The sequence below is a fragment of the Desulfuromonas acetexigens genome, from assembly GCF_900111775.1.
Taxonomy (GTDB): Bacteria; Desulfobacterota; Desulfuromonadia; order Desulfuromonadales; family Trichloromonadaceae; genus Trichloromonas; species Trichloromonas acetexigens.
The window spans coordinates 1-114,109 of the sequence record NZ_FOJJ01000039.1 but is presented as its reverse complement, the minus strand read 5'-3'; the positions used below and the strand labels follow the sequence as shown (position 1 = coordinate 114,109).

General features: G+C 60.4%; 103 protein-coding genes, 4 tRNA genes and 1 pseudogene (1 of these 108 cut by a window edge). 56 read left to right on the top strand and 52 right to left on the bottom strand.

Annotated features, from left to right (window positions below; all coding sequences use genetic code 11):
• The 10 genes from tcmP to BQ4888_RS15190 form a co-directional block, all read left to right on the top strand.
• Positions 1-571: the 3' end of a three-Cys-motif partner protein TcmP gene (gene tcmP / locus BQ4888_RS15235; protein ID WP_092058186.1), read on the top strand. 599 nt of this gene lie to the left of the window's left edge; only the last 571 of its 1,170 coding nucleotides appear in the window; its start codon lies off the left edge, out of view; it ends in the stop codon at positions 569-571.
• Entirely contained in the window at positions 568-1,335 is a 768-nt protein-coding gene (locus BQ4888_RS15230; protein WP_092058184.1) for a DUF5131 family protein, read from the top strand. Before tcmP ends, BQ4888_RS15230 begins: the two co-directional genes overlap by 4 nt.
• A 79-nt stretch (positions 1,336-1,414) precedes the next feature.
• The gene (locus BQ4888_RS15225) at positions 1,415-2,683 is read left to right on the top strand and encodes a putative DNA modification/repair radical SAM protein (RefSeq protein WP_092058182.1); all 1,269 of its coding nucleotides are present in this window, start codon (positions 1,415-1,417) and stop codon (positions 2,681-2,683) included.
• Positions 2,683-3,435, top strand: a complete 753-nt coding sequence (locus BQ4888_RS15220; RefSeq protein ID WP_092058180.1) for a TIGR03915 family putative DNA repair protein — start codon at positions 2,683-2,685, stop codon at positions 3,433-3,435. Before BQ4888_RS15225 ends, BQ4888_RS15220 begins: the two co-directional genes overlap by 1 nt.
• An 81-nt stretch (positions 3,436-3,516) precedes the next feature.
• Positions 3,517-5,307, top strand: coding sequence for a methyl-accepting chemotaxis protein (locus BQ4888_RS15215; protein ID WP_092058178.1), 1,791 nt, complete (start codon positions 3,517-3,519; stop codon positions 5,305-5,307).
• Between the two features lie 85 nt (positions 5,308-5,392).
• Positions 5,393-5,833 (top strand): hypothetical protein, encoded by a 441-nt coding sequence (locus BQ4888_RS15210; protein ID WP_092058177.1) that lies wholly within the window; start codon positions 5,393-5,395, stop codon positions 5,831-5,833.
• Positions 5,834-5,914: 81 nt separating this feature from the next.
• Positions 5,915-7,213, top strand: a complete 1,299-nt coding sequence (locus tag BQ4888_RS15205) for a TolC family protein (protein ID WP_092058175.1) — start codon at positions 5,915-5,917, stop codon at positions 7,211-7,213.
• Complete coding sequence (locus BQ4888_RS15200; protein WP_092058173.1) at positions 7,210-8,631, top strand: efflux RND transporter periplasmic adaptor subunit; 1,422 nt, start codon at positions 7,210-7,212, stop codon at positions 8,629-8,631. Before BQ4888_RS15205 ends, BQ4888_RS15200 begins: the two co-directional genes overlap by 4 nt.
• 12 nt (positions 8,632-8,643) lie before the next feature.
• The gene (locus BQ4888_RS15195; RefSeq protein ID WP_092058171.1) at positions 8,644-11,757 is read left to right on the top strand and encodes an efflux RND transporter permease subunit; all 3,114 of its coding nucleotides are present in this window, start codon (positions 8,644-8,646) and stop codon (positions 11,755-11,757) included.
• Positions 11,754-12,191 carry a hypothetical protein gene (locus BQ4888_RS15190; protein WP_092058169.1) on the top strand — a complete coding sequence of 146 codons (438 nt, stop codon included), beginning with the start codon at positions 11,754-11,756 and terminating at the stop codon, positions 12,189-12,191. The genes BQ4888_RS15195 and BQ4888_RS15190 overlap by 4 nt, the downstream gene beginning before the upstream one ends.
• A 96-nt stretch (positions 12,192-12,287) precedes the next feature.
• Here the strand turns inward: BQ4888_RS15190 and BQ4888_RS15185 are convergent, their stop codons facing one another.
• Positions 12,288-14,297, bottom strand: coding sequence for a diguanylate cyclase domain-containing protein (locus tag BQ4888_RS15185; protein WP_092058167.1), 2,010 nt, complete (start codon positions 14,295-14,297; stop codon positions 12,288-12,290).
• A 341-nt stretch (positions 14,298-14,638) separates the two neighbouring features.
• Here BQ4888_RS15185 and BQ4888_RS15180 point away from each other — a divergent pair, with 341 nt between their 5' ends.
• The gene (locus BQ4888_RS15180; protein WP_092058165.1) at positions 14,639-15,559 is read left to right on the top strand and encodes a pirin family protein; all 921 of its coding nucleotides are present in this window, start codon (positions 14,639-14,641) and stop codon (positions 15,557-15,559) included.
• Positions 15,560-15,958: 399 nt separating this feature from the next.
• On the opposite strand, the gene BQ4888_RS15175 is transcribed toward BQ4888_RS15180, so the two are convergent.
• The gene (locus BQ4888_RS15175; RefSeq protein ID WP_170232902.1) at positions 15,959-17,515 is read right to left on the bottom strand and encodes an alkaline phosphatase; all 1,557 of its coding nucleotides are present in this window, start codon (positions 17,513-17,515) and stop codon (positions 15,959-15,961) included.
• A gap of 300 nt (positions 17,516-17,815) precedes the next feature.
• Between BQ4888_RS15175 and BQ4888_RS15170 the strand changes: the two genes are divergently transcribed.
• The gene (locus BQ4888_RS15170; RefSeq protein ID WP_092058161.1) at positions 17,816-19,006 is read left to right on the top strand and encodes a hybrid sensor histidine kinase/response regulator; all 1,191 of its coding nucleotides are present in this window, start codon (positions 17,816-17,818) and stop codon (positions 19,004-19,006) included.
• Positions 19,007-19,201: 195 nt separating this feature from the next.
• Here the strand turns inward: BQ4888_RS15170 and BQ4888_RS15165 are convergent, their stop codons facing one another.
• Positions 19,202-19,423 carry a three-helix bundle dimerization domain-containing protein gene (locus tag BQ4888_RS15165; RefSeq protein ID WP_092058158.1) on the bottom strand — a complete coding sequence of 74 codons (222 nt, stop codon included), beginning with the start codon at positions 19,421-19,423 and terminating at the stop codon, positions 19,202-19,204.
• Between the two features lie 53 nt (positions 19,424-19,476).
• A complete protein-coding gene (locus BQ4888_RS17625) occupies positions 19,477-19,629 on the bottom strand; it encodes a hypothetical protein (protein WP_170232901.1) in 153 nt (50 codons plus the stop codon).
• Positions 19,630-19,889: 260 nt separating this feature from the next.
• Here BQ4888_RS17625 and ric point away from each other — a divergent pair, with 260 nt between their 5' ends.
• Together ric and BQ4888_RS17435 are read left to right on the top strand one after the other, a co-directional pair.
• A complete protein-coding gene (ric, locus tag BQ4888_RS15160) occupies positions 19,890-20,621 on the top strand; it encodes an iron-sulfur cluster repair di-iron protein (RefSeq protein ID WP_092058156.1) in 732 nt (243 codons plus the stop codon).
• A 92-nt stretch (positions 20,622-20,713) separates the two neighbouring features.
• The gene (locus tag BQ4888_RS17435; RefSeq protein WP_140396682.1) at positions 20,714-21,148 is read left to right on the top strand and encodes a hypothetical protein; all 435 of its coding nucleotides are present in this window, start codon (positions 20,714-20,716) and stop codon (positions 21,146-21,148) included.
• A gap of 66 nt (positions 21,149-21,214) precedes the next feature.
• Here the strand turns inward: BQ4888_RS17435 and BQ4888_RS15155 are convergent, their stop codons facing one another.
• The 4 genes and pseudogenes from BQ4888_RS15155 to BQ4888_RS15140 form a co-directional block, all read right to left on the bottom strand.
• Complete coding sequence (locus BQ4888_RS15155; protein WP_490391766.1) at positions 21,215-22,453, bottom strand: sensor domain-containing diguanylate cyclase; 1,239 nt, start codon at positions 22,451-22,453, stop codon at positions 21,215-21,217.
• Between the two features lie 58 nt (positions 22,454-22,511).
• Positions 22,512-22,997 (bottom strand): annotated as a pseudogene (locus tag BQ4888_RS15150) (transposase); the annotation flags it as partial.
• Between the two features lie 510 nt (positions 22,998-23,507).
• Positions 23,508-24,530: a CDF family Co(II)/Ni(II) efflux transporter DmeF gene (dmeF, locus tag BQ4888_RS15145; RefSeq protein ID WP_092058152.1), complete on the bottom strand. Its 1,023-nt coding sequence runs from the start codon at positions 24,528-24,530 to the stop codon at positions 23,508-23,510.
• Between the two features lie 47 nt (positions 24,531-24,577).
• On the bottom strand, positions 24,578-24,850 hold the full coding sequence (locus BQ4888_RS15140) for a metal-sensitive transcriptional regulator (protein ID WP_092058150.1): 273 nt from the start codon (positions 24,848-24,850) through the stop codon (positions 24,578-24,580).
• A 148-nt stretch (positions 24,851-24,998) separates the two neighbouring features.
• Between BQ4888_RS15140 and BQ4888_RS15135 the strand changes: the two genes are divergently transcribed.
• The 6 genes from BQ4888_RS15135 (at position 24,999) to BQ4888_RS15110 (ending at position 29,638) form a co-directional block, all read left to right on the top strand.
• A complete protein-coding gene (locus BQ4888_RS15135; RefSeq protein WP_092058148.1) occupies positions 24,999-25,385 on the top strand; it encodes a BlaI/MecI/CopY family transcriptional regulator in 387 nt (128 codons plus the stop codon).
• Between the two features lie 8 nt (positions 25,386-25,393).
• Positions 25,394-26,365: a M56 family metallopeptidase gene (locus BQ4888_RS15130; RefSeq protein WP_140396680.1), complete on the top strand. Its 972-nt coding sequence runs from the start codon at positions 25,394-25,396 to the stop codon at positions 26,363-26,365.
• 124 nt (positions 26,366-26,489) lie between these two features.
• Positions 26,490-27,281: a HupE/UreJ family protein gene (locus BQ4888_RS15125; protein WP_176374263.1), complete on the top strand. Its 792-nt coding sequence runs from the start codon at positions 26,490-26,492 to the stop codon at positions 27,279-27,281.
• A gap of 9 nt (positions 27,282-27,290) precedes the next feature.
• A complete protein-coding gene (locus BQ4888_RS15120) occupies positions 27,291-27,632 on the top strand; it encodes a DUF6488 family protein (RefSeq protein ID WP_092058141.1) in 342 nt (113 codons plus the stop codon).
• Between the two features lie 405 nt (positions 27,633-28,037).
• Entirely contained in the window at positions 28,038-28,376 is a 339-nt protein-coding gene (locus BQ4888_RS15115; RefSeq protein ID WP_092058138.1) for a helix-turn-helix domain-containing protein, read from the top strand.
• Positions 28,373-29,638: a type II toxin-antitoxin system HipA family toxin gene (locus tag BQ4888_RS15110; protein WP_092058136.1), complete on the top strand. Its 1,266-nt coding sequence runs from the start codon at positions 28,373-28,375 to the stop codon at positions 29,636-29,638. The genes BQ4888_RS15115 and BQ4888_RS15110 overlap by 4 nt, the downstream gene beginning before the upstream one ends.
• 395 nt (positions 29,639-30,033) lie before the next feature.
• On the opposite strand, the gene BQ4888_RS15105 is transcribed toward BQ4888_RS15110, so the two are convergent.
• Both BQ4888_RS15105 and BQ4888_RS15100 read right to left on the bottom strand, forming a co-directional pair.
• Positions 30,034-30,300: a DksA/TraR family C4-type zinc finger protein gene (locus BQ4888_RS15105; RefSeq protein WP_092058134.1), complete on the bottom strand. Its 267-nt coding sequence runs from the start codon at positions 30,298-30,300 to the stop codon at positions 30,034-30,036.
• A 225-nt stretch (positions 30,301-30,525) separates the two neighbouring features.
• Positions 30,526-31,677 (bottom strand): iron-containing alcohol dehydrogenase, encoded by a 1,152-nt coding sequence (locus BQ4888_RS15100; protein ID WP_092058131.1) that lies wholly within the window; start codon positions 31,675-31,677, stop codon positions 30,526-30,528.
• Between the two features lie 254 nt (positions 31,678-31,931).
• Here BQ4888_RS15100 and BQ4888_RS15095 point away from each other — a divergent pair, with 254 nt between their 5' ends.
• From BQ4888_RS15095 to BQ4888_RS15085, 3 genes are all read left to right on the top strand, one after another.
• On the top strand, positions 31,932-32,840 hold the full coding sequence (locus BQ4888_RS15095; protein ID WP_092058364.1) for an AraC family transcriptional regulator: 909 nt from the start codon (positions 31,932-31,934) through the stop codon (positions 32,838-32,840).
• Between the two features lie 39 nt (positions 32,841-32,879).
• Complete coding sequence (locus BQ4888_RS15090; RefSeq protein ID WP_092058129.1) at positions 32,880-33,251, top strand: pyridoxamine 5'-phosphate oxidase family protein; 372 nt, start codon at positions 32,880-32,882, stop codon at positions 33,249-33,251.
• A gap of 66 nt (positions 33,252-33,317) precedes the next feature.
• The gene (locus tag BQ4888_RS15085; protein ID WP_092058127.1) at positions 33,318-33,818 is read left to right on the top strand and encodes a type II TA system antitoxin MqsA family protein; all 501 of its coding nucleotides are present in this window, start codon (positions 33,318-33,320) and stop codon (positions 33,816-33,818) included.
• Positions 33,819-34,125: 307 nt separating this feature from the next.
• Here BQ4888_RS15085 and BQ4888_RS15080 read toward each other — a convergent pair.
• The 9 genes from BQ4888_RS15080 to BQ4888_RS15040 form a co-directional block, all read right to left on the bottom strand.
• Positions 34,126-34,213: transfer RNA gene (locus BQ4888_RS15080), tRNA-Ser, on the bottom strand.
• Positions 34,214-34,276: 63 nt separating this feature from the next.
• Positions 34,277-34,780 carry a tRNA adenosine(34) deaminase TadA gene (gene tadA / locus BQ4888_RS15075; protein WP_092058125.1) on the bottom strand — a complete coding sequence of 168 codons (504 nt, stop codon included), beginning with the start codon at positions 34,778-34,780 and terminating at the stop codon, positions 34,277-34,279.
• A gap of 74 nt (positions 34,781-34,854) precedes the next feature.
• Positions 34,855-34,931, bottom strand: a tRNA-Arg gene (locus BQ4888_RS15070).
• A 94-nt stretch (positions 34,932-35,025) separates the two neighbouring features.
• Positions 35,026-35,119 (bottom strand) — tRNA-Ser (locus BQ4888_RS15065).
• A 73-nt stretch (positions 35,120-35,192) separates the two neighbouring features.
• Positions 35,193-35,278 (bottom strand) — tRNA-Ser (locus tag BQ4888_RS15060).
• An 8-nt stretch (positions 35,279-35,286) separates the two neighbouring features.
• Positions 35,287-36,561, bottom strand: a complete 1,275-nt coding sequence (gene serS, locus BQ4888_RS15055; protein WP_092058123.1) for a serine--tRNA ligase — start codon at positions 36,559-36,561, stop codon at positions 35,287-35,289.
• A 95-nt stretch (positions 36,562-36,656) separates the two neighbouring features.
• Positions 36,657-37,058 (bottom strand): DoxX family protein, encoded by a 402-nt coding sequence (locus tag BQ4888_RS15050; protein WP_092058121.1) that lies wholly within the window; start codon positions 37,056-37,058, stop codon positions 36,657-36,659.
• 18 nt (positions 37,059-37,076) lie between these two features.
• Entirely contained in the window at positions 37,077-38,918 is a 1,842-nt protein-coding gene (locus tag BQ4888_RS15045) for a UbiD family decarboxylase (RefSeq protein ID WP_092058119.1), read from the bottom strand.
• A 101-nt stretch (positions 38,919-39,019) separates the two neighbouring features.
• A complete protein-coding gene (locus BQ4888_RS15040; protein WP_170232900.1) occupies positions 39,020-39,544 on the bottom strand; it encodes a DUF2141 domain-containing protein in 525 nt (174 codons plus the stop codon).
• A gap of 140 nt (positions 39,545-39,684) precedes the next feature.
• Between BQ4888_RS15040 and BQ4888_RS15035 the strand changes: the two genes are divergently transcribed.
• The 4 genes from BQ4888_RS15035 to BQ4888_RS15020 all read left to right on the top strand — a co-directional run bounded on the left by BQ4888_RS15035 (position 39,685) and on the right by BQ4888_RS15020 (position 41,712).
• Positions 39,685-39,906, top strand: a complete 222-nt coding sequence (locus BQ4888_RS15035; RefSeq protein ID WP_092058114.1) for a hypothetical protein — start codon at positions 39,685-39,687, stop codon at positions 39,904-39,906.
• Positions 39,903-40,481, top strand: coding sequence for a hypothetical protein (locus BQ4888_RS15030; RefSeq protein ID WP_092058112.1), 579 nt, complete (start codon positions 39,903-39,905; stop codon positions 40,479-40,481). Before BQ4888_RS15035 ends, BQ4888_RS15030 begins: the two co-directional genes overlap by 4 nt.
• Before the next feature lie 726 nt (positions 40,482-41,207).
• A complete protein-coding gene (locus BQ4888_RS15025; protein WP_092058109.1) occupies positions 41,208-41,429 on the top strand; it encodes a hypothetical protein in 222 nt (73 codons plus the stop codon).
• Positions 41,430-41,478: 49 nt separating this feature from the next.
• Positions 41,479-41,712, top strand: a complete 234-nt coding sequence (locus BQ4888_RS15020; protein WP_092058107.1) for a hypothetical protein — start codon at positions 41,479-41,481, stop codon at positions 41,710-41,712.
• Between the two features lie 81 nt (positions 41,713-41,793).
• On the opposite strand, the gene BQ4888_RS15015 is transcribed toward BQ4888_RS15020, so the two are convergent.
• From BQ4888_RS15015 to gltB, 3 genes are read right to left on the bottom strand one after another with little or no spacing between them, the layout of a single operon-like run.
• The gene (locus BQ4888_RS15015; protein ID WP_092058105.1) at positions 41,794-42,549 is read right to left on the bottom strand and encodes a hypothetical protein; all 756 of its coding nucleotides are present in this window, start codon (positions 42,547-42,549) and stop codon (positions 41,794-41,796) included.
• A 38-nt stretch (positions 42,550-42,587) separates the two neighbouring features.
• Positions 42,588-43,976: a glutamate synthase subunit beta gene (locus BQ4888_RS15010; protein ID WP_092058103.1), complete on the bottom strand. Its 1,389-nt coding sequence runs from the start codon at positions 43,974-43,976 to the stop codon at positions 42,588-42,590.
• Positions 43,977-43,978: 2 nt separating this feature from the next.
• Positions 43,979-48,400 carry a glutamate synthase large subunit gene (gene gltB, locus BQ4888_RS15005; protein WP_092058101.1) on the bottom strand — a complete coding sequence of 1,474 codons (4,422 nt, stop codon included), beginning with the start codon at positions 48,398-48,400 and terminating at the stop codon, positions 43,979-43,981.
• Positions 48,401-48,794: 394 nt separating this feature from the next.
• Here gltB and BQ4888_RS15000 point away from each other — a divergent pair, with 394 nt between their 5' ends.
• A complete protein-coding gene (locus BQ4888_RS15000; RefSeq protein WP_092058099.1) occupies positions 48,795-50,894 on the top strand; it encodes a methyl-accepting chemotaxis protein in 2,100 nt (699 codons plus the stop codon).
• A gap of 98 nt (positions 50,895-50,992) precedes the next feature.
• On the opposite strand, the gene uvrB is transcribed toward BQ4888_RS15000, so the two are convergent.
• A complete protein-coding gene (gene uvrB / locus BQ4888_RS14995; protein WP_092058097.1) occupies positions 50,993-52,990 on the bottom strand; it encodes an excinuclease ABC subunit UvrB in 1,998 nt (665 codons plus the stop codon).
• A gap of 230 nt (positions 52,991-53,220) precedes the next feature.
• On the opposite strand from uvrB, the gene BQ4888_RS14990 reads away from it, so the two are divergent.
• From BQ4888_RS14990 to darG, 4 genes are read left to right on the top strand one after another with little or no spacing between them, the layout of a single operon-like run.
• Complete coding sequence (locus BQ4888_RS14990; protein ID WP_092058095.1) at positions 53,221-53,406, top strand: hypothetical protein; 186 nt, start codon at positions 53,221-53,223, stop codon at positions 53,404-53,406.
• A 6-nt stretch (positions 53,407-53,412) separates the two neighbouring features.
• Positions 53,413-53,739, top strand: coding sequence for a hypothetical protein (locus tag BQ4888_RS14985; protein ID WP_092058091.1), 327 nt, complete (start codon positions 53,413-53,415; stop codon positions 53,737-53,739).
• Entirely contained in the window at positions 53,724-54,311 is a 588-nt protein-coding gene (locus BQ4888_RS14980; RefSeq protein WP_092058088.1) for a DUF4433 domain-containing protein, read from the top strand. Before BQ4888_RS14985 ends, BQ4888_RS14980 begins: the two co-directional genes overlap by 16 nt.
• A gap of 9 nt (positions 54,312-54,320) precedes the next feature.
• The gene (darG, locus tag BQ4888_RS14975) at positions 54,321-55,442 is read left to right on the top strand and encodes a type II toxin-antitoxin system antitoxin DNA ADP-ribosyl glycohydrolase DarG (RefSeq protein WP_092058086.1); all 1,122 of its coding nucleotides are present in this window, start codon (positions 54,321-54,323) and stop codon (positions 55,440-55,442) included.
• A 90-nt stretch (positions 55,443-55,532) separates the two neighbouring features.
• Here the strand turns inward: darG and BQ4888_RS14970 are convergent, their stop codons facing one another.
• The 10 genes from BQ4888_RS14970 to BQ4888_RS14925 form a co-directional block, all read right to left on the bottom strand.
• Positions 55,533-56,636: an outer membrane protein gene (locus BQ4888_RS14970; RefSeq protein WP_092058084.1), complete on the bottom strand. Its 1,104-nt coding sequence runs from the start codon at positions 56,634-56,636 to the stop codon at positions 55,533-55,535.
• Positions 56,637-56,675: 39 nt separating this feature from the next.
• Positions 56,676-57,299, bottom strand: a complete 624-nt coding sequence (locus tag BQ4888_RS14965; RefSeq protein ID WP_092058083.1) for a CsgG/HfaB family protein — start codon at positions 57,297-57,299, stop codon at positions 56,676-56,678.
• Positions 57,296-57,940, bottom strand: a complete 645-nt coding sequence (locus tag BQ4888_RS14960) for a hypothetical protein (RefSeq protein WP_092058081.1) — start codon at positions 57,938-57,940, stop codon at positions 57,296-57,298. The genes BQ4888_RS14965 and BQ4888_RS14960 overlap by 4 nt, the downstream gene beginning before the upstream one ends.
• A gap of 167 nt (positions 57,941-58,107) precedes the next feature.
• Positions 58,108-59,586, bottom strand: coding sequence for a cysteine--tRNA ligase (cysS, locus tag BQ4888_RS14955; RefSeq protein WP_092058079.1), 1,479 nt, complete (start codon positions 59,584-59,586; stop codon positions 58,108-58,110).
• 48 nt (positions 59,587-59,634) lie between these two features.
• A complete protein-coding gene (locus tag BQ4888_RS14950; RefSeq protein WP_092058077.1) occupies positions 59,635-61,326 on the bottom strand; it encodes a glutamine--tRNA ligase/YqeY domain fusion protein in 1,692 nt (563 codons plus the stop codon).
• Positions 61,327-61,384: 58 nt separating this feature from the next.
• Entirely contained in the window at positions 61,385-61,879 is a 495-nt protein-coding gene (gene ispF, locus BQ4888_RS14945) for a 2-C-methyl-D-erythritol 2,4-cyclodiphosphate synthase (protein ID WP_205748030.1), read from the bottom strand.
• On the bottom strand, positions 61,879-62,580 hold the full coding sequence (gene ispD / locus BQ4888_RS14940; protein WP_092058075.1) for a 2-C-methyl-D-erythritol 4-phosphate cytidylyltransferase: 702 nt from the start codon (positions 62,578-62,580) through the stop codon (positions 61,879-61,881). The genes ispF and ispD overlap by 1 nt, the downstream gene beginning before the upstream one ends.
• A gap of 210 nt (positions 62,581-62,790) precedes the next feature.
• Positions 62,791-63,276 (bottom strand): CarD family transcriptional regulator, encoded by a 486-nt coding sequence (locus BQ4888_RS14935; RefSeq protein WP_092058074.1) that lies wholly within the window; start codon positions 63,274-63,276, stop codon positions 62,791-62,793.
• A 254-nt stretch (positions 63,277-63,530) separates the two neighbouring features.
• Positions 63,531-63,890 (bottom strand): hypothetical protein, encoded by a 360-nt coding sequence (locus tag BQ4888_RS14930; protein ID WP_092058073.1) that lies wholly within the window; start codon positions 63,888-63,890, stop codon positions 63,531-63,533.
• Between the two features lie 183 nt (positions 63,891-64,073).
• Positions 64,074-66,461, bottom strand: coding sequence for a penicillin-binding protein 1A (locus BQ4888_RS14925; protein WP_092058072.1), 2,388 nt, complete (start codon positions 66,459-66,461; stop codon positions 64,074-64,076).
• Positions 66,462-66,630: 169 nt separating this feature from the next.
• Here BQ4888_RS14925 and pyk point away from each other — a divergent pair, with 169 nt between their 5' ends.
• The 13 genes from pyk (at position 66,631) to ybgF (ending at position 76,768) form a co-directional block, all read left to right on the top strand.
• Positions 66,631-68,079 (top strand): pyruvate kinase, encoded by a 1,449-nt coding sequence (gene pyk / locus BQ4888_RS14920; protein WP_092058071.1) that lies wholly within the window; start codon positions 66,631-66,633, stop codon positions 68,077-68,079.
• Positions 68,080-68,171: 92 nt separating this feature from the next.
• Positions 68,172-68,432 carry a prevent-host-death protein gene (locus BQ4888_RS14915; protein WP_092058070.1) on the top strand — a complete coding sequence of 87 codons (261 nt, stop codon included), beginning with the start codon at positions 68,172-68,174 and terminating at the stop codon, positions 68,430-68,432.
• Complete coding sequence (locus BQ4888_RS14910; RefSeq protein ID WP_092058069.1) at positions 68,429-68,704, top strand: type II toxin-antitoxin system RelE/ParE family toxin; 276 nt, start codon at positions 68,429-68,431, stop codon at positions 68,702-68,704. The genes BQ4888_RS14915 and BQ4888_RS14910 overlap by 4 nt, the downstream gene beginning before the upstream one ends.
• Before the next feature lie 64 nt (positions 68,705-68,768).
• The gene (gene queC, locus BQ4888_RS14905; RefSeq protein ID WP_092058068.1) at positions 68,769-69,461 is read left to right on the top strand and encodes a 7-cyano-7-deazaguanine synthase QueC; all 693 of its coding nucleotides are present in this window, start codon (positions 68,769-68,771) and stop codon (positions 69,459-69,461) included.
• A gap of 130 nt (positions 69,462-69,591) precedes the next feature.
• Positions 69,592-70,359 (top strand): GTP cyclohydrolase FolE2, encoded by a 768-nt coding sequence (gene folE2, locus BQ4888_RS14900; protein ID WP_092058362.1) that lies wholly within the window; start codon positions 69,592-69,594, stop codon positions 70,357-70,359.
• Between the two features lie 20 nt (positions 70,360-70,379).
• Positions 70,380-71,078: a TIGR04282 family arsenosugar biosynthesis glycosyltransferase gene (locus BQ4888_RS14895; RefSeq protein ID WP_170232899.1), complete on the top strand. Its 699-nt coding sequence runs from the start codon at positions 70,380-70,382 to the stop codon at positions 71,076-71,078.
• Positions 71,079-71,144: 66 nt separating this feature from the next.
• Positions 71,145-71,732, top strand: coding sequence for an HD domain-containing protein (locus BQ4888_RS14890; RefSeq protein WP_170232898.1), 588 nt, complete (start codon positions 71,145-71,147; stop codon positions 71,730-71,732).
• Positions 71,733-71,830: 98 nt separating this feature from the next.
• On the top strand, positions 71,831-72,502 hold the full coding sequence (tolQ, locus tag BQ4888_RS14885; RefSeq protein WP_092058065.1) for a protein TolQ: 672 nt from the start codon (positions 71,831-71,833) through the stop codon (positions 72,500-72,502).
• A 47-nt stretch (positions 72,503-72,549) separates the two neighbouring features.
• Positions 72,550-72,972 (top strand): protein TolR, encoded by a 423-nt coding sequence (tolR, locus tag BQ4888_RS14880; RefSeq protein ID WP_092058064.1) that lies wholly within the window; start codon positions 72,550-72,552, stop codon positions 72,970-72,972.
• A 132-nt stretch (positions 72,973-73,104) separates the two neighbouring features.
• Positions 73,105-73,923, top strand: coding sequence for a TonB C-terminal domain-containing protein (locus BQ4888_RS17620; protein WP_170232897.1), 819 nt, complete (start codon positions 73,105-73,107; stop codon positions 73,921-73,923).
• Entirely contained in the window at positions 73,920-75,218 is a 1,299-nt protein-coding gene (tolB, locus tag BQ4888_RS14865) for a Tol-Pal system beta propeller repeat protein TolB (protein WP_092058061.1), read from the top strand. Before BQ4888_RS17620 ends, tolB begins: the two co-directional genes overlap by 4 nt.
• Before the next feature lie 124 nt (positions 75,219-75,342).
• A complete protein-coding gene (gene pal, locus BQ4888_RS14860) occupies positions 75,343-75,900 on the top strand; it encodes a peptidoglycan-associated lipoprotein Pal (RefSeq protein ID WP_205748025.1) in 558 nt (185 codons plus the stop codon).
• A gap of 64 nt (positions 75,901-75,964) precedes the next feature.
• A complete protein-coding gene (ybgF, locus tag BQ4888_RS14855; protein WP_092058060.1) occupies positions 75,965-76,768 on the top strand; it encodes a tol-pal system protein YbgF in 804 nt (267 codons plus the stop codon).
• Positions 76,769-76,842: 74 nt separating this feature from the next.
• Here the strand turns inward: ybgF and BQ4888_RS14850 are convergent, their stop codons facing one another.
• From BQ4888_RS14850 to BQ4888_RS14835, 4 genes are all read right to left on the bottom strand, one after another.
• Complete coding sequence (locus BQ4888_RS14850; protein ID WP_092058059.1) at positions 76,843-78,534, bottom strand: cation:proton antiporter domain-containing protein; 1,692 nt, start codon at positions 78,532-78,534, stop codon at positions 76,843-76,845.
• 229 nt (positions 78,535-78,763) lie between these two features.
• Positions 78,764-78,991 (bottom strand): hypothetical protein, encoded by a 228-nt coding sequence (locus BQ4888_RS14845; RefSeq protein WP_092058058.1) that lies wholly within the window; start codon positions 78,989-78,991, stop codon positions 78,764-78,766.
• Positions 78,992-79,028: 37 nt separating this feature from the next.
• Entirely contained in the window at positions 79,029-79,262 is a 234-nt protein-coding gene (locus BQ4888_RS14840; protein ID WP_092057691.1) for a hypothetical protein, read from the bottom strand.
• A 317-nt stretch (positions 79,263-79,579) separates the two neighbouring features.
• Positions 79,580-80,581 (bottom strand): 4Fe-4S binding protein, encoded by a 1,002-nt coding sequence (locus BQ4888_RS14835; protein WP_092058057.1) that lies wholly within the window; start codon positions 80,579-80,581, stop codon positions 79,580-79,582.
• 164 nt (positions 80,582-80,745) lie between these two features.
• Between BQ4888_RS14835 and BQ4888_RS14830 the strand changes: the two genes are divergently transcribed.
• Positions 80,746-81,429, top strand: a complete 684-nt coding sequence (locus BQ4888_RS14830; protein WP_092058056.1) for a class I SAM-dependent methyltransferase — start codon at positions 80,746-80,748, stop codon at positions 81,427-81,429.
• On the opposite strand, the gene BQ4888_RS14825 is transcribed toward BQ4888_RS14830, so the two are convergent.
• Positions 81,426-82,739: a hemolysin family protein gene (locus BQ4888_RS14825; RefSeq protein WP_092058055.1), complete on the bottom strand. Its 1,314-nt coding sequence runs from the start codon at positions 82,737-82,739 to the stop codon at positions 81,426-81,428. The genes BQ4888_RS14830 and BQ4888_RS14825 overlap by 4 nt on opposite strands.
• Before the next feature lie 46 nt (positions 82,740-82,785).
• On the bottom strand, positions 82,786-83,796 hold the full coding sequence (locus BQ4888_RS14820; RefSeq protein WP_092058054.1) for a TerC family protein: 1,011 nt from the start codon (positions 83,794-83,796) through the stop codon (positions 82,786-82,788).
• A gap of 566 nt (positions 83,797-84,362) precedes the next feature.
• Here BQ4888_RS14820 and BQ4888_RS14810 point away from each other — a divergent pair.
• The 4 genes from BQ4888_RS14810 (at position 84,363) to ablB (ending at position 91,192) form a co-directional block, all read left to right on the top strand.
• Positions 84,363-86,459: an HDOD domain-containing protein gene (locus tag BQ4888_RS14810; RefSeq protein ID WP_092058052.1), complete on the top strand. Its 2,097-nt coding sequence runs from the start codon at positions 84,363-84,365 to the stop codon at positions 86,457-86,459.
• Positions 86,452-88,650, top strand: a complete 2,199-nt coding sequence (locus tag BQ4888_RS14805; RefSeq protein WP_092058051.1) for a putative bifunctional diguanylate cyclase/phosphodiesterase — start codon at positions 86,452-86,454, stop codon at positions 88,648-88,650. Before BQ4888_RS14810 ends, BQ4888_RS14805 begins: the two co-directional genes overlap by 8 nt.
• A gap of 393 nt (positions 88,651-89,043) precedes the next feature.
• Positions 89,044-90,360, top strand: coding sequence for a lysine 2,3-aminomutase (kamA, locus tag BQ4888_RS14800; protein ID WP_092058357.1), 1,317 nt, complete (start codon positions 89,044-89,046; stop codon positions 90,358-90,360).
• Positions 90,350-91,192, top strand: a complete 843-nt coding sequence (ablB, locus tag BQ4888_RS14795) for a putative beta-lysine N-acetyltransferase (RefSeq protein ID WP_092058050.1) — start codon at positions 90,350-90,352, stop codon at positions 91,190-91,192. Before kamA ends, ablB begins: the two co-directional genes overlap by 11 nt.
• A 163-nt stretch (positions 91,193-91,355) precedes the next feature.
• On the opposite strand, the gene BQ4888_RS14790 is transcribed toward ablB, so the two are convergent.
• The 13 genes from BQ4888_RS14790 to BQ4888_RS14730 form a co-directional block, all read right to left on the bottom strand.
• Positions 91,356-93,470 carry a methyl-accepting chemotaxis protein gene (locus BQ4888_RS14790; protein WP_240746362.1) on the bottom strand — a complete coding sequence of 705 codons (2,115 nt, stop codon included), beginning with the start codon at positions 93,468-93,470 and terminating at the stop codon, positions 91,356-91,358.
• A gap of 162 nt (positions 93,471-93,632) precedes the next feature.
• A complete protein-coding gene (gene extS / locus BQ4888_RS14785) occupies positions 93,633-94,451 on the bottom strand; it encodes a selenite/tellurite reduction operon c-type cytochrome lipoprotein ExtS (RefSeq protein WP_092058049.1) in 819 nt (272 codons plus the stop codon).
• Complete coding sequence (gene extQ / locus BQ4888_RS14780) at positions 94,427-94,840, bottom strand: selenite/tellurite reduction operon b-type cytochrome membrane protein ExtQ (protein ID WP_092058048.1); 414 nt, start codon at positions 94,838-94,840, stop codon at positions 94,427-94,429. The genes extS and extQ overlap by 25 nt, the downstream gene beginning before the upstream one ends.
• Entirely contained in the window at positions 94,837-95,472 is a 636-nt protein-coding gene (locus tag BQ4888_RS14775; protein ID WP_092058047.1) for a cytochrome b N-terminal domain-containing protein, read from the bottom strand. Before BQ4888_RS14775 ends, extQ begins: the two co-directional genes overlap by 4 nt.
• The gene (locus BQ4888_RS14770) at positions 95,469-95,861 is read right to left on the bottom strand and encodes a QcrA and Rieske domain-containing protein (RefSeq protein ID WP_092058046.1); all 393 of its coding nucleotides are present in this window, start codon (positions 95,859-95,861) and stop codon (positions 95,469-95,471) included. Before BQ4888_RS14770 ends, BQ4888_RS14775 begins: the two co-directional genes overlap by 4 nt.
• Positions 95,816-97,069, bottom strand: coding sequence for a selenite/tellurite reduction operon b-type cytochrome iron-sulfur cluster-binding subunit ExtO (extO, locus tag BQ4888_RS14765; protein ID WP_092058045.1), 1,254 nt, complete (start codon positions 97,067-97,069; stop codon positions 95,816-95,818). Before extO ends, BQ4888_RS14770 begins: the two co-directional genes overlap by 46 nt.
• Positions 97,005-98,852 (bottom strand): selenite/tellurite reduction operon c-type cytochrome ExtM, encoded by a 1,848-nt coding sequence (gene extM / locus BQ4888_RS14760; RefSeq protein ID WP_092058044.1) that lies wholly within the window; start codon positions 98,850-98,852, stop codon positions 97,005-97,007. Before extM ends, extO begins: the two co-directional genes overlap by 65 nt.
• The gene (locus tag BQ4888_RS17430) at positions 98,794-99,018 is read right to left on the bottom strand and encodes a hypothetical protein (RefSeq protein WP_140396679.1); all 225 of its coding nucleotides are present in this window, start codon (positions 99,016-99,018) and stop codon (positions 98,794-98,796) included. The genes extM and BQ4888_RS17430 overlap by 59 nt, the downstream gene beginning before the upstream one ends.
• Before the next feature lie 245 nt (positions 99,019-99,263).
• A complete protein-coding gene (gene extKL / locus BQ4888_RS14750) occupies positions 99,264-100,601 on the bottom strand; it encodes a multiheme c-type cytochrome (seleno)protein ExtKL (protein ID WP_248595822.1) in 1,338 nt (445 codons plus the stop codon).
• A gap of 140 nt (positions 100,602-100,741) precedes the next feature.
• Entirely contained in the window at positions 100,742-100,972 is a 231-nt protein-coding gene (gene extJ, locus BQ4888_RS14745; protein WP_092058041.1) for a selenite/tellurite reduction operon protein ExtJ, read from the bottom strand.
• A gap of 70 nt (positions 100,973-101,042) precedes the next feature.
• A complete protein-coding gene (gene extI / locus BQ4888_RS14740; RefSeq protein ID WP_420841966.1) occupies positions 101,043-102,269 on the bottom strand; it encodes a selenite/tellurite reduction operon porin ExtI in 1,227 nt (408 codons plus the stop codon).
• A gap of 47 nt (positions 102,270-102,316) precedes the next feature.
• Positions 102,317-103,735: a selenite/tellurite reduction operon rhodanese-like protein ExtH gene (gene extH / locus BQ4888_RS14735; RefSeq protein ID WP_092058039.1), complete on the bottom strand. Its 1,419-nt coding sequence runs from the start codon at positions 103,733-103,735 to the stop codon at positions 102,317-102,319.
• Positions 103,736-104,477: 742 nt separating this feature from the next.
• Entirely contained in the window at positions 104,478-105,062 is a 585-nt protein-coding gene (locus tag BQ4888_RS14730; protein WP_092058038.1) for a TetR/AcrR family transcriptional regulator, read from the bottom strand.
• Between the two features lie 648 nt (positions 105,063-105,710).
• Between BQ4888_RS14730 and BQ4888_RS14725 the strand changes: the two genes are divergently transcribed.
• From BQ4888_RS14725 to BQ4888_RS14700, 6 genes are all read left to right on the top strand, one after another.
• Positions 105,711-106,706, top strand: a complete 996-nt coding sequence (locus tag BQ4888_RS14725) for a TAXI family TRAP transporter solute-binding subunit (protein ID WP_092058037.1) — start codon at positions 105,711-105,713, stop codon at positions 106,704-106,706.
• A 247-nt stretch (positions 106,707-106,953) separates the two neighbouring features.
• Positions 106,954-109,362: a TRAP transporter fused permease subunit gene (locus BQ4888_RS14720; RefSeq protein WP_092058036.1), complete on the top strand. Its 2,409-nt coding sequence runs from the start codon at positions 106,954-106,956 to the stop codon at positions 109,360-109,362.
• A 44-nt stretch (positions 109,363-109,406) separates the two neighbouring features.
• Complete coding sequence (locus BQ4888_RS14715; protein ID WP_170232896.1) at positions 109,407-109,853, top strand: universal stress protein; 447 nt, start codon at positions 109,407-109,409, stop codon at positions 109,851-109,853.
• Between the two features lie 46 nt (positions 109,854-109,899).
• Positions 109,900-112,182, top strand: a complete 2,283-nt coding sequence (locus BQ4888_RS14710) for a PAS domain S-box protein (protein ID WP_092058034.1) — start codon at positions 109,900-109,902, stop codon at positions 112,180-112,182.
• Positions 112,172-113,152 (top strand): GGDEF domain-containing protein, encoded by a 981-nt coding sequence (locus BQ4888_RS14705; RefSeq protein ID WP_092058033.1) that lies wholly within the window; start codon positions 112,172-112,174, stop codon positions 113,150-113,152. Before BQ4888_RS14710 ends, BQ4888_RS14705 begins: the two co-directional genes overlap by 11 nt.
• A 14-nt stretch (positions 113,153-113,166) precedes the next feature.
• The gene (locus tag BQ4888_RS14700; RefSeq protein WP_170232895.1) at positions 113,167-113,898 is read left to right on the top strand and encodes a cobalamin B12-binding domain-containing protein; all 732 of its coding nucleotides are present in this window, start codon (positions 113,167-113,169) and stop codon (positions 113,896-113,898) included.
• The last annotated feature ends 211 nt before the right edge of the window (positions 113,899-114,109 follow it).

Below are 114,109 nucleotides of genomic sequence, written 5' to 3'. Positions count from 1 at the left end.
GTCCCCTGACGAACGCGAAAATCACCTGCTGACCCTTTATCGCACATACCTCAAGAAGCACATGCCGGCCAATGGTAGTAACCCACGATCTGCCATGATCCCGATCCTTGATCGGACGCGAGACCGCACCAAATATGAACTGGTCTACCTGACACGTAGCCCAAAGGGAATTGAAGTGTTCATGGCGGCCTCAGAAAAACTTGATTTTGTTCAACGACGGGTCAGAGCCCGCACCAAACAGGAACGGGCGGAGGAAAAAACGAAACAACAGAGCCTTTTTGCAGTGGAAGAGTTGGTGCCTGAAAAAGACGGCAGGGTTGACTTGGAAATTGTCAAATCCTACTGGATTAAAAAGCTTGGCGCAGAGCCGCAACGCTTTGGTATAGTAGAACTTGCCGACATCCTTGAGGAGACTGGCTGGTTCGAAAGTGATCTACAGGAAGCTTTTGGCGAACTCCTTTCCGAAGGTAAGGTCGAAAATCTGGATATGGACCGGAAACGACGCTCCAGATTTGTCCATTTTGATGAGAACCGCAACACGGGCGAACGCCTGAGAAGAATAGAGCAATGAGCACGAAGACAAAAATCGAATGGACCGAACAGACCTGGAATCCTGCCACGGGATGCACGAAGCTTTCCCCCGGTTGCGCTCACTGCTACGCCGAAGTAATGGCACGGCGGCTCCAAGCAATGGGCGTAACGGGGTATGAAAACGGCTTTGCCCTCACCCTCCTCCCCGAACGCCTTGACGAACCGCTGAAACGCAAGCGGTCGACTGTTTACTTCGTCAATTCGATGAGCGACCTCTTTCACGAAGAAATCCCCGACACCTATATCGACAAGATATTTCGGGTGATCGAGCAAGCCCCGCAGCACACCTTTCAAATTCTTACCAAACGCGCCGAGCGCATGGCCGACTTTATGCGCACCCGCCGCCCACCAGACAACGCCTGGCTTGGAGTGACGGTAGAAAACCGCGCCCACGGACTCCCCCGTATCGATCTGCTACGCACGGTCAAGGCTCGCATTCGTTTTTTGTCGATGGAGCCGCTGCTTGAAGATCTGGGGGAAGTCGACCTGTCCGGCATCCACTGGGTCATCGTTGGCGGGGAATCAGGACCATCGGCTCGCCCAATGCAACCTGAGTGGGCGTCGAACATCCGTCACCAATGCGCATCCCAAAAGGTGGCCTTCTTCTTCAAGCAGTGGGGGGGATGGGGACCGGACGGGGAAAAACGGGCAAAAAAGAGCAATGGTCGTCTGCTCGACGGGCGCACCTGGGATGGGGTGCCAAAAGTTGAGATCACAGACAATTCCCGCCGGTACTTCTTTTAAAATCATCAAACGATTCGACGTATTCCGTCACACCCCTGGGCTAACATGGGGTAAAGCCCCCTGCCCGAGGTAACCCCCGATGCCCGACCTGACCCTGCAACAGAAAATCACCATCCTCGCCGAGAGCGCCCGCTACGACGCCTCCTGTTCGTCGAGCGGCAGCGACCGTCGGCATTCCGGCGCTCTCGGCCATGCCCTGCCGGCGGGCTGTTGTCACAGCTGGTCGGCGGACGGCCGCTGTATTTCCCTGCTGAAAATCCTCCTCTCCAACGCCTGCATCTACGACTGCGTCTACTGCGTCAACCGCCGCAGCAACGACCTGGCCCGCGCCACCCTCAGTGCCGCCGAGGTCGCCGATCTGACCATCAACTTCTACAAGCGCAACTACATCGAGGGTCTCTTTCTCAGCAGCGGCGTCTGGCGCAGTCCCGACGAGACCATGGCGCGGATGCTGGAAACGGTGCGGCTGTTGCGGGAGGAGCACCGCTTCGGCGGCTACATCCACCTCAAGGTCGTTCCCGGCGCCGATCCCCGGCTGGTCGAAGCGGCCGGGCGCTACGCCGACCGCCTCAGCGTCAACATCGAACTCCCCAGCGAAGCGAGCCTGAAGCAGCTGGCGCCGGAGAAGGGGCGCGACGCCATCCTCGCCCCGATGGGACAAATGCGCGAACTGATCGGCGAGTCCCGCGCCGAGCGCAAAAAGAGCCGCAAGGCGCCGCTCTTCGCCCCCGCCGGGCAGAGTACCCAGCTCATCGTCGGCGCCAGCCCCGAGAGCGATTTCCAGGTGCTGCGCCTGGCCGAATCCCTCTATCAACGGATGGAACTCAAGCGTGTCTACTATTCGGCCTTTGTCCCGGTGAGCAGCGACAACCGCCTGCCGGCCTTGGTCGAGCCGCCGCTCTTGCGCGAGCATCGCCTTTATCAGGCCGACTGGCTGCTGCGTTTCTACGGCTTCACCGCCGCCGAACTCCTTGACGAGGAACAATCCCACTTCGACCTGCAACTCGACCCCAAGGCCTGCTGGGCCCTGCGCCACCGGGAGTTCTTTCCGGTGGAGGTGAACCGGGCCGATTACTCGACGTTGCTGCGGGTGCCGGGGATCGGCGTGCGCTCGGCTCAGCGCATCGTCCGGGCGCGGCGGGTCGGCCCCCTCGATTTCGACGGCCTGAAAAAGCTCGGCGTCGTCCTCAAACGCGCCCGCTATTTCGTCACCGCCAAGGGCCGATATCTGGGGGAAACGGATGTCCAGTCCCTCGATCTGAAACAGCGCCTGCTCGCTCCGCCGGAGCCGGCCCAGCCCCAGGCGGTGCAGCTCGACCTCTTCTCGGCGATCAGCGGCGAACTCTGATGATCTTTCGTTATGACGGCAGTTACGCCGGATTGCTGACGGTCCTCCAGCGCATCTTCGCCCGCCGCGAAACCCCCGACGCCATCCTCTGCCGCGAGCCCGAGCAGGCGGATCTCTTCGCCGCGTTCTTCGAATCGAATACCGAGCCGGAACTCGCCGCCCGCCTGACTGCCGCCATTCGCCTGCATCTCGGTGCGGAAACCGCCGCCAACCTGCGCGACGCCTTCCTTTCCGGCCAGGGCGGCATCGAAATGGACCTCTACCGCTACCTCAAGCTCGGCTGGCGGGTACGCCGGGAACTCGACCGCCATCTCACCGATCCGAATGTCGCCGCCGTCCATCGCGCCGCCCACCGCACCCGCCACGAGGCCCACCGTTTCAAGGGACTGCTGCGCTTCCGCGAGACCGAAGACGGCCTGCTCTACGCCCCCTTCCGCCCCGACGCCGACATCCTCGCTAAGCTCGCCGCCCATTTCGCCATCCGCCTCGGCGACCGCCGCTGGCTGATCCACGATGTCCGCCGCGACCTCGGCGCCCTCTACGACGGCCGCCATTGGGCCATCGGCGCCCTGACCCTGGAGACGGCGCCGACCTTCAGCGCCGAGGAAGACGAGTGGCAAGAGCTCTGGCGCGCCTTCTTCGACCACATCGCCATCCCCGAACGAGCCAACCCCCGCCTGCAGAAACGCTTCATGCCGATGAAATACTGGGAATTTCTGGTGGAGCACCCGTCCCTGCAAAAGAATAAATAAAACGGTATTTGATTTTTTTTGAGGTCTTAGGCTAAGATCAAGCAGACCTTGAATTTTAATCCTTCACGCCGTGAGGACAACATGCCACTATTCAAAGAACTCTATACGACCCTGGAACGCTCCTTTTTCCAGACCCTTACGCGCAAGTTGGTGGGCAATCTGCTCTTCCTGCTGCTGCTCCCGGCGCTGGCCCTGCTACTGCTTTGGCTCGACCTTGTCCATCTGCGCCAGACCCTGAAGACCCTGGAACTTCCCCCAGAAACCCTTGGCCATATCAACGAGCTTTTAGGGCAAACCCTGCGGCACAGCGTCTGGATTTTTACCCTGACCCTGGCCGCTTTCATCTTTACCTTCTGCTTTCTGCGCCACCTGGTCGTCCTGCCGGTGCGCCGCCTGCGCGACCTTTTCGGCCGCATGGGAGGCAAGGACGGCGACCTGTCGGAGGACCTGCGCATCGACTCCCATGACGAATATCGGGAACTGGTGGACAACTGCAACCTCTTTCTGGTCAAGCTGCGCAAGGTGATCCTGTCGATCCGCCAGATGGGGGTGAGCATCGCCATCAGCTCGGTGGGGCTGGCCAAAAAGATCGATGACGCCGCCGTACATGCCCGGGAACAGAACACCCTGGCCCAGGAAATCTTCATCAGCAGTGAAGAATCGAAAGCGGCCCATCTCAACATTTCCGACAATACTCAGGGGGTCTGCGCCTCGACCTCGAACAGCGTCGATATGGCCCGCAAATCCTACCAAGATCTTTACGCGGCCAACACCAACCTCGAAACCATGGGGCAAAAAATCGCCCACTACGCCAACAACATCCAGGCTCTCGATACCGAGTCGAAAAGCATTCAGCAGATCGTGTCTCTGATTCGCGGCATCTCTTTCCAAACCTCGCTTCTCTCACTGAACGCCGCCATCGAGGCAGCCCGAGCCGGACAAGCCGGCAAGGGGTTCGCGGTGGTGGCCGACGAGGTCAAAACCCTGGCCGAACAGGTCAACAACGCCAGCGAGGATATCGAAACCAAGGTCCGCGCCATCCTCGACAATATTCAAGCCAGCCTCAGGGAAACCCAGGAAATCGTCGCCGTCACCCAGGAAACCAGCCAGGCGGTAAGCAATTCTCGCCAGAGCTTCGCCGACTTGATCGGGCATTTCGAAGAGAACGACAATCGCTTGCAGGGGATCACCGCCGCCATCGAGGAGCTCTCCGCCAGCAACGAGGAAGTTCACGCCAAGGTCGCCAATATCCACGACACCAGCAATGAAGTGGCCCATTTCATGAACGAAGCGAAGGACTCTTCCCAACACCTGAAAACCATTACCGAACAGATGCAAGAAATGGTTTCGGGATTCCGGGTTGGATCCGGCAAGCTCGAATTCATCATCGACAAGGTCCGGAGCTTCTCCAATGACTTCGAGCAGCGCCTCGCCCAGCATCAGAGCACGGGAGTCAACATTTTCGATCGCCAGTACCAGCAGCTCCCCAACATCACCCCCGCCAAATATAAAACCGCTTACGATGCCGTCGTGGAAAAGGAATTTCAGCCCCTCTACGACCGGCTGCTGGGGGATATCGAAGGCGCCGCCTTCGCTCTCTGCGTCGACGGGAACGGTTACGCTCCGACCCACAACAGCCGCTTCTCCCAGCCGCTGACCGGCGATCTGGCGCGGGATCTCACCGGCAGCCGCGACAAACGGATCTTCAACGATCCCACCGGTAGCCGCGCCGCCCGCAACACCCGGGAAGTACTGTTGCAGACCTACCTGCGCGACACCGGCGAAATTCTCTGCGACCTCTCTATGCCGATCTTCGTGGGCGGCAAACACTGGGGGGCACTGCGCCTCGGCTTTGACCCCCGGGCACTGTAATGTAGATTCCCCGGCGCGGTAGTCCTTGACCGTAGCGCGACTTTTCCGCTATAAATAAGTTTAGTCTTTTCATGAGGAACAGGATTTGATCCGCATTCCCTTCCATCGCTGTCTCGCCGCCATCATTCTGCTGGGCTACCTGCTCTGCGGCAATGGCCTGGCGCGCGCCTTCGTCTGGTGCGTCGACGAAGCGGGGCACAGCCATGTGGAAGTGAATCCGGCCGGGAACTGTCAGGTTTCCTGCGATGCCCCCGAGGACCAGCCCTCTTTGCCCGAGCCGGGCTGGCATGCCGCCCCCCTGGAGAAAGACTGCCGGGATGTCTCCCTGCTCGCCGGGCAGGCCAAAAATGTCCGCGACCTCAAGCTCCTCCCCCCCGACTGCACGCCCCTGCCTCTGGTCCTTCCGCCGACCCTGCGGAACCTGGCCGAGCGCGCGCCGCAACCCCTTCACCCCCCGGAGCTGACCCAGCCTCCGCCTCAGACCACCGCCCTCGCGGCTCTCAAAACCGTCGTCCTGCTGACCTAGCCCAAACTCCGGAACCCTGTGGAAGCCGTGGCTCCGCCCTGCGCGGAGTCGTCGTCATTTCCTGCCACCGGAGTTGTATTCATGTCACGCACCCTGCGCACCTGCCTCGGGGCGATTCTCGCCTTCGCCCTGTACAGTCCGGCCTTGGCCGAAGATTTTTCCGCCGCGACCGCCGGCGCCCCTCTGACCCTTGACCGCGCCCTGGCCCTGGCCCTGGCCGAGGCCCGCCATCCCGAACTGAGCGCCGCGCAAGAGGAGATCCTCGCCCGCGAAGCGGAGCTGGGGCAAGCGGCCCTGCGCCCCAATCCAACCCTCGATCTGGAACTGGAGAACTTCGCCGGCAGCGGCGAATTTTCCGGCGCCGACGGGATCGAAACGACCCTGCTGCTGACCCAACCGATCGAACTGGGGGGTAAGCGCGAACGCCGTCGACAAAGCGCCGAAATCGCCCTGGAACGAAGTCGAGCCGAGCAAGAGATCGCCCGATCGGATCTGACGGCGCGCACCGCCGACCGTTTTCTCGCGGTCCTGGCCGCGCAAAAACGGCTGCTTTTGACCCAAAGCCAGGTCGATCTCGCCCGCCGCTCCCTGGCTGCCGTGGAAGACCGGGTCGCGGCCGGACAGGCGCCGGCCACGGAAATCCACCGAGCGCGCCTGGCGGTCATCGAACTGGAACTGGAAATCAGCCGGGAAGAAGGGGAACTGGCTGCCGCGCGGCTGGAACTCGCCGGGCTGCTGGGAGTGGATGCAGACGCCTGCGTCGTTGCCGGCGAACTTTCCCCCCTGCCCGCTCCACCCCTCCTGGAGGATCTAGCAGCCGAGTTGACCGAGAGTCCCGGGCAGCGGCAGAAACAGCTGCTGATCGAGGAGCGGCGGCGGGAACTGGCCCTGGAGCAAGCCCTGGGCACACCCGATCTCGACCTCAGTCTCGGCGGGCGCTATTTCAATGAGGACAACGACGGCGCCCTGATCGCCGGTTTCTCCCTGCCCCTGCCCCTCTTCGACCGCAACCAGGGGAAGATCGCCGCCGCCGGACACCGCCGCAATCAGGCCCAGGCCGAAGCGGAAAGCAGCTTGCAAGCCGCGCGGGCCGCACTGGCCCGAGCCTGGCAACAGCTCGAGAACGCCCGAAAGCGCGCGGCGATTCTCGACGACCAGCTCTTGCCGACCGCCGAAGCCGCCTTCGCCGCCGCCGAATACGGCTATCGGGCAGGCAAATTCCCCCTCTTCGACGTCCTCGACGCCCAACGGACCCTCATCGACCTGCGCCAGCGCCGTCTCGCCGCCCTGATCGACGACCGACAGGCACGCATCGAAATCGAACGGCTGCTCGGCCGTCCCCTCGCCGCCGCGACCGCCAAGGAGAACGATCCGTCATGATTACCCATAAATTCAGCCGCTTCATCCTGCCGTTCCTGATCCTCGGCCTCCTCTTTTTGGGTTTCGCCTTCTATCCCGCCGACGGCGGCGCCAAAGCGGAAACCACGGCCGCAAGCCATGATCGTCACGAGGAGGAACAGGGCACGGAAGATGCCTGTGCCGGCCACGACCACGGACCCAGGACCGCGGGCTTCAAAGCCCTTGCCGCCGAGCATGGCGAAAAAGAAGAGGCCGACGAACATACCGAGGCCGATGACCATGCCGGACACGACCATGCCAAAAGCTCCGAAGTTCCGGAAGGCGACTGCCCGGAACACGGTATTCCTGAAGCCGAGGACGCCCTTTGTCAGCCGCAACTGCTGGAGGGCCTGCGCCCGGGGCAGGGGCTGAAGGTGCGCCTGGCGACCGCCGATGCCGCCGAACGCATCGGCCTCCGCAGCGAACGACCGACGGCGATCAACGAAGCCGGCGCCCCCCTGCACGGCCGGGTACTCTTCAACCGCGACCGTCTCGCCCGCCTCTCGGCGCCCCTGGCCGGGGTGGTGAAGAGCGTCTCCGGCGAACTGGGGCAACAGGTCAAGGCCGGGCAATCCCTGGCGGAAATCGCCGCCCCGGAAATCGCCGGACTGCGCGCCGCCTTACAGACCGCCGAAAGCCGCGCGGCGCTGGCCGACAGCACCGTCGAGCGGGAAGCGGACCTCTTCGCCCGGGGGATCAGCTCCCGCCAGGAATTGCAACAGGCCGAGGCGGAGCGGGAGCAGGCGCGCAGCGCCGTCGCCCAGGCCCGCCGGCAGCTGGCCGATTACGGCCTCGGCAGCGGCGGCGCGACCCTGCCGGTGCGCGCCCCCTTCGCCGGCACGGTGGTGGAGCGCGGCGCCGTCGTCGGCGAAACGGTCGCCCCCGGCACACCCCTCTTCACCGTCGCCGATCTGCGCAGCCTGTGGCTGGAACTTTCCGCCCCGGAACAGCTGCTGCTCGATCTGACTCCCGGCAAGACCCTCGCCGTCAGCTTCTCCGGCCTGCCCGGGCGGAGCTTTCCCGCACAGATCTTCTGGGTCGATCCGGCCCTCGACGAAAAAACCCGCATGCTCAAGGCCCTGGCGGAAATCGACAACGCCGACGGCCTGCTGAAAAGCGGCCTCTTCGGCGACGCCCGTTTCACCGACGGTGCTGCCGACACCGCCCTGACCGTACCGGCCGACGCCCTGCAGGTCATCGACGGCGCGAGCTACCTCTTTGTCGCCTTGGAACCGGATCTTTTTGAGCTGCGCCGGGTCGAAGCCGGACGGGCCGAAAACGGCCGGGTCGCCATCGCTTCGGGACTTGCCGCCCATGAGAAGGTAGTGAGCGGCCAGGGCTTTGCCCTCAAGTCGGAGCTGCTCAAGTCGCGGCTTGGCGCTTCTTGTGCGGACCATTAGGAGATATTTTCGATGCTTGAACGTCTGATCGACCTATCCCTGAACAACCGCCTGCTCACGGTGCTGCTCTTCGCCGTGGCCCTGGCGACGGGGGGCTGGGCGCTCTCCCGGCTACCCATCGACGCCTTTCCCGACACCACCCCGGTGCAGGTGCAGATCAACACCATCGCCCCCAACCTCGGCCCCGAGGAGATCGAAAAACAGCTGACCTTGCCGGTGGAACTGGCCGTCTCCGGCCTGCCGGGGCTGGAGAGCGTGCGCTCCATCTCCAAATTCGGCCTCTCCCAGGTGGTGGCGACCTTTTCCGACGCCATGCCGATCTACGATTCGCGCCAGCTGATCATGGAGCGGCTGGCGAGCGTCGAACTCCCCGAGGGGATCGCCCGGCCGGAGTTGGGACCGATCTCCACCGGCCTCGGCGAGGTCTTCCACTACGTGCTGCGTTCCGATGACCCCAACCGCACCCTCGACGAGCTGCGGGTACTGCACGACTGGGTGGTCAAGCCCGAGCTGCGCAAGGCCGCCGGGGTCGCCGAGGTCAACTCCTGGGGAGGGCTGGAGCGGCAGTACCACGTCATCGTCGCCCCCGAGTCCCTGATCAAGTACGGCCTGACCTTTGACGACATCTTCACCGCCCTGCGGGAAAACAACGCCAACGTCGGCGGCGGTCAGGTCACCTTCGGCGGTCAGACCCTGCTCGTCCACGGCCTCGGCCGGGTCTCGACCCCGGGAGAAATCGGCAATATCGTCATCGCCGCCTACCAGGGGACGCCGGTACGCATTGGCGATGTCGCCGAGGTGCGCATCGGCCACGAACTGCGGCGCGGCGCCGTCTCCGCCCAGGGCCAGGGCGAGGTGGTGATGGGCCTCGGCTTCATGCTCATGGGGGAAAACAGCCGAGTGGTGACCACCGCCCTCAAGGAGCGTCTGGAGGCGGTGCGCCCAGCGCTGCCGGCGGACGTCATCCTCGAGCCGGTCTACGATCGCACCGAATTGATCGAACAGGTCATCGATACGGTCAAACACAACCTCATCGCCGGGGCGCTGCTGGTCATCGCCGTCCTCTTCCTGCTTCTCGGCAACCTGCGGGCCGGGCTGATCGTCGCCGCCGCCATCCCCATGGCGGTCCTCTTCGCCGTCCTCGGCATGCACGAAATGGCGATCGCCGCCAGCCTCCTCTCCCTCGGGGCGATCGACTTCGGCATCCTCGTCGACGGTTCGGTGGTCATGACCGAGGCCAACCTGCGCCGCCTCACCCAACGCCACCTGGAACTGGGGCGACCCCTGACCGGCGCCGAACGCCTGGCCTCCATCGCCGCGTCGAGCAAGGAGGTGGTGCGCCCCATCGTCTTCGGCATGGGCATCATCATCCTTGTCTTCATCCCCGTCCTCACCCTGCAGGGGGTCGAGGGGAAGATGTTCAAGCCGATGGCCTGGACCTTCATCTTCGCCATGGTCGGCGCCCTGCTGGTGGCGATCTTCCTCAACCCGATCCTCTCCTGGCGCTTTCTGCCGAAAACCGCCAAGACCCAGGAGTCGCCCCTCAATCGCGCCCTGAAAAACCTCTACCTGCGTCTGTTGCAGCCGGCGCTGCGCCACCGCCTGATGTTGCTCGCCCTGGTGGCGGTGCTGCTGGCCGGCACCGTCGGCCTCAGCTTCCGACTTGGCGGCGAATTTCTGCCGCGCATGAGCGAGGGTTCGCTGGTGGCGAGCGTGGTGCGTCTGGCCGGGGTCTCCATCGACGAGTCGGTGGCCTACAACAGCCGCCTGGAAAAACTGCTGCTGGAGCGCTTTCCCGACGAGATCAAGTACGTCTGGAGCCGCATCGGCAGCGCCGAGGTCGCCACCGACCCGATGGGGACGGAACTCACCGACATCTTCATGGCCCTCCATCCCCGCGACCAGTGGCGGCAAGCGAAAAGCCAGATGGAACTTTCCGCCCTGGTGGAAGAATCCATGCACGGTCTCCCCGGTATCCGCACGGTGCTGACCCAGCCCATCGAACTGCGGGTCAACGAAATGCTCTCGGGGATTCGCGCCGATGTCGGCATCAAGATCTACGGCGAGGATTTCGCTAAGCTGGTGGAGTTGGGGGATCGGGTCGAACACCTGCTGCTGGCGATTCCCGGGGCGGCCGACGTCTCGACGGAGCAGATCACCGGCCAACCGACCCTGCGCATTCAGGTCGATCAGGAACGGCTGGCGCGTTTCGGCGTTCCGGCCAGGGACGTGCTTGATGTGGTGGCGGCGGTCGGCTCCCCCAAAGTCGGGGAGATTTTCGAAGGGGAGCGCTCCTTCCCGCTGGTGGTACGCCTCCCCGACGCCCAGCGGACCGACGTGGCGACCCTGCGCGACACCCTCATCCCCACGCGCGACGGCGCCGTGCTCCCCCTGGGGAGCATGGCCGAGATAAGCGTGGGGGAGAGCCCTTCGACCATCAACCGCGAATGGGGCAAACGCCTGATCAAGGTTCAGGCCAACGTCCGCGACCGGGACATCGCCTCTTTCGTCGCCGAGGCGAAAGAGCGCCTCGCCGCCGACCTCCCCTTGCCGGAAGGCTACCTCATCGAATGGGGGGGGCAGTTCGAGAACCTGGAGCGCTCGCAGCAGCGGCTGATGCTGGTGGTGCCGCTGACTTTGGCGCTGATCTTCTTCTTGCTCTACTTCAGCCTCAAGCGCTTGCGCGACGTGCTCATTATCTACACCGGCATCCCCTTTGCCGCCATCGGCGGGGTGGCGGCCCTGTGGCTGCGCGGGATTCCCTTCTCGGTGAGTGCGGCGGTCGGCTTCATCGCCCTGTCGGGGATCGCCGTCCTCAACGGCCAGGTGCTGGTCGCCGCCATCCGTAACGCCCTCGGCGAAGGCCTCGGTCTGGTTGACGCGGTCATCGAAGCCGGGCGCCAGCGCCTCTTGCCGGTCTTGGCCACGGCCATCACCGACGCCGCCGGCTTTCTGCCCATGGCCCTCTCCGTCGGGGTCGGCGCCGAAGTCCAGCGCCCCCTGGCCACGGTCGTCATCGGCGGCGTGCTGACCTCGACCCTGCTCACCCTCTTCGTCCTGCCGGCCCTCTATCTGGCCTTCGGCCAAAAAACGACGGAACCGCAACCCCAGGAGATCGACAAATGAAAAAACTTCGGAAACTCTTCATCCCCCTGCTCGCCTTGACCCTTTCCGCCTGCACCGCCCCAAGCGGCCTTTCGTCGGCAAAGGCGGACGCGGTTCGGGAATATCCAACCCTGGCCCTGCCCGGGGGCTCGGTCTCGATCAGCACGGCCCGGGCCTACGGGCAAGGGGAGGGCTTGATGATCAGCGGCCGACTCAAGCGCCTGCATGAGCTTCCCATGCCGGGACATATGGATCTCGTCATCTGCACTCCCGACGGCACACGGCTGGCCCAGGAACAGATTCGGGTCGCGGGGCTCTCCTCCAAACGCCGGGGCCTGCTCGAACTCCCCTTCCGCACCCACCTGCCCCTGACTCCCCCGGCCGGCGCCGTCATCCACCTGCGCTACCACGCGCCGACCTCCCCCGACGGGGAGCTGGACTGCCCCCATTCCTGAGAGGTTCCAGCGAGTTTTTATGACAAAGGGTCCGGACGAAAACGTCCGGACCCTTTTGTTTTTTTTGATAAAACAACGATGCCACACGCTGAAATTTCAGCCTTCTTCCCCAGCCTCCCCGTTCAAACCCATGGCGGCGTCGTAGAGAGCGAAACGGTTCCGGCCGCTTTTTTTGGCCTGGTACATAGCCATGTCGGCGTAACGGATCAGGGTTTCGCCATCAAAGCCGTCCCGGGGATAAAGGCTGCCGCCGAGGCTGGCCGTCAGCTGGATATCGCGACCATCGATCCACAGGGGCTCGGCCAGGTGGCGCAGGATCTTGTCGGCGATCTTGGCCACCCGTTCCGCATCCGGCAGCTCCGCCAGCAGGATGACGAATTCGTCTCCGCCCAGTCGCGCCACCGTATCCGCTTCGCGCACGGTATTCACCAGCCGCTGCGCCACCGCGCACAGCAGCTTGTCGCCGAAATCGTGGCCGAAACTGTCATTGATCTCTTTGAAGCGGTCGAGGTCGAGCATCAACACCCCCACAAACCTGTCGGAGCGCTGGGCGTAATGAATGGCATTCTCCAGACGATCCTGCAACAGGGTGCGATTGGCCAGGCCGGTCAACTCATCGTGCATCGCCAGATGCCTAAGACGTTCTTCATCGAGCTTACGCTCGCTGACGTCACGGAACATCCCCAGGCGACAGGGGGTTCCGTCCAGATCGAGAATGGTGGCATTGATGTCGGCAAAGAAAATCGACCCATCCTTGCGGCGGCAGGGAACATTTCGGGAATGCAAAAGATTTTTCCCCACGATTTTTTCAAACTCCGAGATCGCCTCCGCCAACGCCATTTGTGGATGAATATCCTCAACCCCCATGCCGAGCAATTCTTCTTCCGTATAGCCAAGCATCGAACAGATCATGGGATTGGCGTATTTGAAGCGCCGGGTCGTCATATCGGCGATCAGCAGACCGTCGGCGCTGCATTCGAACAAAGTTCGATAGCGTTCTTCCGACGACCGCAGGGATTCCCGGCTTTTTTCCAGGCTTTCCGCCATGCGGCCGAAGGACCGTGCGAGCATCCCCAACTCGCCGTCGGCATCGGGCAAGTTGCCGCGCGCCTGAAAGTCCCCCTGGGCGAAATCCTCAGTGACCGCCACCAGCATGCGTACCGGCTCGACAATGGTCTTCTTGCCCAGCCACCAGGAAAAGACCAGCGCGGCCACAATGGAACCGGCCATGAGCAACAGATTGTGGAGGAGAATGCGATCGGCGCCTTCGAGGATGTGGTCTTCGGGAACGCCGGCCCACATGTACATATAGGGCGCCTCGCCGGGAGCGAGTCGGACCGCCTGGTAGGCGACCAGCCTGGTTCGTCCGTCGGAAGCCCGGACCCTGCCAAAGCCCTGTTCGGGATTTTTCTCGGCAAGGGCCCAGGCCTCAGGGGCGATTGGCCGGCCGACCGGGTTGGTTTCATCCCGCGCCGGATAATAGGAAAGCCGGACTCCGCGATGATCGGTAATGGCGATGAAGGAGCCTTCCGGCAGCGGAACCGTTTCGTACAATCGCGCCAGATGCTCCAGCTTCAGCGTCAGGGTCAAAACCGCCCGGGGAACTCCGGCCGGGTCGAGCACCGGATAGGCATAGGGAAACGTGGGAGTTTCGCCGCCGATCCGGGTCAGCAGATATTCCCCGGCGGCGAAATCCTCATGTGACAGGGCTTCGCGGAAATGCTTGCGGTCCGCCAGGGAGGTCGCGGCAAAAGTCCTGCCCGAGGCGAAGACCTCGCCATCGACCGTGGAGGCCGTGAGATTAAAGATCCCCGGCACCCGCGCGGCCACCAAACGAAAAAAATCGCTGCTGGCCTGGGGATCGAGGTTTTGCACGGCGGGGACTTGCGCCAGGGTGGCCAGCGTCTGCCGCACGGCTTCGAGCTGGCCCATATGGGCTTCGCGGATATTCCGCGCCAGCAGCGTGATTTCGCGCTCAGCCGATTCTATCGCCTGTTGCCGCTGATCCAAGCCGCAATAGAGAATGATGGCCAACGCGGGCAAGACCGCCATGAGCACAATCAGCACAAGATGTTTTCGGATCGAAGCCCAAAAGCCGACCTTCATGACTCATCCCTATCAAAAAAAACTTTTACCCGGCTTTAAACGGCTCCGGCAAAAAACGCCGTCATGGGCAACCGCGCTTCGATGTCTTGCGCGCATGTAACCAATCATTAAAAATGCCTATCGTGCACCCAATGATCTTCACCTTGTCGCTTCCCGCAACGAAATCCCCGCTTGAAAAATCCTGTTTTACAACTGAATAGTAGCCTGATGTTCAAAATCGTGTCGAGGAAAAACCAAGACGGTGAGAACTTTCGGCATTTCTTGACAACGACCAGGATCAAAATTCATCTGCTTGAAATTATGATATATTTTTCAAAACCATTTTCGGTAAGGAGCCCTTTATGAGCGACGTATTTAATCACGGTCCCCACCGCGAAACCGGAAATGGCGGCCCTTGCTCGGCCATTCGCGCCATCATCCCCGCCCTGGAAAAAGATCTGGGCGGCGTTGCCGTTCGCCGACTACTGCCCGCCGATACATTAAAATCCCTGGGTCCTTTCGTCTTTTTCGACCACCTTGGTCCGACCTATTTTCCGCCCGGCACCGGAATCGATGTCCGTCCCCACCCGCATATCGGCCTGGCCACCGTCACCTACCTCTTCGAGGGGGAAATTCTCCATCGGGACAACCTCGGCAACGTACAGCCAATTCGGCCCGCGGAAATCAATTGGATGACGGCTGGACGCGGCATTGTCCATTCGGAGCGGACGCCACCCGCCCTGCGTGAGTCGGGGCAGGTTGTCCACGCCCTACAGTTGTGGGTCGCCCTTCCCGAAAAACTTGAGGAAACGAATCCGTCATTTTCCCACTATGACGCCCACCAGCTTCCAACCATCGACGGAGACGGCATCGCCTTGCGTATCTTGCTCGGCGAGGCGTTCGGGGTGAGTTCCCCCGTCAGGACCTGCTCCCCGACCCTTTATTTTGAAGCCCGGATTGAAAAAGGGGCGGTGCTGGCCCTGCCCGACGGGGTGGAAGAGCGGGCGGTTTACGTCGTCTCCGGCCTTATCGAGACAAGAAATACCGCTATCCCCCAGTATTGCATGGCCGCTTTTACTCCGGATCCGGGCATCGAACTGACCGCCGTCGAGGACAGCCGCCTAGTGGTCATCGGCGGAAAACCTTTGGGCAAAAGAACCGTCTGGTGGAACCTGGTCGCCACCCGCAAGGATCTTATCGAAAGAGCCAAAACCGCATGGAAAGCAGGGCTCTTCCCTTCAATTCCCGGGGAAACCGAGTTTACCCCCTTGCCGGAAAGCTAAAACGGAAAAATCGGCATTTCCGAGCCGATTCTCCTGGGGACGGCTGAAGGAAGCCGCATCCTCTTCCCCTCGGCGCAACCGAATCATTCATCCGTGCATTCGCACAGCCGGGTAATGCTTCTGTCCGCCGCCAATTTTACGGGTTGCAACGTGGCGGCCGCCGGCCTCTTTCGCTATCCTTCAACCATCGACGGGCTGTTGTGGCAGGCGGCTCGGCGATACCCATGAAGACTCCCTCTTCATACCTCCCTCTTGTTCCACCCCCCTTGGCCGGTTACGGGACACCTCCCCCGTAACCGGCTTTTTTTTTGCGCTCCCTGCCCCGCGCCCCGAAAAAATTTCGGCCCCTGCTCCGTGAGAAGCGGGGGCCGTTTTGCGTTCAAGGGCGGACGCCGGCGATCAGCGGGCGGCGCGAACCGGGCTGACGAAGGGGGCGCGGGGCATGCCGGGGCGCCACCCGGCGTATTCCCAGGTGAAGGCGAATTCGTGCATCACCTCGTGGATCTGGGTGTTGTCGAGGAGGTTGGTGCCGGGATACCAGGATCCTTCCCGGGTGGTGAAGAGGTCGGCGGCAGCGCCTTTGACGTAGAGGCTGACGAGCTCGTTGGTGTGGCTGCCGGTCGCATAGGTGACGATGGGGGTGACGCCGGGCGCGGGGGCCTGATTCCAGGCGATGATTTCTTCGCTCGCGGGGAGATCGCCCTTGGTCATGGGCAGCTCGGGGTTGAGGCGCATGTAGCTGTTGCCATGGTCACTGGTCACCATCAGCAGGGTGTTGCTCCAGTCAATGTGGTCGCCGGGCTGGTCGACGTAGGCGATGGCGGCTTTGACCGCCTCGTGCAGATCATGCATGGTCCCCATCATCCAGCGATAGTCATTGGCATGGTTGGCCCAGTCGATATCCCCCTGCTCGACCATCAGGAAGAAGCCCTTTTGGTTTTCGGCGAGAACGGTCAGCGCCGCTTCGGTGGCCGTCGCCAGGGTGGGATTTTCTTGGGTCGCCGGCTCCACCGTCGGGAACCCCGGCTGATCGAGCACCACGGGCGGCTCGAAGTTGCCGCCGGCGCCACCGAACAGGCCGAAGAGTTTCTTGCCGCCCCTGGCCGCCTGCTGGGCTCCCGCCAGCAGAGCTTTGCCGCCGTCCACGTCGGGCTGACGATCGACAAAGACGAATTCGTCGCTCTGGCTCAGTTCGTCATAGAGGGCGCGGGGGAGGTAGCCGCCGTCGTAATCGAGATGGCCGCCGCCGATGACCACGTCGGGCTTGACGACCTGGATGATTTCGTCGGCGATGCCGAGCCCGGCGTAGCCGGAACGGCCGGTATAGTAGTTGTTGCGGCTGACGTTGTGGCTGACAAAGGCCGCCGGCGTGGCATGGTTGAAGGGGACGGTGGAGACCACGCCGATAGCGGCGCCCCGTTCTTCCCGCAGCTGCTCGGCGATGGTTTTCAGGGCACCGTCAGCGGGATCCCGGGAAAGCCAGGCGACGTTGCCGTCGTCGGTCTTGAGACCGGTAGCCATGGCGGTGCCGGCCGAGGCGGAATCGGTGGCGTAGCGCGGCCGCAGGAAGTAATCGTCGGAGACCGTTTCATCCAAAGGGTAGCGATCGAAGCCGCCGCGCAGGGCGTCGTAGCCAACGGCGGGGTCTAACTGGTCGTAGTCGAAGGGGGTCTGCCCCTCAAGGGTCGCATAGTTGTTGTAGGTGGTCACGTCCCAGGTGGTGACTGACCCCTGATAGGGGAAGTTGTCCCAAACTAGGGCGAAGTCGTCGCCGGTCAGGTAGCGGCTGTAGGCGATTTCGTGTTCGAGCTGCATGCCGTCGCCGATGAACAGGATGATGTTCTTGGCCTCCGCCGCCTTCTGAGGCGGGACCGCCATCCCCTTGAGACCGTTGTCGCCGAAGCTCAGCCCCGGCAGCAGCGCCACCAGTAGGGCGGCTTGCGCAAACTTCTTCATTTTGCTCTTCCTCTTTGTGATCATTGGCTCTTCTCCTTGCATGGGGAGGGACGATGGTTCCAGCACACGCCGGAACCGGGCTAATTTGTGTCGGGGAAAGATTCCACTTCGAAGGTTTTGGCGACATTGGCGCGCTGTTAGTTTTCGGTCAGACCTTCGCCTTCGCGGCGGCCCGGCGCCAATCGGGTTCACATCCATTCCGCAAGAAAAACTCATCCATTCCTAACAAACGTCCGGCATTCTGAATCACCCGAGCGGACAACCTTCACGCCCGCCAAGTCTTGCCCCCAGGGAGAGTCCATGCAGATCGTCAAAGACCGCGCCATCCCCCGTTCCGCCGAACATGCCCCCGTATCCGCCTCCCCGCAATGCGCCCCCTTGGTTCTGATTGTCGAAGACGAACCGGAACTGGCCGAACTGCTCGACTACAATCTGCGCCGCCACGGCTATCGCACCGAGATCGCCGGCGATGGCCTGAGTGCCTGCCGGCGCATCGGCGCCGCCCGACCCGACCTGATCCTGCTTGATTTGATGCTCCCCGATCTGGACGGCCGCGAGATCTGCGCCATGGTCCGCTCCCACCCCGATCCCGAGACGGCGCCGACCCCGATCATCATGCTCACCGCCCTCGGCACCCTGGAAGACCGGGTGCGAGGCGTCGAGGCGGGGGCCGACATCTATCTGAGCAAACCCTATTCGGTGCGGGAAGTCCTGCTGCAAACGGAAAGGCTGATCGGGCGCCGACGCGCCCAGCGGGAAACGGAAGCGGCCCTGGGACGGCTGGAACGGACGGGCAATCACGAAGAGCAATGGCGACAGATGCTCTTTCACGAACTGCGCAACCAGCTGCTGGTCATTTCCGGCTATTCGAACCGTCTGGCCGACAAGGAACCCGCGCCGGAGCTGGCGCGGGAATATGCCCAGGCGATCCAGCGCGGCGCCGACTATCTAAGCCGTCTCGCCGAAGAGTTCCTGCTCTTGCGCAGAGTCGAATCGGACCAGCAGGACTTGCCCGCGGAGCCGGTCAATCCCCTATGGCTGGTGGAAGACGTGGTCGGGCTCTATCGCCCCCTGGCCGCGCGGGAAGGGCAACAGCTCGCCCTGCGCACCCTCGGCACGCCCACGCCCTTCGCGACCCATCCCGGGGCCTTGCGCCTGATTCTTTCGAGCCTGCTGGAAAATGCCGTGAAATACGGCAAATTGGGCGGAAATATCGAAGTGGAACTGATTTTCGCGGCGGAGGAATTACGAATCACCGTGGTCGACGACGGCCCGGGCATCCACCCGGAAGAGATCGAGCGGATATTCGAAAAGTTCTATCGCGGCACCCAGCAATCGGGGCACAGCGCGGGACACGGCCTCGGGCTCTATTCCGCCCGCACCCTGGCCCGCGCCCTGGGTGGAGAATTACATGCCACCAACCGTCCCGAAGGTGGCGCCGAATTCACCCTGAGCCTGCCCGCGAGCGATCAAGGTTCTCAGCCTCGGTGACAGCCAGCTTCCTTCCCCGCCAGGCATCATCAGGCGAAGCGGGCAGACGTGAGAAAAAGGGACAAGGTCAACAAACAGCCGTCGATTGAACTTCCCGTTGCAATGGCCGCTCGCCCGAGCGGCCGATTTTTTTAGCAGGGGACAAAAATGAGGAACAGGTGGGCTCTGGGAAGGATGAAGCGAAGGGTCAAAATCTCAGGAATTCAGATTCTGCCGGGTCCGCAGGGTTTCCCGCAGTTCCCGGGAAATGAAGATGGAAATGAAGGTGCGGATGGTCGCTCCGGGAGCCAGCTCGGAGTAAATCTTGTCATACAGCTCGGGAAGTTTCTCACGAACTTCTGGAAATTCCTCGCAAAGATTCTCCAGCGCCCGCTGGTGCTGAACTTTTTCCGCGGGATCTTGAACATGAACGTCCATCAATCCGATCTCCTCGTCATTCCGGCACCCAACTACCGGGAAAATCATATTTTTTATTTTTCAGCGGTAATCCCATGAGCCGCCGGCGCGCCCTCTCCTCCGGCGTTCGTCAGCCAATGGATCGAACCGACGGCGATCACCCAAGCCAAAAGAACCATGAAAAGGATAAAGCGCAAATGACGAATCAGCATCTCCAGGGTCGACATGAACCACCTCCCGTTTCTCGCGCGGACGAGTTGTTAGCGGTTTGTCGATTGTCGGATGCTTGTGTCGGAATCGTATCTGACTTTCGTTAGGATCATGTTAAATCTTCGTTTTTGTACGGGGGCAACTCTTTTTCACCCTAAAGCAGGATCTTGGATGGATACTGAAATTTTTGCGGAACTCCAAAAAACTGCTAGCATTAAAATTAATCCTAAGCATTTTCCACTCATATCGACAACATTGACGAATAACGAGGTCCTTTATGCCTGAAACGAGCAAACCACAAACACCTGAAATTGCGAATAAAACCATCGGGGAATTCGTCGCTGAGGACTATCGGACTGCCGCCGTCTTCGAACGGCACGGCATCGACTTCTGTTGCGGCGGCCAAGGGACGTTGGCGAAGGTATGCAAGGAAAAAGGGCTTGATTCCGGACAGATATTGAGTGAGATCGAGGCGGTCAGAAACGAACCGGCCAAACGGGGCGAGAACTACGCGGCCTGGGAATTGCCGTTTCTGGCGGATTACATCGTCAATACCCACCATGTCTGGCTCAAGGAAAATGATCCGACAATCACCGCCTACACCCGCAAGATCGCCGATGTACATGGTGCCCACCATCCCGAGGTGATCGAGATCGCGGCCCTCTTTGAAAAGATCGCGACCGACATGGATGCCCATCTTCGGGAAGAGGAAGAGGTCTTCTTTCCGGCCGTCAAACGGGCCGCAGCGGCCCGGAAAGCCGGACAGACGCCAGCACGGGAAGATCGCAAGGTGATCAAGGAATCCCTGGAGCAGCTAAAGCGAGAGCATGAAGAAGTCGGCGATGCGATCCACAGGATCCGGCACCTGGCGAAAGACTATGCGATACCGGCGGATGTCTGTAATACCTTCATGGTCACCTACCAAAAACTCCAGGAGTTCGAAGAGGATCTGCACAAGCATGTGCACCTGGAAAACAACATCCTCTTCCCGAAGGCGGCACAGCTTTAATGAACGGCAAACTCGGCGGTTCGGCTGTTGCCCCTAAAACCCTTATCCATTTAGACGTTACGTTATCAAGCCGACATCTAGAGGAGTTAAGCATGAAAATGCTCCGCCTAACCGTTCCGGTTGCCTTTGCCGCCCTGACCGCATGCGCCCCAATCGGCATCGAAGGCCCCCACGGATCAATAAACATCGATCAGCCGCGCTACGGCGAATATCATCAAACCCGGCAAGGCGGAGGTTCTTATTTCCATGAACATGGCTATACGCAACTGAATATTCCCAAAGGACATTACCCGCCACCGGGTGAATGCCGTATTTGGTATCCGGATCGTCCGGCCGGGCAGCAGCCACCGCCTGTCCAATGTGGCCGCCCGGTCCCTCCCGGTGCCTGGTTAATTCAGCATCCTCACGACCTCCACGACAGAGTCCACGTCAATGTGTATGACCCCGGCCGTCCCGGCTTCATTCGCGCCATCGGCGAATTTGAAATAGGATCCGGCATTCTTATGCGCGTCGTACTGGATCAATAGTTGACCTATTGGCAGTTAGTCACCCCCGGCAAAGCCGGGGGATTGCCTAAGAGAATTTAATGTGCCTCACGCTTCCACTCGGTCCCGGCCCTTTTGTTTTGCCAGGTACATTTTGCGGTCCACCTCAACCAGGATCTCCTGCAATGCTGCGCCGCTTTGGAATTCAGACACGCCGATACTCAGGGTAATGCGCAGGCCCTGGGCAAATTCATATTCCCGAACGGCGGTGCAGATTTTTTCGGCAATGGTTTGGGCTGTAGGCAAAGATGTTTCGGGGCAGACCAGAATAAATTCTTCGCCTCCCCATCTACCAAAGGTGTCTGTCCGTCGAATAACTGACTGAACAAGCCCCACAAGTCCCATAAGCACCTGGTCTCCTACCTCATGCCCGTGGTTGTCGTTGACGGCTTTGAAGTGGTCAATATCGAACAGGAAAAGGCAAAAGGGCTTTTTGTACCGGTTAAACCGGTCAATTTCCTGCTCGATAACCTGCTGGGTCATCCGGCGGTTTGCAATTCCTGTTAACTGGTCGGTTTTGGACAGGGAATCCAGGAGACTGTTTTTGGTTTGCAGTTCAATGTTTTTTTGAAAAAGGGCATCTTCTGTCAGGTTCTCAATGGCTTCGGCTATGGTGCCTATTTCATTGTTCGGAAGGAACTCTGAGGACATAGGGGCCTTGCGACCGTGGGCAATTTCCTGAACCCTTTTTTGGAGATGGATTAGGGGATTAATAATGTTCCGGCTCAGCAGAAAGCTCACCAGCCAGGTTGCAATGAGGGAGGCAGCAATAATAATTCCCAGGCTGGACAGGATGGTTACCATAATGGGCCTCAGAATATCAGCCCGGGGTACCCCCGTAATAACAATCCATCCCAGGTCATCCAGGCGGCTGAAGTGGGCAATACTGTGGGTATCTGAGGCCCGGTAGTTAAAATTCCCCCCACTGATTTCTGCTGGGGGCAAGCTTTGAAAAGCGTTCTCATGGAAGGTGCCCACAAGGGTTGGATCGTTGTGGATCAGAACAATCCCCTGGTTATCGAGGACATAGTTATATGCCGTGGGGTATGCATCGTCCCGGTCAGACAGGGCCTGAACAACCGTGTCCATGCTGGCGTCAATAGCAAGTACCCCCACTACCTGACTGTTCTGACTTGTCAGGGTTTTACCAATTGATACCAGCCATTCTTCGGTATTTATTTCCTGGTAGGGAATGCCGTCTGAGGCAAGGGGGTGGGTCTGAATGGCGGCCTGGTACCAGGGCCGTTGAACCGAATTGAATCCCTCGGGTGGGGTGTAATTATTAATAACTCAACTTTCGCAGCAGCATGACAGGGCCTAAAGCCCTGAAAATCAAAATGATCTTTCAAAAGATATAGGCCGGAAGTAGCGTTGCTCGTCGTAACAAGGCCGGTATCTGGGCCATGAAGTCCTCCAGCATCCCCCTTAGCGAGGCGGTCGGGAGTTCGGCGAAAGTCTTCAACACCTGCTCCAGATGGCTCAAGAGCAGTCGGAGTGCTTCGGCAAAACTGACCTGCCGCAACTCATCACAGCCGGCATGAAACAAGGTTCCCAGGGTGCGCGGATCGTTGTGCGTGCGCCGGGCAACCTCCAGCATGATATAGCGGGAGAAAACAATCGTCGTATGGGCGACCAGCGCATCGTAGCTGCGGCTCTGAAATTCCTTGGCTAACCGCAGATAGCTCTTGGTAATTTTGAAAAACACCTCGATGTCCCAGCGCCGCTTGTAGAGCTTGACGATCTCTTCATCGGCAAGGTTGACATCGGTGGACAGCAATGCCAGCCACTTTCTGGTACTGCGATTTCGGACGAAGACGATCTTGGCCATGACGGCGATCCACCTGCGGGTAGATTGGTTGTTTGGCGACAAACCATCTATTACAGTTGATGGCGCTTTTGTTCAATTAATTCATATATTTATTTGTTGTGCGTGCCTGCGAAAGTTGAGCTAAATGAGCTGCCGATGAATGAGGAACACAAAGAAAAACTCCGGACCCATTGGGCTAATTTGCAAAAAGATTTTCGGATTTGACTTTCCTCCACATTCTCAGAACAGAACCCAAAAAGATGTGGCCGTAAAACTAGCAGGTGACGAAGACGCCCGTGAATCGCTGTTGGTTTTCTAGGCACTTTTGTTCTATTCGGCATCGTCTTACAATTCACTCTCTGTGGAACACGAAAAGCCCCCGATCCGAAGATTGGGGGCTTTTCTCATAAAGCGCCATTTTTTGCACGGGTCTGGTGGCAGTGGATCTCCTCTGCCCAACAATAGAGGATTTGTAGGATTATCCTGCTGTTCGCCTTTGAAGCTAGGCAAAACAACATTTATTACAATTTCGAGTCACGGACAGCAGGAACAAGCGGGGTCGTCGCAAGGATGCACCTCGATGCTGACATGCACCAGGTCGTGCAGCTCTTCAAGTCGGCTCTGGTACTCTTCGGCCCGACGATTTTCGCCGGTGACAACGGAGGCGATCAACGCCAAGGATCTGGAACCCACCCGCCAGAGATGTAGATCGGCAACCCTGCTTTCGCCGTCGACCTCGATCCGTTCTCGGATTTGCGCCTTGACGACAGAATCAACCCCGCCGTCAAGCAGGATGAGGCCTGTGGTCTTGATCAGCAGGTAGGCCCAACGTCCGATCAACAGGCTGCCGACCATGCCCATGACAGGATCCAGAAAGGTCCACCCCAGATAGCGCCCGGCGAGCAAGGCCGTCAATGCGAAGACCGAAGTCAGCGTGTCGGCGATCACATGCAGGTAGGCCGCCCGGTAGTTATGGTCATGATGATGGTGGTGGTGCGATTCAGAATGGGCCGGGAGTTCTTTCTGCCCGGCCGAAGCCTTGTCCGTCTCATGTTGATCAGGATGGGAATGGTCGTGATCATGGTCATGATGGGGATCCGTCTGCTGAAGGATCAGGACGCTGACCAGATTGATGACCAGGCCGACTACCGTCACCCCAATCGCTTCGGCAAAGGCAATCTTAACCGGGTTGAAAAAACGGAGGACCGACTCCACCATCATCCACCCCGCCGCAATCGCCAGGAACAGGGCACTGGTATAGCCGGCGAGGACCCCGAATTTTCCCGTACCGAAAGAAAAATACTCCGAGGCCCTGTGTTTTCTGGCCAGCAGATAGGCGATATAGCTGATGCCGAGGGCAAAGGCATGAGTCCCCATGTGCCAGCCATCGGCCAGCAGGGCCATGGAACCGGTCCAATGCCCGGCGATGATCTCCACTGCCATGGTGAGGCCGGTGAGCAAGACGACCTGAAGGGTCCGGCGTTCATTGGCCGTGTTGATGTCCCCCGTTTCATGGGTGTGGGCAAGTCGTGCAATGGTTTGAGCGTGTCTTTCCATCTGTTCCTCTAAAGTCATGTCTGTAGTTGAAGCGCGGGACCGGCCGGTCAACGAATTTTCTGAAGGTGATCGATCAGTTCGTCGATCAGCTTCTCGTTGTTTTCGACCACGGCCTTCGATACGCAACCGCGCAGGTGATCGCCGACGATCTGCAGCCAGACCCCGCGCAATGCTCCGGAAACCGAGGCGACCTGCTGCAGAACCTCGATGCAGTCCCGGTCCTGCTCCACCATGCTGCACAGGCCGCGAACCTGCCCTTCGATCCGCCGCAGCCGACTGAGCAGCCGTCCTTTGTCCTGATCTGTACCGCAAAGACTCATAACGCACTCCCTCGAATATAGTCCATAGGGGTATACTCTATGCCGACAAAGGGGGCAAGTGTATTTTTTTCATCCTTCCGCCTAAAAACCGATTGACGGTCGGATTTTAGCTGTGATATACCCATCCCATCTTGGGAGGTTTAGATTAATGTTTGTCCGCCGTCCCTATCTAGGGGAACTGGAAATCGCCGTCATGGAACACCTGTGGGACGTTGACGTCGCCGACGCCAAAGCGATCCATCGGCAAGTCGGGGAAAAGCGTAATATTTCGCCGAACACCATCCAATCGACGGCGGACCGGTTGTACAAAAAAGGGCTGCTGAACCGGGAGAAGGTCAGCCATGCCTTTGTCTACTCTCCCGCCGTCACCAGGGAACAATTGATGGCCGAAATGATCGACAACGTCGTGGATAAACTCTCCGGTGGGAGAACGGAAGCGATGCTTTCCGCCTTTGTTGACCTTGCCTCCCGGATAGAACAGAATTCGCTCGACCGCTTGGAGGAGTTGATCGCCGAGCGTCGGCAGAAACGATAGCTTCTCCCGTGGAATCTCTCCTTTGGGCTTTTGGGGCTACGGTCGTTGTCGGTCTGGGCGCGGGAGTGGTGCTGGGAGTGGTTTACCCGCTGCTTCGGAAAGGGTTGCTGAAACGCCAACCGCGTCGGCGAGCCACCATCTTGCTCCTGTTGGCGACCGCGCCGGGCAGCCTGGGACTTTTTTTTGCCGGTCTGCTTTTTATTTCTTCGCTCATGGAATTTCTGGGGATCTCGGCCGGCCACTGTCATAACCACGCCGAACGGTTTCCGCATATTTGCCTGAGTGAGCCGGCAATTTTCGGTTCCGGCATCTTACCCGGGTACCTCTATGTCCCTGCAGCCCTTCTGCTGGCCATGTTCTTGGCGCGGCAGGCAATTCACCTGCGGGAAAACTTCCGGCTGAAAACGGCATTGCGGCAGGCAGAGGTCGAGGGAGGATTGGATTGCAGCCTGGTGCAGTGGCGCAAGCCGGCTGCCGTCACCGTGGGATTCTGGAGCCCGAAAGTCTTTTTATCGACGACCCTCGCCCGTACCCTGACGCCTGAGCAGTTACAGGTTGTCCTTGCTCATGAGCAGGCCCATGTCCGGCACCGGGATCCTTTGCGGCAGTACCTGGCCCGGACCGCTTCCGTTTTCTATCCAGGGCGGGTTCGGGGACTTATCCGTGAAGATCTGGCTCTGGCCACGGAGCAGGCCTGCGATGAACAGGCTGCGGAAAAAACCGGAGATCGTTTGCTGGTCGCGGAAACGATCATCGCCGTTGAACGACTGCTGGGGCTTTCGCTAAAGGAGTCGCAGCCCTTCTCGGTGGGTTTTTCCGGTAGCCAAAGTATCCTGCGGATTGAGGCTCTGCTGGCTGGGGGGGATTACTCCGACCCGGTGTTTCCCGACTGGCTGCTGTTTTCCCCGCCGCTGTTCCTGACCCACTTGGTACTGCCCGGCCCGGTGCACTATCTCACCGAACTGGTCATCCGCCATTGACCTGGGTTTTTTTACCCGAAAAACCGATTATAGATCGTTTTTATGGAGGCGCCTATCGTAGAGACTGCGACTATTCGTTTGTCACAACCCCGAACAGGAAAACGACACGACCTGGAGATTTTTCATGGATTTTAGAAAAGCAAGAATAGTTGTGGGAATGCTTCTGCTGGTGCTGCTGCCGACGTTGGCCATGGCACACGGCATTTCAGAAGCCGACAAACAGGCCATGCTGGATGGCGGCTATATTCGCTATGTCTGGCTGGGTGCGACCCACATGCTGACCGGCTACGATCATCTGCTGTTTATTTTCGGGGTCATCTTTTTTCTGACCGGCTTCCGGGACATCGTCAAGTACATTACCGCTTTTACCCTGGGGCACAGCATTACCCTGGTCTTCGCCACGGTTTACGGCATCTCGGCCAACTACTTCCTGGTCGATGCCGTGATCGCCCTGAGCGTCTGTTACAAAGGATTCGACAATCTGGACGGCTTCAATCGATACCTGGGAAGACCTTCGCCCAACCTCGTGCTGGTCATTTTCGGCTTCGGGTTGATCCATGGTTTCGGACTCTCCACCCGACTGCAGCAACTCCCCCTGGGGGACAGCGGTCTAATCGGTCGCATCCTCTCTTTCAACGTGGGAGTTGAGATCGGACAAATTATCGCCCTGGCGATCATGCTGCTGGTCATTTCCAGTTGGCGGCGAACCCGATCCTTCGCTCAGTTCAGTACCGTGTCCAATGGGGGCTTGATCGCTGCGGGGGTGTTTCTGTTTTTCATGCAGATGCACGGCTTCGGCCATACCACCGACCCAGACAGCTTCGGCTTCAGCACCGACAACCATTACCATGAACACAAGCAGATGGAACAGGACATCCTGAACCAGCAACGCACCCTTCGTGAATCCATTGACTAGGAGAAAAAGATGCGCAGAATTTTCGTTTGTTTTCTGGCCCTGTTCGCTCTGACCACCAGCACCGTCCTTGCCGGTCCTGGGCACTCCCATGGTCCGATTACCCCGATCACTCAAGCTCAGGCGCTTGAAAAAGCGGCCAGTATCGTCAAAAACATCGCCAATAAGGGGAAAGTCGAGGCATCCTGGGCAGCTGTGGCCCCTTCTTCCGGTGAAAAAAAGCAGGGCAAGTACGGTCCGGAATGGGTTGTTATCTTCAACAACCCCAAGGTGGAAGACAAGGCAAAGCAGACCCTGTATGTGTTTCTGAACGAGGGCGGCGACTACATCGCGGCCAATCATACCGGGAACTGACCACTCAGTTGAAATAACCGCCCCCCGGCGCATGGCTTGAATGGGCCACGCTAGGGGGCATACTTTCCGCGAATGCGCGGCGATCCGCCTTTATCAGATTTCATCCCGAATTGATGTCATGGGTACCGCTGAAAAGTCCATCGGCAGATCCCTTCAATGTCCAGCCCCAGCGATAATCGTCCAAGATTTCCCCCCCCCCAAAAAAACTAACCTCATATAGCCAACCAAAAGCAATTCATGGGTTGCTTTTATGGAATCTTTATGTTGGTTTCAACGAAAAGAAACATATAAGTTGCTTTTGTACGCAATCTTTCCTTTCACAACAAAAGAGGCATACGTGTTTCTTTTCTGTAAAAAAGAAGCTAATATGTTTCTTTAAGTGAGAAAGCAGCACAGGAGTTTACCTTGAAAAATTCACTACTAAAGCAGCTTAAAAAAAGACGATTAGAACTGGGCCTCAAGCAAATCGACATGATGATGCGCGTCGGCGTATCCCGGCAGCAATACCAACGCCTCGAGTCGAAGGGGAACCCGCGACTCGATACTCTGGAGTTGATTGCCAAAGGCCTGAACAGCGAACTGATGCTTATCCCAAAAGAAAAGGTGAATGCCGTTTTCGCTGTGCTCGAAAGCGTCGAGACAGAACAGAAACCCGGGCAAAAACCATCTGACCAGACCCTGACCAGCAAAAGGAAAAACCTGTCTGAGGATCCTTGGCAGAATCTACTTGAGGATGATCAATGAACGATCACGGCACAAATGAAGTCAACGTCCTAAAGCTCAGCTTGCACGACAGGCCGGTCGGCTATCTGGCGGGTTTCGAGAATGGTCACAACGTATTAACCTTTGCAGATGAATATAAGTCGGATGCAACTCGTCCTACGTTTAGCTTGATTACCCACCCCGGCTTCCCACGTTCAGAGAAGCTTATGGCGGAACCTTGGTCACGCAATCACAAACTGCATCCTACGCTATCCAATTTGCTCCCGGAGGGAGCACTACGGGAGTTGATCGCCCAAGGCCTCAAGGTGCATGTCGACAACGAATTTCAACTCTTTTCTTATCTGGGGGAAGATCTTCCCGGCGCACTGGTTGCCGAGCCTGTGGAGCCGGAAGATCTCCCGGCGAATCTCTTGTCTGCATACGGCAAAGCGAAAGCCGTTAAACTGAAAAAGGCTGCTTGGGAAAACAAATTCTCTCTCGCCGGGATTCAAATGAAATTTTCCATGAAGCAACAAGATGGTCGCTATAACCTGTCCAAAGGAGATGCTCTTGGCGACTGGATCGTCAAAACACCGTCAACAAAACACAAAGATGTGCCAGTCAATGAATTCACGGCAATGACATTGGCATCCATTGTAGGTGTTGATGTGCCTGAAATAACGCTGGTAGAACTTAATAAACTCGACAACTTGCCTCCGATCAATCTTCCCGATGAGAAACTAGCCTTTGCGATAAAACGTTTTGATCGCAACAACGACCAGCGAATCCACATGGAAGACTTTGCGCAAGTCCTGGTGAAATATCCGCATGAAAAATACAACTCAGCAAGCTACGAGCAGATAGCAAAGATTCTTTACAATTACTCTGGAAATGGCCTGGAAGATACACAACAGTTTGCCAGACGCTTGCTGGTTAACATCCTCCTGGCCAATGGCGATGCGCATATAAAGAACTGGAGCTTACTCTATTCCGACCAGGTCACGCCACGACTTGCCCCGGCCTATGACATCGTCACGACAAGCGTTTACATTGAAAACGAGCGGCAATATGCGCTCAACCTTGGAAAGACAAAGGAGTGGTATGATGTCACTTATGAAAACTTTGAGGCGTGGGCCAAGCGGGCCGGGGTGCCATGGCGTGCTATAAAGCCGCACCTGGCCGACGCCCTGGAAAAGGCGCGCAGTTTATGGCCGGAAAAGTTAAATGAGCTGCCGATGAATGAGGAACACAAAGAAAAACTTCGGACCCATTGGGCTAATTTGCAAAAAGATTTTCGGATTTGACTTTCCTCCACATTCTCAGAACAGAACCCAAAAAGATGTAGCCGTAAAACTAGCAGGTGACGAAGACGCCCGTGAATCGCCGTTGGTTTTCTAGGCACTTTTGTTCTATTCGGCATCGTCTTACAGTTCACCGTTTCCAAAACATTTCCAAAACACCAAAGGCCCAACCGGATTTTCCGAATTGGGCCTATCCTGAAAGTTGTTCTGTATTTCAATCCCACCTTGCCTAAGGAATTTTAGGCTATTCGTGGGCATTGAGTGAAACGCAAGTGATGTAATCGACCGGGGGAAAAGTCTGAGCGTGCGATTTTTTCCGTTTCGTGAGCTGGCCCCTTGATAAGCTGTGTGGGAAGAGGCGGGATCGCCCCCGCCCTCCTCACCTATTTCAAAACCCGTCACTTTATCTGACTGTCTTTGCTGCCTCTTCGATTATAGAGCGCGGACGCCTGCTGTTTCTTTTCCCGTTCCGCCTGACAGTTGATGCAGTATCGAACCCCGGGCATCGCTTTCCGACGTGCTTCAGGGATTTCCACTTCGCATTCTTGACAATGAGTCAGACTTTCGCCTTGTGGTAATCTGCTTTTTGCCAACTGGACAGCGGATTCCACCGTGGCGTCTATCTGTTCCTGCACCGCCTCATCTCGAGCCCAGCCCACTGCCATCGCACTTTCCTCCTAGTCCAAGCGGCTGTTTATCCAGCTTATTCGATTCTATCCCTTTTGGGTGGAACGAAAACCGGGTCAGCCGTTTTTCAATTCGATATCGCTCGTGTTTTTGACGCGTGGTCCTTTCGGGACCCATTTCCATCCGCCCTCGACAGCGTACGCGTCTTGTGGGGATCTCAAGCACGGAAAAGCTCTCCCCTGGGCAGGGGAGAGCTTTTCGGATCAACAGTCGACGATTTTACCCACGAAACAGCATTGGAAGATTTCCTTCATTTCCCCTGCGGAAGGTTGTCGAGGGTTGGTGCCGGTGCAGGGATCAGCCAGGGCGTTTTGTACCATGGCATCCAGTTTATCCTGCCAGGCATCCGCCGCAAGGCCATAGGCCTGGAAGCTGTCCTCGATCCCGACCCGTTGTCTGAGTCGTTCAAGTTCCTGAGCGAAATCTTCCGCTGTTTCTTTTCCCAAAGCCTGGGCCAGCTGACGGTACTTGTCGGTGGCTCGGCGGTTGAAGCGCACAACGTTCGGCATCAGAATCGCGTTGGCGCGGCCATGCGGGATGTTGAACATGCCGCCAACCTGATGGGCGATGGAGTGAACGATGCCGAGAATCGCATTTGAAAAGGCCATCCCCGCCAAACAGGAGGCATCGTGCATCGCTTGCCGGACCCCGATTTGGCTGCCATCGTCATAGGCTTTCGGGAGATTGTCGAAAATAGAGCGCACCGAGTCGAGAGCCAGGGCATCGGTATAAGGACTCGCCAGAGCCGCGACAAAGGCCTCGACATCATGCGACAGGGCATCCATGCCGGTGTCGGCGGTCACGTTGGCCGGCATGCTGACCGCCAATTCACCGTCCACGATGGCGATGTCGGGGCAGAGTTCGTAAGAGACGAGCGGATACTTGATGCCCTTTTTCGTGTCGGTGATGACGGCAACGCAGGTCGCCTCGGTCCCCGTCCCGCTGGTGGAAGGGATGGCGACAAAACGGGCCTTGTTGCGTAGCGGCTGGATGGTGAAAGGCTGGGTGATCTCTTCGAACGTTGCATTGGGATACTCATAAAAGACCCACATCGCCTTGGCCGCATCAATTGCCGAGCAGCCACCCAGGCCGATGATCAGATCCGGGTTTTCGCGGTTGAAAAATTCAACGCCGCGCATGACGGTCTCGACCGAAGGATCGGCTTCAACCCCCTCCAAAACGGCCGTAGCGATCCCGGCATCAGCTAACAGAGCCATGCTTTTTTCGAGAAATCCGAAACGCTTCATTGATCCGCCGCCGGTGACAATCACCGCCTTTTTGCCCTTCAGCTCCTTCAGGTTCTCCAGGGAGCCGGGGCCGTGAAATGTCTGTCTCGGTACTGTGAATGCTGCCATGATTATTCTCCTTTGCTGGTGCAGCGCAGCTCTTGCCGGCTGCCGGATGTCATTTTTGACTGCGATTGGTTTCTGCCGTCCATTTCGATTGAATCGTACTCCCGCTGGGGCAGCCAGCGGTAGACCAATCCTGCTCGATTCTTGCCTGATCTTACGGTTATTCGTAAAAATGTTGCCTGAGAGGGTCAGGCCGGCTAGGATGGGTTCACGACCTTAAATAGCGAAAAGGCTGGCCTATGGAGATTGACGAGAAAATGGAAAGGGCTTCAAGCGTGGAGTTTCTTGGCAAGCGGATTGCCCGATGGACCGACAGAAGCGACACCATCGAAACCGCGATCCCTGGCTTGACACTATGGCGGCGGAACGAACCAACCGAACTGACCTGCGGCATGTACGAACCGAGTATCTGCCTTACGGCTCAAGGGGCTAAGCGCGTGGTGCTCGGAAACGATGTGTACGTGTATGACCCCCAGAACTATCTGATTGCGTCCGTGGATCTGCCCTCGGTTTGGCAGGTGACCGAAGCGAGCCGGGGCTGTCCATACCTGGGGCTGGTGTTGAAACTCAATCAGCGTGAAATTACCCAGTTGATGGCCGATAGCCATCTCCCCGCGCCGCGAACGCAGCAGCCGAGTCGCGGCATGGCGACCGGTGCGGTGACACCGCCGCTGGTCAACGCCTTTGTGCGCTTGATGGAGTTGCTCGACAGCGAGGAAGATATCCCGATCCTGGCCCCGAACATCCAACGCGAGATTCTCTATCGCCTGCTGGTGGGGGATCAGGGGGCACGATTGCGTCAAATCGCGGTGGCGGGGAGCCAGAGTCAGCAGATTGCCCGGACCATTGAATGGCTGAAGATGAACTTCACCCAGCCGCTACGTATCGATGACCTTGCCGCCAGGGCGGGCATGAGCCCCTCGACCTTTCATCACCACTTCCGGTCGGTGACGGCGTTGAGTCCCTTGCAGTATCAGAAGCAGTTGCGCTTGCAGGAAGCCCGACGCTTGATGCTTGCGGAACATCTCGATGCGGCAACGGCGGCGTTCCAGGTCGGCTACGAAAGCCCATCCCAGTTCAGCCGAGAATACAGTCGCCTGTTCGGCGCGCCCCCACTGCGCGACATCAATAACCTGAGACAAGTGACGGTTGGTGATGGTATATAAACGAGCCGCAAACAACTCACTAAACGGGAGGGGATTACGATGTTACCTGAGAAATTAAAAGAAATAATGAATCAAGATGGCGTGGTTGCGATTGCAACCCTAGGCGAGGGCGGCCCCCATATGGTGAACACTTGGAACAGCTACCTCCGCGTTTCGGGGGATGGCCGCTTGCTGATTCCGGCAGGGTACATGCATAAAACCGAGGCCAACGTTGCATTCAACAATCACGTGCTGATCACTTTGGGCAGCAGCAAAGTAACAGGCAATCATGGCCCAGGTGCTGGATTTCTGATAAAAGGCACTGCCGCCTTCATTACAGAGGGACCCGAATTCGATTTGCTCAAGTCAAAATTTAGTTGGTTGCGAGCTACGCTCGCCGTCACCATCGATTCTGCCACCCAGACCTGGTAAATCTATCGTCGTGGTGGAAGTCTTGGGCGAAATCAGGATGTTTATCGTGACGGACTGGAGATTAAAATGACGTGCCCTGACTGCCGGCAAGAAGAACTGGTTCAGAGCCGCGAGAACATCCGTTACACGGAATCCGGCCTTCCCTATGTGACCCTGAACAATATCCTGGTGGAGCGTTGCCCGGCGTGCGGCAACACGTTGGTCAACATCCCCAAAATGGAACAACTGCATCGCCTGCTGGCGAACATTGTCATCAAGAAGTCCGGTCGCCTGGAGCCTTTCGAGATTACCTTTCTGCGTAAATCCCTGGGCTGGTCAAAGGCGGACTTCGCCAGGAACATGCACGTGCGCCCCAGCCAGGTAAGCCATTGGGAATCCGAGCACAAGCCCTCGCTGATGGGAGAAGCCAATGAACTGCTGCTTCGTAGCCTGGTAGACCACAATCGCCAGATTGAAAACTACTTTGACGAGATGGCCAATCTATCGCTTTCCCCGCAACCGCACGGGCAAAGGCGGGTGGCGATCAGTCACAGTCATAAAGGCTGGGTTGCCGACGAGGCCGCCTGACAAGCAAATTTCCTGTTTCTCTATCTAGTTGTTTTCCAAAGATGTCCACTTGGATCAAGTTCACTCACTGCCCCACCCCAGATGCAAGATCGTTATCTTTCCCAAAATTATGAGCGTAATTTCGGAAAGGGAGCAGAGGATCCGGCGGTCCAGAACCATAAAAAAAGCATCCCCGAGATGCAAACATGCCACTTTGAAGGCACCCTCCTTAACATCACCAATCCCTTAAAGGTAGCCCTAAAGGTAGCCCATAAACATAACATAAGAAAAAGGGCCTAGCCGTTTCCGGCTAAGCCCTTGTTATTACTGGCGGAGGGGGTGGGATTCGAACCCACGGTACCTTGCGGTACAACAGATTTCGAGTCTGTCACCTTCGACCTCTCGGACACCCCTCCGCAAGGGGTGATTTTCGAAGCAGGGCGCATACTACTTCATTTGTCCGCTGCTTGCCAAGAATTTTATTCATCCTCGCCGGCTGGCACCCGAAGCGCCTTCTTGCGCGCGCGCAGGGCCTGGAAGAAGGTGCTGAGCTGGGCGCTGCATTCGTCCCGCAACACCCCTTCGGTGACCTCAACCCGGTGGTTGAAGCGCTCATCCCGGGAGAAATCGTAGATCGAACCGGCGGCGCCGACCCGGGGGTCGCGGCAGCCGTAGACCAGCCGGGGAATGCGCGCCAGGATGATCGCCCCCATGCACATGACACAGGGTTCCAGAGTGACATAGAGGGTGGTATCGAGCAACCGCCAGTGATCGATATGTTCCGCCCCCTGGCGGATGGCGAGCATTTCCGCGTGCGTGGTCGGATCGTTGCTGGTTTCCCGCAGATTGTGGCCGCGCCCGATGATCACCCCGTCCCGAACGAGCAGCGCGCCGACCGGCACCTCGCCCAACGCGGCGGCCGCCTCGGCCTCGGTCATGGCCTGGCGCATGAAGAACTCGTCGCGGGCGGGATCGATCGACATGACATTTCCCATGACAATAGGGCTGAATAGACAAGAAGGGCCTGACTGGAAACCAGCCAAGCCCTTGATTTTAGTGGCGCACCGCGAGAGATTCGAACTCCCGGCCTTCTGATCCGTAGTCAGACGCTCTATCCAGCTGAGCTAGCGGTGCGTGTTGAGAGGGGTGTTTATCGCGCAAATTGCCGCGATTGTCAACTTTTTTTTGACCAGGGCGATTCATGAATCGCCCCTGCAAATTAACTAAATGGCGGAGAGGGAGGGATTCGAACCCTCGGTACGGGTCTACCCCGTACACTCGCTTAGCAGGCGAGCGCCTTCAGCCGACTCGGCCACCTCTCCGTATGCAACTATTTAATTTTCGCTGAAGCGTCTTGCGCCGCTTCGAATCCTACCAAGATTCTGCTTAATTAACTGGCGGAGGAGGTAGGATTCGAACCCACGGATCTTTCGATCAACGGTTTTCAAGACCGCCGCCTTAAACCACTCGGCCACTCCTCCGTGGCTTATTATCCTTTAGTGATCCGCTCAAGGCCGCCCATATAGGGGCGTAGTACCTCGGGGACCAAGACCGAACCGTCGGCCTGCTGGTAATTTTCCAGAATGGCGACCAGCGTCCGGCCTACCGCGAGACCTGACCCGTTGAGGGTGTGAACCAGCTCGGGCTTTTCCCCGTCCTCGCGCCGGAACCGGATCGCCGCCCGCCGCGCCTGATAGTCGCGGAAGTTGGAGCAGGAGGAGATTTCCCGGTAGGTGGCCTGTCCCGGCAACCAGACTTCGATGTCGAAGGTGCGGGCGGCGGAGAAACCGAGGTCTCCGGAGCAAAGATCGACCACCCGGTAGGGGAGCTTCAGGCGCCGCAACACCTCTTCGGCGTTGTCGAGCAGTTTGGCCAGCTCAGCGTCCGAGTCCTCGGGCTTGACGAACTTGACCAGTTCAACCTTGTTGAACTGGTGCTGACGAATCAGCCCCCGGGTGTCCTTGCCGTAGGAACCGGCCTCCTTGCGAAAGCAGGGGGTGTAGGCCGTGTAGCAGACCGGCAGGTCGCTTCCCGCGAGGATCTCGTTCCGGTGAATATTCGTGACCGGAACTTCCGCCGTCGGGATGAGAAAATAATCGGGATCGTCGGTATGGAAAAGATCGTCTTCAAACTTGGGGAGCTGTCCGGTCCCCGTCATGGAGTCCCTGTTTACCATAAAGGGCGGCAAAATTTCAACATATTTGTGCTCGCCCGTATGCAGGTCAAGCATGAAATTAATCAATGCTCGTTCCAGCCGCGCCCCGGCTCCGCGATAGAGGGTAAAGCGGGTGCCGGTGATCTTGGTCCCCCGTTCAAAGTCGAGGATGCCCAGCCCTTCGCCGATATCCCAGTGGGCTTGCGGCTCGAAATCGAAGGTCGGCAAATCTCCCCAGCGCTTGACTTCGCGGTTGTCCGCTTCGGAGGCGCCCACCGGCGTCTCTTCGTGGGGAAGATTGGGAATCCGCAGCAGCAGCCCCTGGAGGTTTTCCTCCACCGACTTGAGTTCGTCGTCGAGGGTCTTGATCTGCGCCGAGACCTCTTTCATCCGGACAATTTCCCCCTGCACCTGCCCCTTGTCCTTGGTCTGGCCGATGATGGCGGAGACCCGGTTCTTCTCGGCTTTGAGTGCTTCCGATTCGCCGAGCAGTTCGCGCCGACGCCGATCAAGATCGGTAAAGGCCGCCAGGTTGGCTTCCTCGCCCCGGGTCGCCAGGCGGCGCTGGGCCTCTTCAAGATTGTCCCGCAGATATTTCAGATCGAGCATGGTCGGACCTCGACTATCAGTACAGAATGTTGTGCAAAAACGAGAGGGGATTTGTACCACCCTTCCCCCGCTCCGTCAACCGGCGAATGTTTCGCCTAGCCCCGGCCGAAGCCGAAGCGTCCCGGCCCGACGAAGAGCAGACCGAAGAAGACGAAGCCGAGTTCGATGGCATGGGAGGCGACCTGCAAACCGTCGCCGCGCTGCAGATGCATCGTTGCCGCCACCGCCATGGTGCCGAGGAGGAGCAGGCAGGCGGGGCGAAAAACCACGCCGAGGATCAGGCAGACGCCGCCGAAAAACTCGCTGAGCGCCGCCATCAGCCCCCAGAAGACGGGGATGACATGGATGCCGAGATAGCCCATGGCCGTCCCCAGGGACTCCCACTTGACCGGGCCGCCCATCAGCTTGGGCCAGCCGTGGAAAAGGAACAGGGCACCGACGCCGAGGCGCAGCACCAACAGGCCGAAATCGCGATATCTGCCGAGAAAAGACCACATAAGCCAAGACTCCTTTGTTCAGATGATGCCGTGCAACGGCCCACCGGGGGCGCCGAGGGCGTCGACCCGCGCTTCGACGGCGGGGTCTTCGAGCAGCGGCGGCGCATGGTGGGGCTTGCGGCGGGCGTCAATGACCAGCGCGCCGCGGCAACCCCAGTGGCGGGCGACGGTTTTAGCGCCGATGCCGTAGATGTCGCTGGCGGGATTGGAGCGGGTGAAGGTCGTCCACAGCCAGTTGTCGAGGGTGCGCCCGGCGAATTCGCTGTCGTCGCCGATGACCACCAGGGGAAAGCGGTTGAGCGGGTCATCCTCCCCGAAAAAGCGGCAGAAGGCCTCGATGGCAGCATCCTCCCGCCCCCGTTGCGAGCGGCATTCCGGCCCCTGCACCACCAGCACGCCGGGGAGGGCGATGCGGGGGGCGGTGAAACCCTCGGGCAGGCTCAGATCGCCGGGGATTTCCGTCGGCAGCTCGCGACGTTTGTCGCCGCAGGCGGCGATCACCACCTTGGAGCCTTCGTTGAAGCCGCTCCCCGAGTAGTCGAGGGTGTCGATAGTGGTGCAGGTCTGGAAATGCACGTCCCGCCGCCAGTCGACCCGCTCCAGCACATGACGGAAGAAGGCCGGGATGTCGTGGATATCGAGGGCCGGGTTGTCCTCCCCGGCGCAGATAAAGAGGTACTTAGCCAGCGACAACTGCCCTTGGCCGAGGACGGCGTTGCCGAGGGTGAGCAGCTCCTGCGGACGTTCTTCTTGGGCATAGGGGACGTAGCGCTCGCTGCCGACAGCGAGCAGCAGGGGATGGACCCCGGCGGCGTCGACGGCATGGACGGCACGGATGCCCGGCAGCACCGTCGGGATCAGCGGCCCGGTCAGTTCGTGGATGAAGGCGCCGAAGGTGGTGTCTTCCTGGGGCGGCCGGCCGACGCTGGTGAAGGGCCAGATCGCCCCCTCGCGATGATAGACCCGCTCGACCCGCACCACCGGAAAGTCGTGGGCCAGGCTGTAATAGCCGAGATGGTCGCCGAAGGGGCCTTCGGGCAGGGTTTTGTGCGGGTCGATGGTGCCGGTGATGACGAAATCGGCTTCCGCCGGCATCGGCAGGCCGCCCTCCGGGGTGACCATGGTCAGCCGATGTCCGCCGAGGAGCCCGGCAAAGGCCAGCTCGGGCATTCCCTCGGGCAGCGGCATGACCGCCGCCACCGTCAGGCTGGGGGGCCCACCGACGAAGATGTTGACCTTGAGCGGTTCGCCCCGTTCGATGGCGGCGGCGTGATGGACGCCGATCCCCCGGTGGATCTGATAGTGCAGGCCGATCTCCTGGTTCGGCGCGTAGTCGCCGCCGGAAATCTGTACCCGGTACATGCCCAGATTGGAAGAGCGAATACCGGGCCGCAGCGGATCTTCCGAATAGACCTGGGGCAAGGTGATGAAGGCGCCACCATCGTCGGGCCAGGATTTTAGCTGGGGCAACTGGTCGATGCTGGTGGTATGGGTGAGGATCGGCCCAGCGGAGACTTTGCGTGGCAGCAGATGCCAGGCGCCGAGGGGGGCGCGCAGGGCCGCAAGGGGATGTTTCAGGGCGTGGGCCGGGTTGACCTTGAGGGCGACCAGCGCTTCAATGGTTTTGAGGGTATCGCGAAAGATGTAGCGGGTCCGCTCCAGGGTGCCGAAAAGGTTGCCGAGCATGGGAAAGGGGCAACCCTTGACGTTGGTGAAGAGCAGCGCCGGCCCGCCGGCCCGGTAGACCCGGCGCTGGATAGCGCCGATTTCGAGATTGGCGTCGACCTCGGCGTCGATGCGCCGCAGCTGACCGGTCCGTTCCAGATCGGCGACACAGGAAGCGAGATTTCTGTAGCCCATGACATCCTCCATCCATTTCCGCTTTTTCTTCCAAATCCGCGAAAGTATTGCACGATCGAACGAGAGCGGCAACCATAAACCGGGCATCGGAAACCGGACGGCTAGGGGGATTGCCGCCGCCTGCGCTGTTCATCGCGACGCCGGTCGAGATACTCCACCCTGACCGGCACCCGCAGCCCGTCCATCATGAAGAGGAAACGGGCCTCCGCGAAGTCGGGCGGCCCAAGGCGGCGCGTGCCGAGACCATTGGAGAGGCCGAAACCTTCCCGGGGCATCCCGAAAAGATTAGCAGCCATCCGATTGTCGCCATCTTCGTCGTGCAGTACGCTGACCGCATAAGCACCGAAAGGCAGCTGGGGAAAGGTCACCTCGCAGCGGCCGTCGCGAATTTCCCCCTGAGCACTCGCTAGAGCGCCCTTCTCTTCATCGGGAAAACCTTCCGCCGAAGCAAAAAGCCACACCCGCGCCATCCCCTGGGAGTTGCGAAATCCCGCCATTTCAACGATCAGCCGCCCCTCCCCGGCCAAGGTCAGGGGAGCGTTCTCCCGCGCCGGACTACAGGCGCAGACCAGCAGCCATCCCCCCAAGAGGACAGACAGCAAAGAGCGACCGATAAATTTTCTCAAGCAAACCTCATCATTTTGCTTCATGCCGATCCTTGTGCCTTTTCGAGTGCTCTGCTAGAGTTTTTCCAGACCGCGACAGCCGATGGCCGTTTTCGACGCCGGTGCCCCCTTTGCCCTTCCGCCATCAGGGATCTCTCGCCATGAAAACCATTGTCTTGTTCCTGCTGCTGACCCTGGCCTCTACCGCCTGTGTCGATCGCATCCCTCCCCTCTCTCCTCGCCGCACCAACACCGAGGCCCATCGGCAGGCTACCGACAATCCATCCTGCCGGGAATGTCATGACGTGACCAGGCTTCGTCATCATCGCCCCACGGATAACTGTCTCGAATGTCACAAACTCTCATTCGGAGGGATTCAATGAAACCGCTGCGTTATCTGCTCCCGTTAGTGCTGGTGACCGTCCTCTCGGGCTGTGGTCTGATTTACGGTCAGGTCATGCGCTCCGCCGAAGGGGTCGGCGAAATCCAGGTTATCTCCGGCGATATCGGCAGTCTGCGTCCCGGTAGCCGGATCCTGGTGGTCGGACCCTTCGCCAAAACCCGCGAAGCCTTCTACATCTGCCGGGGGGAAGAAGCGGCTTACTTTGCCCAGCAGTTCAAGGATAAAGGACTCTTCCATGCGGATCTGCATGTTCGGCCCGGCTTTGACGACCCGCAACTGGCGGTGACCGAGATCAAGGGGATGGCGTCGGAACCGTTGACCGCGCGTCTTGGCCTCGACCGGAATCCCGACCTGATCCTCTTCGGCACCATCCTCACTCGGGAAATGTCCGTGGCGCCCGGCCGGGGCGTGATCATGACGGTCAGCTACCGGCTGGAATTCTATAATCCGGCAACCCGGCAATCAACCACCTTTGAAGTGGCCACGCGGGATATCTTCGCCGACTGCATCCCCGGCATCGTCGAAGCCTTGATGGAAAAAATCGCCCGACGTTAATTCCCTCCTCGGAACCGGCGAATGGTGATCCCGGGCTTTTTCTAACCGCCATTCGCCGGACCCTTTCCGCCAAATGCCGGACCTCGGCTTCTCTACGCAACTTATCTCAAAAAAACAATTCCAATAAAATCCGGTACTTGTTAAGAAATTTGGAAATCAAAGAATCTGCCTGTACTGAGGCGAATTGTTGGCCCGATTCTGGCTAATATAAAGATTAAAACGAGGCACACCAGACCCACCGCGCGGTCAAAGACCGGCCCGTCTGCCCTCCGGCTTCTGCCACATCCGGAGGCCTGATAATCGCGGGGAGGGGGCCAGCGATTATCCACCAACCAAGCGGTGGGTCATGGTGTGCCGGTTTTTTCCCTCCAGCGATCCCCGCAACCCAGGTTGCCCTGCTTGCTTTCTCCTGCCACTTTGGCAATTCCCCTCATACAGACCCTGTATAAATTGTCCATACCTTTTTCCCCAAAGAAAAATCCCTTTGTTTTCGATTAGTTTCGTGAACAAGACCGGCCCTTCCCGACGCTGACGAGGGTGCTTTTCGTATATTTTCTCTATACAACGCCTCCTCCAAGACCCGTCCTGCAAAGACCTAAAAAGAAGTTTTTTATCCTTACATTTCGATAGTTTATGCAGAAAAAATGAGAAAAATCCAACCTTGGCACGCTCCTCGCTATATAGACTAGCAACAGTTCGAAACTTTTCCGTTACAAGGAGCAATAGATGAAAAACCCGGTTTCCACGATCCTTACCACCCTGATCACCCTGACTTCGACGACCGCGGCCTGGGCCGCCGATCTTCCCGAAAAATCCGGCTTTGGCCTTTTGTCCCTGATCTTCTTCGGCTTCTTCGCCATGATTATCGCCGCGCAGCTGGTTCCCGGCCTGATTCTCTTCCTCAGCGGAACCAAAGAGCTCTTTCGCAAGCGCGTCACCCATCGTTAATCCGTTTGCACGGACTGTATCAACCCTCATTTTTCGACAGGAGCACATCATGAAACTCTCCACCCGCATCGCCGCCGCCACCCTGGCTCTTTCCACCCTCGCCGCTCCGGCCTTCGCCGCCTCAACCCGCAGCGACCACAGCGGTATCGTCGTCTGGATCTTCCTCGGCTTCTGTGGCCTGATCGTCGCCGCCCAGCTGATCCCCGCCATCCTGGTGATGTTCGGCTTCGCCAAGGCGGTTACCGCCCCCAAACAGGAAGAAGCCAAGCAGAGCAGCCACTAACAGCTTCGTTTCAACAAACGATCAACGCGAAAAGGGCGGCCCCACGGCCGCCCTTTTCGTATGTCCTTCCTTGAATCCCGCCTACTGCAATTCCTGCAAGGCCGCGTTGGCAAACTTGGCGAGCTTCTTGTTCCCCGTGGCTACCACCTGCTCCAGGGCGGGGGCATATTTGCTGTTGCCCGAAGCCCCCAACGCCTTGCACAGCCAGGCCATCGTATCCACCGACAGATTGTCCAGGCTTCCGGCCGCCAGCATCCCGGTCAGGGCCGAGGCCGCGGCATCGTAAACCGCTTCCGCCACCGGGCTGTCGCGGACGATAGTCTTGGCCGCGTCCCGTTTGAGTTCGGCGTTTTCCGCGCCAAGCATGCCGACCAGCCGGTTTTCAGTATCGCTCAGGGCCGCGTTCCAACCCGTCGTCGCATTAAGGACCCTGATACGTTCCTGGTATTCGGCGAAAGAATCGATACTCTCGCGGGCGTATTTCTGCAGCTTGGGGCTGGGCGCCGAGGTCGCGACTTCTTCCAGCAGCGGCTGATGCCGGGTATCGCCCGAAGCCGCCAACGCCTTGCACAGCCAGGCCATTTCATCGACGGCATTGGCCTCGACCGCCTCGCCGTAGCCGGTTCGCAGCAGCGCCGCGACCCTGTCGTAGAGCGCTCCATCGGTCAGCCCCGCCTGGGTAATGCGCTTGGCCGCGTCGATGCGAGCGCTGCGACTGGTCGACTCCAGGCCTTTCATCAGCGCCGCCGCCTCACCGCTGCGATCCACCTGTCCGAAAGCGACTCCGGCCAACGTCAGCAGCAGCGACAGTCCCCATAGAATCCATTGCTTTTTCATAGACTCCTCCTTGTTTGACATAAGTCAGCCTCCGAATCTTATCCGCCCAGAAGTTGCGTCATGATCGCCAGCGCCGCCCGCCTTCCGTCGGCGGCGGCGGTGACCGCCAGGTGCGCGCCGCGCTGACAATCGCCGCCGGCGAAAACCTTGGGGTGGGAGGTGCGGCCGTCGGTTTTGTCGACTTCCAGCTGCTTGAAGCTCTTGCGGAGTTCCGCCGACGCCAGCCAGGGGTGGTCCTCCACATCGAAGCCGAGGGCGAGGATCAGCACGTCGGCGAGGATGCAATGCTCTGAACAGGGGACCTCGGTCACCTGGCGTCGGCCCCTGGCGTCGGGCTCGGCCAGGCAGGTTTCGAGCACTTCCACCCCGGTTAGCCGCCCATCATCGTCGACGATGATCCGCTTGGGCGCGCGATGAAAGAAGAACTCCACCCCCTCCTCGATGGCATTGTGATACTCCTTGACGCTCCCCGGCATGTTCGCCGCGTCGCGCCGGTAGACACAGGTAACCGTTTCCGCCCCCTCGCGGATCGCCGTGCGCACGCAGTCCATCGCCGTGTCGCCGCCGCCGAGAACGACCACCCGCTTGCCGCGCACGTCAAAGCGACGCTCCAGAATCCCCCCGGAAACCCGCCGCTGCACCGTGCCGAGAAATTCCATGGCGAGAAAGACGTTGCCGTGGCGTTCGTGGGAGAGATGGGGGAGCTTGCCGCCGGTGGCGCCGAGACCGAGAAAGATCGCGTCGTAGCGGTTCAGCAGCTCATCGAAGGCGATATCGCGACCGACCTCACAGTTCAGGTGAAGGTTGAGTCCGGCTTCCTGGAGGATGGCGAAGCGCCGCCGCACGAGGTTTTTGTCGAGCTTGAAATTGGGGATACCGATGGCGAGCAGCCCGCCCGGCTCGGGGGCACGCTCGTACAGATCAACGCCGATACCGGCCCGCAACAGAAAGTGGGCGCAGGCGAGCCCGGCTGGACCGGAACCGATCACCGCCACTTTCTGTGGGCGGATGACGCCGGGAAAGGGAAGTTTCAGCCCGGCGGCAAAACCGAGATCGACGATGGAGGCCTCGATAGCGCCGATGCTGATCGCCCCGTAGCCGTCGTTCAGAGTGCAGGCCCCCTCACACAAATGGCTGTGCGGGCAGATGCGGCCGAGAATCTCGGGAAAGGGTGAGGTTTCGTTGGCGAGCCAGAAGGCCTTTTCCAGATCGCGCCCGGCGATGGCGGCAAGCCACTGGGGGATGGCGTTACCAAGCGGGCAGCCGATAGCGGCGCAGAAGGGATCGCCGCACTGAACGCAGCGCTCAGCCTGGGATGCGGCCTGGGCGATCGAGAAGAACCGGTAAATTTCGTCGAAATTCCGCGTGCGCAAGGCGGCATTTTCCTTCGCGGGCTCCTGACGGTGAGTCGTCGTAAAATTCTGCATGATCAATCCCCCTCTTTCGGATTCAACGGCGCCTTCATGTCCTTGGGCGTGACCATCCAGAAATAGGCCAGCTCCTCGCGGAAATGGTCGAGAATCCGCCGCGCCTTGGGGCTGCGGGTGCGGTTGTGATAGCTGAGCAGGATCTTTTTCAGATAGATCTTACCGTCGCTGTCGTCATCCACGTCGATGCGCCGCGCCTCGACCAGCTCGCGGTTGAGCTTGTCGATGAAATGTTTGGCCCGGTCGTAGACAAAAGCCGCGCCGCCGGTCATGCCGGCGCCGAAGTTGATGCCGGTCTCGCCTAGAATGACGACGGTGCCGCCGGTCATGTATTCGCAGGCGTGGTCGCCGGTCCCCTCCACCACCGCCAGCGCCCCCGAATTGCGCACGGCGAAGCGCTCGCCGGCGGTGCCGGCGACGAACAGCTTGCCGCCGGTGGCCCCGTACAGGCAGGTGTTGCCCACGGCCGAGGCCCCTTCCTGGTAGACGCCGGGAACGATGACGATACGCCCGCCGTGCATCCCCTTGCCGACGTAGTCGTTGCCGACCCCGCTGAGATGGATGTTCAGCCCATCGAGCAGAAAGGCGCCGAGGGATTGCCCGGCGACCCCGGTCAGGCGCAGGGTGACTGCTTCGCGAGGCAGGCCGGCGTTGCCGTAATAATGGGCGACCTCACCGCTGAGCAGGGCGCCAAAGCTGCGATTGACGTTGCGGATCTCCCGTTCCACCACCACCTCGACACGGGGGTCGCGGATCGCCGGCTGGACTTCTTTGAGGACGTCCTTCTCGAAGGCGTTGTCGTCAAAGGGGGGATTGGGCCGCCGCCGGCGATCATCTCCCTCAATACGGCACAGCACCTGGGAGAAATCGAAGGGCGCGGACTCGGGATGGTCGACCACAGCGAGCAGATCGCTGCGGCCAATGACCTCGTCCAGGCTGCGATAGCCAAGGTGGGCGAGAATCTCGCGCACGTCCTCGGCGACGTTGCGCAAGTAAGCGACCAGTTTGTCGACGGTGCCGACGAAATGCTCGCGCAGGTTGGCGTCCTGGGTCGCCACCCCCACGGTGCAGCGGTTGAGATGGCAGACCCGCAGCATCTTGCAGCCGAGCATCACCAGGAGCGCGGTGCCGAAGCCGTAAGATTCGGCGCCGAGCAGCGCCGCCTTGACCACGTCGGCGCCGATCTTGAGGCCACCGTCCGCCTGCAGCTCCACCAGTTCCCGCAGATGGTTGGCCTTGAGGCTGTTGTGCGCCTCGGCCAGTCCCAGTTCCCAGGGATTACCGGCGTGCTTGATCGAAGTCAGCGGCGCGGCGCCGGTCCCCCCCTCGCAGCCGGAGATGACGATGCGGTCGGCGTAGCACTTGGCGACCCCGGCGGCGATGGTGCCGACCCCGCCGCAGGAAACGAGCTTGACGCTGATCTTCGCCCGTGGATTGACCTGGCGCAGGTCGAAGATGAGCTGGGCGAGATCCTCGATGGAGTAGATATCGTGGTGGGGCGGCGGCGAAATCAGAGTAACGCCCGGCAGGGTGTAGCGCAGGCTCGCAATCAGTGCCGTCACCTTGTCCCCCGGAAGTTGTCCCCCTTCGCCGGGCTTGGCCCCCTGCGCAACCTTGATCTGGATCTGTTCGGCGCTGCGCAGGCATTCGGGGGTTACCCCGAAACGGCCCGAGGCGACCTGCTTGATTTTGCTGTTGCGGCTGGTCTTCAGCCGCTCCGGTGATTCGCCCCCCTCGCCGCTGTTGGAGGCGCCGCCGAGGATGCGCATCGCCTCGGCCAGGGCTTCGTGGGCTTCGGGGGAAATGGAACCGAGGGACATGGCCGCCGAATCGAAGCGGCCCGTGATCGCCTCCACCGACTCGACCTCGTCCAGGGACAGCGGCGACCGGTCGCTCTTCCAGGTGAAAAAATCGCGGACAAAGCGATGTCCCCGGCCTTCGATCCGCTTGCGGAAGTGCAGATAATCGTCGCGCTGTAGGCTCGCGGCGAACCGGTGCAGCAGGGTCACGGTGTGGGCGCCGAGGTCGTGATACTCCCCTGCGGGGTTGTTCTGGTAGAAACTGCCGATTCCCAGGGGATAGATCGGGGTCAGGTAACTTTCGTGGAAGACGGCGCGGTGCCGCTGCGCCAGGCGCTTTTCGACCTCCTCGTAGCCCAGTCCCGGCAGATGCAGGGCGCTCCCAGGAAAACAGTCGCCGACCAGTTCGCGGGAGAGGCCGACAATATCGAAGAGGGCCGCGTTGCGATAGCTGGAGACGGTGCTGATCCCCATCTTCGACATGATCTTGAGAATCCCCTTGGTCATGGCGTCGTAGAGGTTCTTCAGCGAGCGGCGGATCTCCTTGGTCGACAGCTCCCGCCGGCGGCAAAGCTCGTAGCTGGTGGCGTAGAGCAGCCAGGGATAGATGGCGGTCACACCGTAGCCGAGCAGCACGCAAGCGGCGTGGGAATCGTTGACCTCGCCGGTAACGGCGACCAGGTTGACCCGATGGCGCAGCTTCGCCGCCAGCAATTGCTGGTTGAGGTAGCCGACGGCCATGGCCATGGGGATGATTTTCCGTTTGTCGTCGACGCCCCGGTCGTCGAGCACCACGACCCGCACCGCCTCCTCCCGCACCGCCGCGAGCACCTCTTCGCCGAGGCGTTGCAGGCTGCCGCGCAGATCGCCATCGAAGATGGTGGCGAAGGTCCGGTATTTGTAGTCCGCCTCGAAGCGCGGTCGCGCCGGGTCACCAAAGGAGAGGAGGGCGTCGAAGATGTCCCGGGAGAGGATCGGTGAAATGCTCTTCAGACGGCGGGCGCGCTCCGGGCTTTCGACCAGGGGATTACCGAGGCAGCCGAAGCCGATGGTGGTCGACATCACCGCCTTTTCCCGGTAGGGGTCGATGGGCGGATTGGTCACCTGGGCGAAGTTTTGCCGGAAAAAGTCGGTGAAATTGCGCGGCGCCTCGGAAAAAGCCGCCATCGGCGTGTCGTCCCCCATCGAACCGGTCGGCTCCTTGCCCCCTTCAAGCATGGGGCGGACGATCATTTCGAGGCTCTCGTGGGTGACGTTGAAAAAGCGCTGAAAGCGGTCGAGATCAACTTGGGCGTAATCGCTGAGATCGTCGAACTGATGCTCGATGAACTCTTGCAGATAGAAGGTGCGGTCGGTCAGCCACTCGCTGTAGGGCTGGGACTCCATCAGATAGCGGTCGATATCGCGGGTGTAGAAGATCCGCCCCTGCTCCAGGTCGGCGGCGATCATCTCGCCGCTCTGCAAGCGCCCCCGTTCGCGCACCCGCTCCGGCGGAATGTCGAGCACCCCGTATTCGCTGGCAATGAGCAAGCGGTCGTCGCTGGTGATGAGATATTTGGCGGGACGCAGGCCGTTGCGGTCGAGAACGCAGCCGACGTAGCGGCCGTCGGTGACGGTCAGCGCCGCCGGGCCGTCCCAGGGTTCGAAGGCGGCCGAGGTGTACTCATAGAAGGAACGCAGCCGAGAAGGCATGTGCGACACGTTGTGGCGCGGCGGCGGAATCAGACTGCGTACCGCCTTGAAGAAGTCGATGCCGTTGGCGAGCAGGAATTCCAGCATATTGTCGAGGCTGGCGCTGTCACTCACCCCCTCTTCGAAAAGCGGGAAGAGTCGGGCCAACTCGGCCTCGGAAAAGACCAGGCTTTTCGCCTCGTTGAACTTGTGGCGGGCGTTGAAGCGGTTGGCGTGCAGCGAGTTGATTTCGCCGTTGTGGGCCAGGGTGCGCATCGGCTGGGCCAGTCGCCAACGGGGCAGGGTATTGGTGGAAAAACGCTGGTGGAAGACAACGAAGGAACTGGCGAAATCCTCCTGACGCAGATCGGGATAGAGGGTGCGCAGATGGCTCGGCATGACCAGACCCTTGTAGGCGACGGTCTTGCGGGAAAAGGAGGGGATGTAGAAATCCCGGTCGTCGGCCAGCCGGTGCTCGACCTCCTTGCGGGTCAGATAGAGCAGGGCATCGAAACGCCGGGTGGCGATGAGCGCCGCCGGCACCACGAAAGCCTGGCGGATTTTCGGCAACATCGCCAGAGCGTGCACTCCCAGCGCTTCGGTATCGACCGGCACCTCCCGCGTCCACAGCAGGCGCAGGTCGTTCTTCTCGCAGACCTCTTCGAAAACCGCCAACTGCCGGGCCTCGTCGGTGAGAAAGAGCATCGCCACGGCAAACCGCTCGGGCAGCGAACAGCCGTTCTCGGCCGCCATCCGGCGGAAAAAGGCGGTCGGCAGGGCGCAGAGCAGGCCGCAGCCGTCGCCGGTCTTGCCGTCGGCGGCCACCGCTCCCCGGTGCATCATGCGCGAGAGGGCGCGGATAGCGTCCTCGACCAGGGCGTGGCTCGGGCGATTGCCAATCTGCGCCAGTACCCCGAAACCACAGGCATCCTTGAATTGTTCGGCGAAGTTCATCGATATCGTCCTCGGTTGAGCAGTAACAAGAAGGCTGGAGCCTCCGCCAAAGGGCGTTCGCCCCTCCGTCAAAAAAGCCGTCTCGGCGTCAAAAAATCGCTCCAATTTATACCACGTTCCGAACGAAATGCATTCCGTTAATGTCGGCTCGAATCATCCTCCCCTCGATACTCGCGGGCCAGCGCCGTCCCAAGCTTCGGCAACCCATGATTACCTGTAATATTATGGGAAATAGGTACGGATTTTGCTGATAATCAATTGGTCCTTTCTCGCCAATCGCCGGTTCAAGACGGATCGCCGAAAAAGACCTCCGAAGCAACTGGACCCTTGCAACACCTTGCGGACACATGTTGCGAACGAACCGAGAACCTCAACCAAAAAGGAGCGCACGGGAATGAATATCGGGCAAAAACTGTTGGTCGGATTTGGCGTGGTGTTGCTGCTGACGGTGGTGGTCGGCGCTCTCGGCGGTTATTCCCTGGATCGGGTCGCGACCACCTATCAGGTGGATATCGCCAAAGAAAATTTCATCAAGGAACAAACTGACGGAATAAAGGTCTCCCTTCTGGAAGTGCGCCGTAGCGAAAAAGATTTTCTCATGCGCCGGGATCTCAAATATCCTGACCGGGTGACGGAATACCTCGGGATCGGCGAAAACCAGATCAAGAAAATCGTCGAAAACACCGAGGATGAACAAATCAAGGGGAAGGCCCGGCAGATTCTCGACGAAATCGGGCGCTACCGGGAATCCTTCAAAAAACTGGTCGATGCCACGGTGAAACGCGGCCTGGACGAAAAGTCAGGCTTATACGGCGAATTCCGCGCCGCCGCCCACAATGTGGAGAAGGTTCTGCAGGAGCTTGGCTTTCAACAAGGGGAAGTGCTTTACCTGACCCTGCGCCGCCATGAAAAAGACTACATGCTGCGGGGGGATGAAAAATACCTGGGCAAAGCCGAGCAGGCGCTCGCCGATTTGACGCGCCTGGTTGAGGAATCCGCTCTCGACGAAAACGCCAAATCCGCCATTTATCCCCAGTTGCAGAATTATCGGACCGCCTTCAAGACCCTGGCGGACAGCGACAAGGAAATCGCCGCCCTGACCCCGCAAGCAAAAGCCGCCGCGGATACCGCCATGACCATTGGGGGAGAAATCGACGAGCTGGTCACGGCGGCCCGGGACGCGCAACAGTCGGCCGTCGCCGCCAGCGTCGCGCGGACCAAGACGTTCCTCTGGATCGCCAGCGGTCTTTGTGTCGCAATCGGCGCTATTTTCGCCTGGCTGCTCGCCATCGGCATCACCCGGCCGCTGGGTAAAACCGTGAACATGATCCAGGCGATCAATGCCGGCGACTTGCAGCAGCGTCTCGACCTCGGCGACCGCGCCGACGAAGTCGGCATTCTGGCCAGGACATTGAACGGCTTCGCCGATAATCTGCGGGAAGAGGTGGTGACCGCCTTCGAAAAACTGGCGGCCGGCGACCTGACCTTCGCGGCCCAAGGGGTAATCCGCGAACCCCTGGCCAAAGCCAACGCCGCCTTGAACGAGGTGATGCTCCAGATCCAGACCGCCGGCGAACAGATCGCCTCCGGCAGCAGCGAAGTCTCCGACGCCAGTCAATCCCTGTCGCAAGGGGCGACCGAGTCGGCCGCCTCGCTGGAGGAAATCGGCAGTTCGATGAACGAGATGGGCGCCCAGACCCGGCAGAACGCCGAGAACGCCACCCTCGCCAATCGGCTCTCCAGTCAGGCCCGGCAGGCGGCCGACGAGGGGAACGCGCGCATGGTCGAGATGATCGAGGCGATGGGCGACATCAACGCCTCCAGCCGGAACATTTCGAAAATCATCAAGACCATCGATGAAATCGCCTTCCAGACCAACCTGCTGGCGCTGAACGCGGCGGTGGAGGCGGCCCGCGCCGGCCAGCACGGCAAGGGCTTCGCCGTGGTCGCCGAGGAGGTACGCAACCTGGCGGCGCGTAGCGCCAAGGCCGCCCGGGAGACGGCGGATCTGATCGAAGGGTCGGTCAACAAAGTGGCGTCCGGCTCGCAGATCGCCGACAAAACCGCCGAGGCCCTCGGCGAGATCGTCAACGGCGTCGGCAAGGTGACCGATCTGGTGGCGGAGATCGCCGCCGCCTCCAACGAACAGGCGCAAGGGATCGCCGAGATCAACACCGCCCTGTCGCAGATCGATCAGGTCACCCAGCAGAATACCGCCAACGCCGAGGAAAGCGCGGCAGCGGCTGAGGAACTATCCAGCCAGGCCGAACAACTGCGGAACATGCTGCGACGCTTCACCCTGGCCGGTCAGACCGGCACGACACCGATCCTCAAGCGCCCGTCGATGAAGACACCACCAAGGAGCTTGCCCGCTCCCAAGCCGCCGAGACCCGCACAAAACCGGCCCGCGGAACCTCAAGGCTGGGACAAGCTCGAAGAGGAAGCGCCCAGCCAGGTGATCGCCCTGGACGATTCGGAATTCGGCAAATACTGAGCCGCCCGGTCGGCAATCTGAAACAAAGCAGGGGGGATTTTCCAGCGTTACGGAAAATCCCCCCTGCTTTTTATTGCCCCCGGCCGCCCCCCATTTTCTTAGTCCCGCAACTGCAACTCCCGCTTTTCCAGCGCCAGCATCCGGTCCCGCAGCTCGGCGGCCTTCTCGAAATCGAGATCGGCGGCGGCGGCGAGCATCGCCTTCTTCATTCGGTTGATCTCCTTTTTCAGCTTCTCGGGACCGCCGTACTCCTCGAACTCCTCCGCCACCTTCGGCAGTTCCACATAATCCTTCTCGGCGATATCTTCAAGGATGGTGCGCAGGCTCTTCTTGACCGTCTCCGGGGTAATGCCGTGCTCGGCGTTGTAGGCAAGCTGGGTGGCGCGGCGCCGGGCGGTTTCGTCGAGGCAGGCCTGCATCGACTTGGTGACCCGGTCGGCGTACATGATCACCCGGCCGTTGACGTTACGGGCGGCGCGGCCGCAGGTCTGGATGAGGGAGCGGGCACTGCGCAGAAAACCTTCCTTATCGGCGTCGAGGATCGTCACCAACGCCACCTCGGGAAGGTCGAGCCCCTCGCGCAGCAAGTTGATGCCGATGAGCACGTCGAACTTGCCCTGGCGCAGATCGCGGATGATCTCCATGCGCTCGACGGTGTGGATGTCCGAATGGAGGTAGCGAACCTTGATGCCGAGTTCCTGCAAGTAGCCGGTGAGATCCTCGGCCATGCGCTTGGTCAAGGTGGTGACCAGCACCCGCTCCTGCCTGTCGACGGCGAGCCGGATTTCGTGGATGAGATCGTCGACCTGCTCCGTCGCCGGGCGCACCTCGATGGGCGGGTCGACCAGGCCGGTGGGGCGGACGATCTGTTCGACCACCACCCCTTCGGCCTTCCGCAGCTCGTAGTCGGCCGGGGTTGCCGAGACGTAGACGGTCTGGATGCCCTTGGCCTCGAACTCCTCGAAGGTCAGCGGCCGGTTGTCCAGAGCCGACGGCAGGCGGAAGCCGTAATTGACCAGGGTTTCCTTGCGCGACCGGTCGCCGCGATACATGGCGCCGACCTGGGAGACGGAAACGTGGCTCTCGTCGATGAAGAGCAGGGCGTCGTCGGGGAAGTAGTCGAACAGCGTCGCCGGCGGCGAACCGGCGGGGCGGCCGTCGAGCAGCCGCGAGTAGTTCTCGATCCCCTGGCAGTAGCCCATCTCCTCCATCATCTCGATGTCGAAGAGGGTGCGCTGCTCGATGCGCTGGGCCTCTAAAAGCTGGTTGTTGGCGCGAAAGTGCTGGATGCGCGCCAGCAGCTCGTCCTGAATCTCCTTGATCGCCCGCTCCAGGGTCGGGCGGGTCGCCACGTAGTGGCTGGCGGGAAAGATGGTCGTTTTGCCGATGCGGTCGATGACCTTGCCGCGAATCGGGTCGATCTCGCTGATCGCTTCGATTTCGTCGCCGAAAAACTCGACGCGGATCGCCCGGTTTTCCTCGTAGGCGGGGAAGATCTCCACCGTGTCCCCCCGCACCCGGAAGGTGCCGCGATGAAAATCGACGTCGTTGCGCTGGTACTGGATCTCCACCAGACGTTTGAGCAGGTCGTTGCGGGGGAGCTCCTGCCCCTCCGCCAGGGCGACGAGCATACCGAAGTAGGCTTCCGGCGAGCCGAGACCGTAAATGCAGGAGACCGAAGCGACGATGAGCACGTCTCGTCGCGACAGCAGGCTGCGGGTGGCGCTGTGGCGCAGCTTGTCGATCTCCTCGTTGATCGCCGAGTCTTTTTCGATGTAGGTGTCGGTCGAGGGGACGTAGGCTTCGGGCTGGTAATAGTCGTAGTAGCTGACGAAATATTCGACGGCGTTATCGGGGAAAAGCTCCTTGAACTCGCCGTAAAGCTGGGCGGCCAAGGTCTTGTTGTGGGCCAGCACCAGCGTCGGCCGCTGGACTTGGGCGACGACATTGGCCATAGTGAAGGTCTTGCCGCTGCCGGTAACGCCGAGTAGCACCTGATGCTTATCGCCACGCGCGATGCCCTCGACCAGTTCCTTGATCGCCTGGGGTTGATCGCCCCGGGGCTGGTAATCGGATTTGAGGATGAATTGGGCCATGGGATGAATTTATACCATAAAGTTCGTGCTGATTAGCACTAATCTACCGCCATAGGAGATTCCCCCTCCCTTGACGGGAGGGAATGCTTAAGTGGCTGGGTAGTTGAATAATTTACAAAAATGGCGCGGTGTTATATCGTGGAGCGGCTCCGAACGGAGGACACTTGTCGACCTTTGGGACGAAAGACCGAAGGCAACCCATCCTTTATCCTGTTTTGAGAAATGGCCCAATGGCTTCCAAATACGAACGCTATTCCAAGGAAGAACTGGTCCGCATCATCGAGGAGCGCGACCGCAAACCGCTGATGGTCATGAAGGAAGGCTCCGGTCGCTGGATGACGCTGCGGTTCAACGAAAAAACGGGCAAGAACGAGCCGGATGCGGTGTTTCGTTTGGATGCGCTGGCGGAGTATTAAAATACCATGGTCCAAATATCCAAAAAATCGTTCCTCTTCACCCACATCCTCCCCGCCCTCAAGGGGCAAAGCGCCTACTTCTCCCTCGCCGCCGTCAAGCACGCCCTGACCGAGGCTGAAATCGCGCTGGCAGACGGAACGGCGCATTTCGAACGATTGAACGGGACCATCCCGGCGGGAGGCAAACCGTGTAGGGACTTCTTCTTCCTTTCGCCGGTGGATTACTCCAACTGCTTCGAACGGATACGCGACGGCAAGTTAAACGGGCGGAGTTCGGCGTTGATGCAAGTATTGGGTAACACCCAAGGGGTTGAACCATGCCGCACCGCTTAACCGAACTACACAGCATCATGCCTCTGGTCAATATCCCTTCGGTGATGAAGCATGGTATCCTGTCCCATGAAGAGGCGGCCAAACTGCCACACGACTCCGTGGCCTTGGCGGAAATTCAGCAACGCCGCGACGTGAGGCGGGTGCCTGGCGGCCTGAACCTGCATCAATATGCCAATCTGTACTTTTGCGCCCGTAACCCGATGCTGTTTCTGAGGAAGGACGAAGCGTCAAGCCTGTGCGTCTTGCGCGTTGACAAGCATGTACTGACCTTGCCGGACGTTGTCCTGGCCGACCGGAACGCTTCCAGTGACTACGTGCGTTTCCTCAAGTCGCCAGAAGGGCTACGCGAACTGGATTTCAATCTGATTTTCGCGACATATTGGACCAGCGAAGATCCGCTCGAACAATGGCGCAGAAAGTCGGTCAAATGCGCCGAGGTTCTGGTTCCGCACCGGGTTCCAGCCGATTTGGTCATAGGTGCCTATGTGTTCGATGCCGCCGTCGAGGCAAAGCTACGTCAGACCGGCTTCGATCGCCCTATTACCACAAACCGGCAACTGTTTTTCGCCTGAGGTGTTCTCATGATTAAAATTCTCATCGGCAACCTGTTCGAGAGCAAGGCCCACACCCTGGTCAACACGGTGAACTGTGTCGGCGTCATGGGGAAGGGAGTCGCGCTGGAGTTCAAGAAGCGTTACCCCGAGCTTTTCGACGACTATGCCCGGCGTTGCGCGGACAAGCAGGTCAAGCCCGGTGACCCCTATCTGTATGACGACCTGTTCGGGACCTCGATCCTGAACTTCCCGACCAAGGACCATTGGCGTTCGCCATCCAAGGTCGAGGACGTTATCCGGGGGTTGGACATTTTCACCGAGAAGTATCGTGAGTGGGGAATCGAATCGATTGCGTTTCCGCCTCTCGGGTGCGGCAACGGGGGTCTGGAGTGGAGCGTCATCGGACCGATCATGTACCAGAAGCTCTCCCCGCTTGACATCGACATTGAAATTTATGCGCCGTTCGGAACCCCTCGTCAGCAATTGACCACAGAGTTCCTGTCACAGTCGGCGTCTCTTGAAAAAGCACAAGCACACAAACGGGCGCAACACAAATTAACAGCGGAATGGGTCGCGTTGCTCGAAGTCCTGTATCGGCTTGAAAGGCAGCCCTATGCCAACCCGGTAGGGCGGACGATCTTCCAGAAAATTTGCTACACCATGACCGAGCAGGGAATAAAGACCGGGTTCCAGTTTCGACAGAACAGTTACGGTCCTTTCTCGGATGAGGTCAAAACGGCGCTGAGTACCTTCGCCAATGCCAATCTTATTTATGAAATCCAGCTTGGACAGATGACCGCTCTGAAAATCGGTCCGGAATATCCGGCGATCCGCGAGAAGTTTGCTGACGAATTCCGCGATTTCCTGCCAAAGATTAATAAAACCGTCGATCTATTCAGTCGGATCAAGAGCACGCAGCAGGCCGAGGAGGTCACCACCGTTTTTTATGCGGTCCGAGAACTCAAGAAACTGAACCCAAATGGTAAAGTCAGTGAGCAGGAGGTGTACGATTACGTTCTCAAGTGGAAACGCCATTGGAACAACGCGGATAAACATGATGCCATTGCCTCGTCCATCCGCAACCTCGCGATACTGAACTGGGTGAAGGTGACATTTAGCGGTTCGTTGCCAATTGAGGACGCGCTGTGAAATTACATGAGAGGTCAAAACGCAGTTGCCCACTCATCCACAAAAAAGGCGGCCCGCAGGCCGCCTTTTTCATTCGTGGGAGAACCTTGGCTAGAACTGCCAGGTCGTGCCGAGGTAGACCATGTCCGAATCGTAGTCTTCGAGATCGACGACCTTGCGGTAGCCGACGTTGAGGGCCCAGGTGTCGGAGAAGTTGGCGCGGTATTCGGTGCCGATTTCGAAGTAATCGGTGTCGCCGTAATCGTATTTGTAGTTGGTGGCATCGTAGGTCCAGGTGCCGAAGAGGTTGACGACCTGGTCGGGGGTGACGCGATAGCCGACGTTGGCGCCGAGCTTGACCAGATCCTGGCTGTCGTCCTCAAGATCGACATCGTCCTGATTGTACTGGTAGGAAACCCCGCAGCCGAGTTCATAGAGTTCCTGGCTGTAACGCAACCCGGCGCTGAGACCGCCGCCGAAAGTACTGAAATCGTCTTCCTTACCGAAAAGCAAAAAATCGTCGGTGAACATGTAGTTGAGGTTGGCGGTGAAGGTCGCTTCGAGTTCCTCGGTCAGGCTCAGGTGGTACTGGCCGAAGAGGATGGAACCGATACGGTTGGCGCTGAAACTGTCGAAATCGAAGTAGTCGTAGGGGAGCATCACGCCGAAGGTAAAGTTGTCCACGTCGTAGGCCAGTCCCAGATTGAAACCGCTGACCATACCGTTTTCATCACCGGCCTTGTCCACCCACTCGGTGCGCAGCGATCCGCCGAAGGTGCGCACCGCGCCCTGGGCTTTCTGCGCCGCCTGACGGTTCTTCTCGGTCGTCGTCTGCACGGTGGGGACGACCAGTTCGGTAAAGACCAGGCGCGAGGTCGTCGCCGAGGCCGAGGTCGGCTCATCGAGGGATCCGGCCGAGGTCAGGGGAATGCCCAGTTCCTGGGCAACGAGCAGAATCACCGCCTCACGATCGTTTATATCGATGTGCGCGGACTGGTCCCCAATCATAATCCACGACTCACCGGTTAGCGTGTCAGTTTCCCAATAAATCCATGTCCCGTTGACTTCGACCTCACCGAAGTCCTCACCGAAATGCTCGTCGTAAATGGCACCGAGCTCATCCAGGTTGTTGGCGGTGTAGGCTGCCGCCGGCGAGATAAAGACCCCCGTCACAAATGCGACGAGCAGCAGATGCAAGACCAACACTTTTTTCATAGGACCTCCTGAGGTAAAAGATGGAAGACGGTTTCCTGATTATTTCAGCCGCCGGATGAGACCGGCCACAGCTTCGCGGATCGCCGACTCCGACGCTTCGCCGACGTCGCCGCCACGCCCCGTGCCGCTGCCGGGAACGTATTCGAGGGTTTCCACATCGACGCAGCGCACCTGCACGCCCATGCGGGTATTGAAATTACTGCGCGAGGAGAAGCCACTGACCTGCTCCCCCCCCTGGGCGAAATCATAAACTTCGCCGTAAATGACCTTTTGTGCGCCGAGCAACTTGCCCATCTCCACAGCGGTACTCTGGTCGACCATGCCGGCCATGCTCAGCCATTGGCGGTCGAGGACATCCTTGACCACCTCGGGCTTTTCCTCGACGAAGCGGAAGCGGTTGGTGTCGTAAAGGGTTTCGATGACCCGGTTGTGAATGCCGAGGCCGACATCCTTGGCCAGCAGATGGGGATAGGCTTTCGCGGCCCGTTCGGAAAGACCGAGGGGCAACACGGCGACCACGGTCTTGGGGCCGTCATAGGGAGGAAAGCTCTCCTGATCCGACGTCGCCTTGGCGGGTTCTTTTTCTTCCACATAGGTCGTGGCGCAGCCGGAGAAAAGTCCACAAAAAAGGATCGGCATCAGCCATAAAATCAGTCGTCTCATTGTCCCTCCCCCCTTTGACTCATGATTCCGGCCACGGCTTGGGCGACGGCTTCCTGAGTCGCCTGGCCGACGCTGGTCTGGTCAAAATGGACCTGATCTTCGCGAATCTGAAAGAGCACGCCCCGCGCTTTGGTCGTGCCGCTGCCGCTTCCCTGGCCTTTTAGCGGTGGATTTTCTCCTTCCCGCACGGAAACTTCCACGGTCAGCTCCACCTTGACCTTACTGCTGGAAAAAGGGCCGGCGAAGCCCCGAAAGCGGGACTTGTCGAACTTGACGATGCGCGCCGAAGCCACGGCATCGCAACCTAACGCGGCGCGGTCAACGCTATCCGCCGTTGCCTCGGAAGAGAGCGCGGCCCGAGCTACCAACTCCTCGATCCGCCCGGAAATCTCCGCGTTGTCCTCCACCGGCACATAGCGGCCGGTGTCGTACAGCTCTTGCGCCACCAGATGGGCGATCCCCTGGGCAATGAGCAGTTTGCCGAATTCCGGCTCGTCGGTGGCGTTGCTCACCCCGACCACGGCCAGGCGCAAGAGTTCGGCATGGCCGAGAGCGGGAAGCGAAAAGAGGAAAACGATGCAAAGGATGAGAAGCACCGGACGACGGCAGACCTTGTCGAAGAAGGAGAGCAAATGCGGCATTGGCGGATATCTTTTCGAGAAGGAAGCGGGTTAAGGAGGGGGAGGTTGAGGACAACCTCAGTGAAACGGCATGATTAAATATATACAATAGAACGCTTTTTGCTGTCAACAGCACAAAACCCGGCATTCAGCCGGGTTTTGTGTGTTTCTTCGGAAGGCATAAGAAGCTATTTCAGCTTCCAGGTCGTCCCCTCCTTGGAGTCGAGGAGCATGATTCCCTGGGCATCGAGTTCGTCGCGAATCCGGTCGGCGCGGGCGAAGTCGCGATTGGCCCGCGCCTGCCGCCGTTCCACGATCAGCGCCTCGATCGCTTCGGCGCTCAGCCCTCCGGCCTTGAGTCCGGCATTTTTCTGCTTCTCCAGCCAGGCGTCCGGTTCCGATTCGAAGAGGCCGAGGACACCCCCCAGGCGGCGCAACTGCTCGCGTCCTTCCCGCAGCCCGTTTCGTAGCATCGGACTCTCCTGCAGGGATTTCTCGGCGACGATGCGGTTCAACCCCCGCACCAGATCGAAAAGATGACCGATAGCCAGGGCGGTGTTGAAATCGTCGTCCATCGCCTCGCGGAAACGCTCTTCCACCGTGGCGACGCGGTCGAGGATCTCCCGCAGCTCCGCCGGCACCTCGCCGCCGGACGTTCCCGGCGTTGTCTGAGCGGCCAGGGTATCGTCGGCGGCCTTGAGCGCTTCATAAAAACGGCTGAGCCCGGCCTTGGCATCCTCCAGGTTCTGGTCGGAGAAATCGATGGGCGAGCGGTAATGGGCGGAGAGAATGAAGAAGCGCACCACCTCGGCATCGTACTTTTGCAGGATGTCGCGGATGGTGAAGAAGTTGCCCAGCGACTTGCTCATCTTCTCCTGGTTGACGTTGACGAAGCCGTTGTGCAGCCAGTACTTGACGAAGGGTTTGCCGCTCGCCCCTTCACTCTGGGCGATTTCGTTCTCGTGGTGGGGGAAAACCAGGTCCTTGCCGCCGCCGTGGATGTCGAAGGACTCGCCGAGATATTGCATGCTCATGGCCGAGCATTCGATATGCCAGCCAGGGCGTCCCGGACCCCAGGGGGACTCCCAGGAAGGTTCGCCGGGCTTGGCCGCCTTCCACAGGGCGAAATCCATCGGATTGCGCTTCTGCTCGCCGGGGGCGATGCGGGCGCCAGCACGCATCTCGTCGAGGTTGCGCTTGGAGAGCTTGAGGTAGCCGGGGAACTTCTCCACGGAGAAGTAGACATCGCCGCCCGAAGGATAGGCCATCCCCCGTTCGATGAGACGCTCGACGATGGCGATGATCTGGGGGATGTGCTCCGTCGCCTTGGGCTGGCAGGTCGGCAGGTCGAGGCCGAGGGCGGCCATATCCTCGTCGAAAGCGTGGATGAATTCCTCGGCCAGGGCCTGGCTGTCGATCCCCCGCTCGTTGGCCCGGTTGATGATCTTGTCGTCGACGTCGGTGTAGTTGCGGACGTAGTTCACCTCGTATCCGGAAAATTTCAGATAGCGGTAGACGATGTCGAAGACGATGTTGGCCCGGGCATGGCCAATGTGGCAGTAGTCGTAGACAGTGACGCCGCAGACGTACATGCCGACCTTGCCAGGGACCAGCGGCCGGAACTCTTCCTTGCCGCCGGAGAGGGTATTGTAGACACGCAGAGCCATGAAGCACCTTTCCTTCGCGATGAAGCGGTCGCCGGGGACCGGAATGGGTCAGACCTGTCCGGCCTTCGCCCAGGAATCGCGCAGGGTCGCGATCTGGTTGAAGACCGGGGCCTCGGCCGTCGAATCGACGGCGTCCAGGCAGTAATAGCCGAGCCGCTCAAACTGGTAGCGCGCCTCGACGGCGGCCGCGGCCAACGCCGGTTCCAGCCGGCAGCCACGGAGAATCTCCAGGGAGTTCGGGTTGAGCAGGTCGCGGTAAGTGCCGCCGGCGGCCTTGGCGGTATCAGGGTTGGCGGCGGTGAAGAGCCGCTCGTAGACCCGCACCTCGGCGGCGACGGCATGGCGGGCGGAAACCCAGTGGATCGTCCCCTTGACCTTGCGCCCGTCGGGAGCACTGCCGCCCCGACTTGCCGGATCGTAGCTGCAGCGCAGCTCGACGATTTCACCGCTCTCCGGGTCGCGCACCACCGACTCGCAGCGGATGAAGTAGGCGCAGCGCAGCCGCACTTCCTGTCCCGGAGCGAGGCGGAAGAATTTCTTCGGGGGATCCTCCATGAAATCGTCGCGCTCGATGTAGAGTTCGCGGCAGAAGGGGACCTTGCGCGTGCCGAACTCGGGCTTTTGTGGATGGTTGGAGGCGTCGAACTCTTCCACCTGATCTTCCGGATAGTTTTCGATCACCACCTTCAAGGGGCGCAGCACCGCCATCACCCGGGGGGCCGTCTCGTTCAACTCTTCGCGGACGCAGTCCTCCAGCACCGACAGGTCGATCCAGCTGTCGCTCTTGCCGACCCCGATGCGCTCGCAGAAGGTCCGGATCGCCGTCGGCGGGTAACCGCGCCGGCGCATCCCCACCAGCGTCGGCATGCGCGGATCATCCCAGCCGGTGACGTCCCCCAGTTTGACCAATTCGAGCAGCTTGCGCTTGCTCATCACCGTGTAGCTGAGATTGAGTCGGGCGAACTCGATCTGCCGGGGATGGGGCAGTTTCGGCAACTGGTCGAGAAACCAGTCGTAGAGGGGGCGGTGATCCTCAAATTCAAGGGTGCAGATGGAGTGGGTGATCCCCTCGACGGCGTCGGAGAGGGGATGGGCGAAGTCGTACATGGGGTAAATGCACCAGGCGTCGCCGGTACGGTAGTGGCTGGCGCGCTGGATGCGGTACATGACCGGGTCGCGCAGGTTGATATTGGCCGCCCCCATGTCGATCTTGGCCCGCAGGGTATGGGCGCCGTCGGGAAATTCCCCGGCGCGCATGCGCGCGAAAAGGTCGAGGTTCTCTTCGACGGAGCGGTTGCGGTAGGGACTCTCCTGTCCTGGCTCGGTGAGGGTGCCGCGCTGCGCCCGCACTTCCTCAGCGGTCAGGCTGTCGACATAGGCCCTGCCGGCGCGGATCAGCTCGACGGCGAACTGGTAGAGGCGCTCGTAGTAGTCGGAAGCATAGTAGAGATGCTCGCCCCAGTCGAAGCCGAGCCAGCGCACCGCATCCATGATCGCCTCGGCGTATTCGACGCTCTCCTTTTCGGGGTTGGTGTCGTCCATGCGCAGATGGCAGCGTCCACCGAAATCGGCGGCGAGGCCGAAGTTGAGACAGATCGACTTGGCATGGCCGATATGCAAATAGCCGTTGGGCTCGGGGGGGAAGCGGGTAATCACCCGGCCGTCGTTCTTGCCGGCGGCGAGATCGTCGCTGATGAGGGTGCGGATAAAGCTGGGGACGGGGGTCGCGGTCGTGGTCATGAATGAGAATCCGTCAGGGCAAAATGGGAATTCAGGAAATGAACCGGGAGAAGGTTCGTCAGAAGATCTCTTCCAGGCCGTCATCGACCTGCAGCAGCACCACGGCGTGGGCGGAGATCCCCTCGCCGCGCCCTTCGAACCCGAGCTGTTCGGTGGTGGTGGCCTTGACGTTGACCCGCTCGGGATTGACGCCGCAGGTCGCGGCGATGATCTCCACCATCTGGCGAATATAGGGGGCGAGCTTGGGTCGCTGGGCGATGACGGTCGCGTCGAGGTTGCCGATGGTGTAGCCCCGCTCGCGCGCCAGACCCATCACCTGGGCCAGCAGCTTGAGGCTGGAAATCCCCCGGTAGGCGGGATCGCTGTCGGGAAAGTGCTTGCCGATGTCGCCGGCGCCGAGGGCGCCGAGGATGGCGTCGCAGATGGCATGGAGCAGAACGTCGGCGTCGGAATGACCGAGCAGCCCGAGACTGTAGGGAATCTCGATGCCGCCGAGAATCAGTTTGCGCTCCGCCACCAGGCGGTGCACATCAAAACCGTGACCGATACGCATCATCTCGCCGTTCCTTCGGAACTCGCCAGAAAAGCCCGGGCCAGGAGCAGATCCTCGGGCGTGGTGATCTTGATGTTGCGATAATCCCCTGTGACCATCGCCACCGGCAGGCCGAGCCGCTCCACCAGCGAGGCGTCGTCGGTACCAAGCCAACCTTCCGCCAGGGCCCGCTCGTGGGCATCGCGGATCAAGCCGTAACGAAAGGCCTGCGGAGTCTGGGCCTGCCAGAGCCGCTGCCGCTGCGGCGTCCCCTGGATCATGCCCCCCTCGACTTCCTTGATGGTATCCTTGACCGGCACACCGACGACGCAGGCCCCAACGCGGCTTGCCGTATCGATCGCCGTGTCGATGCACACGGGCGGACAGAGGGGGCGCACGCCGTCGTGAATCAGCACTATGTCTTCCGCCTCGGCGGCGCAGGCGCGCAGGCCGTTGCGTACCGAATCCTGGCGTTCGGCGCCGCCGGCGACCAGGCCAAGCACCTTGACGAACCCATAGCGCTCGACCACTTCCCGGCGACAAAAAGGGACCTCATCCGCCGGCGAAATGACATAGATGCCGTCCACCCGGGGATGTCCGTCGAAAAGGGCGAGGGTGTGAGCCAGGATCGGCCGGTCGGCAAGGGTCAGGTACTGCTTGTTGAGGGAAGCCCCCATGCGCCGCCCTAAACCTGCGGCGGGAACCAGGACATAGACTTTCATGCAACCCCCTTACCCCCAATTTCGGAACAGCCGTGTCGCGCCCCGTGCCGGGTCCAAGGCGGGACAGTGTTATACCACCATGCGCGGCGAAAGTCATGGGCAAAGCCGCGGGGAAAACCTCGATGAGGGGGATGGATCGGGGAAAAGCGAAGGGGGATGCGAAGTGCCATCCCCCAACAAAAAACTGCGACAAGAATGAAGCGCCGCTTCTTAGTGGAGAAAAATCTTCTCAACCCGCTCGAAAACCTGGGTCTCGTCGCTGCCGTCAGCCAGAGCCAGCTCCTTGACCAGCAATTTACGAGTCAGATCCAACACCTTTTTCTCACCGTAGGAAAGCTCCTTGCTTTCCTTGAGTTGGTACAGTTCCCGTAAAACCGAAGCGACTTCGAAGAGATCGCCGGAGCGGATCTTTTCGTTGTATTCCCGCTGCCGACGGCTCCAGGAAGCGATCAGCCCGCAACCACCATGCTTTTCTTCGAGGAGGTCGTAAACCGAGGCGACGCGGTCCTTGTGAATCAGATTCCGCAACCCGACATGGCTGGCATTGCCCACCGGCACCATGATCGTCATATCGCTGTCGACAATGCGCAACACGTAAAAATCGTGCCGTTCTCCGGAAAATTCCCTGGTTTCGATCGCCTCGATTTTCCCTACGCCCTGAGCCGGGTAAACCGCCATCTCACCTATTTTAAACATTTTGGTACTCCTTCCGCTAACATTGACGAAGAATGAAAAATACCACAGAAGACGCTCTTCGTCAAGGCAAGACACGGAGAAACAGACACTTAGACAATTCTACTCCACCGAGACGAGGATCGGTTCCCGACGGGAAGCGCGCAAAAAAAAGCGAACCCCCAAGGGATCCGCCAGTTGCGATCCATCCGTTTTCAGCCGGGCGCCAGGCGCCCGAGCCTGTTTGTCGACCTGGAAAGGTCGACTTCAGCCTGCGGTTAGCGCCGACCTGCCTCAGTATAGTTGACGATGAAAGCGTCGAGGGCGAACCGTTGCTCCGGCGTCAAATCGCCAAAACTCAGGCCGCGCCGGCGCATGGGAATGAAGCCGTAATCGAGGGGACAATCGGAAACGGCCTGCACCGGAAGACCCCCAAGGGCCAGGTTCTCATCGTGAAACAGATCGATTTCGTCTGTGTTCCCACCGAGTTCGCCGTCGCCGAGATAGCGAAAAGCCAACCCGCCGACGCTGATATCGATAACATGAACCATCGTATCGGGGGCTGACCTTACCCGCGCCAGCGCCCGTCCATGGGTCAAAAACCGGCGATGCTTTCGAGCGATCCGCACCTGTTCCATAACGTTTCCAGCCTCCCACGCGCTCAGGGTTGAACTCTTCAACACCCTGTTGGGTTTTGCAATATTCACGCCACTTAAAGGGCCGAATTCCCACGGAAAAGCCCCGTTCCAGAGGCCATTTTGTAAAAAATTCCGACACTCGCGGGGGAGAAGTTTACACTTCACACCCCCGGGCAGGCTTTTTTAATACTCATCCATATCAATGCGGAAAAAGTCCTGGGCGCGAGGACGCTCCTCGTCGACGGCATAGCGGGTGGGCGCGGTTCCCGGCGCGAAAGCCTCGACCATGGCACCCGACTGCGTCTCGGAAGCGAGCAGACCGGTGCGGGGGTCGATAGCGGAGAATTCGATGGTATCCGGAACCGGGAAGTCGCTCGGGGGCCAGGCCTTGACCGCGGCTTTCATAAACGAGAGCCAGGCGGGGAGTGCCGCCCGCGCCCCCGTCTCTTTGCTTCCGAGGGGGCGTTCCTGGTCATAGCCGGTCCAGGAAACCGCCACCAGTTGCGGCACATAGCCGGCGAACCAGGCATCCTTCAAGTCGTTGGTGGTGCCGGTCTTGCCCGCCGCCGGGCGCCCCAACTCCTTGGCTCGTTGTCCGGTCCCGCTCTGAATGACACTCTCCATGAGATTGGTGATCAGAAAGGAGGTTTCCGGGGAAATCACCCGCTCGCGACTGACGGAGAGCAGGCGTTGACCCGAACGGGTTCCTCCCGGAAAATCGCCAGGGTTGATCGACTCCAGCACCCGCCCGTCGCGATCGGCCACCCGCGTCACATAGAAAGGGGTCACCCGGACACCGCCGTTAGCGAAGACGCTGTAGGCACCTGCCAACTCCAGCGGGGTAATGGCCGAGGAGCCAAGCGCCAGGGTCAGGTCACGATTGAGGGGAGACTCGATGCCAAGTTTTTTGGCGTAGCCGATAGCATAACCGACGCCGATGTCCTCAAGAATTTTGATGGTGACAATATTGTTCGAATGGGTCAGTGCCTCGCGAAAGGTGATCGGCCCCTTGAACTTGTGATCATAGTTCTGCGGCCGCCACTCCCCCTTGCCCCGCTGTGGATAGATCAGGGGCGTATCGAGAATCACCGTCGCCGCGGTGTAGCCCTTGTCCAGGGCGGCCGCATAGATGATCGGCTTGAAGGCCGACCCCGGTAGCCGCCGGGCCTGGGTCACCCGATTGAACTGGCTGCGGTAGAAATCGTAGCCGCCGACCATGGCTTTGACCTCGCCCGAGGCGGGGGACAGGGCGATCAGCGCCCCTTGCGCTTCCGGCTCCTGATCGAGAGTGAGGGTGAGGCGACCATCTTCGGCGACCTTTTGTACCCGCACCCGCAACAGCGACCCGAGGGGCAAGCGGCTCTCCTTACTTTTGGCGTTGCCGGTCGGCGCCTGGTCCGCCGCCACCACCCGGACCTTGCCGGCCCAGCCGATCCCCTTGAGGGGAACCTCCCCCTGGCGGTTGCCGAAACGCACCTGCAGGGACTGGGCGGTCGACCCCGTCAGCACCGCATCGAGCAGGCTCCCCGCTACCGGCGGGTGGGCATCGAGTTCCGGGGCCTGATCGTTGAGAAAATTCTCGACTTCGCTCTCCTGGAGCACCCGCTCCGGCCCCCGGTAGCCGTAGCGCCGGTCATGTTCGCGCAGATTCTCCTGCACCGCCTGATGGGCTGCCTTCTGCATGGCGAGGTTCATGGTCGTGCTAATTTCCAGCCCGCCGGTATAGAGCATCTCCTCGCCGTAGGCCTCTTCCAGATAACGCCGCACCTGTTCGGTGAAGTAAGCCGCCTCGTGGCTGTGGGCGTTGGTGCGGGGATGGATGGTCAGCGACTCGGCGACGGCCGCCGCCGCTTCCTGCTCGGTGATGTAGCCGTCCTCGACCATGCGGCCAAGGACATACTTCTGCCGCTCCTTGGCTCGGGCGAAATTGCGGTAGGGGGAGTAGCGGCTGGGGGCCTGGGGCAATCCCGCCAGCATCGCGCACTCGGCCAGGGAAAGCTCTTCGACGTTTTTGTTGTAGTAATTCTCCGCCGCCGCCTGCACGCCGTAGGCACCGTGGCCGAGATAGATCTGGTTGAGATAGAGATAAAGGAGTTCGTCCTTGGAAAGACGCTTTTCCATCCGCCAGGCGAGAATCGCCTCTTTGAACTTGCGGGAGAACTTCTTTTCCGGAGTCAGCAGCAGACCCTTGGCGATCTGCTGGGTGATGGTGCTCCCTCCCTGAACGACCCCCCCTGCTTTGAGATTTTTCAGCGCGGCGCGGAGAATGGAAAAGAGGTCGATCCCCTGATGCTCGAAAAATTTGGAGTCCTCGGCGGCGACAAAGGAGCGCACCAGTCGCTCAGGCATGCGCGCCACCGGCACGACGATGCGCCGCTCCCGGTAGAACTCGGCGATAACTTCCCCTTCGTCGCTGAGCACCCGGCTGATGACCGGCGGCCGGTAATCGCTCAGGGAGTCGAGTTTAGGCAAGGAACCGGCGACATAGAAGTAGGCGCCGACCAAGGCACCAATCCCGAGCAGGACAAGAACCAGGCCGGACCAGAGGAGATAACGAAATAACGTGGACATGGGCAAACCACCTCGGATAATCGATTAAAATTGTCCATGGATACCACAAACACCCGCCCCTGGCCATTTATTTTGCCGTCCCCCGGGGGGCGTGATATAGTGACGACCCCTTGAACGGGCGGCTGTTGCCGTCCCGTCATTCCCTGTTTCCCCCCGGCGAGGAGGACTCATGTACCGGCGCACCAAGATCGTCGCCACGGTCGGACCCGCCAGCGAATCCGAACAGATGCTACTGGCTCTGATGGAAGCCGGCGCCGACGTCTTTCGCCTGAACTTTTCCCACGGCGACCACGCGGGCAAGGCGCGCATCATCCGCCGCCTGCGCGAACTTTCCCGGCGCCGACACCAGGCGGTGGCCATTCTCGCCGACTTGCAGGGGCCGAAAATCCGCGTCGGGCATCTCCGCGACGGTTCCCTGTCCCTGCGTACCGGCCAGGAAGTGATTCTCACCACCCGCGACGTACTCGGGGAAGGGGCTCTCATCCCCAGCGATTACAAAGGCTTGCCGCAGGATGTCAAGCCCGGCGACGCGATCCTCCTCGACGATGGCCTGCTCGAGCTGCGGGCGCTCACCGTAACCGATGAAGATGTGCGCTGCCAGGTGGTGGTCGGCGGCACCCTCAAGGATCGCAAAGGGATCAACCTCCCCGGCGCCCGCGTCTCCATCCCCGCCATGACGGAAAAGGATCTCGAAGATCTCCGCTTCTGCCTCGGTCAGGAGATCGACTATCTGGCCCTCTCCTTTGTCCAGCAGGCCGCCGACGTCCTCGAACTCAAGGAACGGCTCTATCGGGAAAAGAGCAGCATGCGCGTCATCGCCAAGATCGAGAAACCCCAGGCGGTGGAGGATTTCGCCGCCATTCTCGAGGCTGCCGACGGCATCATGGTGGCGCGGGGGGATCTCGGCGTGGAGATGAACCCCGAAAAGGTGCCGCTGATCCAGAAACGCATCATCCGCATGTGCAACCAGGCGGGGAAACCGGTCATCACCGCCACCCAGATGCTGGAAAGCATGATACACAACCCGCGCCCGACCCGTGCCGAGACCTCGGACGTGGCCAACGCCATCCTCGACGGCACCGATGCCGTCATGCTTTCCGGCGAAACCGCCGCCGGCAAATATCCGGTCGAAGCCGTTTCCCTCATGGTGCGGGTAGCCCATGACGTGGAGCAGGACCCGGTACTGAAAACCAACGTCTTTCACCCGATCCCCGAAACCCTCGGCTACCGGCGCCTCTCCGAAGCCATCGGTCAGGCCGCCTGCCGGGTGGCGGAAACGGTCGGCGCCGCCGCCATTCTCGCCTTCACCCAAACCGGCGGCACCGCCGCGCTGGTCGCCAAATACCGCCCGGACCTGCCGATCTTTGCCATCACCCCGTCCCAGACGGCTCGCCGCCGGCTCTGCCTCTACGCCGGCATCCACGCCCTGCGGGTCGCCATCGAGGGGGATACGGAAGCGCAGATCCGCTCGGTGGAAAAACTCATCCTCTCCCGCGGCGTGCTGCGCCGGGGGGATATCGTCGTCATCACCATGGGCAGCCCGGTCTCTTCCCCCGGCACCACCAACCTGCTCAAGGTGCACCGGTTGGGCACCGGAGATTTCTACGAGGTTTACTAAAAGAGTCCAGCCGAAAGAACGGACCATTTGACATGCCGAACGATCGACAGTACGATTAAAAGCATTTTGACCAGTGCTGTTGGAGGTGCGACATGAAAATCATCGCGGCAAACGAACTGAAGACCCGGGGCGTCTCTTCCATCGAAAAAGCCCTTGAGCAGAGCCCGGAGGCGGTCATATCCGTGCGCGGGCAAGATCGTTATGTGGTTATGGAGCTCGAAGAGTACAACCGGCTGCGGGTGTGCGAACTGGAAGCGGCCCTCTATGAAACCCGGAGGGAACTGGCCGCCGGCGAAACGACGGAAGAAAGTGTCGACGCGCATATCGCCCGCATCAGGAATACCGGGGCATGAGCTTTCGCATCATCTATACCCACAGCTATCTGAAACGCGCCGCAAAATTCATCAAACGTCACCCGGAACTGCTGCCTCAATACGAAAAGACCCTGAAGCTACTGGAACTCAATCCGCGACATCCGTCCCTGCGACTGCATCGCCTGACCGGGCCGCTTCGCGATCTGCATTCCGTCTCCATCAACATCAGCTATCGCATTACCCTGGAATTTTTGTTCGAGGACGGCAAAATCATCCCGGTCAGCATCGGCAGCCATGATGAGGTGTACTGAAACGACTTCCGGTCGCCTTCTCATCCCACCCGTTAACAACCTCTTGCCGACAAGGAGCATCCCCATGCCGAACCGTAAAAAAGCCGTGGTTCTCTACAGCGGCGGACTCGATTCCACCACTTGCATGGCCATCGCCCAGGCCGAGGGCTTTGCCCCTTACGCCATGAGCTTCGCCTACGGTCAGCGCCACACCGTCGAACTCGACCAGGCCCGCCGCTATGCGCCGCGGATGGGGGCGGTGGAGCACCAGCTGGTGGAGATCGACCTGCGCCGCATCGGCGGCAGCGCCCTGACCAGCACTCTGGAGGTGCCCAAAGAGGGAGTCCAGGAGGGGGAAATCCCGGTCACCTACGTCCCGGCGCGCAACACCATCTTTCTCTCCTTCGCCCTTGGCTGGGCCGAGGTTCTCGGCGCCTTCGACATCTACATCGGGGTCAACGCCCTCGACTATTCGGGCTATCCCGACTGCCGCCCCGAGTACATCGCCGCCTTCGAAACCCTGGCCAACCTCGCCACCCGCGCCGGCGTCGAGGGGAGCGGCCGCTACCGCATCCATACCCCGTTGATTTCGCTGACCAAGGCGGAAATCATTCGCAAGGGTCTGGATCTCGGGGTTGACTACGCCCTCACCCACTCCTGCTACGACCCCACCCCCGACGGCCTGGCCTGCGGTCGTTGCGACTCCTGCCGTCTACGCCTGAAAGGCTTCGCCGAGGCCGGCGTGCCCGATCCCGTCCGCTATGTGAGCAAAGCGTGAGGGGTGAAGAGTTAGGCGTAAAGCGGAGAAACCATAACCAGTAACCAGGACGACAAGCGATATGACCGAGAAAAGCATCCCCCCCTCACCCCTCACCCCTCACTCCTCACCGGCCCCTGCCGGGGCCGCCATGCCCGACTTGCAGCAGTCCCGGGACGAGCGCAACATTCCCATCGACAAGGTTGGGGTGAAGAACATCCACTATCCCATCGTCGTCCTCGACAAGAGCAAGGACCGCCAGCACACGGTGGCGAGCATCAATATGTACGTGGATCTGCCCCATCACTTCAAGGGCACCCACATGAGCCGCTTCATCGAGATTCTCAACGAGCATCATGGTGAGATCAGCATCGAGGGGATTGATGCCATCCTGGTAGAAATGAAAGAACGGCTGGAGGCGTCCAGCGCCCACCTGGAGCTGGAGTTTCCTTACTTCATCGAAAAGCGGGCCCCGGTCTCGGGGGCGCGCGGGCTGATGGAATACCAATGCCGGATGCTCGGCAGCCTGGGAGAGACCGGCGATTTCATCCTCGGTGTGACCGTGCCGGTCACTTCCCTCTGCCCCTGCTCCCGGGAGATCAGCGCCCGCGGCGCCCACAACCAGCGCAGCGCCGTGACCGTGCAGGTGCGCTACCGCGACCATATCTGGCTGGAGGATCTCATCGACTGGATCGAGGTCTGCGGCAGCGCCCCGGTTTACTCTCTGCTCAAGCGCGAGGACGAAAAGGCCGTGACCGAACAGGCCTACGACAATCCCAGGTTCGTCGAGGACATTGTCCGCGCCGTCACAGAGAAGCTGCAAAGCATTGAAAATGTTACCTGGTTCCGGGTCGAGTGCGAAAATTTCGAGTCGATCCACAACCATTCGGCCTACGCCCTGGTCGAACAGCGGCGCTGATCGCACCTGTGGACAAGTCTGTGGAAGAGGTGGATAAGGTGGCGGGGGGACTGTATACAATCGACCGAAACCGAACCCACCTGCCGGCCCTCGGCATCTTCGCCAAGGCACCGCGACCGGGGCAGGTCAAGACCCGATTCTGTCCCCCGCTGACCCCGGAGGAAGCGGCGCACCTCTACCGGACCAGCCTTTTTGAAACCCTGGCGCGCATGGACCACGGAACGTTCGCGCCGACCCTCTTCCACGCCGATGCTCCCGACTGGTTCGCGGCCCACGGCCGCGACCTGCCGCGTCTTCCCCAGGGCGAGGGCGATCTCGGCCGGCGCCTGGAACGGGGACTGGCCTACCTGCTGAAACAGGGCGCGCCGGCGGCGGCCCTGATCGGTAGCGACAGCCCCGACCTCCCCCTGGAACAGGTCGAGGCGGCCTTCGCTCTGCTGGAGAAGGCCGAGGTCGTGACCATTCCCGCCGCCGACGGCGGCTATGTGCTGATCGGCGCACGTGAGCCCCATCCGGAGCTCTTTCGCGACATGCCCTGGAGCACCCCCGAGCTGCTCGCCGCTACCCGCCGTCGGGCCGAGGAACTGGCCCTCGACTACCGGGAGCTTCCCCCCTGGGAAGACTTGGACGATCTTGCCGCCCTGCGCCGCCTGATCGAACGCTCCCCCCATTCATCCACGGCCCGCCACGCCCTGGTCCACCTGGCGCACCATCTCTGAGCCGCCCGCTTGCATTGGTTCGTCCTGGGGTGTATAAGAGGCCTCGGCTTGCGTAAGGGAGGCATCGTGACCGATCTGCAATACCTCGAAAATCTGTTTCTCATCCCCGACGGGGCGGAGCGTGAACGGCGCTGGCGCGAGGATCCGGAAGCGCGCCGTATCCTCCCCGAACTCTATCGCCTCGACGGCATCCCCCAACCCCCCGAATATCATCCTGAGGGGGATGTGCTGACCCATACCCTGCTGGCGATCCGCCACCTGCCGCCCCAAGCCGACCCGCGCCTGGCCTGGGGCGCGCTCCTTCACGACATCGGCAAGGCCGAGACCACCCGGGAAATCGACGGTCGCATCCGCGCCTTCGGCCATGACCGGGCCGGGGTCGAACTGGCCCGCGGGATCATGGAGCGCCTCGGCATGGAACCGGCCAAGATCGAGGATATTCTCTGGCTGGTACACCACCACATGTTCGCGCTCTCCTGGCAGGTCGACGAAGAAAGTCAGCTCAGCCGCCGCCAGTGGCGTTTCGTCGAAGACCCGCGTTTTCCCCTCATGCTCGACCTGATGCGCCTCGATGCCCTGGCCGCCGGCGCCAATCCGGCCAAACTCGCCCAAGTCGAATTCTACCGCCGCGCCCGTCGCGCCCAGGCACCCTGAGTCGCGCCCGCCCCCCGCGAATGCCATTGACTTGGGCGCGCTCTTAGCATAATAATCGCCGCGTCTGACCCCAACCCCTTTATTCATGGGAGGAAACCTTGGATCTGGTGCTCAATGCCGGGCCGGTCGTCAAACTGGTTCTGCTGCTGCTGGTCTATTTTTCGGTGGTCTCCTGGGCCATCATTTTCTACAAATTCCTGGTCATTCACCGCGCCACCCGCGACTCCGACCAGTTCCTCGACTTTTTCTGGGCGAAGAAGCGTTTCGACGTCATCAACCAGGGGCTCAGGGATTATCCCAATTCGCCGCTGACCGTCCTCTTCCGCGAAGGCTACCAGGAACTGCTCAAAATCCAGGGGCGCCGCCCCGGTGAGGACGAAGGACACCTGAGCACCGACCTGGGCGGCGCGGAAAACGTCGCCCGTGCCCTGCGCCGGGCCACCACCCTCGAAACCCACCGGTTGGAAAAATTCACCACCACCCTCGCCACGACCGGTTCCACCGCCCCCTTCGTCGGTCTTTTCGGCACCGTCTGGGGGATCATGGACGCCTTTCGCGGCATCGGCGAAAGCGGCAGCGCCTCGCTGGCGGTCGTCGCACCGGGCATCTCCGAGGCGCTGGTGGCCACCGCCATCGGCCTGATCGCGGCGATTCCGGCGGTCATGGGCTACAACCATTTCATGCACAAGGTCAACGTGCTCACCGGCGAGATGGATAACTTCAGCCAGGAATTTCTCAACATCGTCGAACGCATGATGCGGAGGGGATAATGAGCCACGGTAGCAACTTTTCTGCTCGCATGATGCGGAGGGGCTAAATGGATATCGGGCCGAGTCGCGGCAACCGCGGACCTGTTTCCCAGATCAACGTCACCCCCTTCGTCGACGTCATGCTGGTGCTGCTGATTATCTTCATGGTCACCGCGCCGATGATGGAACAGGGGGTCGACGTCAATCTCCCCGAGGTCGCGGAAGCCCCCAGCCTTACCGCCAACAAGGAGCCGCTGGTGATCACCGTCCAGAAGGACGGCGCCATCTCCATCGGCCGCACCAAGATCGAGGACGCCGTCAAGCTGACCCCGGTGCTTCAGCAGATCCTCAAGGACAAGCCCGAGGACGAAAAGGATGTCTTCCTCGAAGCCGATCGCGATGTCCCTTACGGCAAGGTCGTTCCGGTCATGGCGGCGATCAAGAAAGCCGGCGTCGCCAAACTGGGAATGGTTTCCCAGGAACCCCGCTGACCCTCCACTGGAAGCCCTCGCGGCTGTCTGTTGTATTCTATGCACCCGAATCCGCACATACGGCAGGGCATTAAAGCCCGTCCCGAACCGGGGCTGCCCCGCATGCTGGTGGTTTCCCTCATCATCCATGCCGTGCTGCTGCTCCTTTTTTCCGGGGTCATCCTGCCGACGATAAAGACGCCGCCGAAGCCGGTCTACATCGTCGACCTGGTCAACCTGCCGGTGAAAGACCCCCGCGCCGGTCGGCCGGATGTCCAAAAGGGCCCGGAGAAGACCGAGCCGACGCCGGGCGCCAGCGCCCCGGAACCGAAACCGGAGGCGGTGCCGCTGCCGCCGAAACCGGAAGCCAAGCCCGAGGTAGTCAAACCGGAACCGCCCAAGCCGGAACCGAAACCCGAGCCCAAGCCCAAGCCCGAGCCGAAACCGGAACCCAAACCGACACCGAAACCCAAGGCCGAGGCCAAGCCGCAGCCCGAGAAACCGAAAACGGCCGACAAGCCGAAGGTCACGGACAAGGAAGAGGCGAGTGTCACCACCGCCCTGGAGAAGTTGCAGAAAAAGCAGGAATACGCCGGCGCGCAGGCTGCAATCGAGGCACTGGCGGCTAAAACTGCCAAAGCTTCCGCAGGCAACGTCCCGGTCGGCATGCCCGACGGCAAGGGATCGGAGGAAGGGGTTTTAGACGAGGCTTGGCTAAAGGAGTTCCTCACACGAGCTTGGGGGCTCTCCCCATACCAAGTTACCCGTACGGATTTGGAAGCCAAAGTTCAATTGACCTTCGATAGCCAAGGAAAGCTGTCCAATTACAAATTTCTCGACAAATCTACCGATTCCCGGTTCGATGATTCCGTCGTCAAAGCAATCCTGAAGCTCAAAGAAAACCCCATGCCGACCCTCGCCGGAACCCGTAAGGAAGTCGTGTTTAACCTAAAGGAATTACAGAGACAATGAAAAAATTAACGGCCCTTTTCATCATTCTTCTGACCCTTATCTGCTGCGCGCCGGCAACCGTTCTTGCCCAGATCGAAGTCAGCGCCCCCGGTCAGCAGGCCGTGCCCCTGGCCGTCACCACGTTCCTGCCCATGGAAGGGGCCGCCCGACCGGAACTGGCCAAGGAAATCGAGCAGGTGCTTTCCTGGGACATGGATCTCACCGGCATGTTCAGTCTGGTCGATCCGGCTTCCTTCCTCAGCGATGCCCGGGTGCTCGCCCTCAACAGCGTGGAGATCGATTTCGCCCAGTGGCGCCTGTTGCGCGCCGACTACCTCATCAAGGGCGGCTATGTCGTGCAGGGGGATCAGCTGACCCTCGAAGCCCGTCTTTTCGACGTGGTCGAACGGAGGTTGCTGGCCGGACGGCGCTACACCGGCAAGGTCGCCGACGCGCGGCGCATGGCCCACTCCTTCGCCGACCAGATTATGAAGAGTATGACCGGGGAAAACGGCCCCTTCAACACCCGACTGGCCTTTATCTCCAATCGCACCGGGCACAAGGAACTCTATCTGATGGATGTGGACGGGCATAACCCGACGCGCATCACCGACCACCGCGCCATCGTCCTCAACCCCGACTTCTCGCCTCGGGGGAAGGAGCTGGTTTTCACTTCGTACAAAGGCGGGAATCCCGACCTTTACCGTAAGGAGACCTATTCGGGCAAGGAGGTGCGCATTTCCGCGCAACGAGGTCTCAACATCGCCGGCCGCTACCGCCCGGACGGTCGCGAGCTCGCCGTCACCCTTTCCCGCGACGGCAACGCCGAAATCTACCTGATCGGCACCAGCGGCTCCATCAACAAGCGCCTCACCGATGCCTGGGGAATCGACTCCGATCCCAGCTGGAGCCCCGACGGCAGCCAGATCGCTTTTGTCTCCGACCGCCAGGGAAATCCCCATATTTTCATTCTCGATGTGAGCAGCGGTCAGGTCCGGCGGTTGAACAGCTCGGGCAAATACAACGTCACCCCGGCCTGGAGCCCCAAGGGGGACCGCATTGCCTTCAGCCGCATGGCCGGCGGGCAGTTCGATGTCTTCACCATCAATCCCGACGGCACTGACGAACGGCAACTGACTTTCGGCGGCGGCAACAAGGAACATCCGCGCTGGAGCCCCGACGGCCGCTTCATCGTCTACTCTTCCAGCGCCCAGGGCAAGCGCGGCATCTATGTCATGCGCGCTGACGGTACCGGCGCCCGCCCGGTTGCCCTGGGCGGCGACAGCAGTCATCCGGCCTGGTCCGGGGAGTGGTAAGCCCCCCGAAAACAGTTGTTTTTTAACCCGTCTTGGTTATAATCAGCGCGTCTTACACAGGCTCCGAAGCCCGGCTGGGCTTTCGGCATAAAGGCCCATCATTCACATCAAGGAGAGAACAACGATGAAAATCACCCTGCGTCTGCTGCTGTCCCTTACCCTTCTCGCCACCCTGGCCGTCGGCTGCGCGAAAAAGCCGGCAGCGGTCGTGACCACCCCGACCGACACCTCCGCTATTTCGAGCGCACCGGCTGGTGATTCCACCGGCTATGGCGACAGCTCCCTCGCTTCCGGCGGCGTCGGCGACCGTCCGGCCTCCAGCTACGACGCCCTGCTCGGCGGCGACATCGCCGGTCTCAACCGCATCTACTTCGGCTTCGACCAGTTCACCCTGAGCGACGAGGCGCGAGCCACTCTGGCCAACAACGCCGACTATCTGAAGGCCAACCCGGGACTCAACATCCGCATCGAAGGGCATACCGACGAGCGCGGCTCCGACGAGTACAACCTCGCTCTCGGCGAGCGCCGCGCCAATGCCGCCAAGAGCTACCTGGTTTCCCTCGGCATCGCCCCGAACCGGCTGAACATCATCTCCTTCGGCGAGGAAATGCCCCTGACCGTCGGCAGCGACGAAAGCGCCTGGGCACAGAATCGCCGCGCCGAGTTCAAAGCCGCCCGCTGATCAGACCCGCCATCCCCCGGCCGCGTCCCGACGCGGCCGGGCCTGCCGAAAAAGGAAGTCCGCCATGACCCATTGGATCAAACCCCTTCTCCTGCTCGCCCTGCTGACGACCCTCTCGGGCTGCGCCACGCAACGCCAGCTACGAACGGAACGGGATCTTGATGAAATGAAGAAACGCCTGGCCAAGGCCGAACTGAGCCTGGCCGCCCAGGGTAAGAGCCTGACCGGTGAACTGGAACAGCGCCTCGACACCCTCGGTCGCACCCAGGCCGACTTGCAGGTTGCGCTGGACACCCTGAAGATCGATGTACAGTCCGTCAACGGACGCTTCGAGGATCAGGCCCGGGAACGGGACGAACTCCGCAGTGACATGCTGCTGGTCAAGGACGACTTCGGGCTGAAGCTCACCTCCCTGGAAGACCGGGTTCAGAAGCTGGAGGAGAACCGCGCGGCCCTCGGCGGTGCCGGTGGCATCGTCGGTGGCATGCCCAATTCGCCCGAGGCGCTGTACGAGGTGGCCCTGGAAAAAATCCAGAAAACCGGCGACTTCGCCGGCGCCCGGGAAAGTCTGCAGCTCTTTCTCAAGGACAATCCCCAGCACCCCCTGGCCACCAATGCCATGTACTGGATCGGCGAGGCCCACTTCGGCGAAAAGAGCTACGAGAACGCCATCCTCCAGTTTCAGGATGTGATTCAGAAACACCCCACCCATCCCAAGACCCCCGCGGCCATGTTCAAGCAAGGCCTGGCCTTCCAGGCCCTGGGCGACACGCAGAATGCCAAGATCATCCTGCGCAAGGTTCAGGAGACCTATCCCCAGTCCGAGGAAGCCGGCAAGGCCAAGGCCAAACTCGCCGAGCTCAAATAAGCGAAGGGTTACTCTTTCCGTCCATAATGAAAAAGCCGTGCTGAAAAATCAGCACGGCTTTTTCATTTTCGATTTCAGCGCCCCTGGCCGCTTCGGACCAGGGCGAGAAACTCTGTAAAATTGCTGACCCCCCCGACCTTTTCCCGAATCTCCTTGATCTTAAAGGTGGAGGCAATATCCGCCAGGATCTCCAGCTGAGCGCCATCGTCCTGCACGGGGGTGAGAATCAAGCAGATGACCTGCGCCGGAAGACCGTCCGGGCTGTCGAAGTCAACTCCCCCGTGGGATAACCCCACCACCACCACCGGCTCGGTTAGCTCCGGTAAGCGGGCGTGCGGGACGGCCAAGCCCCGTCCGATACCGGTGGACATCAGGCGTTCCCGCTGACGGACCGCATGACTGATAGTGGCGACATCCACATCGACCACTTCGGCGGCGGCGGTGGCAAGCTCCATGATGATGCCATCCTTGGAGTAAGCGGTCAGAGGGTTGATGAAGGTTTTGGCCCCGACATGGGCACAGAAGCGCCGGGCCTTGCGCAAACCGAGCAGACGTTGCAGCAGGGGGCCGCTCATCAGGGAGGTGACCAGGGCCACCACGACCAAAGCGACGAAGACCTGGTGGCTGATCAATCCCATCTGCAGCGCCAATACGCCGAGGATAATCCCCATCGTTCCCTGGGCACTCATGCCGAAACCGACGGCGAAAGCGTCGCGCCAGACCAGACCGCCCAGACGCCCGCCGCAGGCGCTGCCGATGACCTTGCCCGTGACCGCCAACAGCAGGATGGTCAGCGTCAGGACGAGATCGAACTGCTCGGAAAAATTGACTTTCAGGCCAATGCTGGCGAAAAAGAGCGGGGCAAAGATGAAGGAGACGAACTGATCGATCGTCGCCCGGGTCCGCTCCCGTAAATGGCTCGAATGCCCCAAGGCCACACCGGCCAGAAAAGAACCGAAAATCGCATGCACCCCGATCCATTCGGTGAAGGCCGCCGTCATCAGGCAAAAGGAAAAAGCAAAACCGAGAACGCCTCCGGGCCAACTGGTGTGTGCCTGGATCCAGGGGAGAAGGCGATGGATGCACCAGGGCACGACAGTCAACATCGAGGCAGTAAAGACCAGGGTGATCCACAGGGTATGGGCCAGGGGGATGCCCTGATTGACACCGAGCATCCCCAGGATCATGGCGAAGACCAGCCAGCCGAGCAGGTCGTTAAAAACCGCCGCAGCGATGATCGTGACCCCCAGATCGCTCCGGTAGATATTCAGATCCATGAGAATTTTGGCGATGATCGGCAAGGCGGAGATGGAAAGAATCGTCGCCATGAAGAGAGCGAAAGGCAGGTGCGGAACTCCGGGCTGATAGCCCAGCCATTCCGGGGACCACCAGGCCACGGAAAAGCCGATGGAAAAGGGCAAAATCATGCCGGCGATGGCGACCCAAAGAGCGACCCGGCCTTGGCGCCAGACGGTCGTGAGATCGACTTCCAGCCCGGCCACCAGCAGAAAGAGCGCGATCGCCAGGGTTGTCAGGCCATCGAAGGCGAGCGCCCCGCCTCCCTGGGCAGGAAAGATAAAGGCGCTCCATTCCGGCGCCAGTGCCCCGAAAATGGTCGGGCCCCAGAGAATACCGGCAAGGATCTCACCGAGAACCGAAGGCAGATTCAGGCGCTGGGCCGTTTCCCCCAGAATCCGCGCGCTGGCCAAAAGCAGGCCGAGGGCCAGCAACAGGGCGGTGATTTCGTTGTGGGTGAGAGCGCTCATGGCGGATCACTTGTGAGCAGTAGCAATCATAGACACCCCGGACGGGGAGCGGACAGGCCTTTCACCCTACCGAGAGCGCAAATCCGTTGCAAGAAAAATCTGCCGGGTCGTTTTTGCGAATCATCATAAAATCAACCTAGTTGTGAATGTTACACACAAAAAAAGCGGGCCGTTCTCTGGGGAGAATGGCCCGCTTTTTTTGCTTTGCTACTGGCGGCGCTTCAGGCGATTACTTGCCGGCTTCCGTCGCTTCGCTGCTGGCGGTCACACCCTTGGCGATGCCGATGACCAGCATCACGGCCGGAACCAGCTGGGTGGCGACGATCAGGCCGAAGAAGCCGAGAAAGAGCCAGACGAGGAGGCCACTGCCGCCGCTCGCGGAACCGGCGGCGAATGCGCTGGTGGCCAGAGTCAACAATCCGGTGGTGAGCAGGCTGGTGCGGGCGATGGCTTTCATGGTCTCCTCCTTTATGAGGTCGGGTTCGTTGCGAGGGTTAGTGGGCGCTCTGTTTCGCTTCTTGTGCTTTCGGCTCGGCCACGGCTTTAACGATGCCGAACATCACCAAGAGGGCCGGGATGAGCTGGGCGGCGACGATCAGGCCGCAGAAGCCGAGGAAGACCCAGACGACGATGCCGCTGTGGTCGGTGCGGGTCGAGGCGGCGAATGCGGGAGCGGCCAGGGCGGAAAGAGCGAGAGTGGCGGATGCGATCAGGGATTTGACTTTCATGATGTCCTCCTATGGATGCAGGTGATTAGCTTGAGGCGTTGTGCCTTGCTGTTGTCTTTATCTATAGCGAGGAGCGTACCAATCTTGGAAAAATCCCATAAAATATTTTCAATTTATTGAAATCACAGGAGAAAAAAGTAAACGCCGAGGGCCTGCGCGAACAGTTCGCAGACCCTCGGCGTATAACACAAATATACATTTTTTCGTTATGATGATTTCGTTAGATCGGCCTAAAACTGAATCAATCTACTGTAATCATTAGTGATTAAGTCGTTTTCAGGGTGTATCCAGCATTTATACAGGTGTATGAGCACCGGTCAATGGATGAGTTGACGCGACATGGGGATCAGCCGCCGGTAATCCTCAGCGGTCAGGCTCGACTCCCAGAGTCCACTGATCATGCCCGTTCCCACCCCCAGGGCGAAGATCGCCATCACCAGCAGCGGAAAGCGCCAACCGGCGAGAAGATCCCGCCCCCCCGGGGGAGCCATGGCCAGGGATCGGGTCGGACAGACCGCCTCGCAACTCAGACAGCCGGTGCATTCCGGGCTGCTGATGGCGGCCTTACGATCGACCGGCAGACGCGATGGGCAGGCCTTGGCGCACTTGCCGCAATCGACGCAGGTGTGGGCATCGCGACGAATCTTGAGTGGGCTGAAAAAACTGAAAAGACCGAGCAGCGCCCCATAGGGGCAGAGATAACGGCACCAGAAGTTCTGATAGAAGAAAGACAGCAGGGTAATCGCGGCGATGATTGCCAGAGCGGTCGTCGACATGCCGATGAAGAAATGGAGCATCTTCACGTCGCTCACCGCCCAGTAGGGGGTTTCAAGAAAGGAGGCGAGAGCAAAAGACGGCATGTCGAGGAAGATGATCTTGGCGAAGAAGGCCAAAAGCAGATATTTCAGCCCACGCAACGGCCAGTCGAGCCAGGTCCAGATGCGGAAGTTGCGGCCGAAAACTCGTTGCCCCAGCTTCCATACCGCCTCGGACAAGGTGCCCACGGGACAGAGCCAGGAGCAGAAACTCTTACGCGCGAAAAAGCTCATGGCGATGAAGGTCAGCAAGAGAATCATGGCCGCCGGATGGACCTGGTCGACGATTCCCGTCGTCAGCCAGTATTTCAGGCTGACCAGGGCGCCGATGGGGAGAAACCCTTCGACCCCGGGCGGGCGGGAGACATAGGGAGTCGCGCCGAAGCTTTCGTAATGGCGGACAAAAAGGGCGAAACGGACGCCGATCCCCAAAATCCAGGCAAAAAAGAGCCACTGAATGAGGTTGCGTATCCGGGTTCTTCGGGATAAAAAATCAGTTAACATCAGCTTCTCCTAAATATCCGCCGATTGGCCGGCGGTTTTGTGCCATGGGAACAGATTGCTCTCGACAACACCTTGACCTCGGTCAAATTTTGCCGACTGAAAAAACGCGGAAGGCGAACAAAGCCACGGAGAGGTCTTTTCATCACAGGATAAAGGAGCCGACCATGATTCAGGACGCCACCGACCAATATATCGCCACCATCCTCGCCCACTATCCCCTCGCCGGCAAAAAGGTGCTGGAGATCGGTTGCGGCGGCGGCCGTATCACCCGTGACTTGGCCCGCTATGCCACTTCGGTCCTGGCCACCGACCCCGACGGCAAGGCCCTGGCCAAGGCCCGCGCCGCTGTCACCGCTGAGAATGTCACTTTCCGCCAGGCTCCGAGCGGCGTCCCCGAGGATCTCCCCCCCGCTTCCTTCGACCTGGTGATCTACACCCTCTCCCTGCACCACGTTCCCATCGGCGCCATGACCGCCAGTTTGGAAGCCGCCGGCCGGCTGCTACGCCCCGGCGGCGCAATCATGGTGCTGGAACCGGGGGCGGAAGGCCCCTTTATGGAAGCCAAGCAGCGCTTCGGTATCGGCAGCGGTGACGAAAGCCGCGAACAGGCGGCGGCGCTGTCGGCCATAGAAGAGCTGACCGGGTGGACGGTCGGGCCGACCATCCACTTCGAAACCGCCTTTCTCTTCAGCGACGAAGCCGACTTCTTCGCCAGCAAAGTCCCCAACCATGCTCAACTGCCCGCCGAGCGGCTGGCGGAAATCCGCACCTTCCTCACCCCCTACAAGACCGCCGAAGGCATCGTCCTCCGTGGCGGGCGCCGGCTCAATGTCCTCACCCGAAGCTAGGCGAGGTCTTCGTCAAGGGGCTCGATGCGCACCCGGCGAATCGCGGTTCCCCTGACTTTGACGCAGGTCAGCCGGAAATCCCTCCAGTCGAGTTGCTCTCCCTCCGTAGGCAGGTGCCCCAGTTTGAAGAGAATCAACCCCGCCAACGTGTCGAAAGGCTTATCAGGGACAGAGCGCACACCGAGCAAATCCTCCAGATCCTTGAGGGTAATGAACGCATCGACCAGATAACCGCCGTTATCGAGGGGCTGGATTCGGCGCGGCTCGTCCGCGTCATGCTCGTCCTCGATTTCCCCCACCAGTTCCTCCAGCAGATCCTCGGTTGTCACCACCCCGCTCAAGCTGCCGTATTCATCGACGACCATGGCCATATGCAGATGTTTGCGCTGCATCTCGCGCAACAGTTCGTTGACCCGTTTCGTTTCCGGAACGAAAAAACAGGGGCGCATCAGGTCTTGCAGATCGAAGGAAGTTGAGCGCACGGCTTGCGCCAACAGATCCTTGCCGTGCACGAAGCCGACCACGGCCTCGATTTCGCCGCGATAGACCGGGTAGCGGGAATACTGATGTTCCAACACCCGCGCCAGCACATCCTCCCGAGAAAGCTCCAGATCGAGACCGACCACCCGCGGCCGGGGAACCATCACTTCGCGCACCTGGGTGTTGGAAAACTCGAAGACGTTGCGGATAAATTCCTGCTCGTCGGACGAGACCGAGCCACTCTCCCGCCCTTCGGCGATCAGATGCTGGATCTCATCCTTGGTGATGAAGGCCTGCTCGCCCCGGCCTTTGACCCCGAGCAGCGCCAGCACGGTTCGGCTCGACAAGGTCAGGACAAAGACCGCCGCCCCCCCCCACCGGGCCAGCCAATGGATCGGCCGGGCGACGCCGAGGGCGATCCGTTCCGAATATTCCAGGGCCAACGCCTTGGGCACCAGTTCCCCGAGAATCAGGGAAAAGTAAGCGATGCAGCCGACCACCAGAAAGAGGGAGAGGGGCTCGGCGGCATCACGCACCAGCTCAATCGGCGCCTGCTGCAGAAGCGGCTTGATCACTTCGATGGCGGCGGCGCCGCCGACGGCGGAGGCGAGGGTACCGACCACCGTCACGCCGATCTGCACCGTGGCGAGAAAACGATGGGGATCGGCCTGCAATCCTTCCAGCACCTTCGCGCCGGGCCGGCCTTCGGCAACCAGTTGGGCGATGCGGCCGCGCCGCACCGAAACGATGGCGAGCTCGGCCCCGGCGAAAAAGCCGTTGGCCAGAATCAGCAGCAAGACGATCACCAGTTCAAACCAGAGAGTTTCCATCTAAAAAAATCCTTTTTTCAGCAACGAGACAAAAATTGTCGGCCGCTCAATCCGCCCCTTTTTCCTCCGTCTTTTCCTCCGTCTTGGCCGGGCTTCCCGGCACCCAGCCGAGCCGCGTCTCGGCGGCGGCCGCCTCGGCGGGCAGGACGCGGGTCTTGACAACGGAGATGAGCATCGAGCCGCCGATGAGCAGAGCGGTGACGAGCAGCGCCGCCTCGGTTGGGATGACCTTGCCGAAGGCGGCGTTGATCAGCATCTTGGCGCCGACCACCATCAGCACCAGCGAAAGCCCGTACTTGAGATAATGGAAGCGGTGGATGATTCCGACCAGGGCAAAGTACAGGGCGCGCAGGCCGAGAATGGCGAAGACATTGGAAGTATAGACGATGAAGGGGTCGGTGGTGACGGCGAAAATGGCCGGGATGGAGTCGAGGGCGAAGACGACGTCGGTGACTTCAACCAGGATCAGTACCACCATCAGCGGGGTCAGAAACAAGAGACCGTCGCGGCGAACGAAAAAGCGATTCCCCTCGTAGTCTTGGGTAACCCGGAAACGGCGGCGGACCAGCCGAACGAGGCGGTTTCCCTCCATGTCCGGTTCCTGGTTGATGGTCATCAGCATGCGCACGCCGGTGAAGACAAGAAAAGCGCCGAAGACGTAGATGACCCAGTGGAAGGCCGAGATGATCGAGGCGCCGACCAGAATCAGCGCGGCGCGCATGACCAGGGCGCCGAGAATCCCCCAGAAGAGCACCCGATGCTGATACTGAGCCGGCACCGCGAAGTGGCCGAAAATGAGCACGAAAACGAAGATATTGTCGACGCTCAGGCTCTTTTCCAGGAGATAGCCGGTAAAGAACTCGACCCCCGATTCCCGCCCGAGAAAATGCCAGACGCCGGCGCCGAAAAGGAGGGCGAGGACGAAATAGCCGAAGCTCAGCCACAAGGCTTCGCGAATCCCCACCTCCTGGCCTTTTCGGTGGAGCACACCGAGATCGAGCGCCAACAAAACTAGGACGAACAGGTTGAAGCCGAGCCACATCCACAGGGTATTCATCGATTCATTTCTCCTTGCGCGTTTTTGCGTCCCGGGCAAAAAAAAACCTTTCCCCAGGACATTGGTGAATGTCATGGACAAAGGTCTTGCAAGGCGCGACGGCTGTCGTGGCTCCCGCGTCCGGGTGAAAGCTCACCGTATTGACGAAGCGCGGGCCGGAGGCGTTCCGGATGCTACTCCCCTTTTTTCCGGCGCCCATCCTAACAAGATCCCCGGCAGAGAGCAACAGGAAATTCCCCAACAAATTCCCCGGGGATTTACTGAGAAATCCCCAACCTAACCGGCCCTTGTCGAGTTGGCGAAAAGCTCGGGACAAGGGCCGAACAGATCTTTCATTTTCTATGATAATCCTTTTTCTTCAAGGAGATAGCCATTTTAACCCTTGACCTGAGAGGCTTTTTTATGATTATGATAACCAAAGATTAAATTGTTCCCGCGAAGCCTTCTCCCGAAAAAACATTCAGCAAATCCACCCCCGCCCATTCCGGGAAAACCCGAAGTGGTCTCCGGGCTTGGTTTGAGCCGAAGCGGATGCTTTTTGCCAAGCATCAAAGGTGCCGGTGGCCATGATCCTGGAAGATCTGCGCATCGAGAGGATTCCATCCGTTCCAGAAGTTCTGGTGACGCTCCTCAAGTTGTGTCATAAGCCCCAGGTCGAATTCGAAGAACTGGCCCGGGTTATCGAGCAGGAACCCGCCCTTTCGGCAAAAATCCTCCATCTTGCCCATACTGCCTGCTACCGCCCATGGGCCGAGGTCACCCAGATCCGCCGCCTGCTCGTGGTTCTAGGCCTCGACACGGTGCGCCGACTGGCTCTGACCAGCGCCGTTCACCAGTATTTCAGCCAACTTTCCCCCGGGCATGAAAGCTTTACCGCCGCCCTCTGGTTTCGCTCCCTGCTCTGCGCCCACCTGGCTCGCGACCTCGCCCGCCTGACCGGCTATCCGGCTCCGGAAGAGGCCTACCTCGCGGGCCTGTTGCACCGTCTTGGGCAGCTGGTGCTGCTGGAGAATTTTCCCGAGCCTTATCGAGACATCCTCTTCATGGATGAGACCGAGGCACGGATCGAACAAGTGGAACGGGACCGTTTCGCGACCACCGGCGCCGAGGTCGGTGCCGAACTCCTGCGCCAATGGCCGACCTCCCCCTTTCTGGCCGACGCCGTGCGCTACCAGAATTATCCGCGAAGCGACCTGGGCGAAAGCCCGCCTCTGGTCAAACTCTTCAATCTGGCGACGCGCCTGAGCCGCGGCACCGGCACTGGTGCCCTCCCACCAACGGACCTCGACGACCAATTCTTCGGCCTCAACGCCACCCTTCTTGCGGAAGTCTTTCACCGAACCCGAGCGGAGGTGCTGGAAACGGCCCAGGGCTTCGCTATCGATCTCGGCACCGGAACGGGCCGGGAGGCCAGTCCGGCACGGCGGGAACTGGCTGACTACGCCCGCAACCTGGCTTTGCTCGGCGGCACCGGTGGCCTGCATTCGACCGGCCTCGACACCCGGGCCGCTCTCGAACGCATCCGCCGGGATCTGGCGCTGGTTTTCGCCCTCGACGAGGTCGAATTCTTCCTCTGCGACGCCTCCGGCGAACGTTTGCTCGGCCAACCCTCCCCCGCCCATCCCGCCTGTTCCGGCTATTCCCTCGACTGGCAAAGCTCCGCGGGCCTCCTGGGCCGGGCCTTGCGCGAGGCTCGGCCCCTCTCCTCCTTCGACCGCAGCTCTGGCGAAACGGAAGCCCTCGTCGACGAACAGCTGCGCCGCCTGCTCAAGGCCCCCGGGCTGCTCGTCCTCCCGCTGATCGCCGGGGAGGTTCCCCTCGGCGTAGCGGTGGCGGGTATCCCCTCGCCACGCCGCCTGCCCCTGGACGAATGGCGGACGGGCCTGAACCTCTTCGCCGGGCAACTGGCGCTCCTGCTCCTTCAGGCCCGCGAGGCCGAAGCGGCCCGTGAAACCGAGGAGAGCGTAGGGCGCCAACAGCGCAACCTGGAAGTCCGCAAGCTGCTGCACGAGGTGAATAATCCTCTGGCCGTCATCACCAATTATCTGCATGTTCTCGGCCTCAAGCTGGGGGAAGGCGGCCCCGTCAAGGAACTGGCCGTTCTGCGCGAGGAGCTCGCCCGGGTCGGCGATCTGCTGGCGCGTTTCAAGGATCTGGAACAGCCTCCCGCCCCCGGCGAGGAGCGGCTGGAGCTGAACCGGACCATCGCCGACCTCTGTACGATCTTCGCTGACGGCCTCTTTCAGGGGAAAAAAATTCGGGCCGAGCTCGATCTGGATGAGAGCATCCCTGCCCTGACCCTGAGCCCCGGCGCGTTGCGCCAGGTGGTGATGAACCTGGTCAAGAATGCCGCCGAAGCCCTCCCCAAAGGGGGACGCATCGACCTTGCCACCCGCGACCGGATCCACAAGAACGGCGCCCTCTTTGTCGAGCTGCGCATCGGTGACAACGGCCCGGGCCTGCCCGAGCACGTTCTGAACGAGCTTTTCACCCCGGTCACGAGCACCAAGCCGGGGCATGCCGGGCTTGGGCTGAGTATCGTCAAACAGCTGCTCGATCAGCTCGGTGCCGAAATCAGCTGCGCCTCCGGCCCGACGACCGGCACGCGTTTTCAGATCCTCCTGCCGCGCACCCTGCCCCGGGAGGCGTCCGCCCATGCCTGAACGCTCCCGCCCTGCCATGTCGCCCGTGACGTCCGCCGACCAAGAGGAGAGAGAGGAACAACAGGAGCTCTTCCCCCCCAAACTACTGGTGGTGGACGACGAGCCCCCCATGCGCGAGAGCCTGCGCAGCCTGCTCGAACTCTCCGGCTACCAGGTTGTCTGTGCCGAGGACGGCGGCACAGCCCTCGCCCTGCTCGAGCGGGAAAGCTTCGACCTGCTCCTGCTTGATCTCAACATGCCGGGAATGTCCGGTCAGCAACTGCTCGACACCCTGCGGCAACGGGGGATCGACAGCAGCGTCATCATCCTCAGCGGGGAGACGACCTTCGACCAGGCGACGAGCGCCTTCCGTAAGGGGGCGGCGGATTTTCTCGCCAAGCCCTGCCCCCCCGAAACCCTGCTCGCCACCATCGCCGCGAACCTCGATCGGTGCCGCCGGAAACAGGACTACTTCATCATCCAGAAGCGCTTGCAGGGCTCCGAGGAACTGCATCGTTTCATCGTCAACAGCGCCCCCGACCTCTTCTTCATGCTCGACGGCGAGGGGCGTTTTTCCTTTGTCAACGACCGGGTCGAAAGCCTGCTCGGCTGCCGGGTCGACGATCTGCTCGGCCGTCATTTCTCGGAAATCGTCTACGACAAGGATCGCGACCGGGCGCGCTACGCCTTCAATCTCATCCACCATCCCGGCGGCGGCCGCTCTACCAAACGCATGGAGTTGCGCTTGCGCGTGCAGAACTGCGACGACCTGCGCTATGTCGAGGTGCGGGCCATCGCCACCGAACTCTCGCCAGGCGGCACCTACACCGCCGATGGCCGCGGCACCCGGGGCGCCGCCGCGACCTACGGCGTGGCCCGGGACATCGGCGACCGCAAACAGTCCGAGGCGCTGCTGCGCTACCATCGCTACCACGACGTTCTCACCAGCCTGCCCAACCGCACCCTCTTCAACGACCGGCTGGAAATCGCCCTGGGTCAGGCTAAACGTTCCGGCGGCAAGCTCGCCCTGATGTCCCTCGATCTCGACCGCTTCAAGAAGATCAACGATACCCTCGGCCACTTTGCCGGCGACGAGCTGTTGCAGGCGGTGGCGATGAAACTCAAGCGCTGCCTGCGCGAGGGGGACACCCTGGCGCGGGTCGGCGGCGACGAATTCGTCCTACTGCTGCCGGGAATCGCCAAGGCCGAGGACGCCTCGGTCATCGCCCGAAAGATTCTCGCCGTCGGCAGCCGGCCCTTCCATCATCAGGGCCAGGAATTGCGCATCACCTTCAGCATCGGTGTCGCCCTCTACCCCGATCAGGGGGAGAGCAAAGAGACGCTGCTGCGCCACGCCGACCTGGCCATGTACCGGGTCAAGGAAACGGGACGCAACGGTTTCTGTCTCTATTCGAGCGACATGCGCCAAGACAGCTCCCAGTTTCTGGATATCGAATCGGGGCTGCCCCGGGCCATCTGTCATGACGAGCTGCGCCTTCACTACCAGCCGCAGGTAGATATGGCCCAAGGGCGCATCGTCGGCCTGGAAGCGCTGGTGCGCTGGGCCCATCCGCAGCGGGGGCTGCTGCCGCCGGCGGAGTTCGTCCCCATCGCCGAGGAGACCAAACTGATCCGCGAGCTCGGCGACTGGGTGCTGCGCCGTGCCTGCCGGGATGCCGCCGTCCTGCGGGAGCGGGGTTTCGGCGACCTGAAAATCGCCGTCAACGTCTCCCCCCAGCAGTTCGAGACGGACGACTTCGACCAGTGCGTCCTCGCCATCCTCGCCTGCCACGGCCTGGACCCCGCCGTGCTCGAGATCGAAATCACCGAAAACAGCATCATGCGCGACATGAACAAGTCGATGGCCAACCTCACCGCCCTGGCCCATGCCGGGGTCACCATCGCCGTCGACGATTTCGGCACCGGCTACTCCTCCCTTGGCTACCTGCACAGTCTGCCCCTGCACACCCTGAAACTCGATCGCTGTTTCGTCCAGAACATCACCCAGGCGAGCGAGCGCAACACCATCATCACCGCCGTGCTGGCCATGGCCCAAGGGTTGGAAATCGCCTTTGTCGCCGAGGGGGTCGAAACCCAGGCCCAGCACGATTATCTGCTCAATGCCGGCTGCCCCATCGGCCAGGGCTACCACTACTGCCGCCCCCTCGAACTGGAAAAACTCCTCCCGTTTCTCGCCGCCCATCCCACCTGAAAATCCCCCCGCACCCGGGGCGATTTGACTTTCCTTCGCAAATACGCTAAGGTAGCGCATTACAGGCAGCGTCCCGCCAGGACGTCTCGACCTGAATCCGCATCCGAGGACCACGCCCGTGCCCCCCGGCACGATTGGGACGGCGCCTCGATCTCACCGGACAGCGCCGCATTTCGGGAGTCCCCCGTTATCGCGGTCGCGGGTTGTCCGACCTGATCACAATCAAACTCAGTCTTTGAGCACGCCGTCGCGTGCGCCCCGTTCCGCTTCCCCACCCGAGAAGTCTCTTTCGCGCGCCGACCTGCTCCCACTTTTAACGAAATTCCGGAACCATCCGGAATCGCTGGGGATTTGTCCATGGACGGAGCCCCGCCCCAGACACAGGAGGTCGTTTTGCCTATTTTTTCCACCAGCCAACAACAACTTGCCGAAGCTATCGACGCCGGCGGCGTCACCATTTCCCGTTGGAAAGACTGGCGCTGGCAGCTGAAACATGCCATCCGCGATATCGACCGCGTCGAAGAGCTTCTCGGCATCCATTTCGAAGCGGAGGAAAAAGCCCGCCTCGAAGAGACCCTGCGCCGCTTTCCGCTGGCGATTACCCCCTATTACCTCTCCCTGGTCGACAACGACGGCTTCCGCGACGATCCCGTCTTCCGTCAGGCCTTTCCTTCCCCCCGGGAGCTGGAGCTCGACGCCTGTGACCTGGCCGACCCCCTGGCCGAAGACCGGGACAGCCCGGTGCCGGGAGTGACCCATCGTTACCCCGACCGGGTGCTGCTGCAGATCAGCAACGTCTGCGCCATGTACTGCCGTCACTGCACCCGCAAGCGCAAGGTCGGCGACGTCGATTCGGTTCCCAATAAGGATGAATTGCTCGCCGGCATCGACTACATCCGCAAAACGCCGGTGATCCGCGATGTTCTCCTTTCCGGCGGCGATCCGCTCATGCTCTCCGATGAGAAGCTCGACTGGATTCTGACCGAACTGCGCAGCATCCCCCATGTTCAGGTGGTGCGCATCGGCAGCCGCATGCCGGTCGTTCTGCCTTACCGCATCACGACCGAGTTGGTGGCGATGCTGAAAAAGCATCAGCCCCTGTGGCTCAACACCCATTTCAACCACCCCCGGGAGATCACCGCCTCCGCCCGAGAGGCGCTACAACTCCTCGCCGATGCCGGGATTCCCCTCGGCAACCAGTCGGTGCTGCTGGCCGGGGTCAACGACTGCCCGCGCATCATGAAATCCCTGGTGCACAAGCTGGTGGAAAACCGGGTGCGTCCCTATTATCTCTACCAGTGCGATCTTTCCGAGGGGCTTTCCCATTTCCGGACCCCCATCGGCAAAGGGATCGAGATCATGGAAAGCCTGCGCGGTCACACCAGCGGTTTCGCCGTTCCAACCTATGTGGTCGATGCGCCGGGAGGCGGCGGCAAGATCCCCCTCAACCCCACCTACCTCATTTCCCTGTCGACGAACAAGGTGGTGTTGCGCAACTACGAGGGGGTCATCACCACCTATCAGGAACCGGATAGCTACGAACCGATTTTCTGCGACCGCAAGTGCGATGACTGCCGCTTGCACCTGAAACTGGAGGACGCAGAAGAATGCCGCTCCACCGGCATCGAAATGCTCCTCTCCGACTACGATGAAACCATCTCCCTGACCCCCGAGAACAACAGCCGCATGGAGCGCCGCAATGATGAATGATCGCATAGAAACCTTTGGCCAATCGACCATCCAGCACGGCAAGCACAGCGACCGCGTCTATCTGATGAAACTGGGACAAGACGACCTGCCGGGACTGCTGAGCCGACTCGAAGACCTGGCGGATGAGAAAGGTTATTCCAAGATTTTCGCCAAGGTGCCCGATGACCGCCTGGACCACTTTCGGCGCCACGGTTACCGCCCCGAAGCGCAAGTCCCCCGCTTCTATGGGGGGGATCGCGCGGCCCACTTCCTGGGCAAATACCTCTGCCCGAAGCGCCGGGAGGAACCGCGCCCGCAACGGGTGGCGGAGGTGCTGGAGCTGGCCCGGGCGAAGGAGCCTCTGCCCGAGGCACCGTCCCTGACGGAAGGCTACCGCTGGCGGCCCTTGGACCCGAGCGACACCCAGGCCATGGTCGCCGTCTACCGACGGGTCTTCGCCAGCTATCCCTTCCCCATCCACAACCCCGCCTATCTCGAAGAAACCATGGCGGATAACGTGCGCTATCACGGCATCTTTCGCGATGACCGACTGGTCGCCATCGCCTCGGCGGAACTCGACAAAAGTGGCGGCAATGGGGAAATGACCGATTTCGCCACCCTGCCGGAAGAGCGGGGCCAGGGCCTGGCCAACTATCTGCTCACCCGGCTGGAAGAAGCCGCCGCCGAGGAAGGGATCGTCACCGCCTATACCATCGCCCGGGCCTACTCCTTCGGCATGAATATCACCTTCGCCAAGCTCGGCTACGACTTCGGTGGCACCCTGACCCGCAACACCCAGATTTCCGGCGACCTGGAAAGCATGAACGTCTGGTACAAGCCGCTGGTTTCCTGATAACGGCGCCAGCCGGCCGCGATGCGGTTCGCTTCGCTCACCGGCATCCTACGGGATACGAGATGTAGGATGCGGTGACGCAGGAACCGCATCTTCTCCACCGGCACGCAAAAAAGCCCCTCGGGATTGTCCCGAGGGGCTTTTTATTGACAATCGGCAGGAATCACATTCCCCAGAGTTCGTCCTCGTCCTCTTGTGGCGGGGAATCGAGCGCGATCATCGGTTCGCTTTCTTCTCTCTCTGCCGGAGCGTTCAGGGCGTAAGTCGCACCGCCGCTGCCGGCGAGATGGAAGCGGCCGAGCATCAGCTTGAGGTGGGCGACCATGCTCGAGAGTTCCTCGGCCGCTGCCGCCGTCTCCTCGGCGTTGGCGGTATTCATCTGGGTCACCTGATCGATCTGGGAGAGGCCCTGGTTGACCTCGGAAATACCCAGGGCCTGATCGGACGAGGCGGTGGCGATCGCGCCGACCAGGTCGGAAACCTCGCTGATCTGGTTGACGATCTGCCCCAGAGCGCGGGCCGTCTCGTCGGCCAGGCGAACGCCATTTTCGGTCTTGGAGACCGTTCCCGCGATAAGGTCAGCGGTCTCCCGGGCGGCGTTGGCGCTACGTGCTGCCAGGTTGCGCACCTCCTCGGCGACGACCGCGAAGCCCTTGCCGTGCTGGCCGGCACGGGCAGCCTCCACGGCGGCGTTCAACGCCAGCAGGTTGGTCTGGAAGGCGATTTCGTCGATCGTCTTGATGATCCGGGAGATATCGGCCCCGGAGCGCCGCATCTCTTCCATCGCCGCGACCATCTGACCCATCTGGGCGTTGCACTTTTGCGCCGAATCCCGCGCCTCTTCCGAGTTGCGGTTGGCTTTGCCGGCATTTTCGGCGTTGGTCTTGGTGCGGTTGGCCATCTCGTTCATCGAAGCGCTGATCTCTTCCAGGGAACTGGCCTGCTCCGTCGCCCCCTGGGAGAGAGACTGGCTGGAGTCCGCCACCTGGGTGCTGCCCGAGGCGATCTGATCCCCCACCGACTGCACCTGGCCGATGAGCTCGTTGAGATCGTGCCGCACCTTACCCAGGGCATGACGCAGGCTGTCTCCGTCGTCCCGAGGATGAACCTCGAAATCGAGATCGCCGTTAGCCAGCCGTTCCAGGGGAAGAACGACCTCGCCTTGCAGACTTTCGGCAAAATCGTCCATGGTGCGTGCCAGCATGCCGACTTCATCCCCCAGATTGAGATTCAACCGGGTATCGAGATGCCCCTTTTCGAGCTCGCCGATCATCCCCACCACCTTGGCCAGGGGCCGCTGAATGCCGAGGGCGATGCGCAGAGCGAGCAGGGCGCCGAGCACCAAGGCCACCAGCACACCGACCCACAGGGCGGTGGTCGCCCGCTTCACCAGGGACAGCATTCCGGCCTTCTGGATTTTCACCGCCTCGTCGCAGGCGGCGACGGTCGCTTCGGCCTGGGTCTGCATCTGGGCGATGAGCTCCCGCTGCTCCGCCAGTTGTTGCACGAACTCGGCGTACTTGGCGGTGAACTGAGCGAGAGCGGCCTTCATGCTCTGCAGATTGGCGATGCTCTCCTCGTCTTCCAGCCCGGCGATGAGGGCATCAGCGGTATCCTGTACCCCCTGCATGGTGGCGCGGGAGCGCTCCAGGTATTTCTCGTCCCGACTGAGGAAGAATTCTTTCTCGAATTTGCGGGAATCGGTAAAGAGCAGCAGCATGCGGTCCGTCGCCTCGACCCAGCCGTGACGCTCCGCCATCAGCTGGTCGTACTGCCAGAGATGGTAGTCTTCCTGATCGTCGCGCAGATCCTCGACCGCCTCCACCTGATCCTCGCGCACCTGGGTCAGCGCCCGCAGCGCCACGTTGGAACTGGTCTTCATTTCCTCCATGGCGGCGGCTTTCAATTCCTCGGACTGAACGTAGCGCTCGAACTCGCCGAGGTAGTCGGCGGCGGCCTTGCGCACCTTGCCCATCTCCCCCTTGACCTGCGTCGCCGCCGGCAGCCGCTCTACGCTTTCAGCCAGGGCGGTCATTTCGGCGAGACGCTTGCGCACCAGTTCGGCCTGCTCCGTATCGCCGTTCAAGGCGAAGCTCTTCTCCGCCCCCTGCGCCGCTTGCAACAGGTGCAGCATGGCCGTAACCTTCTGCGAAACCTCGACCCGGCCGATGATCTTCTTCATCCCCACATAGCCGACCATCCCCACCACCAGGGTCAGAATCAGCAGAACGCCGAAAGCCATCATCAGCTTTGGTGCGATTTTCATTCTGTTGAACATGGTGCCTCCTCACAAATGGAGTGTCCGCAGTCGCCGGAGAAGGATATTCCGGCAAAATAACCCATGGGGCCGCAAGGCGTTTTAATACAATATTGGTACCAATTCCCGGCCCGGGGCGCATGTTCATTGATTAATTTTTACATAAAGGAAGTGGAAATAATTTCAGGGCAGAGTCGGTTCTGGCGGAATGGTGCTCACATCCTCGGCGATGACGTCCAGCAGCTTCCGGTAGTCCTCTTCCTTCAAGGGCACCGGCGCCATCCGCGTCAAGGCTCGGGTTTGGCGGGGATTATCCAGATATTTCTTGAGGTTGTCGCGGTTGAAGGGTTCGTTTTCACGATATTCGACGGGGAAGAAAGGGGTCAGCAGACCGGAGAGATTCGGGGCATAATCTGACGACCCCAGCCCTCCGGCGGCGGCGGTGAGTACCCGATGGCAGCTGCCGCAATGCTTGACGAAAGGATTTTCTTCAGCTGTCCCTTCGACTTCGAAATGAACGATGCGGGGAAGTTCATCCTCGACGGATTTTCCGTCCTTGCCGGCAGCAAAGAGGGCGTTGATCACTTCATCGAGGTGCGGCTCGGACCAGTGGAAATCGGGCATAAAGAGGACGGGGCGGCGTATCGACTCGGCCAGTTCCTGTGGCGTACTGGTCTGCACGCTCCGGTCGAGATCGGTCGCCAGACGGTTGCCGCGCCCGCCGATGACATGGCAGCGGCGGCAGCCGGTCTCGTCGATGCGCTTGCCGCCGCGCTCCACCAGACCGCTGTCCGGCATCCGAAAATGGGAATAACGGGCGGGAATCAGGCCGAAATGGGCAATCTCGAGACGGCTGGAGCGAGGATCACCACGATGGCAGTCGCGGCAGCCCCCCAGCTCGGCATAGTGTACGGCGTGGCAGGAGAGGCAGCGCGGCTCGGCAGCGAGGACGGCGCCGGGAATCAGCCAGCAGAGTATCAGAAGGGCCAGACGAGCGACCAATTCTCCCCCCGAAAGACCAGGGCCACCAACGTCAGGGCCAGGATTGTCAAAAAAACCAAAAGAGTCAAAACATTGACCAGTCGCTGCTCTCGGGGAAACCAGCGGGCTCGCCGCACCGCCGGCAGCCCCGGCAGCCAGGGGAGCAGGGCGTAAACGACGGCCAGGGCGACGATGAGGTAGACCCAGGCGTTGCCGTAACTCACCAGCTCCTGCATCCAGAGCAGAAACCAGGCCGACTTGGAGGGATTGGGCACGCGCCCGAGATCGGCCGCTTCCTCCAGCGGCGCCGGCAGCAGCGCCGCCAGCAGGAGCACAGCCAGCGTCCCGAGGGCGAAAGCCCATTTGATCAGGCGGAAAAAATGCGGAGAACTCTTGAGATACTCGCTCATAGGTAGGGCAAAATCCCCTTGTCCCGACGAATCCGGTAGAAGTGGAGAACGATCAGCACCCCCATGGCCAGAGGGAGGACGACGATGTGCAGGGCATAGAAACGCAGCAACGAGAGACTGCCACCGATGCCGTCGGGGAGGAGGAAATCCTTGACCAGAGTGCCGCCGGGGATCGTGCCGAGCAGCTCCATGCCGGTCTGGGTCGCCCACAGGGCGAGCTGGTCCATGGGGAGCAGGTAGCCGGTGTAGCCGTCGAAGATGGCCAGGCCGAGCAGAGCGAAACCGATCAGCCAGTTGAGCTGACGGGGCGGGCGGTAGGCCCCGGTAAGCAGCACCCGCAAGCTATGCAGGAAAAGCAGGATCAGGAAAAGGTGCGAGGCCATGCGATGCAATGAACGCAGGTATTTCCCCCCCGGCACCTGTTCCTCCAGAAAGAGGATGGAGCTGAAGGCCCCGGCCGTCGTCGGCTGGTAGTAGAAGAGGAGCAGCACTCCACTGACGAGGAGCAGCAGAAAGACGGTCAGGGCCAGCCCGCCGAGACAGAAGGTGTAGGTCAGGCGCAGATTTTCCCCCCGCACCACCCGGGGAAAGAGATGGGCGACAAACTCGCCGGCAAGACCCCGTTTCTTCATCCCGTCACCACCCAGCGTTCGCCCTCGATCCGCACTTCCAGACGGCGCAAGGGGCGTTCCGCCGGCCCTTGCAGCACTGTGCCCTGGCGGTCGAAACGGCTGCCATGGCAGGGGCAGACCATTTCCGTCGGCGTCACCGTCACCGTGCAGCCGAGATGGGTACAGGTCAGGTCGAGGGCGTAGAAGTCCTCTTCCTCCCGCACCAACGCCACCCGCGCCTGGCGGTAGACCAGGGCGCCGTGGGGGGGGACCTCCTGCCGGGGCACATCGAGCCGCGCCGGCGTCTGGGGCAGGCGCGGCTTGAAGAAGCGCGCCAAGAGGCCCAGGCCGCCGAGGCCGAGGATCAGGGAGAGGAGGAATTTTCGACGCTTTCGGCCAGTTGCTTCCATTTTTCCACGTAAGCCTTCACATAATTTGCATCGCGGCGACTCAGCCGCTCGTAACGGACCTGGTCGACAAAGGCGCCGTTGACCACTTTCTGCCCCGCCTGGTTCCAGAAGGAGACCAGCCCGAGGCCGTCCTTATCGGGCAGATAGACCCGGTCTTCGGGCTTTTCCAGCAGGAAACGGGCCGGCCGGTCGTGACAGGCGTCGCACAGGGGTGTGCCGCGCTGCACCGTGTGCGGGAAGAAGGCCTTCCACTCGGCGGCCAGCTGCCGGTTTTCTTCGCCCTTGGTCGTCTCGCCGTCGATTTCACTGAAATAGGCGAGAAACTGGGGGCGGATGGGGCTGACCAGCCCCCGTTCGTTGAGCCCCAGCGGGGGCAGGTCCTGCAAGCGCAGATAGGCGCTGCGCAGGTAGTCGGGGGCGGTCTGGTCCTTGCGCAAGCGGAAATATTCGGGGATGACCCCGTTGGTAAAGCGGATGAAGAAGGTGCCGTACTCCTGAGCCGCCCAGCCGCTGTGGCAGGCGTAACATTCCAGCTTTTCGAGATGGGCGGCGATGCCGTGTTCGATGATCGCCGGGTCCGGCTCGTGGCAGTCGCGGCAGCCGACGTCCGCGCGCTTTCCGTCGGCCAGCCCGGCCATGCCGTGACAGTCGCCGCAGACCATCCCGGCCTGGGCGTGGACATCGGGACTCATCTTCAGATAGTGCTCGCCACCGTAGCCCGGCCCCCGCTGGTAGCGCTCGGCGTCTTCCCGGGGGGCGTAACCGTAGTAATCGGCCCCGACATAGTAGCCGCGATGGCAGGTGTGGCAATCCTCTTTTTCCGGTCGGGCGATGGCATGGCCGTCCAGCCCGTGACAGTCGAGACAGTCGCGCACATGACAGGAGCCGCAGTTCTTGCCGTAAAAATCCGCATCGGCCCGCCCCCAGGAGCGCTCGACGAAGGCCCGCTCGGCTTGGCGCGTCGCCATCGACCCGTGCAACACGCCGAGCGTCCCCTCGTGGCACTGCTGACAGCGCAAGGCCATCCCCAGGGAGGCCAGCTCGACGGCACGCTGCTCCGGCCCGCCGCCGTGACAGTCGGCGCAGGCCAGGGCGGCGTGGACGCCCTGGGTGGCTTCCCGGTGGCAGAGGCCGCAGGAAGTTTCAGCGGCCGGCGCCGGCAGGACGCTCAGCAGGAGCAGGGCGAGAAAGGCAACGATCGAGAGCACGATAATCGAGTTCCTTCTGGTAGATGGGGTCCTTCGGTTCAAAATGGCAGACCAGACACTGGTTCACCGCCCAGGTGCGACGGATCTCCTCGCTGTTCAGCGGCCGGGAATTCTCCCGGGTGATGGCGGAGAAGGCCCGCACCTCGCCGTCACGCAGGGTGAGAAAACCATCCAGGGGCTTGTCGGCGGAATGTTCGCAGATCAGCGTGGCGCGTAGCGAATCCCCTTCCAGCACATGCTGGCCGAAGCCGGCGAAGGCAGGGTTGGTGTGGCAGTTGGAGCAACTCACCGCTTTCTTGCCGGTGTTGTGGCCGAAGAAGGGGGCGAAACGCAACTGCTCCTGGCCCTTGAACTTGGCGACGTATTCATCCTTCACCCGCTCCCCCTGGCGGTCGATGACCGTTACGAAGGTCTGACAGCCAGGGGTCACCGGGGAGATCTTCCCGCGCTGGTTGAGGGCCAGGGGGAAGGGGTAGAGCATGCGGTAATCCTCCGCTTCATCGAAGGTACCCGGGGTTTCCCGCCCTTTGATGAAATCCATCGATTTGCCGCGCTGGTCATATTCGGTATGGCAGCCGTAGCACTGGGCGACGCTGTGGGAATGGCAGGCGTAACATTCAAGTCGTTCGTGGCCGACGATGGTGTGTTCCGGAGTGCCGGTGATGACCTTGCTCTCGTGACGCTGGCCGTCACGCTTGTCCACCACCCAGACCTTTCCCTCTTCCAGAAAGACGTTGGAATACTTGCGCCCCTTGGCGGTCAGCACCAGCTCGTCGCCGAGCACCACCTGTCGTTTGTACGAACGGGACTCCCGCACCGCCTCGTCGTTCTCCCGGCTCACCTTCTCGCTGCGGGGGCGCTCCTTGGCGCCGCCGTGACAGTCTTCACAGGCGATCTCGGTCTGCAGGTACATATTCTCGTAGGCGTAGCCGTCCCCCATGATGTCCCGTGAGGTGTGGCAGTCGATACACTCCATCCCCTTTTCGTGATGGATATCGGGGGGGATGGAAGTGGCGTTGCGCACGCCGCTGATCAGCTTCGGTCCGGGATAGACCCCCTCGGTGGGAACCAGACTGTTATTGCCGTCGTTCATCCCCTGATAAGCCAAGGCGATGCGCCCGCTGCGGTTGTGACAGCGGAAACAGACCTCGTTGTCGGGCAGGGCGGCCATGGCGTGGGTCTTGGAATAAGGCCACTTGCCCTTGACCGTCGGATCGTCCCCCTCGTAGGTGCCGTTGTCGTTGTAGGGGAAGTGACAGGCGGTACAGCCGGCGCCGTGGCTGCCGGTCCAGACCTGGTTCGATTCGAGGGCAACGTGACAGAGGGAGCAGAACTTGCGGTAAAGCTCGCCGGATAGATGATCGAGGGCCGTCACCGGTTCCAGTTTCAGCGCCGTGCCGTCGGCGGCGAAGGTTTCCAGGCCCTGTGCGGCGTAGAGCCTGCCATCCTCCCCTTCCCAGGTGAGCTGGATGTTCTTGATCATGCCGGTGGCGGTGGTCATCAGGTTCGACCGCACCCGGCTCAACTGATAGGCGTGACAGCGACCGCAGGTCTTGTCCCAGACCTGGGGATGTCCGGGATTCTTCTTACCCAACATCCCACGATGGGAGACCTCCTTATCCTCCGCCACCGCGTCACCGCCATGACAGGCCACACAGTCGCCATGGGTCGGCGAGGCGAGTTCCAGCCCCTGGTGACATTTGACGCAAGTCGAGGTTTCGGTTTCAAAGAAACCGCAGCCGGCGAAGAGCAGGAGAAATATAAGAAGCGGCGAAAGACGCATAAAAACCGTTGGCAAATAATGATTTATCGTAGGGGCGCAGCATGCTGCGCCCTGTTACAATCAAAACGCCTGTCACCGACAACGAGACCGATTCCGGCCAGGCGTAGGGGCGCAGCATGCTGCGCCCTTTGTTACGTTCAACCCCGAAGGAACCTGGGCGCAGCATGCTGCGCCCCTACCTCATGCCATCGGTTACGAAACCCGGGCGACTCATGGGTCGCCCCTACCACAAAATTCGATTAGACAGGTGCATAAAATGGCGATCCGGCCTGTGGCGCCAACCGCCTTTTCATCCTCGCCATACTAACGGACTTCTCCCCTCTGCCGCCAGTAAAAAAGGCCGGTGGAACCCTGTGAGAGGGGTCCACCGGCCACGCGAAGTACGCCAGATCAGGAGTTAAATAATTTGTTCTACAGCTTTACTTCCACGGTTTCGCTGTACTCTTTCCAGAGGAAAGGATCGCTATCCCGGTTGCCGTAAGGCAGATACCAGAGTTCCACCTTGAGATCGACCTTGGAGCTGGTCATCCCCTCTTCATTCGGCAGCAGGACTTCAAAATGTTCATGATGCTCCCTGCCGGGGTGAAGAGCCGTATCGGCAACCAGACCGCTCTTTTCATAAGGACCGCGACCCATTTTGTTGGTGCGGGCGAATTGCTGGGGAACGGGCATGTACAACCGCTCGTCGTTGAAAATTTCGTCGCCTTCTTCATCTGTTGCAATTACCGACAGAACCAGTCGGTTGGGGGTCGGTCAGCCATCAGGGATGCCGTGACCCGCTCTATTGGTCATCGACACGTCAACCATCAGCTTCGGACGAACGGTACGACCATCCAGCCAGGACATCGGCCGGGCATTTACATGCCATTCCACGGCCTTGTCGGTCATGACTTTCGAGCGGTAACTCTGGATGTCATGGCCCAGACCGCCTTCACGCATGTGGCATTCCTGGCAGGTTTTGTCGCCGCCGCCGGGGATGTAAGAAAAGAGGTAGCTGCCGTAACCGGTAGCGCACTGGGTCGGGTTATCAAGTTCCAGATTGGGACCGAGACCGTGACACTGACCACACTGAATCGCCTCGCCCATGATGTGGCTGGTCTTCATGATCGGAGTATCGGGATCGTCGTGGGCGCCGTCACTGGAGCCGTAAACCACGCCGGCCTGGGGATAGCCGTCGGTCCACTTGTGGACGATGGCGTTGCGGTTATGGCAGACCATGCAGTTGATGTTGAGCTTGAGCAGCAGGTCTTTTTTCTCCTGGAAGGTCTCGGAGTCGCCTCTTTTGTTGGCGTCCATGAGGTCATAGATAACCCCGACAAACTCCTTGGCGACTTCGTCGGTGGCATCGGCCATCTGCGGCAGATGACACTTGGTGCAGCCCATCAGGTGTTCGACTTCGACATCCTTGGGATCGGTCACGCCCGAGTAGGCCCAGGACAAAAAGCCGTTGGTGAACGCGGTCTTGAAGGTCGCGGCCACACGGCCGGTGCCGTAAACCGACTTGGCATGGGCGGAATTGGCCCATTCGTTGTGGGTGTCCTCGTGACATTCGATACACGAGGAGGAATCGTACATGGCGATCAGTTCTTCAAGGGTCGTTGCCTTGCCCTTTTTGGCGGCAATGGTACCATCCTTGCCGATACCGGCGGCCTGCGCCGGATCGAGAGCTCCGCTGAAAAGAATCAGCGAAAACCCCGCCAAAACCGTCGCCGCGATAGAAAGAACATTCGATCTTTTCTTCGTCGGCATAATGTTGAAATCCTCTCCTATCTCCCATTGAACTGTGAGGAGTGAGGGGTGAGGCGACAAGCAGAACCATCAACCCACATCAACACAGTTAAAAAGATGGGGCCGGCGACGGGCGCCGGCCCCGGGGTCAAACAGGCTGATTAGCAGCCTTGCAGCATGTCATTGCCTTTTTTCGGAGCTTTTTCGGCTTTGACGTCGAGTTTAACGTCAGCGCCGACAGCAATGTCAGCGGCCTTGCCTTTTTCCACTTCGATGGTGACGACGTCGCCGTCGACGGCGGTCACTTTGCCTTTGCAGTCTTTGGCAAGGGCCAAACCGGAGACGGATACAACCATCATCATGGCGGCGGCCAGAACAATAAGCTTCTTCATGATACATACTCCTCTCGTTACGGGTTGTGTTCTGCCGGCTCAACAGCGAGCCGGAAGCTGTGAAACTAAATTAGAAAATAACCTGAAGTTGCGCGGTGACGGTGGTGAAGTCTTCGGTATTGTAGGTTTTACCACCAAAAACCTTCTTACCTTCTTTATCAAAGTCGGCCTGAGACAGTTCCATGGTCAGCTTGAGATCCTGGCCGCGGAAGTAGTAGTTGAAACCACCGCCGTACCAGTCGACTTCTTGGTCATAGAAACCGTTGTAGTTAGACAAAGACCAGCTTTCGCTACGGGCAAAGAACTGCAGGGGCAGATTCGGCAGCATGTAACCTATCTTAACATAACCACCGTTCTTTTCGCCATTGATACCCATAATGCCGGTATCATAGAGATCAGCCAGATTGTCATTTTTATAGGCATCATCCAGGTCGTAGTCGGCATAGGCGCCGGAAACCGTGAAAGTACCTACCCCATCAACCGGATACTCGAAGAAGAGATCTGCAGTCCAAGCCTTGTAGTCAACGGACTCTGAGCCAATGCCGGCTGCAGTGTAGTTGCTGTAAGCCACGTCCTTTTCCATCTGGTAAGCACCACCGATGGTCAGAACCTTTTTCTCGCCCAGATACGTACCCTTGTAGCCGTGGCCGTTCTCGGGATCGAGCAGGGTGACGTGGGCGCGGGCGCCGTAGCGGAAGGCCGAATCCGGTGCCGAGGCGGAATCGTTGCGGCCGTTCATGGCGTCGAGGCGATACTGGAACTTCTGATCGAAGAGGTTACCCCACAGGGTCACGCCCTTGTCGCGGGTGCCTTCGTCAACCAGCGGAGCCCGGATCAACAGCGAGCGGTCGAGGGTCAGCGGCATTTCGCAGGCTTCGAGGTTTTCACGGGTGAAGCTGTACTTGTACTTACCGAGCCAGAAGTTGACGGCGTCGTTGTACTTGAAGCGCATGACCGCGTCGAGCAACTGGAAGTCCTCATTGTCGCCATCGGTCACATTGAAGCCGGTGATATTGTTGTCTTCGTTGAACTCGGTCTGCACATACAGGCCGAAATGCTTACCGTAAGCGCCCATCAGGGCGACGCGGTTACGGCGGAAGTTGAACTCGCTGACGCTTTCGTCATCGTCAGAACCGCCACCGGTATCCCGGTGATTAAGCTGGAACTGGCCCTTGTATTCGAGCTTTAGAGCTCCCTGATCTTCAGGGCCGAAGGTCCAGGTCGGCCCGGCGAAAGCCGGGGTCGCCAGCAGGACCGTACCTACGCAGGCGGTCAGTAATTTACGAAATTCCACGATAAAGACTCCTTTGCAGAGAAGTTAATGTTCAATAAACAGGCGCTGAATTAGCAACCGCCGCCAGCGCCACCCGAGACAGGACCCGTGGCGCCGCTACCGGCAGGCGGGGTCTCGATGTATTCCCGGTCTTCGTTTTCGATCTGATTAGCGGCAGGGTCCGCAGGACCATTGGTGTTATAAAGGACGCTTGTGTTAATTGTTACAGATTCAATATCCGTGAGGCTCAAAGTGTAATCTGCGTTGTTCACTGTTTTTACGAACCCAACATTATACACGGGACCTGGAACTGGCGAATTCATTGGGCCACTGATAGTAAACTGGTCCACTGCCCATTTCGATCTCTCACCTGTCAGGGTAGTAGGTATTTTTCCATTAGTAGAAGTATTAAGAGTCGAGTAGAGACCCCACTGCCCCCAGCTCCCATCATAAACGTAAGCCGGTGAATCGAGGATAGCATCGAGTGCAAAAAACAATGTTGTACAGCTTATACCTGCTCGACATGCTGTCACAGTCGGCAGCCCTTGGCGCCATCCGACATTCTGATCTTCAAACAATGCACGAATAGCCTCGGGGGTTTTAAAGCGATAGTTATTATTCGCATTATAAAGGGAGCCTTGGGCTAAAGGTTTACTGTTGCGGATACGGCCCTCAAAGACAACCCATTTGCCAGCCTGATTCAAGGATGTTGTGAAATTTTTTGCGGTAGCAGTGGCATGAGCCTCACCTAAAGCGTCCAGATGAAGCATGGTCCCATCTTGCAATGCGGGGTAAACCTCAGTGATCATCTCGCCGATGGAATAACGCAAGTCGTCACACAGGGTACCTAGGTTACGAACACTGAATGTCGATGGTGTAGGATTTCCAGTAAGCACATCGGTTAATGCGTATCCAGCACCCCAACCTTGCGCAGCAACATGGGCATCCCAAGCTTGATTACCACCATCAAGCACCTTTAGCTTAGCTTTGGGGAAACCCCAGTAGCGAAAAACGAAATAAGCCCTAGTTGCCTGATACATATTGGTACCACCAGCTGTAGTTATGACAATAGTGGTGTTTTGATCGATACCAAGGCGCTCAATAACTGCATCCATCATGGCCCCTGTCGCGACCATCGAGCCAGAAACGGCTAAGCCCTCAAGGCGGCTTGCTGTCAATTCTGTTGAATGTACCTTCAATGCACCCGGTATGTGCATAGCCGTGTTATCGGAAGCGTAATCCAGAATGACGACCTTGCCGTCGAAACTGTCGGCGGCATTGACCTTGCCGGCATCCATCCAGCTCTTCAGAGTCTCGGGCTCGATCAGAACATTGGTTGCCACCCCGGGAATCGCCGGGTTGGTAACCGTTGTGGGCTCGTCATAGCTCGACCCACCCCCGCCGCCGCAACCGCCCAGCAGCAGAGCCGTCGCCGCGATGGCGAGCAGCGCATACCTGAGATTCTTCATTTCCGAAAAAATCCGTTTCATGCTCTCTCCTTGCTCCTTGTGAATAAGTGGCGTTCCATTGCGTGAACTATCGCACTTCCGGTCAAATGACGACCGGGGTGCGGCATTTCACCTCCTCCAACCTCTTGAAGTCGCTCATCGCAACCTCCCACATCCTCATCAAAATCAGACCGGCAGGCTTAAGACGACACCAGTTTATCAGGCTTTTTATGAGTTTCCAGAAAACGAAGACGCAATTTTGTATTCAATTCGCAACCGGACACACGTCGGCAAATGCAGCAAGGAGCATGCCCAATGTCAACACAACCGGTCTTAAATAACTCACATCACATGACGCACAAAAAGGGATTTCTTGCGGGAAGAAACAGGAAAGTGACGAAAGTACGGCAGTTTACGAGAGGATCATGAGACCAAATAAACGCCAAGCGAGGGAGAGAATAAAAAAGCGAGAAAGTGCGGAAGTTAGTGCCGCTTTATTGAGTGTCGCCAACCTGTGCGTCGTGATTTTGACAGAAATTACTTTTCGTGGTTTTTGCCTGTCAAAAGGCGGACACCCACTGCGCGATTTAGCCCATCCCCTCGGCGACTAAGAACAACTCATCAATATAACTCTTTTTTATACTGCCAATATTCGTCTCCGGGGCCGGGAGAGGCGCTCCTTAGGTGAGGCTTTAATGTTTACAGGGATGAAGGGGATGGAGGGGATAAAACATGCAGGGGCGCAGCATGCTGCGCCCTTACCTCGTGATGATGATCGCCGCCCTCAACTCAGCACCGCCCAGAGCGCGTGATCGAGAATGGCGTCGGCGATGGTCGAGGGGGAGGAGTCGATGACCCCCTGATAGCAGAGCTCGATGCTGCGCAACAGCACCCCGGTGAAGGCGGCGGAAGCTACCAGCGGGATGGTTCCGCGCAACACTCCTTCGGCCATCCCCTGGCGCACCCGCTCCTGCACCCAGCGAAAAGGGGCCGAGGAGCAGATCGGCGGGCAGGCGCTGAGAAATTCGCCGTGATTGAGAAAGAGCATGTAGCGCATCATCTCCGGGTCGCTCTCGGCGATGTCGATAATCAACTGCCCAAAGGCGCGCAACTGGGAAACGACGTCCGTCTGCCCAACCAGCCGTTCTTCGAGCCGCTCCTGGAAATCCCCCAGGGTCTGTTCATAGATGGTGCGGGCCAGCTCTTCTTTGTTGCCGAAATGATGATAGATGGCCCCGGTGCTGACCTTTGATGCGGCGACCAGCATCGGGATGGAAACCCGATGAAAACCGTGCTCGACGAAAAGGCGCCGGGCCTCGGTCAAAACCGTGTCGACCTTCAATTGCGGATCGATCTTGCGTGCGCGCATTGTCCCTTCCCCCAATATCCGTACAATTTTTCGGGGATTCCGGCCGAGGGAAAACCCTGAACCTCTTTTCTAACCCCGTCGCCCCCTTCGCGGCAACAGAAGAATTGCCGGCGATGCGCCGCCGGACGACGGTGGCATAACCCGGGCGACGCATGCGTCGCCCCTAAGAAAAAATGGAATTCCCGTTGCATTACGAATGGTTACCTGTAGGGGCGCAGCATGCTGCGCCCTGTTACAATCGAAACGCCCACCACCAATAACCGGACATCGTCCGTTCGGGCGTAGGGGCGACCCATGGGTCGCCCTTGGCACGGTCAACCGGGATGGAACATGGACGCACGCCCTTGTTACGGTCGACCCCTGTGGGGCCTGGGCGCAGCATGCTGCGCCCCTACCTCGTACAGCGACGCATGCGTCGCCCCTACCTTCTGGCGGCTGTTTTTCACCCCTTGCGGCGGTTTTTGGCCGCCACGTTAGGGGGAAATAAGAGATTAATTTTTCGTCTTCCTCTTGAAATCGCTGATTTTGCGGTACAATTTTTAACCGTCGGTCGTCGTTCATAAACCTGGCATCGCCCTTGCTTAGATCTTGCCCGTGTTTTTTAGAATGACGTTCTACATTTAATCCCTCACTAAAGGAGAACCCCGCATGAGCCGAATGAAGCGTATTTTCGCCCTCGCAGGCTGCCTCGCCTGCGCCGCCCTGATGGCCCTTCCCGCTGGCGCCCTCGCGGCCAAAACCCGCCTCGCCTTTTCCGGCGGCCCCGACGGCGGCACCTTTCAGTACTTCTCCAATGCCATCTCCAGCCGTCTCTCGAAACAACTGCCCGATGTCGAAGTTTCGAACATGGCCTCGGCCGGTTCGGTGGAAAACCTGCGCCGGGTCAATAGCGGCGACGCCGACTTCGGCGTGGTCTATGCCGGCGACCTCTTCCTCGGCACCACCGGGCAGCTGACCAACGATCCGAAGAAGTACACCAACGTCCTCTCCCTGGCTTACCTCTACGGAGCCCCCGCGCACCTGGTGGTGCTCGCCGACAGCGGTATCGAGTCGGTCAAGGCCCTCGAAGGCAAGCGCGTCGCCGTCGGCCCCGCCGGTTCCGGCGCCGCCGCCAGCGCCCAACGCTACTTCACCGCCCTGGGGCTGTGGGACAAAATGAACGTCGAGTATATCGGCTACAGCGAAGCGGCTTCTTCCATCGGCGACAAGAAGATCGACGCCATGTGGGTCTTCGCCGGCTTCCCCAACTCTTCGGTCATCCAGGCAGCGGCGAGCAACAAGATCAAACTGCTGAGCCTGGTTGAAGATGCCAAAGCTTCGAGCTTCTTCACCGACAACCCGTACTATGCCGAAGTGACCATCCCCGCCGGGACCTATAGCGGGGTTGACTACGACGTGCAGACGGTTCAGGATTCCACCATCTGGGTCGCCGGCAAGCATGTCAAAGAAGACGTGGCCTACAACTCTCTGAAAGAGATCTTCTCCCCCGAGGGCCTGACCTTCATGGTCGGCGTCACCAAGGCCGCCGCGGCGATGAAGGTCGAGGACGGCAACTACGGCATCGTCACCCCGCTGCACACCGCCGCCGCCAAATTCTGGCAGGAAAAAGGCCTGACCCTGACCGACGCGCAGCTGGCGAAGTAAAACTGTGAAGAGTGAGGGGAAGAACTGCGAGGAGTGAGGAGTAAGGGGTGAAGGGAAAAAAAAGAATTTTTTCAACTCCTCACTCTTCACGCCTCACACCTCACCGATCTTCTCGCCTCACCCCTCACTCCTCACCGATTCAATAAGTTCACCAAAGCGGGGCCTTGTGCCCCGCTTTGCCTGTCAACCGGCCGGTTCGTCTTATTGCGAACGGGCTTTTTAACCCTAAGCAGATGTGGAGCGCCCGATGTCCGAAGAGTTGGATGATATCCAGGATCTGGATCCGGAAGAGAAGAAAAAACTCAAAGCGTTAATGGAGAAGGACGCCAAATCCTTCCGCACCCCTACCGGGTTCTGGCACTGGGTCACCGCCCTGCTCGGGGCGTTCATGGTGCTCTTCTATTTTTACGCGGCCGGGGTCGCCACGGTCGGCACCCAGTATCATCTGGGGCTGTACGTCTTTGTCACCTATGTGCTGGTCTTTCTGCTCTATCCGTCAGGCGGTCCCGTCACCCGGGGGGTGCTGGGCGTGCTGATCGGCGCGATCATCAGCTGCCTGATCGCCTGCCTCTTCTTCTATCCCGATGTGGCGACCTTTCACGCGCGTCTGCTGGAAGTCGGGGATGCGGGCCTTGGTTCCGCCCTGGCCCTGTGGCCGCTGGGCGTCGGCAGCGTCGCTATCGCCGTCGGGCTCTTTTTCTGTGACGGCTGGATCATGCGGCGCTGGCGCCAGGTTCCGACCCTGAGCGACATCCTCTTCGCCTGCGCCGCCGGGGGCGCGGTCTTTTACTGGATCAGCCAGTTCGAGGCGCTGAATTATCGGGCCGGAGCGGAAAACGAGTTGGACGGGCTGATCAGCATCGCCGGCATCCTCCTGTCGATGGAAGTCTGCCGGCGGGTGCTCGGCTGGTCGATGACCCTGATCGGTGCCATTATGCTCGCCTTCGCCTACTTCGGCCCGCACCTGCCGGAGATCCTGGCGCACCGGGGTTTCGGTATCGAGCGCATGGCCACCTCCCTCTTTCTCACCACCAACGGCGTCTTCGGGGTCATGGCCAATGTTCTCGCCACCTACGTCATCCTCTTCATCTTTTTCGGCGCCTTTCTGCAGAAATCCGGGGCCGGACGCTTCTTCATCGACCTGCCCCTCTCCCTGGCCGGAAAGAGCACCGGCGGCCCGGCCAAGGTTGCGGTCATCGCTTCGGCCCTCTTCGGCTCGGTTTCGGGAAGCGCCATCGCCAACACCGTTTCGACCGGTGCCTTCACCATCCCGCTGATGAAGCGGGCCGGTTTCAAGCCCCACGTCGCCGGGGCGATCGAGCCCGCCGCCTCCATCGGCGGCATGTTCCTGCCGCCGATCATGGGCGCCGGGGGCTTCCTCATGGCCGAATTGACCGGCCTGCCCTATTCCTACATCATGATGATCTCGGTCGGACCGGCGCTGCTCTACTTCTTCTCGGTCTTCTGCATGATCCACTTCGAGGCGGCCAAGCTTGGCCTGAAAGGGGTGGATGAGGAGTTGCCCCCCTGGCGCACGGTGCTGAAGAACGACTGGTATTTTGCCATCCCCCTGGTGCTGATGACCATTCTCATGATCATGGGGCGCTCCCCCGGCTTCTCGGCCTTCTGGTCGACCATCTCCTGCATCGCCATCAGCTGGGTGAAAAAAGAGACGCGCATGGGTCCCAAAGAGATCTGGGAAGCGATTCTCACCGGCGCTCGCAACACCCTGATCATCGGCGCCACCGTCGGCGTTATCGGCGTCATCGTCGGCATCATCTCGCTGACCGGCATGGGCCTCAAGTTCTCGGACATCATCATTACCATGGCCGGGAACAGCCTGATTCTGGCTCTGATTCTCATCACCCTGGCCTCCCTCGTCCTCGGCATGGGCGTGCCGGTCACCGCCGCCTACCTGATCGTCGCCGTCCTCGCCGTTCCCGCCCTCGGCAATTTCGGGGTGCCGGTGGTCTGCGCGCACATGATCGTCTACTGGCTGAGCCAGGACTCCAACATCACGCCACCGGTCTGCGTCGCGGCTTACGCCGGCGCGGCCATCGCCGGCGCCGACCCTTGGAAGACCGGCTGGACCTCCTTCAAGTTCGCCAAGCTCCTTTACGTCATGCCGGTGCTCTTCGCTTTCACCCCGTCGATCCTCTTTCAGGGCAAGCTCAATGAAGTCAAGGTGCCGGAACTGGAAAACGGCGCCCCCTTTGCCACCGTGCTGAAGATCGAGGTCAAAGAGGGCGGTGAATACCAGCCCGACGATCTGGTCGCCGTCCTGCTCGCCGGCGACCAGACCATCGAACTTCGGGCGAAAAAGAACGCCAAGGTCACGCAGGTCGTCAAGACCCCCGGCGCCATGGTCAACCCCGGCGAGGTGCTGGTAAAGGGAGAGATCAGCCCGACGCCGATCCGCATCATCATGAGCTTCGTTTCAGCGACTCTCGGCACCATTGCCTTTTCGTCGCTGACCATGTTCTACTGGATTCGCCGGACGTCCATCCTCGAATGGCTGATCCTCGCTCCGGCCACGGTTCTGCTCTACTGGCCGACCATCAGCACCGACATCATCGGCATCGGCCTGGTGGGAATGGTCTGGTTCATGCAGTGGACCAAGAACCGGCGCGACCGGATGGTAGCCGCTCCCGCTTGAACACGGACAAGCGAACAATGAAACTTCAGCGAAACGAGGCTGTCATGAAAAGCATCACCAAGATTCTCTACGCCACCGACTTCTCGGAAAGCTCGCTCCCCGCCGCCGAATACGCCCTGCTGCTGGCGCGACTGGCCGGGGCCGAACTGCACGTGCTGCACGTTCTCGGCGAGTTCACCGACCGCCGCAAGACGATGATTCAGCCTGAATCCATGGCCCTGCTGGAGCGGGAAGTGGAAATCCAGTCGCTCAAGGCGATGGAGGACTTCTGCAGGGAGCACTTCGCCGCTACCGTCCCCTACACCAACGCCGTCGTGATGGGCATCCCCTTCCAGGAAATCATCCGCCAGGCCAAGGAAGTCAACGCCGACCTCATCGTCGTCGGCACCCACGGCCGCACTGGCCTGGAACACGTCATGGTCGGCAGCACCGCCGAACGCCTGGTGCGCCGCTCGACCGTGCCGGTGCTGACGGTACGTGGGAAGGACTGATGCCGTAAAAGACCTCCCCCCTTCAGCGGAAAGGTAGAGTACGGCGATGACCGAACCTTCCAGCGACAGGCCGACCACCCCCCCGGAAGCGCAAGCGACCGGGGCTGGGCAATTTGCCGACTCCTTTGTCCTGATCGTTGTTTGCTGGAGCCTACTCATATGCCTCCTGGCCGGCTGGGACTACTATCAGGCCCGCCAGTCGGCGCTGAACAACGCCCGCACCGCCGCCCGTCACAGTTACGCCAAGGATCTCACCTTCCGCAAGTGGGCGACCGGCCACGGCGGCATATACGCCCCCGTTTCCCCCCGCAATCCGCCCAACGCCAACCTCGCCCATGTACCCGAGCGGGACATCGAAACCCCCTCGGGGCGCCCCCTGACCCTGATCAACCCCGCCTACATGCTGCGCCAGATCCACGAACTGGCCGACGACACCTTCGGCACCCGCGCCCACATCACCAGCCTGCGGCCGATTCGCCCGGGCAATGCCCCCGATCCCTGGGAAATCGCCACGCTCGAAGCCTTCGAGCGCGGCGAAAGCGAGCGCTCGGCGTTGCAAAGCATCGACGGTGACCCCTACCTGCGTCTGATGCGGCCGATGATCGTCGATGTCGGCTGTCTCAAGTGCCATGCCGCCCAGGGCTACCAGGTGGACGACATCCGCGGCGGCATCAGCGTTGCCATCCCCTGGGCCCCCTACCGGGCGGAGTTGCGCACCTATCTCCTTTTCCACCTCATCGGCTATGGCGGGCTCTGGTCCCTGGGGATGCTCGGCATCGGCCTCAGCCGAAGGCGTCTGCAAAACCATCTGGCCGAACGTCATCAGGCCGAAGTCCGGCTGCGCCAGAGCGAGGCCCGCTATCACAGCCTCTTCGCCAACCACCATTCGGTCATGCTGCTCGTCGACCCCGAAACGCTCAACATCATCGACGCCAACCCCGCCGCTCAAGACTATTACGGCTACTCCCCGGAAGAACTGCGGGGCATGCCCCTTGCCAACCTCAACACCCTGCCCCCGGACGCGATCCGCGCTGAAATGGAGAAGGCCCGACAGCTGCGGCGCAACCATTTCGAATTCCTCCACCGCCTGGCTGGCGGCGAGGTTCGGGAGGTCGAGGTCTTTTCCGGTCCCGTCGAGTTCGACGGTCGGGTCTACATGTATTCCATCATTCACGACATCACCCCCCGCAAAGAGGCGGAGGCCCGGCTCGGGCACTGGCACGAGCTGATGAACTACATCATCGAACACGATCCCAACGCCATCGCCGTCCTGGATCGAAACCTCCAATTTCTTTTTGTCAGTGACCGCTTCCTGAACGATTACAGGGTCAAGCACCGGGATATTATTGGCAAGCACCATTACGAAATCTTCCCCGAGATTCCCGAAAAATGGCGCGAAGTTCATCGCCGGGCTCTGGCCGGGGAGGTGCTCGGCGCCGAGGACGAGCCTTTCGAGCGGGACGACGGCCGGGTCGATTATGTGCGCTGGCAGTGCCGCCCCTGGCATGAACGGGATGGGAGCATTGGCGGCATCGTCCTCTATACCGAGGTGATCACTCCCCGCAAAGAAGCGGAAATCGCCCTTGAACAGAAGGCACGGGAACTGGAAGAACGCAGCGGCGAACTAGAGCGCTTCAACTACACCGTTTCCCACGACCTCAAGAGCCCGCTGGTCACGGTCAAGGCCTTTCTCGGCTTTCTCGAGCAGGACATCGCCTCGGACAACGCGGAGCGGATTGAGACGGACATCGCCCACATGCGCGGGGCAGCGGAAAAAATGGGCATACTGCTCGACGAACTGCTGGAAATGTCGCGCATCGGGCGACTCGTCAATCCGCCGGAAGAAATCGCCTTCGACCAGCTGCTGCAAGAAGTCCTCTCGCTGATGGCCGGCCCCCTGGCCGAGAAAGAAGTGGGGATCGAAAGGGATGAGCAGGGGCCGAAGCTCTTCGGTGACCGTCCGCGCCTGCTGGAGATCTGGCAGAATCTGATCGAAAACGCCGTCAAGTACATGGGAGATCAGGGCGCACCTCGAATTCGGCTGGGCGTGGAGGAGACGGGAGGCGAGATCGTTTTTTTCGTGCGCGACAACGGGATGGGGATCGATCCCCGCTACCGGGAGAAAATTTTCGGTCTTTTCGAAAAGCTCGACGCCAAGAGTGAAGGCAGCGGCCTGGGTCTTGCACTGGTGAAGCGGATTGTCGAACTTTACGGCGGCCGCATCTGGGTCGAATCGGAAGGCGCGGGAAAAGGCAGCTGCTTCCGCTTCACCCTCCCCGGCGCACTGCATCGCCAACTACCTGACGGACTGAAACGCGATGAAACCTGAAGACGCTTCCTTGAATCAGCTGGCCGATTTTCTCCTCGGCAGCGACCTTCTTTTCTGCGCGCTCCTCGACCGGGAGGGGATCATCCGCGCCCACAGCCCCGGGGTGCCGCGCCTGCTGCACCTGGGCGGTGACGACTGCCGCAACCGGCCCCTCGCCGCCCATCTGACCGAAGCCGACGGCGCGCAACTGCGGCGACGGTTGGTGGGCGGGGACGATGAGCGCGGCGAGGAGTTTCTGCTCAATCTGCACAGCCCTCTGCAGGGGGCGACGACACTGCGCTGCCATCTGGTCCGCCACCCTCGGGGCGTTCTTTTCGTCGCCGAAAATCCCGCCGCCAAAACCGCTGCCTTCGCCGACGAACTCTTGCAGCTGAACAATCAGCTGGCCGTATTGAGCCGGGAAAACACCCGCAAGAACCGCGAGTTGCAAGAGCGCAACCGGCAATTGCTCGAAGCCTATCGCACCATTCAGGAACTCGCCCTGAAAGATCCCCTGACCGGTGCCGCCAACCGCCGGGCCTTCAATGAGCGGCTGCGCTTCGAGGCGGAGCGGGGAGCACGGATGAAGTCGCCGTTGGTGCTGGTGATGCTTGACCTCGATCACTTCAAGAAGGTCAACGACGACTACGGCCACGAAACGGGGGATGAGGTTCTGGTCGCGGTCACGGCCGCCTTGATAAAGAGCGTGCGCCCTTACGACCTTGTCGCCCGCGTCGGCGGTGAGGAAATCGCCCTGCTGCTGCCGGGAACCGATCTGGATAAAGGCGTCGAAATCGCCGAACGCCTGCGCCGGGAAGTGGCGGAACTGGCCATCGACGGCTATCCAAAACAGATCACCGCCAGCTTCGGCGTCGCCTTGCTGCCGCCGGGGAGCAACCCGGACAGTCTCATGTCCCGCGCCGACGCCGCCCTCTATCGCGCCAAGGACGGCGGCCGCAATCGGGTGGAGCGGGAAAGTCCACCGCAATGAGCCCAAGAGACCCCATGCCGGAAATCTCCCTCGCCGCCGGAAGCGAATTTGCCGCCCTGACCGCCGAGAAAACGGAAGGCAAAAGGGAGACGAACGATCCCCTGGCCCTCAGTCGCCGGCTCTTTCTGCAGGCGATTCTCGCCGGTCGCCGCGAGGCCGCCGTCGACATCGTCCTTGAGGCCCACAACGCGGGGCACGATCTGCGCGATCTCTATGTGGAGATTTTCCAGAAAGCGCTCTACGAGGTCGGCCGCCTCTGGGAAGCCAACCGCATCACTGTCGCCGACGAACACATGGCCACGGCCATCACCCAATATGTGGTGGCGCGAGTCTACGAGCGGTTGCCCGTCGCCAGGGAACGCCGGGGGCGAGCGGTCATCACCGGCGTCCAGGGGGAACTGCATCAGGTGGGGTCCAACATGGTCGCCGATCTGCTCGAAGCGGACGGCTGGGACGTGCGCTTTCTCGGCACCGACATGCCCCTGGACGACATCCTCAAAACGGCCCGCGACCACCAGGCCGATCTCCTCGGCATCTCCGCCACCATGCTCTTCAACCTGCCCCAGGTTATCCAACTGGTCGAACGGACGCGGACCGAACTCGGCTCCGCCGCGCCCCGCATCATCCTCGGCGGCGGCGCCTTCCGCCTGCTTCCCGAACTCCCCGCCGAACTCAAGGTCGACGCCGTCGCCACCGAGCTGCGGCAGGGGGTGGAGCTGGCGAGAAGTTTAGGGAAATTAGCGTGAAAGCGATTTCACCACAGAGAGCACCGAGCACACCGAGGAAAAGCGAAGAGTTGACTTCGTGAACCCGATAAAGCTTTGTTTTTGTGTAACTATTCAGCAGGGCAGTGAAAAAAGTTCTTGACACGGTTTTTCAGCAAAAAGCTGAAATCGGGGGTGCGTTGGCCTAGCTCCATGAAAGGCACGGTGCAGGCCTCTTCGCTGGGCCTGGTGC

What these genes read in the sequence shown, in the direction of transcription:
- BQ4888_RS17430 (WP_140396679.1), bottom strand. Translation starts at nt 99,018, where the DNA reads ATGCTGCGCCCAGGTTCCTTCGGGGTTGAACGTAACAAAGGGCGCAGC.
- BQ4888_RS14965 (WP_092058083.1), bottom strand. Translation starts at nt 57,299, where the DNA reads ATGAGACGACTGATTTTATGGCTGATGCCGATCCTTTTTTGTGGACTT.
- ispD (WP_092058075.1), bottom strand. Translation starts at nt 62,580, where the DNA reads ATGAAAGTCTATGTCCTGGTTCCCGCCGCAGGTTTAGGGCGGCGCATG.
- BQ4888_RS15010 (WP_092058103.1), bottom strand. Translation starts at nt 43,976, where the DNA reads ATGCAGAATTTTACGACGACTCACCGTCAGGAGCCCGCGAAGGAAAAT.
- BQ4888_RS14710 (WP_092058034.1), top strand. Translation starts at nt 109,900, where the DNA reads ATGACCGAACCTTCCAGCGACAGGCCGACCACCCCCCCGGAAGCGCAA.
- BQ4888_RS14915 (WP_092058070.1), top strand. Translation starts at nt 68,172, where the DNA reads ATGAAAATCATCGCGGCAAACGAACTGAAGACCCGGGGCGTCTCTTCC.
- queC (WP_092058068.1), top strand. Translation starts at nt 68,769, where the DNA reads ATGCCGAACCGTAAAAAAGCCGTGGTTCTCTACAGCGGCGGACTCGAT.
- BQ4888_RS15035 (WP_092058114.1), top strand. Translation starts at nt 39,685, where the DNA reads ATGAAAACCATTGTCTTGTTCCTGCTGCTGACCCTGGCCTCTACCGCC.
- BQ4888_RS14960 (WP_092058081.1), bottom strand. Translation starts at nt 57,940, where the DNA reads ATGCCGCATTTGCTCTCCTTCTTCGACAAGGTCTGCCGTCGTCCGGTG.
- BQ4888_RS14990 (WP_092058095.1), top strand. Translation starts at nt 53,221, where the DNA reads ATGGCTTCCAAATACGAACGCTATTCCAAGGAAGAACTGGTCCGCATC.
- BQ4888_RS15050 (WP_092058121.1), bottom strand. Translation starts at nt 37,058, where the DNA reads ATGTGGTCTTTTCTCGGCAGATATCGCGATTTCGGCCTGTTGGTGCTG.
- BQ4888_RS14845 (WP_092058058.1), bottom strand. Translation starts at nt 78,991, where the DNA reads ATGAAAGCCATCGCCCGCACCAGCCTGCTCACCACCGGATTGTTGACT.
- extM (WP_092058044.1), bottom strand. Translation starts at nt 98,852, where the DNA reads ATGCGTCTTTCGCCGCTTCTTATATTTCTCCTGCTCTTCGCCGGCTGC.
- BQ4888_RS15085 (WP_092058127.1), top strand. Translation starts at nt 33,318, where the DNA reads ATGACGTGCCCTGACTGCCGGCAAGAAGAACTGGTTCAGAGCCGCGAG.
- BQ4888_RS15230 (WP_092058184.1), top strand. Translation starts at nt 568, where the DNA reads ATGAGCACGAAGACAAAAATCGAATGGACCGAACAGACCTGGAATCCT.
- ispF (WP_205748030.1), bottom strand. Translation starts at nt 61,879, where the DNA reads ATGCGTATCGGTCACGGTTTTGATGTGCACCGCCTGGTGGCGGAGCGC.
- BQ4888_RS14950 (WP_092058077.1), bottom strand. Translation starts at nt 61,326, where the DNA reads ATGACCACGACCGCGACCCCCGTCCCCAGCTTTATCCGCACCCTCATC.
- BQ4888_RS15170 (WP_092058161.1), top strand. Translation starts at nt 17,816, where the DNA reads ATGCAGATCGTCAAAGACCGCGCCATCCCCCGTTCCGCCGAACATGCC.
- BQ4888_RS14775 (WP_092058047.1), bottom strand. Translation starts at nt 95,472, where the DNA reads ATGAAGAAACGGGGTCTTGCCGGCGAGTTTGTCGCCCATCTCTTTCCC.
- BQ4888_RS17435 (WP_140396682.1), top strand. Translation starts at nt 20,714, where the DNA reads ATGAAAATGCTCCGCCTAACCGTTCCGGTTGCCTTTGCCGCCCTGACC.
- BQ4888_RS14925 (WP_092058072.1), bottom strand. Translation starts at nt 66,461, where the DNA reads ATGTCCACGTTATTTCGTTATCTCCTCTGGTCCGGCCTGGTTCTTGTC.
- BQ4888_RS15225 (WP_092058182.1), top strand. Translation starts at nt 1,415, where the DNA reads ATGCCCGACCTGACCCTGCAACAGAAAATCACCATCCTCGCCGAGAGC.
- BQ4888_RS15030 (WP_092058112.1), top strand. Translation starts at nt 39,903, where the DNA reads ATGAAACCGCTGCGTTATCTGCTCCCGTTAGTGCTGGTGACCGTCCTC.
- BQ4888_RS15020 (WP_092058107.1), top strand. Translation starts at nt 41,479, where the DNA reads ATGAAACTCTCCACCCGCATCGCCGCCGCCACCCTGGCTCTTTCCACC.
- BQ4888_RS15190 (WP_092058169.1), top strand. Translation starts at nt 11,754, where the DNA reads ATGAAAAAACTTCGGAAACTCTTCATCCCCCTGCTCGCCTTGACCCTT.
- gltB (WP_092058101.1), bottom strand. Translation starts at nt 48,400, where the DNA reads ATGAACTTCGCCGAACAATTCAAGGATGCCTGTGGTTTCGGGGTACTG.
- BQ4888_RS15000 (WP_092058099.1), top strand. Translation starts at nt 48,795, where the DNA reads ATGAATATCGGGCAAAAACTGTTGGTCGGATTTGGCGTGGTGTTGCTG.
- extH (WP_092058039.1), bottom strand. Translation starts at nt 103,735, where the DNA reads ATGAAACGGATTTTTTCGGAAATGAAGAATCTCAGGTATGCGCTGCTC.
- cysS (WP_092058079.1), bottom strand. Translation starts at nt 59,586, where the DNA reads ATGGCTCTGCGTGTCTACAATACCCTCTCCGGCGGCAAGGAAGAGTTC.
- BQ4888_RS14770 (WP_092058046.1), bottom strand. Translation starts at nt 95,861, where the DNA reads ATGGAAGCAACTGGCCGAAAGCGTCGAAAATTCCTCCTCTCCCTGATC.
- extJ (WP_092058041.1), bottom strand. Translation starts at nt 100,972, where the DNA reads ATGAAGAAGCTTATTGTTCTGGCCGCCGCCATGATGATGGTTGTATCC.
- ric (WP_092058156.1), top strand. Translation starts at nt 19,890, where the DNA reads ATGCCTGAAACGAGCAAACCACAAACACCTGAAATTGCGAATAAAACC.
- BQ4888_RS14700 (WP_170232895.1), top strand. Translation starts at nt 113,167, where the DNA reads ATGCCGGAAATCTCCCTCGCCGCCGGAAGCGAATTTGCCGCCCTGACC.
- serS (WP_092058123.1), bottom strand. Translation starts at nt 36,561, where the DNA reads ATGCTCGATCTGAAATATCTGCGGGACAATCTTGAAGAGGCCCAGCGC.
- BQ4888_RS15195 (WP_092058171.1), top strand. Translation starts at nt 8,644, where the DNA reads ATGCTTGAACGTCTGATCGACCTATCCCTGAACAACCGCCTGCTCACG.
- BQ4888_RS15045 (WP_092058119.1), bottom strand. Translation starts at nt 38,918, where the DNA reads ATGGGCTACAGAAATCTCGCTTCCTGTGTCGCCGATCTGGAACGGACC.
- BQ4888_RS15165 (WP_092058158.1), bottom strand. Translation starts at nt 19,423, where the DNA reads ATGGACGTTCATGTTCAAGATCCCGCGGAAAAAGTTCAGCACCAGCGG.
- BQ4888_RS17625 (WP_170232901.1), bottom strand. Translation starts at nt 19,629, where the DNA reads ATGTCGACCCTGGAGATGCTGATTCGTCATTTGCGCTTTATCCTTTTC.
- BQ4888_RS14850 (WP_092058059.1), bottom strand. Translation starts at nt 78,534, where the DNA reads ATGAGCGCTCTCACCCACAACGAAATCACCGCCCTGTTGCTGGCCCTC.
- BQ4888_RS15110 (WP_092058136.1), top strand. Translation starts at nt 28,373, where the DNA reads ATGAACGATCACGGCACAAATGAAGTCAACGTCCTAAAGCTCAGCTTG.
- BQ4888_RS15025 (WP_092058109.1), top strand. Translation starts at nt 41,208, where the DNA reads ATGAAAAACCCGGTTTCCACGATCCTTACCACCCTGATCACCCTGACT.
- extQ (WP_092058048.1), bottom strand. Translation starts at nt 94,840, where the DNA reads ATGAGCGAGTATCTCAAGAGTTCTCCGCATTTTTTCCGCCTGATCAAA.
- BQ4888_RS14810 (WP_092058052.1), top strand. Translation starts at nt 84,363, where the DNA reads ATGATCCTGGAAGATCTGCGCATCGAGAGGATTCCATCCGTTCCAGAA.
- BQ4888_RS15100 (WP_092058131.1), bottom strand. Translation starts at nt 31,677, where the DNA reads ATGGCAGCATTCACAGTACCGAGACAGACATTTCACGGCCCCGGCTCC.
- ablB (WP_092058050.1), top strand. Translation starts at nt 90,350, where the DNA reads ATGATGAATGATCGCATAGAAACCTTTGGCCAATCGACCATCCAGCAC.
- BQ4888_RS15140 (WP_092058150.1), bottom strand. Translation starts at nt 24,850, where the DNA reads ATGAGTCTTTGCGGTACAGATCAGGACAAAGGACGGCTGCTCAGTCGG.
- BQ4888_RS14985 (WP_092058091.1), top strand. Translation starts at nt 53,413, where the DNA reads ATGGTCCAAATATCCAAAAAATCGTTCCTCTTCACCCACATCCTCCCC.
- BQ4888_RS15215 (WP_092058178.1), top strand. Translation starts at nt 3,517, where the DNA reads ATGCCACTATTCAAAGAACTCTATACGACCCTGGAACGCTCCTTTTTC.
- BQ4888_RS14970 (WP_092058084.1), bottom strand. Translation starts at nt 56,636, where the DNA reads ATGAAAAAAGTGTTGGTCTTGCATCTGCTGCTCGTCGCATTTGTGACG.
- BQ4888_RS15135 (WP_092058148.1), top strand. Translation starts at nt 24,999, where the DNA reads ATGTTTGTCCGCCGTCCCTATCTAGGGGAACTGGAAATCGCCGTCATG.
- BQ4888_RS14835 (WP_092058057.1), bottom strand. Translation starts at nt 80,581, where the DNA reads ATGTTAACTGATTTTTTATCCCGAAGAACCCGGATACGCAACCTCATT.
- BQ4888_RS14840 (WP_092057691.1), bottom strand. Translation starts at nt 79,262, where the DNA reads ATGAAAGTCAAATCCCTGATCGCATCCGCCACTCTCGCTCTTTCCGCC.
- pyk (WP_092058071.1), top strand. Translation starts at nt 66,631, where the DNA reads ATGTACCGGCGCACCAAGATCGTCGCCACGGTCGGACCCGCCAGCGAA.
- BQ4888_RS14725 (WP_092058037.1), top strand. Translation starts at nt 105,711, where the DNA reads ATGAGCCGAATGAAGCGTATTTTCGCCCTCGCAGGCTGCCTCGCCTGC.
- ybgF (WP_092058060.1), top strand. Translation starts at nt 75,965, where the DNA reads ATGACCCATTGGATCAAACCCCTTCTCCTGCTCGCCCTGCTGACGACC.
- uvrB (WP_092058097.1), bottom strand. Translation starts at nt 52,990, where the DNA reads ATGGCCCAATTCATCCTCAAATCCGATTACCAGCCCCGGGGCGATCAA.
- pal (WP_205748025.1), top strand. Translation starts at nt 75,343, where the DNA reads ATGAAAATCACCCTGCGTCTGCTGCTGTCCCTTACCCTTCTCGCCACC.
- BQ4888_RS15095 (WP_092058364.1), top strand. Translation starts at nt 31,932, where the DNA reads ATGGAAAGGGCTTCAAGCGTGGAGTTTCTTGGCAAGCGGATTGCCCGA.
- tadA (WP_092058125.1), bottom strand. Translation starts at nt 34,780, where the DNA reads ATGTCGATCGATCCCGCCCGCGACGAGTTCTTCATGCGCCAGGCCATG.
- BQ4888_RS15105 (WP_092058134.1), bottom strand. Translation starts at nt 30,300, where the DNA reads ATGGCAGTGGGCTGGGCTCGAGATGAGGCGGTGCAGGAACAGATAGAC.
- BQ4888_RS15015 (WP_092058105.1), bottom strand. Translation starts at nt 42,549, where the DNA reads ATGAAAAAGCAATGGATTCTATGGGGACTGTCGCTGCTGCTGACGTTG.
- BQ4888_RS15185 (WP_092058167.1), bottom strand. Translation starts at nt 14,297, where the DNA reads ATGAAGGTCGGCTTTTGGGCTTCGATCCGAAAACATCTTGTGCTGATT.
- BQ4888_RS15180 (WP_092058165.1), top strand. Translation starts at nt 14,639, where the DNA reads ATGAGCGACGTATTTAATCACGGTCCCCACCGCGAAACCGGAAATGGC.
- BQ4888_RS14830 (WP_092058056.1), top strand. Translation starts at nt 80,746, where the DNA reads ATGATTCAGGACGCCACCGACCAATATATCGCCACCATCCTCGCCCAC.
- folE2 (WP_092058362.1), top strand. Translation starts at nt 69,592, where the DNA reads ATGCCCGACTTGCAGCAGTCCCGGGACGAGCGCAACATTCCCATCGAC.
- BQ4888_RS15205 (WP_092058175.1), top strand. Translation starts at nt 5,915, where the DNA reads ATGTCACGCACCCTGCGCACCTGCCTCGGGGCGATTCTCGCCTTCGCC.
- BQ4888_RS14720 (WP_092058036.1), top strand. Translation starts at nt 106,954, where the DNA reads ATGTCCGAAGAGTTGGATGATATCCAGGATCTGGATCCGGAAGAGAAG.
- BQ4888_RS14820 (WP_092058054.1), bottom strand. Translation starts at nt 83,796, where the DNA reads ATGAATACCCTGTGGATGTGGCTCGGCTTCAACCTGTTCGTCCTAGTT.
- BQ4888_RS14730 (WP_092058038.1), bottom strand. Translation starts at nt 105,062, where the DNA reads ATGCGCGCACGCAAGATCGATCCGCAATTGAAGGTCGACACGGTTTTG.
- BQ4888_RS14935 (WP_092058074.1), bottom strand. Translation starts at nt 63,276, where the DNA reads ATGTTTAAAATAGGTGAGATGGCGGTTTACCCGGCTCAGGGCGTAGGG.
- BQ4888_RS14980 (WP_092058088.1), top strand. Translation starts at nt 53,724, where the DNA reads ATGCCGCACCGCTTAACCGAACTACACAGCATCATGCCTCTGGTCAAT.
- BQ4888_RS15220 (WP_092058180.1), top strand. Translation starts at nt 2,683, where the DNA reads ATGATCTTTCGTTATGACGGCAGTTACGCCGGATTGCTGACGGTCCTC.
- BQ4888_RS14930 (WP_092058073.1), bottom strand. Translation starts at nt 63,890, where the DNA reads ATGGAACAGGTGCGGATCGCTCGAAAGCATCGCCGGTTTTTGACCCAT.
- BQ4888_RS14705 (WP_092058033.1), top strand. Translation starts at nt 112,172, where the DNA reads ATGAAACCTGAAGACGCTTCCTTGAATCAGCTGGCCGATTTTCTCCTC.
- BQ4888_RS14825 (WP_092058055.1), bottom strand. Translation starts at nt 82,739, where the DNA reads ATGGAAACTCTCTGGTTTGAACTGGTGATCGTCTTGCTGCTGATTCTG.
- tolB (WP_092058061.1), top strand. Translation starts at nt 73,920, where the DNA reads ATGAAAAAATTAACGGCCCTTTTCATCATTCTTCTGACCCTTATCTGC.
- BQ4888_RS15200 (WP_092058173.1), top strand. Translation starts at nt 7,210, where the DNA reads ATGATTACCCATAAATTCAGCCGCTTCATCCTGCCGTTCCTGATCCTC.
- tolR (WP_092058064.1), top strand. Translation starts at nt 72,550, where the DNA reads ATGGATATCGGGCCGAGTCGCGGCAACCGCGGACCTGTTTCCCAGATC.
- darG (WP_092058086.1), top strand. Translation starts at nt 54,321, where the DNA reads ATGATTAAAATTCTCATCGGCAACCTGTTCGAGAGCAAGGCCCACACC.
- BQ4888_RS15120 (WP_092058141.1), top strand. Translation starts at nt 27,291, where the DNA reads ATGCGCAGAATTTTCGTTTGTTTTCTGGCCCTGTTCGCTCTGACCACC.
- BQ4888_RS14910 (WP_092058069.1), top strand. Translation starts at nt 68,429, where the DNA reads ATGAGCTTTCGCATCATCTATACCCACAGCTATCTGAAACGCGCCGCA.
- BQ4888_RS15125 (WP_176374263.1), top strand. Translation starts at nt 26,490, where the DNA reads ATGGATTTTAGAAAAGCAAGAATAGTTGTGGGAATGCTTCTGCTGGTG.
- BQ4888_RS14805 (WP_092058051.1), top strand. Translation starts at nt 86,452, where the DNA reads ATGCCTGAACGCTCCCGCCCTGCCATGTCGCCCGTGACGTCCGCCGAC.
- BQ4888_RS15175 (WP_170232902.1), bottom strand. Translation starts at nt 17,515, where the DNA reads ATGAAGAAGTTTGCGCAAGCCGCCCTACTGGTGGCGCTGCTGCCGGGG.
- BQ4888_RS15090 (WP_092058129.1), top strand. Translation starts at nt 32,880, where the DNA reads ATGTTACCTGAGAAATTAAAAGAAATAATGAATCAAGATGGCGTGGTT.
- BQ4888_RS14715 (WP_170232896.1), top strand. Translation starts at nt 109,407, where the DNA reads ATGAAAAGCATCACCAAGATTCTCTACGCCACCGACTTCTCGGAAAGC.
- dmeF (WP_092058152.1), bottom strand. Translation starts at nt 24,530, where the DNA reads ATGGAAAGACACGCTCAAACCATTGCACGACTTGCCCACACCCATGAA.
- BQ4888_RS14790 (WP_240746362.1), bottom strand. Translation starts at nt 93,470, where the DNA reads ATGTTCAACAGAATGAAAATCGCACCAAAGCTGATGATGGCTTTCGGC.